Source organism: Providencia sp. 6390, assembly GCF_058148425.1.
In genome coordinates, this window is sequence record NZ_JBYVYL010000003.1 from 1 (window position 1) to 115,343 (window position 115,343).

104 protein-coding genes, 1 other RNA gene and 1 riboswitch (1 of these 106 running past the window's edge) are annotated in these 115,343 nt (G+C 40.5%); of the genes, 31 read left to right on the plus strand and 74 right to left on the minus strand.

What is annotated here, in order from left to right:
• The 7 genes from AC3Z9T_RS07405 to xerD all read right to left on the minus strand — a co-directional run.
• Positions 1-1,803 (minus strand): hypothetical protein (locus AC3Z9T_RS07405; protein ID WP_490125561.1); only part of this gene is annotated, 1,803 nt, incomplete at its 3' end.
• Positions 1,800-2,327 carry a YuaE family lipoprotein gene (locus AC3Z9T_RS07410; RefSeq protein ID WP_490125562.1) on the minus strand — a complete coding sequence of 176 codons (528 nt, stop codon included), beginning with the start codon at positions 2,325-2,327 and terminating at the stop codon, positions 1,800-1,802. The genes AC3Z9T_RS07410 and AC3Z9T_RS07405, both read right to left, overlap by 4 nt.
• A 789-nt stretch (positions 2,328-3,116) precedes the next feature.
• Positions 3,117-4,637: a lysine--tRNA ligase gene (gene lysS / locus AC3Z9T_RS07415; protein WP_490125563.1), complete on the minus strand. Its 1,521-nt coding sequence runs from the start codon at positions 4,635-4,637 to the stop codon at positions 3,117-3,119.
• Between the two features lie 7 nt (positions 4,638-4,644).
• Positions 4,645-5,746 (minus strand): peptide chain release factor 2 gene (prfB, locus tag AC3Z9T_RS07420; protein ID WP_490125564.1). Its coding sequence is split into 2 segments (ribosomal slippage): positions 4,645-5,667 and positions 5,669-5,746, totalling 1,101 coding nucleotides; the frame shifts between segments, so codons are not numbered across the junction.
• Between the two features lie 131 nt (positions 5,747-5,877).
• The gene (recJ, locus tag AC3Z9T_RS07425; RefSeq protein ID WP_490125565.1) at positions 5,878-7,611 is read right to left on the minus strand and encodes a single-stranded-DNA-specific exonuclease RecJ; all 1,734 of its coding nucleotides are present in this window, start codon (positions 7,609-7,611) and stop codon (positions 5,878-5,880) included.
• A gap of 9 nt (positions 7,612-7,620) precedes the next feature.
• Positions 7,621-8,322 carry a bifunctional protein-disulfide isomerase/oxidoreductase DsbC gene (gene dsbC, locus AC3Z9T_RS07430; RefSeq protein ID WP_490125566.1) on the minus strand — a complete coding sequence of 234 codons (702 nt, stop codon included), beginning with the start codon at positions 8,320-8,322 and terminating at the stop codon, positions 7,621-7,623.
• A 20-nt stretch (positions 8,323-8,342) separates the two neighbouring features.
• Positions 8,343-9,254, minus strand: a complete 912-nt coding sequence (gene xerD, locus AC3Z9T_RS07435) for a site-specific tyrosine recombinase XerD (protein ID WP_490125567.1) — start codon at positions 9,252-9,254, stop codon at positions 8,343-8,345.
• A 92-nt stretch (positions 9,255-9,346) separates the two neighbouring features.
• Here xerD and fldB point away from each other — a divergent pair, with 92 nt between their 5' ends.
• Positions 9,347-9,865, plus strand: coding sequence for a flavodoxin FldB (gene fldB / locus AC3Z9T_RS07440; protein ID WP_490125568.1), 519 nt, complete (start codon positions 9,347-9,349; stop codon positions 9,863-9,865).
• A 37-nt stretch (positions 9,866-9,902) separates the two neighbouring features.
• Here the strand turns inward: fldB and AC3Z9T_RS07445 are convergent, their stop codons facing one another.
• Together AC3Z9T_RS07445 and sdhE are read right to left on the minus strand one after the other, a co-directional pair.
• Positions 9,903-10,313, minus strand: a complete 411-nt coding sequence (locus tag AC3Z9T_RS07445) for a protein YgfX (RefSeq protein ID WP_490125569.1) — start codon at positions 10,311-10,313, stop codon at positions 9,903-9,905.
• Entirely contained in the window at positions 10,294-10,560 is a 267-nt protein-coding gene (gene sdhE / locus AC3Z9T_RS07450; RefSeq protein ID WP_490125570.1) for an FAD assembly factor SdhE, read from the minus strand. Before sdhE ends, AC3Z9T_RS07445 begins: the two co-directional genes overlap by 20 nt.
• Before the next feature lie 252 nt (positions 10,561-10,812).
• Here sdhE and ygfZ point away from each other — a divergent pair, with 252 nt between their 5' ends.
• Positions 10,813-11,799: a tRNA-modifying protein YgfZ gene (gene ygfZ, locus AC3Z9T_RS07455; protein WP_490125571.1), complete on the plus strand. Its 987-nt coding sequence runs from the start codon at positions 10,813-10,815 to the stop codon at positions 11,797-11,799.
• A gap of 11 nt (positions 11,800-11,810) precedes the next feature.
• Positions 11,811-12,431 (plus strand): HD domain-containing protein, encoded by a 621-nt coding sequence (locus AC3Z9T_RS07460; RefSeq protein WP_490125572.1) that lies wholly within the window; start codon positions 11,811-11,813, stop codon positions 12,429-12,431.
• Positions 12,432-12,516: 85 nt separating this feature from the next.
• Here the strand turns inward: AC3Z9T_RS07460 and gcvP are convergent, their stop codons facing one another.
• The 7 genes from gcvP to AC3Z9T_RS07495 all read right to left on the minus strand — a co-directional run bounded on the left by gcvP (position 12,517) and on the right by AC3Z9T_RS07495 (position 22,111).
• Positions 12,517-15,393 carry an aminomethyl-transferring glycine dehydrogenase gene (gene gcvP / locus AC3Z9T_RS07465; protein ID WP_490125573.1) on the minus strand — a complete coding sequence of 959 codons (2,877 nt, stop codon included), beginning with the start codon at positions 15,391-15,393 and terminating at the stop codon, positions 12,517-12,519.
• 91 nt (positions 15,394-15,484) lie between these two features.
• Complete coding sequence (gene gcvH, locus AC3Z9T_RS07470; RefSeq protein ID WP_490125903.1) at positions 15,485-15,877, minus strand: glycine cleavage system protein GcvH; 393 nt, start codon at positions 15,875-15,877, stop codon at positions 15,485-15,487.
• Positions 15,878-15,932: 55 nt separating this feature from the next.
• The gene (gene gcvT, locus AC3Z9T_RS07475) at positions 15,933-17,027 is read right to left on the minus strand and encodes a glycine cleavage system aminomethyltransferase GcvT (protein ID WP_490125574.1); all 1,095 of its coding nucleotides are present in this window, start codon (positions 17,025-17,027) and stop codon (positions 15,933-15,935) included.
• 514 nt (positions 17,028-17,541) lie between these two features.
• Positions 17,542-18,771 (minus strand): FAD-dependent 2-octaprenylphenol hydroxylase, encoded by a 1,230-nt coding sequence (gene ubiI, locus AC3Z9T_RS07480; RefSeq protein WP_490125575.1) that lies wholly within the window; start codon positions 18,769-18,771, stop codon positions 17,542-17,544.
• A 23-nt stretch (positions 18,772-18,794) separates the two neighbouring features.
• The gene (gene ubiH / locus AC3Z9T_RS07485; protein WP_490125576.1) at positions 18,795-19,973 is read right to left on the minus strand and encodes a 2-octaprenyl-6-methoxyphenyl hydroxylase; all 1,179 of its coding nucleotides are present in this window, start codon (positions 19,971-19,973) and stop codon (positions 18,795-18,797) included.
• Positions 19,974-20,001: 28 nt separating this feature from the next.
• Complete coding sequence (gene pepP / locus AC3Z9T_RS07490; protein WP_490125577.1) at positions 20,002-21,318, minus strand: Xaa-Pro aminopeptidase; 1,317 nt, start codon at positions 21,316-21,318, stop codon at positions 20,002-20,004.
• Between the two features lie 214 nt (positions 21,319-21,532).
• Positions 21,533-22,111: a YecA/YgfB family protein gene (locus tag AC3Z9T_RS07495; RefSeq protein WP_490125578.1), complete on the minus strand. Its 579-nt coding sequence runs from the start codon at positions 22,109-22,111 to the stop codon at positions 21,533-21,535.
• Between the two features lie 232 nt (positions 22,112-22,343).
• On the opposite strand from AC3Z9T_RS07495, the gene zapA reads away from it, so the two are divergent.
• The 7 genes from zapA (at position 22,344) to AC3Z9T_RS07530 (ending at position 27,040) form a co-directional block, all read left to right on the plus strand.
• Positions 22,344-22,673, plus strand: coding sequence for a cell division protein ZapA (zapA, locus tag AC3Z9T_RS07500; RefSeq protein WP_490125579.1), 330 nt, complete (start codon positions 22,344-22,346; stop codon positions 22,671-22,673).
• Between the two features lie 111 nt (positions 22,674-22,784).
• Positions 22,785-22,967: non-coding RNA, 6S RNA (gene ssrS, locus AC3Z9T_RS07505), on the plus strand.
• A gap of 91 nt (positions 22,968-23,058) precedes the next feature.
• Positions 23,059-23,649: a 5-formyltetrahydrofolate cyclo-ligase gene (locus tag AC3Z9T_RS07510; RefSeq protein ID WP_490125580.1), complete on the plus strand. Its 591-nt coding sequence runs from the start codon at positions 23,059-23,061 to the stop codon at positions 23,647-23,649.
• Between the two features lie 291 nt (positions 23,650-23,940).
• Entirely contained in the window at positions 23,941-24,639 is a 699-nt protein-coding gene (locus AC3Z9T_RS07515) for an RraA family protein (RefSeq protein WP_490125581.1), read from the plus strand.
• Between the two features lie 18 nt (positions 24,640-24,657).
• Positions 24,658-25,188: a prephenate dehydratase domain-containing protein gene (locus tag AC3Z9T_RS07520; protein WP_490125582.1), complete on the plus strand. Its 531-nt coding sequence runs from the start codon at positions 24,658-24,660 to the stop codon at positions 25,186-25,188.
• Between the two features lie 10 nt (positions 25,189-25,198).
• On the plus strand, positions 25,199-25,597 hold the full coding sequence (locus AC3Z9T_RS07525; protein ID WP_490125583.1) for a cupin domain-containing protein: 399 nt from the start codon (positions 25,199-25,201) through the stop codon (positions 25,595-25,597).
• 42 nt (positions 25,598-25,639) lie between these two features.
• Positions 25,640-27,040 (plus strand): 3-deoxy-7-phosphoheptulonate synthase class II, encoded by a 1,401-nt coding sequence (locus AC3Z9T_RS07530; protein WP_490125584.1) that lies wholly within the window; start codon positions 25,640-25,642, stop codon positions 27,038-27,040.
• A 232-nt stretch (positions 27,041-27,272) separates the two neighbouring features.
• Here AC3Z9T_RS07530 and serA read toward each other — a convergent pair whose 3' ends face one another.
• Both serA and rpiA read right to left on the minus strand, forming a co-directional pair.
• Entirely contained in the window at positions 27,273-28,523 is a 1,251-nt protein-coding gene (gene serA, locus AC3Z9T_RS07535) for a phosphoglycerate dehydrogenase (RefSeq protein ID WP_490125585.1), read from the minus strand.
• Positions 28,524-28,845: 322 nt separating this feature from the next.
• The gene (gene rpiA / locus AC3Z9T_RS07540; RefSeq protein WP_490125586.1) at positions 28,846-29,502 is read right to left on the minus strand and encodes a ribose-5-phosphate isomerase RpiA; all 657 of its coding nucleotides are present in this window, start codon (positions 29,500-29,502) and stop codon (positions 28,846-28,848) included.
• A 183-nt stretch (positions 29,503-29,685) separates the two neighbouring features.
• Between rpiA and AC3Z9T_RS07545 the strand changes: the two genes are divergently transcribed.
• Positions 29,686-30,585 carry a LysR family transcriptional regulator ArgP gene (locus tag AC3Z9T_RS07545; RefSeq protein ID WP_490125587.1) on the plus strand — a complete coding sequence of 300 codons (900 nt, stop codon included), beginning with the start codon at positions 29,686-29,688 and terminating at the stop codon, positions 30,583-30,585.
• Here AC3Z9T_RS07545 and AC3Z9T_RS07550 read toward each other — a convergent pair.
• The 4 genes from AC3Z9T_RS07550 to AC3Z9T_RS07565 all read right to left on the minus strand — a co-directional run bounded on the left by AC3Z9T_RS07550 (position 30,582) and on the right by AC3Z9T_RS07565 (position 33,638).
• On the minus strand, positions 30,582-31,316 hold the full coding sequence (locus tag AC3Z9T_RS07550) for an oxidative stress defense protein (protein WP_490125588.1): 735 nt from the start codon (positions 31,314-31,316) through the stop codon (positions 30,582-30,584). The genes AC3Z9T_RS07545 and AC3Z9T_RS07550 overlap by 4 nt on opposite strands.
• Before the next feature lie 115 nt (positions 31,317-31,431).
• Entirely contained in the window at positions 31,432-32,049 is a 618-nt protein-coding gene (gene argO / locus AC3Z9T_RS07555; protein WP_490125589.1) for an arginine exporter ArgO, read from the minus strand.
• Positions 32,050-32,244: 195 nt separating this feature from the next.
• Positions 32,245-33,120: a small-conductance mechanosensitive channel MscS gene (gene mscS, locus AC3Z9T_RS07560; RefSeq protein ID WP_490125590.1), complete on the minus strand. Its 876-nt coding sequence runs from the start codon at positions 33,118-33,120 to the stop codon at positions 32,245-32,247.
• A 146-nt stretch (positions 33,121-33,266) separates the two neighbouring features.
• A complete protein-coding gene (locus tag AC3Z9T_RS07565) occupies positions 33,267-33,638 on the minus strand; it encodes a YacL family protein (RefSeq protein ID WP_490125591.1) in 372 nt (123 codons plus the stop codon).
• A 197-nt stretch (positions 33,639-33,835) separates the two neighbouring features.
• On the opposite strand from AC3Z9T_RS07565, the gene AC3Z9T_RS07570 reads away from it, so the two are divergent.
• Positions 33,836-34,213 carry a VOC family protein gene (locus tag AC3Z9T_RS07570; protein WP_490125592.1) on the plus strand — a complete coding sequence of 126 codons (378 nt, stop codon included), beginning with the start codon at positions 33,836-33,838 and terminating at the stop codon, positions 34,211-34,213.
• Between the two features lie 61 nt (positions 34,214-34,274).
• Here AC3Z9T_RS07570 and AC3Z9T_RS07575 read toward each other — a convergent pair whose 3' ends face one another.
• The 13 genes from AC3Z9T_RS07575 to nadC form a co-directional block, all read right to left on the minus strand.
• A complete protein-coding gene (locus AC3Z9T_RS07575) occupies positions 34,275-35,345 on the minus strand; it encodes an ABC transporter ATP-binding protein (protein WP_490125593.1) in 1,071 nt (356 codons plus the stop codon).
• Positions 35,338-37,107 carry an ABC transporter permease gene (locus AC3Z9T_RS07580; protein WP_490125594.1) on the minus strand — a complete coding sequence of 590 codons (1,770 nt, stop codon included), beginning with the start codon at positions 37,105-37,107 and terminating at the stop codon, positions 35,338-35,340. The genes AC3Z9T_RS07575 and AC3Z9T_RS07580 overlap by 8 nt, the downstream gene beginning before the upstream one ends.
• A 91-nt stretch (positions 37,108-37,198) precedes the next feature.
• Complete coding sequence (locus AC3Z9T_RS07585; protein WP_490125595.1) at positions 37,199-38,287, minus strand: ABC transporter substrate-binding protein; 1,089 nt, start codon at positions 38,285-38,287, stop codon at positions 37,199-37,201.
• A gap of 341 nt (positions 38,288-38,628) precedes the next feature.
• Positions 38,629-41,226 carry a bifunctional aconitate hydratase 2/2-methylisocitrate dehydratase gene (gene acnB, locus AC3Z9T_RS07590; protein ID WP_490125596.1) on the minus strand — a complete coding sequence of 866 codons (2,598 nt, stop codon included), beginning with the start codon at positions 41,224-41,226 and terminating at the stop codon, positions 38,629-38,631.
• A gap of 546 nt (positions 41,227-41,772) precedes the next feature.
• Positions 41,773-42,126 carry a VOC family protein gene (locus AC3Z9T_RS07595; protein ID WP_490125597.1) on the minus strand — a complete coding sequence of 118 codons (354 nt, stop codon included), beginning with the start codon at positions 42,124-42,126 and terminating at the stop codon, positions 41,773-41,775.
• Positions 42,127-42,388: 262 nt separating this feature from the next.
• Complete coding sequence (locus AC3Z9T_RS07600; RefSeq protein WP_490125598.1) at positions 42,389-42,556, minus strand: hypothetical protein; 168 nt, start codon at positions 42,554-42,556, stop codon at positions 42,389-42,391.
• A 148-nt stretch (positions 42,557-42,704) separates the two neighbouring features.
• Positions 42,705-42,941, minus strand: coding sequence for a hypothetical protein (locus tag AC3Z9T_RS07605; RefSeq protein WP_490125599.1), 237 nt, complete (start codon positions 42,939-42,941; stop codon positions 42,705-42,707).
• A gap of 5 nt (positions 42,942-42,946) precedes the next feature.
• Positions 42,947-43,150, minus strand: a complete 204-nt coding sequence (locus AC3Z9T_RS07610) for a hypothetical protein (protein WP_490125600.1) — start codon at positions 43,148-43,150, stop codon at positions 42,947-42,949.
• A gap of 282 nt (positions 43,151-43,432) precedes the next feature.
• Complete coding sequence (lpdA, locus tag AC3Z9T_RS07615) at positions 43,433-44,860, minus strand: dihydrolipoyl dehydrogenase (protein WP_070925286.1); 1,428 nt, start codon at positions 44,858-44,860, stop codon at positions 43,433-43,435.
• A 205-nt stretch (positions 44,861-45,065) separates the two neighbouring features.
• Complete coding sequence (gene aceF / locus AC3Z9T_RS07620; RefSeq protein WP_490125601.1) at positions 45,066-46,928, minus strand: pyruvate dehydrogenase complex dihydrolipoyllysine-residue acetyltransferase; 1,863 nt, start codon at positions 46,926-46,928, stop codon at positions 45,066-45,068.
• Positions 46,929-46,941: 13 nt separating this feature from the next.
• Positions 46,942-49,608 carry a pyruvate dehydrogenase (acetyl-transferring), homodimeric type gene (gene aceE, locus AC3Z9T_RS07625; protein WP_490125602.1) on the minus strand — a complete coding sequence of 889 codons (2,667 nt, stop codon included), beginning with the start codon at positions 49,606-49,608 and terminating at the stop codon, positions 46,942-46,944.
• 305 nt (positions 49,609-49,913) lie between these two features.
• Entirely contained in the window at positions 49,914-50,684 is a 771-nt protein-coding gene (pdhR, locus tag AC3Z9T_RS07630; RefSeq protein ID WP_490125603.1) for a pyruvate dehydrogenase complex transcriptional repressor PdhR, read from the minus strand.
• Positions 50,685-51,273: 589 nt separating this feature from the next.
• The gene (nadC, locus tag AC3Z9T_RS07635) at positions 51,274-52,176 is read right to left on the minus strand and encodes a carboxylating nicotinate-nucleotide diphosphorylase (protein ID WP_490125604.1); all 903 of its coding nucleotides are present in this window, start codon (positions 52,174-52,176) and stop codon (positions 51,274-51,276) included.
• A 394-nt stretch (positions 52,177-52,570) separates the two neighbouring features.
• Between nadC and ampD the strand changes: the two genes are divergently transcribed.
• The 7 genes from ampD to yacG all read left to right on the plus strand — a co-directional run bounded on the left by ampD (position 52,571) and on the right by yacG (position 58,280).
• Positions 52,571-53,122 (plus strand): 1,6-anhydro-N-acetylmuramyl-L-alanine amidase AmpD, encoded by a 552-nt coding sequence (gene ampD, locus AC3Z9T_RS07640; RefSeq protein ID WP_490125904.1) that lies wholly within the window; start codon positions 52,571-52,573, stop codon positions 53,120-53,122.
• A gap of 252 nt (positions 53,123-53,374) precedes the next feature.
• Complete coding sequence (ppdD, locus tag AC3Z9T_RS07645; RefSeq protein WP_490125605.1) at positions 53,375-53,797, plus strand: prepilin peptidase-dependent pilin; 423 nt, start codon at positions 53,375-53,377, stop codon at positions 53,795-53,797.
• A 14-nt stretch (positions 53,798-53,811) separates the two neighbouring features.
• Positions 53,812-55,212: an ATPase, T2SS/T4P/T4SS family gene (locus AC3Z9T_RS07650; protein WP_490125606.1), complete on the plus strand. Its 1,401-nt coding sequence runs from the start codon at positions 53,812-53,814 to the stop codon at positions 55,210-55,212.
• Complete coding sequence (locus AC3Z9T_RS07655; RefSeq protein WP_490125607.1) at positions 55,212-56,399, plus strand: type II secretion system F family protein; 1,188 nt, start codon at positions 55,212-55,214, stop codon at positions 56,397-56,399. The genes AC3Z9T_RS07650 and AC3Z9T_RS07655 overlap by 1 nt, the downstream gene beginning before the upstream one ends.
• Before the next feature lie 295 nt (positions 56,400-56,694).
• Positions 56,695-57,312 carry a dephospho-CoA kinase gene (gene coaE, locus AC3Z9T_RS07660; protein WP_490125608.1) on the plus strand — a complete coding sequence of 206 codons (618 nt, stop codon included), beginning with the start codon at positions 56,695-56,697 and terminating at the stop codon, positions 57,310-57,312.
• A complete protein-coding gene (gene zapD / locus AC3Z9T_RS07665) occupies positions 57,309-58,067 on the plus strand; it encodes a cell division protein ZapD (RefSeq protein ID WP_490125609.1) in 759 nt (252 codons plus the stop codon). Before coaE ends, zapD begins: the two co-directional genes overlap by 4 nt.
• 15 nt (positions 58,068-58,082) lie before the next feature.
• Complete coding sequence (gene yacG / locus AC3Z9T_RS07670; RefSeq protein ID WP_490125610.1) at positions 58,083-58,280, plus strand: DNA gyrase inhibitor YacG; 198 nt, start codon at positions 58,083-58,085, stop codon at positions 58,278-58,280.
• Between the two features lie 179 nt (positions 58,281-58,459).
• On the opposite strand, the gene mutT is transcribed toward yacG, so the two are convergent.
• The 3 genes from mutT to secM all read right to left on the minus strand — a co-directional run bounded on the left by mutT (position 58,460) and on the right by secM (position 62,243).
• A complete protein-coding gene (gene mutT, locus AC3Z9T_RS07675) occupies positions 58,460-58,849 on the minus strand; it encodes an 8-oxo-dGTP diphosphatase MutT (RefSeq protein ID WP_490125611.1) in 390 nt (129 codons plus the stop codon).
• A 59-nt stretch (positions 58,850-58,908) separates the two neighbouring features.
• A complete protein-coding gene (gene secA, locus AC3Z9T_RS07680) occupies positions 58,909-61,620 on the minus strand; it encodes a preprotein translocase subunit SecA (protein ID WP_490125612.1) in 2,712 nt (903 codons plus the stop codon).
• Positions 61,621-61,715: 95 nt separating this feature from the next.
• Positions 61,716-62,243: a secA translation cis-regulator SecM gene (gene secM, locus AC3Z9T_RS07685; RefSeq protein WP_490125613.1), complete on the minus strand. Its 528-nt coding sequence runs from the start codon at positions 62,241-62,243 to the stop codon at positions 61,716-61,718.
• 121 nt (positions 62,244-62,364) lie between these two features.
• Here secM and AC3Z9T_RS07690 point away from each other — a divergent pair, with 121 nt between their 5' ends.
• Positions 62,365-62,886 (plus strand): DUF721 domain-containing protein, encoded by a 522-nt coding sequence (locus tag AC3Z9T_RS07690; protein WP_490125614.1) that lies wholly within the window; start codon positions 62,365-62,367, stop codon positions 62,884-62,886.
• 58 nt (positions 62,887-62,944) lie between these two features.
• Here the strand turns inward: AC3Z9T_RS07690 and lpxC are convergent, their stop codons facing one another.
• From lpxC to leuO, 21 genes are all read right to left on the minus strand, one after another.
• Positions 62,945-63,862 (minus strand): UDP-3-O-acyl-N-acetylglucosamine deacetylase, encoded by a 918-nt coding sequence (gene lpxC / locus AC3Z9T_RS07695; RefSeq protein ID WP_070925272.1) that lies wholly within the window; start codon positions 63,860-63,862, stop codon positions 62,945-62,947.
• Between the two features lie 99 nt (positions 63,863-63,961).
• Positions 63,962-65,140: a cell division protein FtsZ gene (gene ftsZ, locus AC3Z9T_RS07700; RefSeq protein ID WP_070925271.1), complete on the minus strand. Its 1,179-nt coding sequence runs from the start codon at positions 65,138-65,140 to the stop codon at positions 63,962-63,964.
• Between the two features lie 56 nt (positions 65,141-65,196).
• The gene (gene ftsA / locus AC3Z9T_RS07705; protein WP_008910356.1) at positions 65,197-66,453 is read right to left on the minus strand and encodes a cell division protein FtsA; all 1,257 of its coding nucleotides are present in this window, start codon (positions 66,451-66,453) and stop codon (positions 65,197-65,199) included.
• Between the two features lie 36 nt (positions 66,454-66,489).
• Positions 66,490-67,302, minus strand: coding sequence for a cell division protein FtsQ (gene ftsQ / locus AC3Z9T_RS07710; RefSeq protein WP_490125615.1), 813 nt, complete (start codon positions 67,300-67,302; stop codon positions 66,490-66,492).
• A gap of 1 nt (position 67,303) precedes the next feature.
• Entirely contained in the window at positions 67,304-68,224 is a 921-nt protein-coding gene (locus AC3Z9T_RS07715; protein ID WP_490125616.1) for a D-alanine--D-alanine ligase, read from the minus strand.
• A 4-nt stretch (positions 68,225-68,228) separates the two neighbouring features.
• Positions 68,229-69,647, minus strand: coding sequence for a UDP-N-acetylmuramate--L-alanine ligase (gene murC / locus AC3Z9T_RS07720; RefSeq protein ID WP_490125905.1), 1,419 nt, complete (start codon positions 69,645-69,647; stop codon positions 68,229-68,231).
• A 94-nt stretch (positions 69,648-69,741) separates the two neighbouring features.
• Complete coding sequence (gene murG, locus AC3Z9T_RS07725; protein ID WP_490125617.1) at positions 69,742-70,815, minus strand: undecaprenyldiphospho-muramoylpentapeptide beta-N-acetylglucosaminyltransferase; 1,074 nt, start codon at positions 70,813-70,815, stop codon at positions 69,742-69,744.
• The gene (gene ftsW / locus AC3Z9T_RS07730; protein WP_490125618.1) at positions 70,812-72,005 is read right to left on the minus strand and encodes a cell division protein FtsW; all 1,194 of its coding nucleotides are present in this window, start codon (positions 72,003-72,005) and stop codon (positions 70,812-70,814) included. Before ftsW ends, murG begins: the two co-directional genes overlap by 4 nt.
• Positions 72,005-73,330: a UDP-N-acetylmuramoyl-L-alanine--D-glutamate ligase gene (gene murD, locus AC3Z9T_RS07735; RefSeq protein ID WP_490125619.1), complete on the minus strand. Its 1,326-nt coding sequence runs from the start codon at positions 73,328-73,330 to the stop codon at positions 72,005-72,007. Before murD ends, ftsW begins: the two co-directional genes overlap by 1 nt.
• 1 nt (position 73,331) lies before the next feature.
• A complete protein-coding gene (mraY, locus tag AC3Z9T_RS07740) occupies positions 73,332-74,414 on the minus strand; it encodes a phospho-N-acetylmuramoyl-pentapeptide-transferase (RefSeq protein WP_490125620.1) in 1,083 nt (360 codons plus the stop codon).
• Positions 74,408-75,781 (minus strand): UDP-N-acetylmuramoyl-tripeptide--D-alanyl-D-alanine ligase, encoded by a 1,374-nt coding sequence (gene murF, locus AC3Z9T_RS07745; protein ID WP_490125621.1) that lies wholly within the window; start codon positions 75,779-75,781, stop codon positions 74,408-74,410. The genes mraY and murF overlap by 7 nt, the downstream gene beginning before the upstream one ends.
• Positions 75,778-77,265, minus strand: coding sequence for a UDP-N-acetylmuramoyl-L-alanyl-D-glutamate--2,6-diaminopimelate ligase (gene murE, locus AC3Z9T_RS07750; RefSeq protein ID WP_490125622.1), 1,488 nt, complete (start codon positions 77,263-77,265; stop codon positions 75,778-75,780). The genes murF and murE overlap by 4 nt, the downstream gene beginning before the upstream one ends.
• The gene (ftsI, locus tag AC3Z9T_RS07755; protein ID WP_490125623.1) at positions 77,252-79,018 is read right to left on the minus strand and encodes a peptidoglycan glycosyltransferase FtsI; all 1,767 of its coding nucleotides are present in this window, start codon (positions 79,016-79,018) and stop codon (positions 77,252-77,254) included. The genes murE and ftsI overlap by 14 nt, the downstream gene beginning before the upstream one ends.
• A gap of 17 nt (positions 79,019-79,035) precedes the next feature.
• Positions 79,036-79,356 (minus strand): cell division protein FtsL, encoded by a 321-nt coding sequence (ftsL, locus tag AC3Z9T_RS07760; RefSeq protein WP_490125624.1) that lies wholly within the window; start codon positions 79,354-79,356, stop codon positions 79,036-79,038.
• Complete coding sequence (gene rsmH, locus AC3Z9T_RS07765) at positions 79,356-80,306, minus strand: 16S rRNA (cytosine(1402)-N(4))-methyltransferase RsmH (protein WP_490125625.1); 951 nt, start codon at positions 80,304-80,306, stop codon at positions 79,356-79,358. The genes ftsL and rsmH overlap by 1 nt, the downstream gene beginning before the upstream one ends.
• A gap of 2 nt (positions 80,307-80,308) precedes the next feature.
• Positions 80,309-80,767 (minus strand): division/cell wall cluster transcriptional repressor MraZ, encoded by a 459-nt coding sequence (mraZ, locus tag AC3Z9T_RS07770; RefSeq protein ID WP_490125626.1) that lies wholly within the window; start codon positions 80,765-80,767, stop codon positions 80,309-80,311.
• A 679-nt stretch (positions 80,768-81,446) separates the two neighbouring features.
• Positions 81,447-82,457: a catabolite repressor/activator gene (gene cra, locus AC3Z9T_RS07775; protein ID WP_490125627.1), complete on the minus strand. Its 1,011-nt coding sequence runs from the start codon at positions 82,455-82,457 to the stop codon at positions 81,447-81,449.
• A gap of 163 nt (positions 82,458-82,620) precedes the next feature.
• Complete coding sequence (ilvN, locus tag AC3Z9T_RS07780) at positions 82,621-83,112, minus strand: acetolactate synthase small subunit (protein ID WP_068445711.1); 492 nt, start codon at positions 83,110-83,112, stop codon at positions 82,621-82,623.
• Between the two features lie 2 nt (positions 83,113-83,114).
• Positions 83,115-84,842 (minus strand): acetolactate synthase 3 large subunit, encoded by a 1,728-nt coding sequence (gene ilvI, locus AC3Z9T_RS07785; RefSeq protein WP_490125628.1) that lies wholly within the window; start codon positions 84,840-84,842, stop codon positions 83,115-83,117.
• Between the two features lie 306 nt (positions 84,843-85,148).
• Entirely contained in the window at positions 85,149-86,981 is a 1,833-nt protein-coding gene (locus AC3Z9T_RS07790; protein WP_490125629.1) for an AMP-dependent synthetase/ligase, read from the minus strand.
• A 273-nt stretch (positions 86,982-87,254) separates the two neighbouring features.
• Positions 87,255-88,208, minus strand: coding sequence for a transcriptional regulator LeuO (gene leuO, locus AC3Z9T_RS07795; RefSeq protein ID WP_490125630.1), 954 nt, complete (start codon positions 88,206-88,208; stop codon positions 87,255-87,257).
• Between the two features lie 888 nt (positions 88,209-89,096).
• On the opposite strand from leuO, the gene leuA reads away from it, so the two are divergent.
• Genes leuA through leuD form a run of 4 tightly spaced genes read left to right on the plus strand, consistent with a single transcriptional unit; the run spans position 89,097 to position 93,791 of the window.
• Positions 89,097-90,677, plus strand: coding sequence for a 2-isopropylmalate synthase (leuA, locus tag AC3Z9T_RS07800; protein WP_490125631.1), 1,581 nt, complete (start codon positions 89,097-89,099; stop codon positions 90,675-90,677).
• Between the two features lie 2 nt (positions 90,678-90,679).
• Complete coding sequence (gene leuB, locus AC3Z9T_RS07805; protein ID WP_490125632.1) at positions 90,680-91,771, plus strand: 3-isopropylmalate dehydrogenase; 1,092 nt, start codon at positions 90,680-90,682, stop codon at positions 91,769-91,771.
• A gap of 1 nt (position 91,772) precedes the next feature.
• A complete protein-coding gene (leuC, locus tag AC3Z9T_RS07810) occupies positions 91,773-93,176 on the plus strand; it encodes a 3-isopropylmalate dehydratase large subunit (RefSeq protein WP_490125633.1) in 1,404 nt (467 codons plus the stop codon).
• A gap of 12 nt (positions 93,177-93,188) precedes the next feature.
• Positions 93,189-93,791, plus strand: coding sequence for a 3-isopropylmalate dehydratase small subunit (gene leuD / locus AC3Z9T_RS07815; RefSeq protein ID WP_490125634.1), 603 nt, complete (start codon positions 93,189-93,191; stop codon positions 93,789-93,791).
• Here leuD and AC3Z9T_RS07820 read toward each other — a convergent pair.
• Complete coding sequence (locus tag AC3Z9T_RS07820; RefSeq protein WP_490125635.1) at positions 93,781-94,032, minus strand: hypothetical protein; 252 nt, start codon at positions 94,030-94,032, stop codon at positions 93,781-93,783. The genes leuD and AC3Z9T_RS07820 overlap by 11 nt on opposite strands.
• 242 nt (positions 94,033-94,274) lie before the next feature.
• Here AC3Z9T_RS07820 and sgrR point away from each other — a divergent pair, with 242 nt between their 5' ends.
• Together sgrR and mutH are read left to right on the plus strand one after the other, a co-directional pair.
• On the plus strand, positions 94,275-95,963 hold the full coding sequence (gene sgrR / locus AC3Z9T_RS07825) for an HTH-type transcriptional regulator SgrR (protein WP_490125636.1): 1,689 nt from the start codon (positions 94,275-94,277) through the stop codon (positions 95,961-95,963).
• Positions 95,964-96,504: 541 nt separating this feature from the next.
• On the plus strand, positions 96,505-97,188 hold the full coding sequence (mutH, locus tag AC3Z9T_RS07830; RefSeq protein ID WP_490125906.1) for a DNA mismatch repair endonuclease MutH: 684 nt from the start codon (positions 96,505-96,507) through the stop codon (positions 97,186-97,188).
• Here mutH and AC3Z9T_RS07835 read toward each other — a convergent pair.
• Positions 97,175-97,477 carry a hypothetical protein gene (locus AC3Z9T_RS07835; protein ID WP_490125637.1) on the minus strand — a complete coding sequence of 101 codons (303 nt, stop codon included), beginning with the start codon at positions 97,475-97,477 and terminating at the stop codon, positions 97,175-97,177. The genes mutH and AC3Z9T_RS07835 overlap by 14 nt on opposite strands.
• Before the next feature lie 140 nt (positions 97,478-97,617).
• On the minus strand, positions 97,618-97,863 hold the full coding sequence (locus tag AC3Z9T_RS07840) for a helix-hairpin-helix domain-containing protein (protein ID WP_490125638.1): 246 nt from the start codon (positions 97,861-97,863) through the stop codon (positions 97,618-97,620).
• A 405-nt stretch (positions 97,864-98,268) separates the two neighbouring features.
• Between AC3Z9T_RS07840 and AC3Z9T_RS07845 the strand changes: the two genes are divergently transcribed.
• Positions 98,269-99,135, plus strand: a complete 867-nt coding sequence (locus AC3Z9T_RS07845) for an alpha/beta fold hydrolase (protein WP_490125639.1) — start codon at positions 98,269-98,271, stop codon at positions 99,133-99,135.
• Between the two features lie 34 nt (positions 99,136-99,169).
• Here AC3Z9T_RS07845 and AC3Z9T_RS07850 read toward each other — a convergent pair whose 3' ends face one another.
• The 4 genes from AC3Z9T_RS07850 to speA all read right to left on the minus strand — a co-directional run bounded on the left by AC3Z9T_RS07850 (position 99,170) and on the right by speA (position 104,863).
• Positions 99,170-100,078 carry a sphingomyelin phosphodiesterase gene (locus AC3Z9T_RS07850; protein ID WP_490125640.1) on the minus strand — a complete coding sequence of 303 codons (909 nt, stop codon included), beginning with the start codon at positions 100,076-100,078 and terminating at the stop codon, positions 99,170-99,172.
• 750 nt (positions 100,079-100,828) lie between these two features.
• A complete protein-coding gene (locus tag AC3Z9T_RS07855) occupies positions 100,829-101,608 on the minus strand; it encodes an acetoin reductase (RefSeq protein ID WP_490125641.1) in 780 nt (259 codons plus the stop codon).
• Between the two features lie 320 nt (positions 101,609-101,928).
• A complete protein-coding gene (gene speB, locus AC3Z9T_RS07860; protein ID WP_490125642.1) occupies positions 101,929-102,849 on the minus strand; it encodes an agmatinase in 921 nt (306 codons plus the stop codon).
• A gap of 109 nt (positions 102,850-102,958) precedes the next feature.
• Positions 102,959-104,863 carry a biosynthetic arginine decarboxylase gene (gene speA / locus AC3Z9T_RS07865; RefSeq protein ID WP_490125643.1) on the minus strand — a complete coding sequence of 635 codons (1,905 nt, stop codon included), beginning with the start codon at positions 104,861-104,863 and terminating at the stop codon, positions 102,959-102,961.
• A gap of 691 nt (positions 104,864-105,554) precedes the next feature.
• Between speA and metK the strand changes: the two genes are divergently transcribed.
• Entirely contained in the window at positions 105,555-106,709 is a 1,155-nt protein-coding gene (gene metK / locus AC3Z9T_RS07870; protein ID WP_490125644.1) for a methionine adenosyltransferase, read from the plus strand.
• Between the two features lie 129 nt (positions 106,710-106,838).
• Complete coding sequence (locus tag AC3Z9T_RS07875; RefSeq protein ID WP_490125645.1) at positions 106,839-107,594, plus strand: tetratricopeptide repeat protein; 756 nt, start codon at positions 106,839-106,841, stop codon at positions 107,592-107,594.
• 120 nt (positions 107,595-107,714) lie between these two features.
• On the opposite strand, the gene AC3Z9T_RS07880 is transcribed toward AC3Z9T_RS07875, so the two are convergent.
• From AC3Z9T_RS07880 to AC3Z9T_RS07900, 5 genes are all read right to left on the minus strand, one after another.
• Positions 107,715-108,629, minus strand: coding sequence for a LysR family transcriptional regulator (locus AC3Z9T_RS07880; protein WP_490125646.1), 915 nt, complete (start codon positions 108,627-108,629; stop codon positions 107,715-107,717).
• 473 nt (positions 108,630-109,102) lie between these two features.
• Positions 109,103-109,318 carry a hypothetical protein gene (locus tag AC3Z9T_RS07885; protein ID WP_490125647.1) on the minus strand — a complete coding sequence of 72 codons (216 nt, stop codon included), beginning with the start codon at positions 109,316-109,318 and terminating at the stop codon, positions 109,103-109,105.
• Positions 109,319-109,572: 254 nt separating this feature from the next.
• Positions 109,573-109,980, minus strand: a complete 408-nt coding sequence (locus AC3Z9T_RS07890) for a DUF6691 family protein (RefSeq protein ID WP_490125648.1) — start codon at positions 109,978-109,980, stop codon at positions 109,573-109,575.
• Positions 109,981-109,983: 3 nt separating this feature from the next.
• Positions 109,984-110,421, minus strand: a complete 438-nt coding sequence (locus AC3Z9T_RS07895) for a YeeE/YedE family protein (protein ID WP_490125649.1) — start codon at positions 110,419-110,421, stop codon at positions 109,984-109,986.
• Between the two features lie 2 nt (positions 110,422-110,423).
• A complete protein-coding gene (locus AC3Z9T_RS07900; protein WP_490125650.1) occupies positions 110,424-110,750 on the minus strand; it encodes an ArsR/SmtB family transcription factor in 327 nt (108 codons plus the stop codon).
• 103 nt (positions 110,751-110,853) lie between these two features.
• Here AC3Z9T_RS07900 and AC3Z9T_RS07905 point away from each other — a divergent pair, with 103 nt between their 5' ends.
• Complete coding sequence (locus AC3Z9T_RS07905) at positions 110,854-111,387, plus strand: SprT family zinc-dependent metalloprotease (protein WP_490125651.1); 534 nt, start codon at positions 110,854-110,856, stop codon at positions 111,385-111,387.
• 27 nt (positions 111,388-111,414) lie between these two features.
• Here the strand turns inward: AC3Z9T_RS07905 and AC3Z9T_RS07910 are convergent, their stop codons facing one another.
• Positions 111,415-112,485, minus strand: a complete 1,071-nt coding sequence (locus AC3Z9T_RS07910; protein WP_490125652.1) for a magnesium transporter — start codon at positions 112,483-112,485, stop codon at positions 111,415-111,417.
• Between the two features lie 73 nt (positions 112,486-112,558).
• Positions 112,559-112,735: riboswitch (M-box (ykoK) riboswitch) on the minus strand.
• Positions 112,736-113,324: 589 nt separating this feature from the next.
• Between AC3Z9T_RS07910 and AC3Z9T_RS07915 the strand changes: the two genes are divergently transcribed.
• Complete coding sequence (locus AC3Z9T_RS07915) at positions 113,325-113,561, plus strand: HEAT repeat domain-containing protein (protein ID WP_490125653.1); 237 nt, start codon at positions 113,325-113,327, stop codon at positions 113,559-113,561.
• Positions 113,562-113,844: 283 nt separating this feature from the next.
• Here AC3Z9T_RS07915 and hcr read toward each other — a convergent pair whose 3' ends face one another.
• Positions 113,845-114,849 (minus strand): NADH oxidoreductase, encoded by a 1,005-nt coding sequence (hcr, locus tag AC3Z9T_RS07920; RefSeq protein WP_490125654.1) that lies wholly within the window; start codon positions 114,847-114,849, stop codon positions 113,845-113,847.
• Between the two features lie 70 nt (positions 114,850-114,919).
• Positions 114,920-115,343, minus strand: partial view of a hydroxylamine reductase gene (gene hcp / locus AC3Z9T_RS07925; RefSeq protein ID WP_490125655.1) — the 3' portion only. Its footprint extends 1,229 nt past the window's final position; 424 of the gene's 1,653 nt are visible here — the last part of the coding sequence; its start codon lies off the right edge, out of view; its stop codon occupies positions 114,920-114,922.

Sequence of the window (115,343 nt, forward strand, 5' to 3'; positions counted from 1 at the left end):
CTGCTGGCTATCGCCATACTGTTTGGATAATGTATCTTGCGCCACCGTTTGTGCTTGTAATTGCTGTTGGGCGACTTTTAATTTATCTTCTAACTGTTTTGCCGCCTCTTGCTGCTTCATTAGCTCATCGCGAGCAACTTGGCTTTCTGTTGCCATTTTTTGTGCGACATCTTGCTGCTGCTTTAATAAAGCAACTTGTTGATTAAGCTCTACGGTCAATGATTTCACTTGCTCATCACTAGCTTGTGTCATCAGCTGCTTCTGCTTTTCAATTTCACTCTGCAGCTGTACAACATCAGCGGTGGCTTGCTTAAGTTGTGATTGCGCCTCAGTGTAATTCTGCTCGCTTTGCGTTAACTTTTCTTGCAGTTGTTGTTGAGCTTGTTGGCTCCCTGCATACTGTTTAGCTAAAGCTTCTTGATCTGCTTTTTGCGTTTGCAGTTGCTGTTGAGCTGCTTTGAAATCATTTTCGAACGTTTTAGAGGCTTCTTGCTGTTTAATTAATTCAGCTTGAATATCATTTTTCTGTTTCTCAACTAATTGCAGTGCTTCTTCTTTTTGTTTCAATAGTTCTTGCTGCTTGGTCAGCGATGCGGTCACTAATTTAACTTGTTCGTCACTATTTTTATTTAAGCGCTCAGCTTGCTCTTTTGAATCAAGCTCTAACTGAGCAATTTGCGCGGTCAATTGTTCAACTTGTTTCTGCGCATTTTCAAATTCTAATTTTGCTTGTTCGAGTTGTTGATCTTTTTCTGCTAATTGGCTTTCAGCTAAAGCTTGCGCTTTAACACTTTCACCGAGTTTTAACTCAAGCTGTTTAATTGTTTGTTGAGCTTGTTGGTTTTGTGAGGACAAAAGGTCTAGATTATTTTGTTTTTCAACAAGTGTATTTTTAGCTAACGATAATTCATCGGTGAGTAATACGATGGTTTCTCTATCATCCGTCGCTTTTAATTGTTCTTGTAATAAGGCGACTTGATTTTTATTTTCTGCTAGCTCGCGATTAATGCGCTCTATTTCAAATTGCTTTTCAGCAATCGCATGACTTAACTCTGCGACCGTCTTATTATGTGCAATCAATTTTTCAACTAATTGCCTATCCGTTAATAACTGATGATAAGCAATTAACTGACCCGCCCCTTGAGCAGCGCCAAATTTAAATAAATGGGTTGCTTGCTGCTGAGCAAGTAGGTCAGCTAGCTGCTGTAAATAAGCGTCATTGTTGGCTAATGATAATGCCGAGAACCGAGAGGAATATAGGCCTATAGGATCCAATACTATTTGGTATTTAGCAAAATCGCGTGACAAATACTGCGGGTGCCACTGATTAGAATCAAATAAGTACGGATAAGATGACAATAACAAAGACTGGTGTGCTGAACCAGTTTGTTGTACTGCTGTATTTTCTGGCACTGGACATTCAGACAAAGATACCTGAGCTACCTCTTGCTCTGGTTTGGTAGTCTTTATCTGTGTCGTTTTTTGCTGAGCCTGTTGATTAACGACTTTCTGCGTATTTGATGGTGTAGTAAGTGCTGGCGTTTTTGCTTGCCCTGCATTTTTTTTACTTACCGCAGATTTTGATTTTTCTTTTGGCTCAGGTGCAAGCGGTAAAGAAGAAAATGAATCATAACCTTGACCTTGGGTGTTCAATGGCTTTTCAGGGACTCTGCCCTCCTGCTCTAATTGCAGGTATGTATCGAAGTCATCAATGACATTATTAAAGCTATCCGACTTAGCAAAATGGCTAAAAGTAGCCGAAAAAATGGCCAAAGAGACACAAAGTCTTAGGTTAATTCTCATAATCCACTAATTTTTTCCAAAGTTGATTCGGTTGACAAGACTGAGTTATAACGAACTTTGGCGCAAAGCACTTTTGTTTTCGCTTCTATTGCCATTTGTAATAATTCAATCGTATCTGGGCTCGCCGTTGAGGATACTTGTTTATAGAGCTGATTAATCTCACTGACTTCTTTAAATGAGCCTACTAAACGGTTGTAATCTTTAGGTGACAACGTTTTAAGGGCATTAAGCTCTTTAATACAAGTATTCAAATGTTGGAATGACTCTTTCTCATTTCCAGTAGTATTTAAACTTGTTACTGTTGACTCTGTAGGCTTATTGCTGATTGCAGTATTTAAAACAGCTTGAGAATCCGCATAGGAGTAATCCATTTGCTGCTGTTTAGGCGCAGAGACAGGTGTCGTTGGAGTTGTAACTTGAGTTTTTTCTGTATTGTTCGTGTTATAGCCCAAAGAACAGCCAGATAGCATCGCAGTCCCAGCCAAAAGCAAAGACGCAACAAAAAATTTATTGTTTGAGAACATATGGTTACCTTACCAGCACTTTTTCTTCGCTATTATAATGACATCCAAGAAACCTAGTGTAAGCTAAAACCTAGCTATTTTCTATAAGCCCCAATCTAGAAATAGAGACATCTCATAAATTTAGGTTAATTATTTTAATCTTAGCACTAAATTGGAACCCACCACACTGTTTTTTCACGCACAAAAATAACCCAAAACACTTATTTTGAGTTTTATAAATAGCTACAGCAAAAAGCTACCATCTAACAAACTTATTTGAAACCTTTATTTAATAAATAACCTATTAAGGGCGCAAGGTAATGATAACAGTTTGAGTACCCCTACAAATCAAATATTTCAACTTAGAAATAATTTCTAACAAAAAAATAAAATTACATTTTTTATCTATTCATCTCACCTGATTAGAAGCATTAGAAGAATTACACATTATATGTTCAAATGCCGCTATCTACACTGCCTAGCATTTTCACTTATATCAATCGATAGTTAATCATCGTTTACCTATCGTTAACTACGGCTATTTATCTAGTCAGTTTTATTTAAGTAATAATTTAACAATTACTAATTGTATTAACTTATTAATTATACAATTTTGGCAGACATTCAATAGAATAATGCCCAGCATGTTAACTGGGCATTATTAATATACTCGTCATACTTCAAGTTGCAGGGCTTTTCGTTGAAGCATAAGTGACCATGCTACGCTCACCGAGTCACCGTGTTTATCTATGCTCCCCTATCTACCTTCGCTTGTCGCCTACCTGCAACTCGAATTATTTTGAGTATAGACTAAGCTTTAGTTGGGCGTAATGCAGGGAATAGGATAACATCACGGATCGTATGACTGTCAGTAAACAACATCACCATACGGTCAATACCAATACCTAAGCCTGCAGTTGGTGGTAAACCATGCTCTAATGCTGTGACATAATCTTCATCATAGAACATCGCTTCATCATCACCTTCATCTTTATGACGAACTTGCTCAGCAAAACGTTCAGCCTGATCTTCAGCATCATTTAACTCAGAGAAACCATTACCAATTTCACGACCACCAATAAAGAACTCAAAACGGTCAGTGATAAATGGGTTATCGTCATTACGACGAGCTAATGGAGAAACTTCAGCTGGGTATTCAATAATGAAAGTTGGCTGAATTAAGTGGCTTTCAGCAACTTCTTCAAAAATTTCACATTGAATGCGACCTAATCCCCAGCTATTTTCAATTTTAATACCAAGAGATTGGGCAATCGCAACTGCTTTATCCATATCATCCAGATCAGCAACATTGGTTTCTGGGCGATATTTGCAAATGGCTTCTTTCATCGTTAATTTAGTAAATGGCTTACCAAAATCGAACTCTTGCTCGCCATATTTGACCACTGTCGTACCTAAAACTTGTTGCGCTAAAGTACGGAACAGCTCTTCCGTCAAATCAATCAAGTCACGGTAGTCAGCATATGCCATATAGAGTTCCATCATGGTGAACTCAGGGTTATGACGAGGTGATAAACCTTCATTGCGGAAGTTACGGTTGATTTCAAACACACGTTCAAAACCACCCACAACTAAACGTTTCAGATAAAGTTCAGGTGCAATACGTAGGTACATATCAATATCTAACGCATTATGGTGTGTCACAAATGGACGTGCTGAAGCACCACCAGGGATAACCTGCATCATTGGTGTTTCAACTTCCATAAAACCCTTACCTACCATGAAGTTACGCAGTTCAGATAAAATCTTAGAACGCACCATAAAGGTGTGGCGTGATTCGTCGTTAGCGATCAGGTCAAGATAACGTTGGCGGTAACGAGTTTCTTGATCCGCTAAGCCATGGAATTTGTCTGGCAAAGGACGCAGCGCTTTTGTCAACAAACGAACTTCATGGCAATGAACGGTTAGCTCACCTGTTTTGGTTTTAAATAAGCGGCCTTTAGCGCCTAGGATGTCGCCCAAGTCCCACTTTTTAAATTGTTCGTTATAAATGCCTTCCGCTAGATCATCGCGAGAAACATAAATTTGAATACGACCACCCATATCTTGCAATGTCGCAAATGATGCCTTACCCATAATACGGCGAGTCATCATACGGCCTGCAATTGAGACTTCAATATTCAGGTCTTCCAGCTCTTCTGCCGTTTTCTCATCATATTGTGCATGGATCTTTTCGGAAGTGATTTCACGGCGGAAATCACTTGGGAACGCGATCCCTTTTTCACGTAAAGCCGCTAATTTCTCTTTACGGGTTTTTAATTCGTTATTCAAATCGGGAGCTTGTTCTGCACCCTGTTGTTGCTGCTGAGACATTTTTTCCTCACAGGCCAGCTTTTAAACTAGCTTCAATGAATTTATCCAAATCACCATCCAGTACGGCTTGCGTGTTACGCGTTTCCACACCAGTACGTAAATCTTTAATACGCGAATCATCAAGAACATAAGAACGAATTTGGCTTCCCCAGCCAATATCCGACTTGTTCTCTTCCATCGCTTGTTTATCTGCATTCTTTTTCTGCATTTCCAGTTCATAAAGCTTGGCTTTTAACTGGCGCATGGCTTGATCTTTATTTTTATGTTGCGAGCGGTCATTTTGGCACTGAGTCACAATATTCGTTGGTATGTGTGTGATACGTACCGCTGACTCAGTTTTGTTAACGTGCTGACCACCAGCACCCGAGGCGCGGTAAACGTCAATCCGTAAATCTGCTGGGTTGATTTCAATATCAATATCATCATCAACTTCAGGGTAAATAAAAGCAGAACTGAATGATGTATGGCGACGACCACCTGAGTCAAATGGGCTCTTACGCACTAAACGATGGACCCCTGTCTCCGTTCTCAGCCAACCATATGCATAGTCACCAATAATTTTAATTGTCGCAGATTTTAAACCTGCCACATCACCGTCTGACTCTTCAATAATTTCTGTTTTGAAGCCTTTCGATTCTGCCCAACGCAGATACATACGCATTAACATACTTGCCCAGTCTTGGGCCTCAGTACCACCAGAACCAGCTTGCAAATCAATATAACAATCTGCGCTATCATATTCACCCGAGAACATCCGGCGAAATTCTAATTGTTCTAACTTCAGTTGCAGTTGTTCTAACTCTTCGCCGGCTTCATTAAAGGTATCTTCGTCATCCGCTTCAACAGCGAGTTCCAACAAACCTTCTACATCTTCAATGCCTTGAGTTAACTGATCGATTGTATCGACTATCGCCTCAAGTGAGGAACGCTCTTTACCTAAAGCTTGTGCTCTCTCAGGTTCGTTCCAAACATCAGGTTGCTCTAGCTCTGCGTTAACTTCTTCTAAGCGCTCTTTCTTGGCATCATAGTCAAAGATACCCCCTAAGAACCGCCGTCCGGTCAGACAAGTCCTGAATCTTACTTTTTACTGGGTTAATTTCAAACGTCATTTTTCAATGTCTTATGTTGGGTCATTTAATAGAATGAATTCTTCACAAACTGTCAATTATATCGGAATTTCCCTGCAATTTATAGCGCCATAAAAACCGAATAGTTGAATAAAACAGGCTCTCTAGATAAATTACTCAGGCCAAATGTGTTCCACCATCAATTGAACGCTCTTTTGGCCTCTAAATTCATTAACATCTAATTTAAACGCAATCTTAGCACGTTTAATACTGTTATCTGGCCAACGACGAACATCAATATTAAACATAATAGCATCCAGCATTGGCCCACCATTGACAGGTTCTAACATCAGTTTAAGGTGGCGTTCCCCCACTAAACGTTGCTGCAAAAGTTGGAAATGGCCATCAAATACAGGTTCAGGGAATGATTGCCCCCATGGGCCACTTTCACGTAACAGTTCAGCGATTTCTAAGGTAAACTCACTACGAGCTAGTTCACCATCACTCCATACTATGCCTGCTAACTGTTCAGGTTGAATTAATTCTCCCATCAATAGCTCAAAATGGTGTTTAAATAATTCAAACTTCGTTTCTTCTAAACTTAAACCTGCCGCCATAGCATGACCGCCAAACTTTTGCATCAGCCCCGGTTGTAGTGTGTTCAAACGCTCTAATGCATCACGCATGTGCACGCCTTGTACCGAGCGCCCCGAACCTTTTAATGTACCATCGCCCGCAGGTGCAAAAGCAATGACTGGTCGATGATATTGCTCTTTGATCCTTGACGCTAAGATGCCAACAACCCCTTGATGCCATTCAGGATGGTAAATAGCTAACCCGTTAGGCAATTGGCTATCACCATACTCAATTTGATTAAATAAAACAGAAGCTTCTTGCTGCATACCCGCTTCAATTTCACGCCTTGCTTGGTTTAAACCATCGAGTTCATTAGCCAGTTCGCGTGCATAGGCCATATCATCGGTCAGTAATAATTCAATGCTGACTGACATGTCATCCAGACGGCCTGCGGCATTCAAGCGAGGCCCTAAAGCAAAACCAAAGTCATTAGCCACTAAACGTGAACATTCGCGTTTTGACACCTCAATTAACGCCTTGATACCTGCGCAACAGCGCCCAGCTCTTACTCGGTTCAGCCCTTGATGCACTAAAATACGGTTGTTGGTATCAAGGGGCACAACATCAGCAACGGTACCTAGTGCAACAAGATCTAAGTACTCAGCTAGATTCGGCTCATTGAGTCCTTGCTGAGCAAACCAGCCTTCTTGGCGAAGCTTAGCGCGCAATGCCGACATCAAATAAAAGGTGACACCAACACCTGCAAGTGATTTTGAGGCAAATTGGCATCCAACTAAGTTAGGGTTAATAATGGCATCTGCATTCGGTAATATTTCACCCGGCAAATGATGATCAGTCACAATGACCTTAATACCAAGGCGGTGTGCTTCCTCAACCCCTTCATGGGAAGATATACCATTGTCAACCGTGACAATCAGATCAGCTCCTCGTTTATAGGCTTCTTCCACCACCTGTGGCGTTAGCCCATAACCATTTTCAAAGCGGTTTGGAACAATGTAATTTAAGTTTACATAGCCCATTTTCTTAAGTGCACGAATAGCTAATGCCGTACTTGTTGCACCATCAGCATCAAAGTCACCAACAATCGTGATGCGCCCTTGGGTTTCTAATGTGCTATACAGTAATGATAACGCACTCTCTACCCCAGATAATGCACGATAGTCCAATAAATTAGAGGCTTTACGCTCTAATTGTGCAAGATCAGTAATACCTCGATGAGCATACACGCGCTGGAGGATCTCGGGAAATCCAGCCAAGGCTGTTATATCATCAGTTAATGTGCGCTGACGCAAAAAGGTTTCTACATTCACAGTAATTAACTATTTTTGTTCAAGTATCTTTAAAAGATCATCTGGTGCTAAATAACCTGATAGTAATTGCCCATCAGGTAAGACGATCGCCGGAGTTCCAGTCATTTTAAATTGACGGCCTAAATTAATGTGTTTACTCAGATCAATTTTACAATCATCAATCATAGCAACTTCATCACCTTTAAATGCTTTAGTTAGCGCATTTTGTGGTAAGGCATTACACCAAATGGAAGCCATCTGTTTTGCAGACTCGTGATTTAATCCCTGACGTGGGTAGGCGAGATAACGTACTGTGATACCTCTATCATTTAACTCACCCACTGATTCATGCAGTTTTTTGCAGTAGCCACAAGTAATATCAGTAAAGACCGTCACAACATATTTCTCTTTCGGTGCTTTAAAAATAATCATCTGATCTTTTAGCGCTTCCACTTTTTTCATCAGCGATTGATTGGAAATATTCACAGGCACATTACCACTAAGATCATAAATAGGACCTTGCACCAGATACTTACCATCATCAGTCACATAAATAACACCATCAGAGGTATCAACAGTATTAAGACCAACAATAGGTGATGGCTTAATTGACTCAACCGTTAAATTATATTTGGCCAGTTTCTCTTCAATAACTTTATCATCGGTGGCAGCATGGGCTGAAACAGAGAATGCAGCGAAACAAGCTACCCATAATAATAATTTACGTTTCATAGTTATCCTTATCATGCACATCATCCCCTTGGATGATGTTGCTCATGTAACATGCGCAAGCGTTCAGTTGCGACATGTGTATAAATCTGAGTGGTTGAAAGATCACTATGACCTAACAACATTTGTACAACGCGTAAGTCTGCACCATGGTTCAATAAATGTGTGGCAAAAGCGTGCCGCAAAACATGAGGGGAAAGCGCCTCTGAATCAATATTCGCAATAACCGCATAATGTTTAATACGATGCCAAAATGTCTGCCGAGTCATCTTTGTGCCACGTTTACTTGGAAACAGTACATCACTGGTCTTGCCACCTAAGAGAGCAGGACGCCCTTCTTGGATATATTTTTCTATCCAATAAATCGCTTCTTCGCCTAACGGGATCAATCTTTCTTTATCGCCTTTGCCCACAACACGGATCACCCCCTGTCGTAAACTAATATCAGGGAAAGTTAACCCTACTAACTCTGATACACGTAGACCGCAAGCATACAATACTTCGAGCATCGCTTTATCTCGTAATTCGAGTGGATCTTCGGTTGCTGGAGCATTGAGTAAATCGTCAACTTGTTGCTCACTTAAATCTTTTGGCAATCGCTGAGGTATTTTCGGTGCCGCAATCACTGCCGAAGGGTCATCAAGACGGATTTTTTCACGATAAAAATACTGAAATAGACGGCGCATGGCACTCAACAACCGTGCTGAGCTCGCCGCCTTATAACCGCCATCAATACGTTCAGCCAGAAATGATTGTAAATCAATTGATTGAACATTCTCTAAATTTAGTTGATTTGCTTCTAACCATTTATCTAATAATTGTAAATCCAAACGATAAGAAGCCAATGTATTTTCAGCTAGATCTTGCTCTAGCCAAATAGTATCAAGAAATTGTTCAATTAATGGATTAAGCTGTTTTGTTTCCACGTGCCTCATATTCCTCTTCGCGATCACACAATCATTATGCCTGAATCCGCTTCATTCTGTTACAATACCTCTCTACTGCAATGAAAACTAGCTACATTAACATGAAAATAGGTCTCTTTTACGGTTCTAGCACTTGTTATACCGAAATCGTCGCAGAGAAAATACGCGACATTTTAGGTGATAACTTAGTCACATTACATAATGTTAACGATACACCACCTGAAATGATGGAACAGTATGATGCTCTCATTTTGGGTATCCCTACGTGGGATTTCGGTGAAATACAAGAAGACTGGCTAGCAATTTGGGACTCGCTTCCCAATCTTGAGCTTAGCGGCAAAATTGTTGCTATGTACGGAATGGGTGATCAAGTTGACTACAGTGAGTGGTTCCTTGACGCACTGGGTATGCTCTATCATCAGTTGAAACCCACCGGCGTCAAATTTATTGGTTTCTGGCCACTAGAAGGCTACGAGTTTGATAGCCCTAAACCGCTGACAGAAGATGGCAGCCAATTTGTTGGATTAGCGCTGGATGATGTCAACCAATTTGATGAAACGGATGAACGTATCGCCCAATGGTGTATGCAGGTATTAACTGAGCTCGAAGAGCTACTGTGACAATTGTTGGCAACTCATCTCTTTACTGCAATATGCTTTAAATATCTGGATATTGCAGTAATAGTTGGTTTAAATTACGCCAATTCTCTTCCGATAGCGAATCTTTTGCTACCCATAAATGGATCCTTTGTGGCTTCCCTTGTAGCGCACTTAATGTAAGTAGTGTTCCCACTCGGGTACACCATGGCTGCCTGACGATACTCCACTCATTCTTTTTCCATTGTACTTTGTTACCATTAACGAGGACGGCAACCCCTTTAATTTTGCTGATGTTTTTTTGGCTTTTCGCCCAACTTGCTATCACAATCACCAACAATGGTAACCAGACCATCGAATTACCTGGAGCCCATGGTGCAACCAATAAGATGAAACCAACTATCCCATGAACACAGGTTGAAAAAAATTGAGTTTTCCATGAAATGGAGAGATTAGATTTCCACAGGACCACGATTTTTATTTCTTTCCTGGATTAGTTTAACCATACCAAATAGCTCGTCATCGTCTGGGCGACCGTGATTCATTAACCAATTAAATAGGTCTGGGTCAGCACATTCCAGTAAACGAACGAAAGTGTGTTTGTCTTTGTCAGAAAGACTATCAAACTCATATTCAAAGAATGGCATGATGGAGATATCCAACTCACGCATTCCACGACGACAAGCCCAATGAATTCTAGCTTTGTTCTCTATATCCATTCCACTACGACCTTATTTTGTTGCAGTTAACTGATAAGATTGATTATTTTTAATACTTTAACAGATTATCATTCAAGAAAACATGACTTAGAATACAATGTTGTGAATTTCCATTGCCCTATCGCGTTTTTATCCAAGAATACTGATTAAAAATATTAAATAATTGATAGCGCATCATAATAATTACTTGCAATGTTATCCAGCTATTTTACCATTAACCACCTTCTGAAATGAAAGAACACAGGTGAAATCATGACTACTGACGTTACCCACTTACCATCATCCCCCCTCGATTCTCAGTCTTTACCACTTGTATTGATTTCACTGGAAAACTGGGGACTCGTTCATTTACATGGCCTCGATGCGCAAAAATATCTACAAGGTCAAGTTACTGCTGATGTCGATGCACTCGAATCAACACAACATACTTTGACCGCACATTGCGATCCTAAAGGGAAAATGTGGAGTGATTTACGTCTATTCCATCATCTTGATGGTTTCTCTTATATAGAAAGAAGTAGCGTCCTCGAAGCCCAACTGGCAGAACTGAAAAAATATGCCGTCTTCTCAAAAGTAACTTTTGAGCAAAAAAACGAACTGAAATTACTGGCAGTTGCAGGTAAAGGCGCACGTGAAACACTAACAACTCTATTTAGTACGCTTCCAAATAATGAAAGCCAAGTAGTGGTTGATGGTCACTCGACCCTATTACATTTTTCTCAACCGAGTGAACGCTTCCTGATTATTACAGATGAAGCAACTGCACAAAAATTAGCAGATACTATTAAGACCACCACTGATGATCAGCAATGGTTATCACTCGAAATCGAAGCTGGCTACGCAGTTATCGATCAGGAAAACAGTGCTCAACACCTACCTCAAGCGACTAATCTACAAGCACTACCGTATGGGATCAGCTTTAAAAAAGGCTGCTATACAGGACAAGAAATGGTCGCTAGAGCCAAATTCCGTGGAGCGAATAAACGTGCTATGTATTGGCTAAAAGGCACTGCAGAATCGGTTCCCGCTATTGGTGATGGTGTAGAATGGCAGCTTGGCGACAAATGGCGCCGCACAGGTACAGTACTCGCAGCAGTTAAATTAGCTGATGGCCAAATCAATATTCAAATTATTATGAATAATGATATGGAAGCAGACAGCGTATATCGTGTTACGGGTGATGAACAAAGCCACCTAACCATTCAACCACTCCCTTACTCTTTGGAAGAAGAAAAATAATTGAGGTTTTTATGTCATCTGTAAATGGTAATAAGCCAGTTGAAGTTATGAATTTTGGCGGTTTTACCGAAGTTGTTCAATTTTTAATGGAATTAGACAAACTAAAAAGCGTTTATCGCAAAAATAAGTTGTTGAACAACGAAAGACAAGAAAATACAGCTGAACATAGCTGGCAATTTGCAATGGCAGCTATGAGCTTTGCCCCTTATGTTAAAGGTGTGAATGTTGATCACGCGATCAAACTTGCATTAGTACATGATATTGTTGAAATCGACGCTGGTGATGTACTGGTTTATGACATTGCTGCGCGTGATGCTATTCGTGAGCAAGAAATTCAAGCTGCTGTGCGTATTTTTGGATTACTGCCTTTCCCACAAAATGAACAGTTTTTAGCCTTGTGGAACGAGTATGATGCCGCAGAAACATTAGATGCAAAATTTGCTAATGTCATCGATAGAACCATTCCAATGTTGTTGAATTTGCACAACCAAGGCCAAAGTTGGGTAGAAAACAATATCCGTTTAGAGCAAGTTGTTGCTCGAAATGAATTTATTGAAGAGGTTTTCCCTGAGTTTTGGGAACAGTTGTTGCCACAGTTAGAAGCGGCGCAACAAAAAGGCTGGTTGTTGTAATATTTTCTCACCATCTAAAGTTAAGATCCCCGATAACTTGGCTATCGGGGATCTTAATTACTATTTCTATTTAAATCAGTATCGATTAAATATAGTCTTCAATCGGTACACATGAACAATGTAGATGGCGATCACCATACACATCATCCAAGCGTTTTACTGCTGGCCAATATTTATTCGCTTTAGTTGCTGCCGTTGGGAATACTGCTAATTCACGGCTATATGTATGGTCCCATTGCCCTGCAAGCTCTGTTTGAACATGTGGTGAGTTAACCAGAGGGTTATCCTCAAGTGTCCATTCGCCTTTAACCACCCTATCTATCTCACTACGGATAGATAACATGGCATCAACGAAGCGATCAATTTCAACAAGACTTTCAGACTCTGTAGGCTCAATCATCAATGTACCCGCAACAGGGAATGACATCGTTGGTGCGTGAAAACCATAGTCAATTAAGCGTTTAGCAATATCTAATTCACTGATGCCAGTATCTTTCTTGATAGGACGCAGGTCAACAATGCATTCATGTGCAACATAACCATCACGGCCAGTATACAGAATGTCATAGTGGCCTTGCAGGCGCTTAGCAATATAGTTCGCATTTAAAATAGCCACTTGGCTAGCTCTTCTTAAACCATACGAACCCATCATGCGAATATACATCCAGCTGATTGGCAGTATTGATGCACTACCAAATGGTGCAGCAGAAACCGCGCCCTGATCTGTCACCATCTCTTGCTCAACCACTGAGTGACCTGGTACAAATGGTGCTAAATGTTTTTTGACACCAATTGGTCCCATACCTGGTCCGCCACCACCATGTGGAATGCAGAAGGTTTTATGCAAGTTTAAGTGGGAAACGTCGGCGCCAATGTAACCTGGCGTCGTCAATCCAACTTGCGCGTTCATGTTGGCACCATCAAGGTACACTTGGCCACCAAATTGGTGAATGATTTCACAAACCTCTTTGATGCTTTCTTCATAAACACCGTGCGTTGATGGATAAGTCACCATCACACAAGAGAGATCTGCGCTGTGTTTTTCTGCCTGTTGACGTAGGTCAGCTAGATCAATGTTCCCTTCATCATCACAGCGAACTACTACAACTTCCATACCCGCCATATGGGCTGATGCTGGGTTAGTACCGTGCGCCGATGCAGGGATCAAACAGATATTACGATGCCCCTCATTGCGGCTTTCATGATAACGGCGGATCGCTAATAACCCTGCATATTCCCCTTGAGCACCTGAGTTAGGTTGCATACACACTGCATCATAGCCAGTAAGCTGCACTAACCAGTGAGAGAGCTGCTCGATCATTTGGTGATAACCTTGAGCTTGCTCTGTTGGGCAGAATGGGTGCATCTCACCAAACTCAGGCCAAGTAATCGGTAACATTTCTGCCGCAGCATTCAGCTTCATCGTACATGAACCCAGTGGGATCATCGCTTGGTTCAATGCTAAATCTTTGCGCTCTAAGCTATGCATGTAGCGCATCATTTCTGTTTCGCTATGATAACGATTAAAGTTTGGATGAGATAAGATCACATCGTCACGTTTCATCGCAGGTGAAATCGCCTGTTCTTGGGCTGCAACTTGCTTATCCAATTTTTCAAAATCTAATTTGTGCTCACTACCGGTGATCACAACAAATAAATCGTTCAAGTCTTGACGGATGGTTGTTTCATTAAATGTGACACCCACTGCACCATGAACATCCGTTCTAAGATTTACTTTAGCCTTTTCTGCACGAGCCAGTACAGCAGCTTTATCAGCCACTTCAACCGTTAAAGTATCAAACCAACTATGATGACGTAGTGCTACACCCACCTCTTTTAATGCTTGAGCAAAAATAGAGGTGAAACGATGAATACGCTCAGCAATCAGTCTTAAACCTTGTGGGCCATGATAAACCGCATACATGGCTGCGATATTGGCGAGTAACACTTGTGATGTACAAATGTTTGAGTTAGCTTTTTCACGGCGAATATGCTGTTCACGGGTTTGCATCGCCATACGAAACGCGGTGTGGCCTGCGGCATCACGTGATACGCCAATAATACGACCGGGCATTGCACGTTTAAACTCATCTCGGCAAGCAAAGAAGGCAGCATGCGGCCCACCATAACCCATTGGTACACCAAATCGTTGCGCTGAACCGAAGACGATATCAGCCCCTTGTTTGCCCGGAGCCGTTAATAACACTAGTGCCATCATCTCTGCAGCAACACAGCTAACAATTTTGCGCTCTTTTAGCTGAACAAACAGTTCGGTGTAATCGTGTACCTCACCTGTCGTACCCACTTGCTGTAATAACGCACCAAAAATACCTTCATGATCCAGTATTTTTTCTGCTTTATCGACAATCACTTCAAAGCCAAATGTACCAGCACGAGTGCGAACAACATCCAGTGTTTGTGGATGAATATCATCGGCAACAAAGAAGCGCTCCGCATCTTTAAGCTTACTGATCCGTTTTGCCATCGCCATTGCTTCTGCTGCCGCAGTCGCTTCATCTAACAATGAGGCTGAGGCCAACTCTAAACCGGTTAAATCAATCGTGACTTGCTGGAAATTTAACAGCGACTCTAAGCGCCCTTGAGATACTTCAGGCTGATAAGGAGTATAAGCCGTATACCAACCTGGATTTTCAAGTAGATTACGTAAAATCACCGGTGGTAATATTGATGGGGCATAGCCCATACCAATGTAGCTTTTATACCTTTTATTTAAACTGGCAATCGCTTTAAGTTCTGCAAGTGCTTCTTGTTCTGTTGCACCGCTACCGACTCTTGGTGGCTCAGCGAGTAAAATAGCTTTCGGTACAATATTGCCCGTCAGTACATCAAGAGATGCCGAACCCACTGTGTCCAACATGGTTTTTACTTGTTGTTCTGATGAACCAATGTGGCGTTGAATGAATTCTGAACGGTTTTCTAATTGACTCAGAGACATCGTCATATCTGTGTTCCCATTCCTATAACTGCAACAAAAAAAGTAAGCTTGAAAGAAAAACGCCCCATAATGTTTTCATTACGGGGCGTTCAACGGTTTATTCTTCTTCTTCAAGTAATGCTGAGTAGGCATCAGCATCTAACAGATCTGTCAGCTCTGACTCATCAGAGATTTTGATTTTGAAGATCCAGCCTTCTTGGTAAGGCTGTTCATTGACTAATTCAGGAGAATCATTCAACGCTTCGTTCACTTCAACAATTTCACCCGTGAGTGGCACATAAATATCAGAAGCTGCTTTTACTGATTCAACGACTGCACAGTCACTACCAATATCCACTGCACTACCCACTTCTGGTAGGTCAACGAAAACCATATCGCCTAATAGCTCTTGGGCATGTTCAGTAATACCTACGGTATATACCCCACCACCTTCATGACGCACCCACTCATGTTCACGGGTATATTTCAGCTCAGCAGGAACATTACTCATCATTAACCTCACTCTTATTTTCGAATTTTTAAAGTAAAATATTAACTAGCTATGATTAAACGAGGGCCTTGCCTTCTCGCACAAACCCTGGCTTCACGACCTGAACTGGCATCTCTCGATTGCGAATTTCAACGATCGCACTGTCTTGTATTTCTTTTGGTACACGTGCCAAAGCAATACTAAAGCCAAGTGTCGGTGAGAAAGAACCGCTAGTAATCACGCCTTCTTGTAACTTACCTAAATCATCTGTAAAGCGCACTGTTTGACCTGCACGTAAAATGCCTTTTTCATGCATTACGATACCGACTAATTTCTCAGTACCTTGCTCTTTGAGTTTTTCTAATGCTTCACGTCCAATAAATTGGCGATCTTCAGGTTTCCAAGCAATAGTCCAACCCATATTAGCAGCCAATGGCGAAATGGTTTCATCCATATCTTGCCCATAGAGATTCATACCTGCTTCAAGACGTAGTGTATCTCGAGCACCTAAACCCGCAGGATGCACACCCGCCTTAACCAGTTGACGCCAAAAGTCGATAACTTGCTCTTTTGGCAGAGCAATTTCATAACCTTTCTCGCCGGTGTAGCCTGTTGTGGCGATAAATAAGTCACCTGCTTGAACACCATAAAAGGGTTTCATGTCAGCAACGAGTGCACACTGAGATTCGGACAATAAAGAATGGACTTTTTGTTGTGCGGTAGGGCCTTGAACAGCTAATAGAGCGAGGTCATCACGCACTTCAATAGAAACCACGTATGATTTTACATGCTGCTCAATCCATGCAATGTCTTTATCGCGGGTTGCAGAGTTGACCACTAGACGATAAAAATCATCCTCTAGGTAATAAACAATTAAATCATCAATCACGCCGCCAGAGGCATTTAGCATACCCGTATAAAGCGCTTTGCCTTTCTCAGTTAGCTTAGCAATATCATTTGCTAGCAAATAACGAAGAAAATCACGGCAACCTTCGCCATGTAAATCGACTATGGTCATATGGGAGACATCAAACATCCCAGCATCGGTTCTGACTACGTTATGTTCATTAATCTGTGAACCGTAATGCAGTGGCATCATCCAACCATGAAAATCCACCATTTTCGCACCACAAGCTATATGCTCTTCATATAACGGGGTTTGCTTTGCCATGAATACCCTCTTTACATTTTTGAATATGATAGGGTGAGCGCTACCATTCTGTGCAGTAAAGAGGATCATCACTACACAGCCAATAACGCTACGCAAACGATAATATCTTATTAAAAACTACCACTGTTTTTAGCAAGAAACCATTAAAAAAAATAGGGCTACCCGCTATCTGTATTACTGATTACAGAGAATATAATCCAGCGAAATTTGTTAAAAAATTGAGAATGATCACTCAATAACACTATGTTTAATACAAAAGAGTAGAGTAAATCATCATATCCATAGCATTCTTAACTAAAAACCAATGTTAGCACCAAACCATTAAATTAGTAAAACTAATGCGAAATTCGATTGCGATTAGAATTTCTCAATCATTAATAATAAGAATGATAGTGATAAAGTCACTTTTTATGACCCTATATAGTTCATAAAATGAATATGTGAGCACAAAATGAAGGGATATTGGCAGGCTCTTATGTTCATCATATTTCCTGCCAATAATTAATCGGAAAACTTACTTGGAAGGCACTAACTGAACGTTTTGCAACCACTCAGGCATATCAAATAACCCCATTGCATGATTAAGTAATTGAGGTTTTACCCCCGGTAGATTGCCCGCTAGAATTAAGCCTACATCACGCAATAGCTTCTTCGCAGGATTATTACCATCAAATAGCTCACGAAAACCTTGCATACCGGCTAGCATCATGGCTGCACTATGTTTGCGATGACGCTCAAAACTACGTAGATAGAGGTATTGGCCGAAATCCTTGCCTTCACGATGAAGGCGTTTTATTTCACCCAATAACATCGCGACATCCATAAACCCTAAGTTCACGCCCTGCCCTGCAAGTGGGTGAATAGTATGGGCAGCATCCCCTAATAATGCCAATCGCTGTGCTGCGAACTGCCGTGCATAACGTCCTGTCAATGGGATCGTCAACCTATCACTTTCCAGCTGACATAGCCCTAATCGAGTATCAAAGGCAACGGCTAATTCTTTTTCGAAACTTAGCTTATCCATTTGTTGACGTCGAGCAGCATCAATTGCTGGCTGAGACCATACAATTGAACACAGATGAGGGTCACTCAATGGTAAAAATGCCAATATACCTTTACCATCAAAGGATTGTCGCGCAATAAACTCATGAGGTTGTTCTGTACGAATGGTTGCAACCAATGCAGTATGTTCATAATCCCAAAATGTCAGTGGGATATCTGCATGACCACGTAGCCATGAATTAGCACCATCAGCCCCCACAATTAACCTTGCCGTGAGCATAGTGTCATCAGCCAATGTGATAAACACGTCGTTCTCCCCCCAAACTACTTTTTGAATAGTCGCAGGAGTTAATAATGTGACATTACGCATCATAGCCGCTTTTTGCCACAATGCATCACGGATCACATTGTTTTCCACAATATGGCCTAGATGAGATAAATTTTGTTCCTGCGCTGAAAACTGAATACGACCAAAGCTGTCTTTATCCCAAACTTCCATTCCCTTATAAGCGGAAGCTCTCATCGATTTAATTGAAGACCAAACATCTAAATAAGTTAGCAGTTTTTCACTAGCAGCATTAATTGCTGATACCCTCAGTGCATAAGGGTCATTGGCTGAAAATGTTATTTTAGCTGGGTGATTCTCAATCACAGCAACGCGCAAGCCTGTTCCTTCCAAACCACAAGCAAGTGCCAAACCGACCATACCACCACCGGCGATAACCACATCAAATGATTGCATATTTTTTCCTCTTAATTCTGTGGTTATTGTTCCGCTACCCAGCCAAGTGTTTGACGAGCAAGTACATCGCGTACTGACGGTAACATTTCCATTGCCATTAAACCTAAATTACGTCCAACCACTAAAGGCAAACAACGATTTGCGAAAACTCTCACTAAGCCATCAGTCATTGCCACTGTTTTTTCTCTATCAATACTTCTGGCTTGTTGATACGTATTCAACAGAGTATAAGCACCAATATCTTGATCCTGCTGATAAGCTTTAACGACAGACTCAGCTAATTGCATCACATCACGAATACCAAGATTGAAACCTTGACCTGCGATTGGGTGTAATGTTTGTGCCGCATTACCGACCAAAACAGTACGGTGGCTAATTGGATTTAAGGCCTTGCGTAATGATAGAGGATAACAAAAACGAGTTCCCGCCTGAGTAATTTTGCCAAGACGCCAGCCAAATGCTTGTTGAAGCTTCTCAATGAACGTTTCATCATCCCACATTTTGATGATGTCGGCTTGCTCTTGTTGATGACACCAAACCAATGAGCTACGCCCCTGAGACATTGGTAACAAAGCTAATGGGCCAAACTCAGTAAAACGTTCAAAAGCCCTACCTTGAGGGTCAACCGACGTTTTAACATTAGCGATAATTGCTACTTGCTCATAATCATTTTGCTGCCATTGCATATGACAGGCTTGCCCTACTGCAGAATGGCTACCATCAGCCGCTACCAGCAGTGAACCAACCAGTATTTCACCGGTATCTAGCGTAACTTCAACATGATCTTTTTGCCGCTGGATACTTTCAACTTTTGCAGGACAATATAATGTGACGCCCGCTGCTTTACCTAATAACTCGAACAATCGAGTTCCTGCATTATGTAATTCAATCACATTACCCAGTTCAGGAATACGGTAGTCTTGCGCATTAATATTAACAAACCCTGCATGGCCGCGATCAGAAACATGAACATGGGTTATTGGTGTAACGCAATCGGAAAGAGCTTCCCAAATGCCAATTTTAGATAGCCGCTGGCAAGTTCCATGGGCAAGTGCGATCGCTCGGGCATCAAACCCCGGGTGCTCCCCTTCCGGCAAAGAAGCTTCAACCAGCGAAACTGATAGCTTCCCTTGACTTAAAGCAGAAATGGCAAGCGCCAATGTCGCACCCGCCATTCCACCACCAACAATAATCACATTCATGTTGCGTTAATTACCTTTTACTACTTTCTTAAGCTTGATGAACACTTGCCATCAATGCCTCTATTTCATCAGGATCTTTGACAACTAAATCAGTCAAGTTTTCATTACCGTTTTCGGTGATCACAATATCATCTTCAATACGGATACCAATACCGCGATACTCAGGAGGCACATCTGCATCAGGTGCAATATACAACCCCGGTTCAATGGTCAACACCATTCCAGGTTCTAAAATACGGTCACGATCGACGCCATAAAATCCAACATCATGCACATCTAATCCCAACCAATGACTTAAACCATGCATAAAGTATGGAAATAGTGCTTTGTTCTCGATCAATTGATCGACGTCGCCATGTAAAATACCGAGTTCAACTAACCCTTCAACTTTGATACGCACAATCTTTTGTGTTACTTCATGGATGCTGGTACCTGGGCGATATAATTCCAAAGCAGTGTTTAATGCTTTAAGCACAATTTCATACAACTCACGTTGAGGCTTGGTAAACTTGCCATTGACAGGAAATGTGCGTGTAATATCACCTGCATAGCCATCAAATTCTGCACCTGCATCTATCAGAACCATCTCGCCGTCTTTCATTTCACATTCATTCTCTGTGTAATGCAAAATACAGGCATTTTCACCACTGCCAACAATGGTGTTATAAGATGGGAAACGTGCGCCATGGCGAGTAAATTCATACTCCACTTCACCACATAATTGGTATTCAAACATGCTTGGCTTACAAGTTTTCATTGCACGAATATGCGCTAATGCAGAAATTTCGCCTGCTTTACGTAATGTGGCTATCTCAGCTTCAGACTTGAACAAACGCATTTCATGCACTAGTGGACGCCAATCAATCATAGTTCCAGGTGCGCGTAAATTACGGCGGCTTCCTTTACGTAAAGTGTCTAACGCACCAAAAACTAATTTATCTGCGTACTCGAATTCACCTTGAGCATGATAAATAACATCAAGGCCATTCAATAATTGATATAGTTGCTCTTCAATTTCATCAAAAGGTAATGCTTTACTGAGCCCGAGTTTTTCTGGCGCAGCCTCTTGCCCTAAACGACGGCCAAACCATATTTCAGCAGTCAAATCACGTATACGGTTAAAAAGTACGGTATGGCTATGTTTTTCATCGCTTTTGATTAGCAGCAATACGGCTTCTGGCTCACTAAACCCTGTCAAATACAGAAAATCACTGTGCTGACGATATGGGTATTCACTATCCGAATTGCGTTGCGCCGTAGGTGCTGAGAAAATAATAGCGGCGCTTGCTGGCTCCATCTGGGCCAATAGTGCGTTACGACGAGAAATAAATTCCTGCTTATTCATACCGTTTCTGCCTTATTATTTAGATTGTTGAGTGGGTAGCATATCCTTAACACTAAAGCATATAACGGCTATCACTTAATCTGTATTAGTTTTACCTGATTAAACCGCTATTTAGCTCAAATAAGCAAATATACTCACCATCAAACACGTTGTAGCGTAATCAGCCACCCCATGAATTATTTAGAGTATATAATGCATTCAACGTTGACGGATTCTAATGAAGCGTTGGCTTATTATTTTCAACAGCAGTTTGCGCTTTTTTACCTTCAGTAAAGGTGATGTAGCAAAGCTGAACCGCAACTCTGACATACTCAACCACTTCTTCTAACGCCTGCTCTAGCTCTTCCTGATCTTCGTCTTCGTCATAACCTAGCATGCCAATGTTACGTAAATCAGTAATCACTTCACTAACTTCTTTTTTCTCTGCGAGTTTAGGTTGAGCAACCCCAAGACCCAGTAAAAAGTGATTTACCCATCCCGCTAATGCATCTGCGTGATCAAACACTGACGCATTTTCATCAGGAAATAACATAGAAAAGGCAAAATCGCTGTCATCAAGGGTTTCAAATGTAGTGTCATACAGCTCACGTAATGGTTGAGCAATAACTTGAGGAAAAGCCAGCCCATCATTAGCCAGATCATGAACTAATGTCTGCCAACCTTGGTCACGACTTCCGCCACAAATCAAGCCAGTAATCAGCCCGTGAATTTCTGCGGCTGTCAGCGCAATGGAGTTTTGTTGGAGAAGAGTGTCCAACGTTTCATAGTTTGGTAAAGATTTTTGTATAGACATCTGAATTCGTCATGTTAGCTAATCATTCATGATATGCTACCATCAAGGGTAGTCGCTATACCAGTAAGCTTTTGTGATCTGTATTGTTAATCAAGCGCTTTATCTAGCGAAATTTCTAAACTCTGAATAACTTGGGCAGTTGCTATCAGTACTGCAACTTGAAGTATGACGAGTGTATTTTTTTGACGCCGAACACTGAATTGTCGGCTCGTTCTATTCGTATGGAGGTATCATGTCCGCACAGCCGGTTGACATTCAAATATTTGGGCGCTCAATGAGAGTCAACTGCCCTATTGAACAAAAAGAAGCCTTAATTGCATCCGCTAAAGAGCTTGAACAACGCTTACAAGATCTCAAAGATAGAAGCGGCGTAACCAATACAGAGCAGCTCATTTTTATTGTTGCATTGAACGTATGTCACGAATTAACACAAGAAAAGACAAAAACGCGTGATTATGCATATAATATGGAAGAGAAGATAAAAATGCTGCAACAGACGATCGAGCAAGCATTACACGATCAGGTAAAAATTACTGAGAGGCAGGTTTTGCCTATTGGCTAAATCCGCTTAAAAATCATACGTTAGTATGAAAAAATATATGAAAATGGGGTTGCTTTTTCATTCCAGTTTCATACAATGAAGTCCATAGAGTTAACGTAAGTACTCAAAAGAATTTCTCTGAGATGTGCGTCAGTGGGTGAGTCCCCTGAGCCGATATTTCAAAAAAACAGAATGTGGTTATTGCGCTGGTGAGCACGCCTGATTCGCTCAGGAAGCCTAAAGGTTAGCTAAACTGCGTTCACCTTGAACCAAGGGTTCAAGGGTTACAGCCTACAACGGCATCTTGGAGACCTCCCTTTTTTCTATCGCCCGTTCTTCCCCTTATTTTTTGTTATTGCGTTATACTTGCAGTAATTTAATTGAATATTGCTGAGGTATATAAACCGTGGAAGATAAGCTATCAACCGCCCGACAACAAATTCGCCAGTCTACACGTAAAAAACGCCAACAACTTAGTGCCATTGAGCAACAAATCGCTGCACAAAAAATCATGCAACATGTTTTGACACATTCAAAGATCAGTCAAGCCCACAACATTGCACTATTTCTGTCTTTCGATGGTGAAATCAATACACAACCACTGATTAGCGCCTTATGGCAACAAGGCAAAAATGTTTATTTACCGGTTTTACATCCTTTTAATCGCCATAATCTATTATTTCTGCATTATTCCACTGAAACTCAATTAGTCAAAAATCGCTTTAATATTGCTGAACCTCCACTTGACGTCACTCAAGTGCTTCCACCTAATCAGCTAGATGTCATGATGATCCCCCTTGTCGCTTTTGATGAGCAAGGCCAACGTTTAGGCATGGGAGGCGGATTCTATGATCGAACATTGGCAAATTGGCAACAAAAAGGCTTTTACCCTATAGGTCTGGCTCACGACTGCCAGCAGGTGCAATCACTCCCTGTCGCGCACTGGGATATTCCACTTCCTGAAATTATTACCCCTCAAAAAGTATGGCGCTGGTAATGCAGTGCTATATTATCTGTAAGTTATATTTTAAATTAAGACCTTTCTTTCACTTTTAATCACAAACCCACCATATTTTTATTTCACTATTGAACTAACTAGTTAAACATTAACACAACATTAACCATTTATAGCCAATGGGTTAATATTTATTATTATATAAATAAGATAATAATACTAAGCATGCAAACCATTATAGTGCTAATAATTTTTCTGCCTTGATAAGGAACAGCATTTGAATATATTAATTAAGTAACCAACTACTTAATTTAAATTAATGGAAGTCAAGTCATGTTTAAAAAATTAAGTCCAAGAGAAATCAAAGAAATAGAAAGATTTAAAATCAGCACATCAACGATTATTGATATTCTTGATGGTCTAAAAGCAGGTGATGTTTTATCTCATCAATTATTACCTATGAATAGTAATGAACACTATGTTGTTGGCCAGGCCTATACCGTTCAATGGAAACTGGTCAAAAAAGGTAGCAGCATTATTGATAAACAGCCATCAACATGGGATCAGGTTAGGCAATTTTTAGTGCCTGAAATAGAAAATGCTGAAGGTTTAATTTATATAGCAGGCTCAGGGGATTTAATTAAACATGCTGCATTAGCAGGTGGAATGAGTTGTACTTATTTTCAACAGCTTGGGTTTAACGCTGTAATTTTAGGTGGTGCAGTGAGGGATCGGGCTGAATTGAATGAACTAACTATACCAGTAATAGCGAGTAATATCACCCCATCAGATACTCAAGGTGCCTATTATGTAAGTGAAACAGGTACATCATGCCGAATTGAGGATAGCATTATTTGTACTGGAGATTTAGTGATCTGTGATCCAAACGGAACGGTTATTATTCCATTTAAGTTAATTGAAGAGGTATTTGATAAAGCAATAAAAATTAATGATACCGAAAATAGTATGCTAGATAAAATAAAGTCAGGTGTACGCTTGCCGGATTTGATTAGTAAAACAGGCAGAATATAAACTCTATGAGGTAATACCATGTTTACTGTACATACTTTAGGCCCTAGTGGCACCAATTGTGAAAAGGCAGCTCATCATTGGTTAAAACAAAAAAATATCGATGGCAATGTCGTACTTCATGAAAGTCTTGAAGTTGCTGTAGAGGTAATTAAAAAAGATGATAATTGTGTTTTACTTGGGTGCATTGTTTATCCATATTTACATAATATCGTTTTTAAAAATTTAACATTATTAAAGCTAACAGATTGCTTCGTATTAGATACTCACAATATGTTATTTGCTAGCCGTTTCAATGATATTAAAAAAATCCATAAAATCGGCTCACACCCAGCACCGAAAGATCTTATTTCTGACATAAAAGCGCTGAATCCAAATATCGAATCATTTTTATTTAACTCAAATAGCGAATCAGCCGTACAGTGCCGAAAAGGAACCGTTGATGCCTGCATTACTACATTCAAAGCGGCAAAAAGTAATGATTTAACTATCTTACATGATTTCGGTCCTGTTCCAATGGGATTTTCTATTCATTCAAAAATTAATAATTAAGGGGATGTCCATGAGTTTATATCTAGCAAGCGAAATGATTTCTTATGATATGGATTTAGGCCGTCATGAAGGCGAAGAAAGTAAGATACAGGCTAAATTCATTCATGGCACTGGCTTTACAATAGCATTTTGGACCTTTAAACCTAAAGCTATTATTCCTGAACATATTCATGAACATGAAACAGCAACCACTATTTTAAAAGGCTCATTAAGGCTAACTGTTGATGGAAGGACTGTTTTTTTACATGCAGGTGATTCTTTTATTATTCCATCATGGGCCGTTCATGATGCTGAAGCGTTAGAACCCTCAGAAGTGATTGATGTGTATACACCAGTGAGAGAAGACTATTTGGCTAGGCAGAATGGGTTAATGCAAACATATCTACAAACATCACAAGAAAAAAAATAAGTACCTATCGTTGAGCGATATTCTAATAGTTAAGGAAATAACATGCTTCTTTCATACGACTATGACGTTCTAACAGGAAGAAATAGCGACGACAAGGCAGCTCAGTCGTTCTCTCCCGAAAAGAAGGATCAATCAACCTCATGGTCTCCTTCATCGTGGAAACATTTCCCCGCAGAACAGCTACCTGAATACCCTGATAAATATGCACTAAGCTACTTTCAAAATCAGTTAAAAAATTTTCCGCCTTTAGTATTAGCATCAGAAATTAACCACCTCAAAAGTGTGCTAAGTTTAGCGACTGAAGGTAAAGCTTTTATTTTACAAGGTGGTGACTGTGCTGAATCCTTTAGTAGCCAAAACTCTATTGTTACTAGAGACTTTATGTATACCTTCAACCAAATGGCGGGGTTAATACATCAATCGAACCACTTACCGATTATAAAAATTGGTCGTATAGCGGGTCAATATGCCAAACCAAGAAGTTCTTCACATGAAGAACAAAACGGTATTAAGCTCCCCAGCTATAAAGGCGAAATTATTAATGGATTAGATTTTTCAGAGAGAAGCCGAGCCCCTGATCCACAAAGGATGGTCCATGCATATCATCATTCATCTGCAACTCTGAATCTTATTAGAGCGATAAACTCTTCTGTAAACCGCGAGTATGATTACAAACTACATATGAAAGTTTATCCATGGTCAACTGAACGAGATCACTATGTTTCTTTCCTTGAGGAGCTATACAAAACATCTCATTATCTTTTCAAGCTTGAAGGCATTAGTAAACCTTTATATACCAGCCATGAAGCATTACTGCTACCTTATGAAGAAGCCTTAACAAGAAAGAACTCTGCAGATAATAAATGGTATAACTGTTCGGCGCATATGGTATGGGTCGGTGAGCGAACCCGTAATATTAATCAGGCACATATTGAATATCTAAGAGGAATAGAAAACCCTATTGGTATTAAATGTGGGCCAGCAATGAATAGCAGTGATCTTATTCAATTAATAACAAAAATAAATCCAAATAATGAAAACGGTAAAATAATCCTCATCATTAGAATGGGAGCGGATACTATCAAAGAAAAACTACCTGCTCTTTTGAAAGCAGTCAAACAAAAAGGACTGCCTGTTATTTGGATGATAGACCCAATGCATGGCAACACAAAAAGCACTGATAATGGGTATAAAACTCGCCATTTCACAGATATTAGTAATGAAATGACGCAATTTATTGGTTTATTAAACGAAGAAAATTTACAGCCTGGTGGCCTTCATCTTGAAATGACAGGACAAGAAGTGACTGAATGTTCTGGCGGGTTACAAGAGATAAATGTAAATGATCTATCCTATAAATACCGATCGCTCTGTGACCCTCGCTTAAATAGAATGCAATCTCTTGAATTGGCATATTTATTTAGTCGAAGTTGGATAAAATAAGATAACAAGACCACTAAGAGATAGCTAGCGTATTGAATATAATCACAATGGCACTGCATAAACAGTGCCATTACATTCACTTTATACTCGTTATACTTCAAATTGCAGGGCTTTTCATTAAGGTATAAGCGACTATGCTACGCTCGCCGAGTCACATAATTATCTATGCTCCCCAGCTATCTTCACTTGTTTCCTAGCTGCACCTCAAAATATTTAGAGTATAGATCAGTGATTAGAATAACAAACGAGCGCGAATAGTTCCCGGTAATTCCTTCACTTTCAGTAAAATATCATCAGCTTGGTCAGGCTGTTGAGTAATAATATCAATCACCACATAGCCCACATTACCTGTTGTACGCAAGTACTGCCCCACCACGTTAATATTATTCTCTGTAAACACTTGGTTGATGCTATTCATCATACCTGGGCGGTTTTCATGAATATGCAACAAACGGTTAGTATCTTCAGTATGTACTGGTAGAGAAACTTCTGGGAAGTTGACTGCTGATAATGTTGAACCATTATCAGAATATTTCGCTAATTTGCTCGCAACTTCTAAACCAATGTTTTCTTGAGCTTCCTCAGTAGAACCACCGATATGTGGTGTTAATATCACATTATCGAATTTAATCAATTCACTGATAAATGGGTCATTAGGATCATTATTACCAGCAGGCTCGGTTGGGAACACATCTACCGCCGCCCCTGATAAATGTTTACTCTCTAATGCATCTGCTAAAGCAGGAATATCAACAACTGTTCCACGTGAAGCATTGATAAAAATTGCCCCTGGTTTCATCAGTTCAAATTGAGGCTTCGCAAACATGTTTTTAGTACTTGCTGTTTCTGGCACATGTAAGCTCACCACATCGCTCATATTCAATAGCTCGGCCATTGAACGAACTTGTGTTGCGTTACCTAGAGGGAGTTTATTTTCAATGTCATAGAAGTAGACATCCATACCAATCCCTTCAGCTAAAATACCCAGCTGCGTACCAATATGACCATACCCAACAATACCTAAGCGTTTACCGCGTGCTTCAAAACAGCCTTTAGCTTGCTTTTCCCAAATGCCACGGTGTGCTTTCATATTCGCTTCAGGGATACGACGCAGTAATAATAATAATTGGCCAAGTACCATCTCTGCAACGGAACGAGTATTCGAGAAAGGCGCATTGAAGACAGGGATCCCACGTTTAGCCGCGGCATCTAAATCAACTTGGTTAGTTCCAATACAGAAACAACCTACTGCAACCAATTTTTCAGCCGCAGCAAAAACTTCTTCAGTCAAATGAGTACGGGAACGAATACCAACAAAACGTGCGTCTTTAATTGCTTCTTTTAATTCTTCATCCGACAGTGCACTTTTGTGATACTCAATGTTGGTATAACCTGCCGCTTTTAGGTTATCCACAGCGCTATGGTGAACACCTTCCAATAATAAAAACTTAATTTTGTCTTTTTCCAAAGATACCTTGACCATTTACCCTACCCTATCATGCTTAAAATTCGTAACAGATGAATCTCCGCCTACCAACATAGCAAAAAATGGCACAGTATCAATACAATCGTTTGCCTAGCCCTAACTATCTAGCGCGAAGAAAAAGAAGTTATACGGAAGAAAATCAGGGGCGGTAACACAAAATAAGGATTTTGCCTATGTTATAAGCATTAGTGTGAGATATATCACCAAAATAGTGATGAATAAAAAATAGTGAATTTTTTTACTAATAATTGCTACCAGAAAAATCAATATAAAAAATTAAACCAGCAAAATAATCACTGGTTTAATTTCATCTGAAATACTATTTAATGGTTTTAACCCCTTCCGAGGTTCCCATCAATACAACATCTGCACCGCGGTTCGCAAATAAACCAACTGTTACGACACCTGCGATACCGTTAATTTTATTTTCAAGAGCAACGGGATCAACAATACTTAAATTGTGCACATCCAAAATCACATTACCATTATCAGTCACGACATTTTGACGATATTCAGGCGTACCACCCAATTTCACCAGTTCACGAGCCACATAGCTACGCGCCATTGGGATCACTTCAACTGGCAGTGGAAACTTACCCAATACGTCGACTTGCTTTGATTGATCAACAATACAAATGAATGTTTTTGAGATAGCAGCAACGATTTTTTCACGCGTTAACGCCGCACCACCTCCTTTGATCATATTCATGTGATGGTCAATTTCATCTGCGCCATCAACATAAACATCTAATGAATCAACATCATTACAGTCTAAAACAGGAATACCCAACGCCTTAAGTTTTGCTGTAGACGCTTCAGAGCTGGAAACTGCGCCTTCAATCTGACCTTTTATTGTCGCGAGTGCATCAATAAAATGGGCAGCAGTAGAACCTGTACCAACACCAACGATCGTGCCTGGTTTTACATAATCTAATGCCGCCCAACCTACTGCTTTTTTTAATTCATCCTGAGTCATGCCCATACCTTCTGCTATTTAAAAAGTAAATGGAATTTGTGTTAACAGTATATACCGGACACCCGACAAGTTCAGCTTTGTTCGCTGTATTCTGTGATTTACACAATGTCATTAATATTTCAAGTGTTCTGCAACAAACTATGGCATATTAAGACGTAGAATAACGATAAGGAGAATACCCCAATGAAGCGCCCTGATTACCGCGCGTTGCAAGCACTGGATGCTGTCATTCGTGAAAGAGGATTTGAGCGAGCTGCTCAAAAACTGTGTATTACACAGTCTGCTGTTTCACAACGGATCAAGCAATTAGAAAATCTGTTTGGCCAACCACTGCTTGTTCGGACAGTACCACCGCATCCCACAGAGCAAGGGCAGAAATTGCTAGCACTGCTTCACCAAGTAGAATTATTGGAAGAGCAATGGCTTGGCGATGAAAATGGTGGTTCAACACCATTATTACTGTCACTTGCAGTCAACGCCGATAGTTTGGCAACTTGGTTGTTACCTGCGCTCAATCCTGTATTAGGCAACACGCCAATACGCTTGAATATCCAAGTGGAAGATGAGACCCGAACTCAAGAGCGTTTAAGGCGTGGGGAAGTTGTTGGTGCGATCAGTATTCAGCCACAAGCACTACCGGGGTGCCTTGTCGATAAATTGGGGGCTTTGGATTACCTTTTTGTTGCATCACCTGATTTTGCAGCAACCTATTTCCCTGATGGCGTCACACGTTCATCACTGCTAAAAGCACCTGCGGTTGCCTTCGACCACCTTGATGATATGCATCAAGCCTTTGTGCAACAAAACTTTGGTTTATCACCAGGAAGTGTTCCCTGTCATATCGTGAATTCATCAGAAGCTTTCGTGCAATTAGCTAAACAGGGTTCGACCTGTTGTATGATCCCTCATTTGCAGATAGCAAATGAACTAAAAAGTGGTGAATTGGTGGATTTAACACCAGGGCTATGTCAACGTCGTATGCTTTATTGGCATCGTTTTGCACCAGAAAGCCGTACGATGAAAAAAGTAACTGACGCCCTGCTCAAAACAGGACGCCTAATGTTGAAACAAGAAGAAATTTAACGTTTTAACTCAAAAACCACATCAACTTGATCATTAAAATCAATGCTCTGCTGCTCATAAGTTTCGTTAACATCACGTTCAGGGGCAGCAGCAAGCACAGCTTTCGCACGGTAGTTCATCACAGGTGCTGGGTATGGAACCGCATCTGGAGCACGATAGTTGATACTATACACAGGCCCTAATTGAACACTGAAACCTTTTGCTAACGCGCTAGCTTGCTCAATCGCATTGGTAATCGCTTTTTCGCGTGCTTCATCACGATATTTTTGTGGGTTATTGACACCAAACTGAACTGAATTGATTTCATTCAGCCCTGCTTTCAAAGCACCATCCAGCAGTGTATTCAGTTGATCTAACTTAGTCACTTTAACTTCAACAGAACGGACTGCGGTATAGCCAACAATTGATGATTTTTGTGATTCTTTGTCATACTCATATTTAGGCTGAGTACGTACGTTCGCAGCATTAATATCTTTCTTTTCGATGCCATTTTGTTTTAAAAAATCAAAATATTCAGCAACACGTTTATCAACACCCGCTTTCGCGGCTGCGGCATCTTTTTCGGTCACTTCAACATTAATATTTAATGTTGCCATATCCGGTGATGCCTTAATCACTGCATTACCCGATGTAGTAATATGTGGGCCTTCAGGAAGTGGATTGGCTTGTGCAATAGTGGGAACTGCAATACCCGCCATCATGGCGGCAAGAACTAAAGACTTTAACTTCACAGGACCTCCTAAGAAATAATAACAAGAAAGTTGCGGCGATATTATCAATTCATCGCAACCTACATCAACCTTAGCACATTCAATGTAAAGTTCTTTTCAGATTAATAAGAAATTGCTAGTACCCTAATCCTTGCTTTGCTAATTGAAAAGCAATAAACCACATCACTGTACCAACAAACACGTTAATAATACGTTGCGACAAAGGCTTATTCAGTACAGGTGAAAACCATGCTGCTAACATCGCTAACGCAAAGAACCAAACAAAAGAAGCAGTTAATGCACCGGCAGTAAACCAAGGGCGTAATTGGCTCTCTAATTGCCCTCCTACACTGCCTAATACTACAAAAGTATCTAAATAAACATGCGGGTTTAACCATGTAACGGCAAATAACGTCGCGATCACTCGCCAACGGCTAGCAATCTGATTTTCTGCGTCTAATACAACTTCATCACTGCTAAACGCCGTTCGAAAAGCTCCATACCCATACCATGTTAAAAACCCAACCCCAGCCCATGTAATCAATTGCATCAGTATTTCAGATTGGCTGAGTAAAGCACTGCCGCCAAATACCCCTGCAACAATTAACAGAGTGTCACTTAAAGAGCATAAAAATGCACTCATGATATGGTATTGCTTTCGGCTTCCTTGCTGTAACACGAAGGCATTTTGTGGACCTAGGGGAAGGATCATTGCAGCCCCTAATAGCGCACCCTGCAAATAAATAGTAAACATGCATAAATTCCTAATAATTATTCATTCGATAGCCATGATTCTATCGATAAATAATTATTAGTGAAAATTATTAATTCTTATGCAACATTAGTAAAACTACTTTTACTGTAAGGATAAGGAAATGGTAAAAAGCAGAAATGAAAACTGGGTAACGCATTCAACATACGATACCCAGTTTTGTCTCTTAATCCAATATTACTCAGCGGATTGATTTTTGACGACAGTTTGTGATTGCTGGTGTAAATGCACGTCCATTTGAGGGAAAGGAATACCAATTTTGTGCTCATTAAGAGCACGTTTAAAGTTTTCCATCAGATCCCAATAAACAGGCCATGTATCACCATTAGTCGTCCAAAAACGCACCAAATAATTCAATGATGATGGTGCCATCTCATGCAAACGAATAGTCACACCTTTGTCATGTTGTATACGGCTATCAGCAGCAACAATATCACCCAACACTTTTTTCACTACATCAATGTCTGAGTCATAAGCCACGCCAACAGTGATATCAGTACGGCGGTTTGGCTCACGAGTGACGTTAATAATACTATCTGCAATAATTTTACCGTTAGGGATAACGATAATGCGGTCATCCGCTGTTTTTAGCGTAGTAGAAAAAATTTGTACATTTTGTACTGTACCTTCAACAGCACCGATCTTCACATACTCACCAGCGCGTAGTGGCCTAAATACAACCAACAAAACACCAGCCGCAAAGTTACCCAATGAATTCTGTAACGCTAGACCAACCGCTAAACCAGCGGCACCCATTACAGCGATAACAGAGGCTGTTTGAACACCAATTTTTCCTAGTACTGCGATAAATGTGAATGCAACGATAGTGTAACGAGCAATTGCTGATAAAAAATCACTGACTGTCGCATCAATACCCCGCAGAGTCATTACACGGTGTAAACCACGACCGACCCATTTCGCAATCATCATACCGACAATGAGAATGATAATGGCAGAAACAATATTCACCGCATACTGAACTAACAGATCCTGATTTGCCGCAAACCAGCTAGTCGCGTCATTCAACGCTCCTGTAACATCATCAGTATTCATAAAGCCCTCGAATTTTTAAATTGAACAATGATAAGTAAAGTAGCCACACTCTCCCAAAATTAGCCTTTTTAGAGGTTAATCATGTGGCATCACAGTTAAATAATAACTGTAATTATTAAAATCTGACAACATGTCAATACAAAAGTTTATTGTCTTTTGTTTTCTAAGACAAATCGTCTATATTCGTTAAGCATGCTAAGAAAGTCATCAATACCGCAAAAAGCAATGCTTTCATTATCATAATAACTCATTCCTTCTTCTAACCCATCAGTTTCAAAAGCGAGCTGGTTCGCTTTGATCATGACTTCTTCTTCATCCAACAGCAGTGTATATTCATGACCGACAAGCTCCCACTGTTTTTCGCTCCCTTTAACTGATTCGTAACTGTTCTCAATATCTTCAAGTAAACTTAAGTCACCTTTGATCTCTTCATTTAGCCAATAACCGATTGCCTCATGATCCATCGAAAATTTCGCTGATATCTCGCCTGTAATATCTTGAAAAAATTGGTAATCCATAACTCACCTCCACCAGACGTTATTATGCTTAATTATACCCCTAGTTAAGTATTATTGTTCCTATAAAATTAACATTGTTATGCAATAAAGCGCACAGAAATCGCCAACACTTTTCAGCATTGCACTAAAATAAACTAAGTAAAAGTGGGTAGTGATTATGAATCAACAGATAAAACATTTGGAGGGCTTGTTAACTCATGATTAACCATCTCGACCATTTAGTCCTAACGACCACAAATCAAGATTTATGTATTGATTTCTACACTAGAGTCTTAAAAATGAAATTAGTCGCATTTGGTGAACAGCGTTACGCGATACAGTTTGGTCAGCAAAAAATAAATATTCACCAATATGGCAAAGAATTTGAGCCCAAAGCGCATTTACCTGTTCCTGGCTCACTTGATTTATGTTTCATCAGTGATATACCGCTAGAACAGGTTATTGAACATATTCAAAACCAAAAAGTGACTATTATTGATGGACCCGTCAAACGTACTGGCGCAATGGGAACTATTTTATCTATTTATATTAGAGATCCGGATTTAAACCTTATTGAAATATCAAACTATCGATAAAATTAGGTGATTGCTCCTTCAATGATTGAAAACACCCTATCAGGAGCAATTCAATTAGAACTTAATTATTTGGAAAAACCCACACGTCATCTGCCGGTAACAGTAAGCGAACCATAGCTTGGGAACGAGAGTCACTCCCATAAGCTCTTACAACAAAATCCTCAGCGACAGTGCGGAATAGATACTCCCAGCGATCGCCAAGGTACATACTTGTCAGCAATGGTAATTCAAGTACGTTTTCCTGTTGTGACCCAGCAAAGCGTACGCGCTCAACACGTATCACGGCAATCCCTTTTTGCCCAACGGTTAAACCTTCTCCTACTTGGCCTCTTAATACCCAATCTTTACCTTCAATTTGCGCCTGTCCATGAGATATTTCAGTGACCACCCCCGATAAGCGATTATTACTCCCCATAAACTCAGCTGAAAATAAGGATGCTGGGCGGCTATAAATTTGTTGTGGTGTTCCTTGCTGCTCAATCACCCCATTATTAAGTAATAAAATACGATCAGAAATTGCCATGGCTTCATTTTGATCATGAGTCACCATTAACGCAGACAGTCCTAATTTAATAATCAGCTCCCGTAAAAAAACACGGGCCTCCTCACGAAGCTTAGCATCTAGGTTTGACAGAGGTTCATCCAATAAAATAACAGGTGGGCTATAAACTAAAGCTCGGCCTATCGCAACGCGTTGCTGCTGACCACCTGATAATTGATGTGGATGGCGCTTACCCAATTGCCCAAGACCTAATTGTTCTAAAACAGCTTGCACTCTATGAGTTATTTCCTTTGCTGATGTTTTACGTAATTTAAGTGGGTAAGCAACATTCTCAAAAACTGTTTTATGTGGCCACAATGCATATGACTGAAATACCAGCCCAAGGTTACGCTCTTCAGCAGGGATCTCACGATGTGATTGACCATCAAATACAGTATGTTCACCAATCACTATTGTTCCTTTAGTCGGCTTTTCTAATCCTGCAACGGCGCGTAATAGTGTCGTTTTACCGCTACCTGATGGGCCTAATAATGAAACGACCTCTCCACGATGAAGCTGCATTGACACACCTTTTAACACAGGATTGTCGCCATAAGTTAAGTGCAAATTATCTACTGTTAATTCAATCATGTAATTTCACTCCAAAACGCAGTGCAATCCCTAAGCCCAGCACCACAAACAAGATATTAATAAAAGATAATGCAGCGACGATATCAATAGCCCCAGCAGCCCATAAAGAAACCAACATTGAACCAATGGTTTCTGTTCCTGGAGAAAGCAAATAAACCCCCGTTGAGTATTCTCGCTCAAAAATCAAAAACATCAGTAGCCAAGAGCCAATCAATCCATAACGTGATAATGGGATAGTGACATGGCGAGTAATTTGACCTCGACGAGCGCCCGAGCTGCGGGCAGCCTCTTCAAGTTCAGGTGCAACTTGCAGTAAGGTGGAAGAAATCAACCGCAGCCCATAAGCCATCCATACCACGGTATACGCCAACCAAACACTAAACATGGTGCTACGAAGTGAACGCAATCCAGTTACCACATGCTCACGTAACCATTGCGCATTAGATAGCTCAGATAACCAGCCTGTTTTCAAGGAATTATCTAGCCACATAGGAAGAAATAGAAAAACCCATAGAAATGCCAATCCGGCTAGTAACCCTGGAACGGCGCGAGGAACTAATACACTATAGTCGAGGAATCGAGTTGCATTATCAGGTTTACGATGCATTGCAATACCGATAAACAAATAACAAATCACTGCCAGTGCCCCACCGATCACCCCGATCGCCATTGAATTGATAATTGCGCGTATTAAATTTGGCTGCTGCCAAATTGTGACAAAAGTATTTAATGAAAACTGTTCTATAATAGGTACGCCGATACCCCAGTTTGCCACAAAGGTACGCAGTACGACGCCCATCAAAGGCACACCAATAGTGATAACAAGCCACAATATAACGACACTACCTGCTAACCAGCGCCATTTACCTAATGGAAGCGCTCGCGCTTGTGACGCCTTACCTTTCATGGTGACAAAACGATTAGCTGTTCGCATCAACACCCGTTGTAGCAGCACTAACGGAATAGTGATACAAATGAGTACTACAGCAACCGCTGCCATCAGATGATATGAGGGAGTTCCTAACTTATTTGTTAATTGGTACAAATAAGTTGAAAGCACTAAATGACCTTCAGGATCACCTAGCACTAACATCAAGCCAAATACCTCTAATCCAAGAAAAAACAGTAATACTGTAGCGTATAAAATTGAAGGCCGAACCATTGGTAAACTCACCGCGGTCATCACCTGTAATGGTGTTGCCCCTGCGGTACGAGCTGCTTCTTCCACATCAGAACCGACACTACGTAGCGCCGAAGAGATATAGAGATATGCATGAGGAACATGGGTTAGCCCTGCAATAATGACAATACTGGTCAGTGAATAAATATTCCAAGGTACAAAACCAAGTAGTTCCTCAACCCATAATGAAAAGAATCCTACAGGTCCTGCTGCAACAACATAGCCAAACCCTAAAACCATCGGTGAAACAAATATTGGTACAAGAATTAAAGGTTCAATAAAACGCCTACCGGGCAAATCTGTTCTTATCATCAAAAATGCGAGAATACACCCAAGAGGTATGGCAATAACAACTAAGCCAAATGCTAATAGGAAGCCTGTTTTTAAGGCTTTATAGAAATCGGGATCAGTAAAAATAAATTCGAATGCTTCGAAACTAAACACTTTCGAAGGAGAAAAGAAAGGAGCCGAAAGAAAGCTTTGAATAATAATAAATGACAGAGGAACATAAATAACCAATGCCGTTATCATAACTACAAAGCCACGTGGCAAACTTTGCATTTTTCTACGCCATAATTGCATAAATTACCTCACAGATTATGCCAATAGATACTCTATAGATATGCGCCTCCCGTATAGTCAGGGAGGCATAAAACTGAATAAAATGACTCGATTATTTATTTGTCGCAGTACGCCACTGTTTAATAAACTCTAAACGTTGGCTAGGTTGTAGATATTCGAGAAGGCTTTCATCTACGGGGATAGGTTTTAAAGCATTACCTAATGATTTGGTGAGCCCATTAATATCATTATTACCTTCAATATCATTACGGATTGAAGGAATATCAGCTTTATTTGCTAATATATTTTGCCCTTTTTCTGAAAGGACATAATCCAACCACAGTTTAGCTGCATTTTCATTGCTGGCAGTATCACTAATAAAGCTCACTCGTGATAACACTAAAGTGTAGTCTTTCGGATATATAATCCCCATTGAGCTATCATTTTTTGCTCGGCTTTCTGCATAAGAGCCTAAAATATTAAATCCAATTAAATTTTCCCCTGAAGAAACACGCTCCATCATAGTGCCTGTTGAGGATTGAACAGTTAATCCGCCTTTGCCTATGTCTGCTAAATGGGAAAAATAATTTGCGTCCTGTTTTGCGTCTTGCGCCGCTAACATAAACCCTACTGCCGATTTTTGGATATCGTAAGTGGTGACTTTACTTTTAAATTTTTCAGGTTGACTAGCGATCAATTTGGCTAAAGCGGCGTGTGAATCAGGAACATCAGCTTGAGGAATGAGCCGTTTATTATAAATAAATACAACCGGCTCATAAGTCGTACCATACGCTTTTTCTTTCCAAACCGACCATTTTGGTAGCTGAGCCAATTCAGGTGAGGAATATTGTTTAGCATAGTCTGATGCAAGTTTCAGTGCAGTGTCCATTGATGAGCTCCATATTACATCACCGCTCGCCGCACCTGCTGCCTGCTCGCTAATATAACGATTATATAACTCGGTACTGTTCATATCGTTATATTCAACTTTAATACCTGGGTACTGTTCCTCAAAACCTTTAATTAATGGCTCAGCCGCTTTAATATCAGTCGTCGAATAAATTACGACTTTTCCTTCTTTTACAGCACCATCAACCAATTTCTGATAATCAGCAGGATACCCTTCCGGTTGAGCTGCATAAGCAGAAATAGAGAATACTAGCGCCGTAACTGATATTGAAATCATATTTTTACTTAACATAAGGCACCTATAGTTATATTCACTTAGACAAAATAAATATACACAGGCCGCTCATTGCTAAACAATGCTAATATTTTCTTTCTTTTCATTTTGTGAGATTGTTAAATATTTGTGAAATAAAACACAAGTGAGTTACATTCAACAGTGAATAGTCAAAAAACCTTATTTAACATGATGTTATTATGAGGAACTGCGATTTTTAGATAAAAACCTATGTAAACTGACAAACATACCTCATCGGGAAAATAGCTTGTTAATTATTTTTTTGCCATAATGAGTATTCCACCAGAAATAAAAAAGGCTCTGAAACCAGAGCCTTTTAATCAATACTAAATCAGTGATTAAACAGCAGTTTGGAAAATAACGCCATCTGCTTTTTCAGTGTATTGCTCTAATTGATCAAAGTTCAGATAGCGATAAGTATCCGCTGCCGTTTCATCAACCTTATCCATAAACTGTAGGTACTCAGCAGGCGTCGGCAAACGACCTAGCAGAGAAGCAACTGCAGCAAGCTCAGCTGATGCGAGGAACACATTTGCACCTGTACCTAAACGGTTAGGGAAGTTACGCGTTGAGGTTGAAACAACCGTTGCACCATCTGCAACACGTGCTTGGTTACCCATACATAACGAGCAACCTGGGACTTCAATACGTGCCCCACTCTTACCAAATACGCTGTAGTAGCCTTCTTCAGTAAGCTGTGCCGCATCCATCTTAGTTGGTGGTGCAACCCATAAACGTGTTGGCAATTGACCTTTGTGTTGATCAAGCAGTTTACCCGCCGCACGGAAGTGGCCAATGTTTGTCATACAAGAACCGATAAATACTTCATCGATCTTCTCGTTTTGTACTGCTGATAATAAACGTGCATCATCAGGGTCATTCGGTGCACACAGAATTGGCTCTTTGATTTCATTCAAATCGATTTCAATTACTGCGGCATATTCTGCATCAGCATCGCCTTCAAGCAATTGAGGATCTGCTAACCAGCTTTCCATCCCTTTGATACGACGCTCAATCGTACGACGATCACCATACCCTTCAGCAATCATCCACTTCAGCAGTGTAATATTGGACTGTAAGTATTCAATGATTGGCGCTTTATCCAGTTTAATGGTACAGCCTGCCGCAGAACGTTCAGCTGAAGCATCAGCAAGTTCGAACGCTTGCTCAACTTTTAGCTCAGGTAAACCTTCAATCTCTAAAATACGGCCTGAGAAAATGTTTTTCTTACCTTTTTTCTCGACTGTCAGTAAACCGTCTTTAATCGCATATAATGGGATCGCATGCACCAGATCACGTAATGTGATACCCGGTTGCATTTCACCTTTAAAGCGAACCAGTACGGATTCAGGCATATCCAGAGGCATAACCCCTGTTGCGGCTGCAAACGCAACCAAACCGGAACCCGCAGGGAAAGAGATACCAATTGGGAAACGAGTATGTGAATCACCGCCTGTACCAACAGTATCAGGCAATAGCATACGGTTTAGCCATGAGTGAATAATACCGTCGCCCGGACGTAAAGAAACCCCACCACGGTTCATAATGAAATCAGGTAGTGTATGGTGAGTAGTCACGTCGACAGGTTTTGGATAAGCAGCAGTGTGGCAGAATGACTGCATCACCAAATCTGCAGAAAAACCTAAACACGCCAAATCTTTCAATTCGTCACGTGTCATTGGCCCTGTGGTATCTTGAGAACCAACAGAGGTCATTTTAGGTTCGCAGTATTCGCCTGGGCGAATACCAGTACGGCCACAAGCTCGACCCACCATTTTCTGAGCTAAAGAGAAACCACGGTTGCTTTGTGCTACAGATTTTGCATGACGGAAAACGTTTGTTGGCTCTAAAGCAAGTGCTTCACGTGCTTTTGTGGTTAAACCACGGCCAATGATCAGTGGAATACGACCGCCAGCACGAACTTCGTCAATCAATACATCTGTTTTGAGTTCAAATGTTTCTAGCAGCTCGCCCGTCTCATGGTTACGAACTTCACCTTTATACGGATAAATATCAATGACATCACCCATATTGAGTTTAGAAACATCAACCTCAATAGGTAGTGCTCCTGCATCTTCCATTGTGTTAAAGAAGATTGGGGCAATTTTACCACCAAGCACAACACCGCCACCACGTTTGTTAGGAACGAATGGAATGTCATCCCCCATAAACCACAGTACAGAGTTAGTTGCTGATTTACGAGAAGAACCCGTACCTACAACATCACCAACGTAAGCTAATGGGAAACCTTTCTTATTTAACTCATCAATTTGCTTGATGGGGCCGACGTTACCGGCATCATCAGGTACGATACCATCGCGAGCGTTTTTCAGCATCGCCAATGCGTGTAACGGAATATCAGGACGTGACCATGCATCAGGCGCTGGTGACAAATCATCAGTGTTAGTTTCACCAGTCACTTTGAACACAGTTACAGTTAATTTTTCAGCTAATTCAGGACGTTCTAAGAACCATTTTGCATCGGCCCATGACTCGATGACTTGCTTAGCATATTCATTACCTGCTTTGGCTTTCTCTTCCACATCATAGAAGTTATCAAACATCAATAAAGTGTGTGAAAGCGCTTTGGCAGCGATTGGCGCAAGCTTAGCATCATCTAAAGCTTCGATCAGCGCATGAATATTGTATCCACCCTGCATAGTACCGAGTAGTTCGACTGCTTTTTCAGGGGAGATAAGAGGAGAGGCGGCTTCGCCTTTCGCGATAGCGGCTAAAAAGCCAGCTTTTACATAGGCTGCTTCGTCAACACCAGGGGGTACGCGGTTGGTTAGCAGGTCTAACAGGAAATCTTCTTCACCTTTAGGTGGGTTTTTTAGTAGTTCTACCAGTGCAGCTACTTGTGCAGCATCTAACGGCTTAGGGACAATCCCTTGAGCGGCACGCTCGGCTACGTGCTTACGGTAATCTTCTAGCACGACGTTCTCCTCGCTTCATTGTAATTTATATACCCGGCTGTCTGCACCATCCTGACAAAAATTATCATCCGGTGCCAGGTCAGAGGAATTTGCTCACATAATCTCAATGGCAGTAAAATTATGTCCAGCTTCGGGCGTTCAGCATAGCAGAGTTTAAATAGAATGTTAATTCATTCACAAGAAAGCAACATATATCTACTTACTTTAGGCCCTAATAATCAATTACAGGTTGTTTTTAGTTTAAGATACTATCATCAGTCACAAAAAGCAGATATATACTCTAGATAATTCAAAGTGTCGCTAAGTGGTAAGTGAATAAAGCGCTGTAACCAATGCGATGCCTTAACAAAAAGCGTTACAACTTGAAGTATCACGAGTATAGCCACACTTTTTATAATGCATTTATGTCGTTAACGCACTCTCTTTTGTGCCCTTTTTCATCAGCTATCACAAATTATATTTTTTATCGTAATTTTATTTATATATCTAATTGATAAGGAAAATCATTGCGATTGGCCTTAACTTTTTTAACGGTTTTAATTGATTTTATTGTCCTTTTAAACCAATTAAATTACCAAACGGATCTTCAAACTGACACATTCGGTTGTTACCATCGATTAACATCGGCCCTCGATACAGTTTTGCACCTAAAGCGAGCAAATGTTTCATTACAGCATTCAAAGATTCAGTTTGCCAATAAAGCACTGTTCCTCGCTTCCCTTCCCTGACTTTTTCATCCGCTTGGACAATTTCAATAGTGAAATCTCCTACATGTAATAGCGTGAAATCAAATTCGGGGAGGTATTCAGCAACTGCTTGTGGAAAGGCCTGTTGATACCAAGCCAAGCCAGCAGAGACATCAGGTACATGAATTAAAATTGCGGTCGGTATTAGCTTCATCAGATTTGCTTATTGATATGAATTATGAGCGTTAGTTTATACTGATAATACGTTAGGTTAACTATGAATTGAAGATCCGCCAATAAGTGTGCAAGCAATAATCAAGATGACCACTACCTACACACTTCCTGTTATCAGATCAGATTTAAACCGAATGCTTCTCTGCTAAATAACGTAAAATGGCAGATATATTCTTTAAGTTATGCCTTAGTAAAAGCTCCTTTTCTGTAGCCTCATATAGAATTTTATAGTCATCCTCTAACTACCCAATATCTAATTGAGTCGGTTCATTATAAATATCATAAATAGATTCATAAGGTACATTCCAATAAAAGTCTGAATCTAGGTCAATATTATCTATACCCTGTTCTTTCATTTCATTGAAGATTGTTATTACAGCCTCTCCCAGTAGATTAAGCTTTATTTTCATACTTTAACCTTTACCATTTATAATTTCATTTACTCAGTGAAATTACTAATAGTGAGTAAGGTTATTCAATAAATGATCTAGTATTTATACAATAAAACCTCAATAATTTATCATTTAACTATTGAGGTTTTAGTAATTCAGAATTTTATTAAGATAGTAGTTCTAGTTTAGTTTCATTTAAAATAGAGATGAATGCATCTAAAGGAAATTTCATTTCCACCTCTTCAGCCAATAGCCTACTATCATTGAAAAACTCAATTTCGACTTCATTTGGTCCTTTATCTTTATTAATTTGGCAAAGTATCTGCCCTTTATAAGATATCTCCGCAGTTAATTCTTCATATCGAGAATCACTAAAAAAATCCACACTAAAATCATTTTTCATACATACTACCTTTTTGGGTCTAATAAGCCCGAGAATGAGCTATCTGAGTTATAACGAATACCTTTACCGTTAGGCAAGCGATATTCAACACCACCGCGATAAATCATTAGTTCTAAACCCATCCGTGATACTATCACACTCACCGTAACAGCCATCTCCAAAATACGAATTTGGACTTTCAATATCCGGCAACGCATCTGAAAATACATAAATTGTACCTATATGTTCCCCCATAGACTAACTTCCTTATTAGCGTAAATGAAAAGAATAAAGAAGTTAAAATGTAATACTTTACTAGTCAACTAAACGTTATTATTTATATTTATTAAACTTGAATTATTAAATAAATTTTTAATTTAATAATTCAAGCTACAGCTAGATAATAAGTCTATATACAAAAGCAAAAAGCCAATATGTTTCCATATTGGCTTTTATATATTTTATTGATAAACAGCTAACTAAAAAGCTGTTTATCAAAAAGACCTAAGAAATTATTTTTTCTTTTTCGCTTTAGCGTTTGGTAAGTCAGTAATGCTACCTTCGTAGATTTCTGCCGCCATACCAATTGATTCATACAGTGTCGGGTGAGCATGAATAGTTAATGCGATATCTTCTGCATCACAACCCATTTCGATTGCTAAGCCGATTTCACCTAACAGCTCGCCACCATTAACACCAACAACCGCACCACCGATAACACGGTTAGATTGCTTGTCGAAAATCAGCTTAGTCATACCTTCAGAGCAGTCAGATGCAATTGCACGACCAGATGCTGCCCATGGGAAAGTTGCCACTTCATAGCTGATGTTTTTCTCTTTCGCTTCTTTCTCTGTTAAACCAACCCAAGCAACTTCTGGTTCAGTATAAGCGATTGAAGGAATGACTTTAGGATCGAAGTAATGCTTCAGACCAGAGATAACTTCAGCGGCAACGTGGCCTTCGTGAACACCTTTGTGTGCCAACATTGGTTGACCCACGATATCACCGATAGCGAAGATATGAGGTACGTTAGTACGCATTTGCTTATCAACATGGATGAAGCCACGATCGTCAACTTCAACACCTGCTTTACCTGCATCTAGGTTTTTACCGTTTGGTACACGACCAATCGCAACCAGAACTGCATCATAACGTTGAGGCTCAGCAGACGCTTTTTTACCTTCCATAGAAACATAGATGCCGTCTTCTTTCGCTTCAACAGCAGTCACTTTTGTTTCTAACAGTAAGTTGAATTTTTTGCTGATTTGTTTGGTGAATACTTTAACCACGTCTTTATCCGCAGCAGGGATAACTTGGTCAAACATTTCAACTACATCAATCTGAGAACCCAGAGCATGATAAACAGTACCCATTTCTAGACCGATGATACCACCACCCATAACTAGCAGACGCTCTGGAACTTCTTTCAGCTCAAGCGCATCTGTAGAGTCCCAAATACGTGGGTCTTCATGAGGAATGAATGGCAGCTGAATAGGACGTGAACCCGCAGCGATAATTGCATTATCAAAGTTGATAGTGGTGCTGCCATTTTCGCCTTCAACAACCAGTGTGTTAGCACCAGTAAATTTACCTAGGCCGTTAACAACGTTAACTTTACGGCCTTTTGCCATACCAGCCAGACCACCAGTCAGCTGATTGATGACTTTTTCTTTCCACAGGCGTACTTTAGAGATATCTGTTTTTGGCTCACCAAAAACAATACCGTGCTCAGCCAGTGCCTTCGCTTCTTCAATCACTTTTGCGACATGCAACAGTGCTTTAGAAGGGATACAACCAACGTTCAAACAAACGCCACCCAGAGTTGAGTAACGTTCTACTAATACAGTTTCTAAACCTAAGTCAGCGCAACGGAAAGCCGCAGAATACCCTGCAGGGCCTGCACCAAGTACCACTACTTGGGCTTTAATTTCAGTACTCATCATGACCTCTTTTTGTTTTGTCCAGCGGGGGCAGCCAAAAAACGAATAATTCCACCGGAAAATACACACCGCGAGCAGTTTACAGAATTGTTAACATCCTGAAAAGGCTGAATGCGTGACGTAACTCCCAACCTTTCGCTGCAACAGCGAAAAACTCTGCCCCAGCCCAAATAAAACAGACCGGTCAATTGACCGGTCTTATTCGTTACATTACCAGACGGCGAATATCGCTCATCAATTGTCCAACTAGAGTGATGAAACGCGCACCATCAGCGCCGTCAATCACACGGTGGTCAAATGACAGAGACATTGGCAGAATGAGACGAGGAACAAACTCACTACCATTCCAAACTGGTTTGATAGCAGAGCGTGACAGACCCATAATTGCCACTTCTGGTGCATTCACGATTGGTGCAAAACCGGTAGTACCGATACCACCTAGGCTAGAAATCGTGAAGCAACCGCCTTGCATGTCAGCTGCGGTCAGTTTACCTGCACGCGCTTTCTTAGAAACTTCACCCAGCTCGCGAGACAGTTCCATAATGCCTTTTTTGTTCACATCTTTGAAAACAGGAACAACTAAGCCATTTGGTGTATCAACCGCGATACCGATGTTGATGTATTTTTTCAGGAACAGACGCTGTGCATCTTCTGAAATAGAGCTGTTGAAACGTGGCATTTCTTCCAGAGCACGTGCAACGGCTTTCATAACAAAGACCAGTGGAGTGATTTTCACACCCAGCTGTTTCTTCTCAGCTTCTTTGTTTTGTTGCTTACGGAACTCTTCAACTTCAGTGGTATCAACCTCTTCCATCAGAGTTACGTGAGGGATCATCACCCAGTTACGGCTCAGGTTAGCACCAGAGATTTTTTGGATACGGCCAAGTTCAACTTCTTCAACTTCACCAAACTTGCTGTAATCCACTTTTGGCCATGGCAACATACCCGGTAAACCGCCACCAGCTGCTGCTGGTGCTTCTGCACGCTTCACTGCATCTTTAACGTAAGCCTGAACGTCTTCACGCAGGATACGACCTTTACGACCTGTACCCTTAACTTTCGCTAAGTTAACACCAAATTCACGCGCTAAGCGACGAATAACAGGTGTTGCATGGATATAAGCGTCATTTTCAACAAATTCATTTTTGTTGTCAGCTGCTTTTGCTGCCGCTGCTACTGGAGCCGGAGCAGATGCCGCAGGAGCTGGAGCCGCCGCAACAGGTGCGGCTACTGGTGCTGCACCTGCCACTTCAAAGGTCATGATCAGCGAGCCAGTTTTCACTTTATCGCCAGTCGCAATCTTGATTTCTTTAACGGTACCTGCGAATGGTGCAGGAACTTCCATTGAAGCCTTATCACCTTCAACAGTAATGATAGATTGCTCTGCAGAAACGCTATCACCGACTTTAACCATCACTTCAGTGACTTCAACTTCATCACCACCGATATCTGGTACGTTAACATCTTTGATTGCTGCGGCTGCTGGAGCGGCTGGTGCCGCCGGAGCTGCTGCTGGAGCAGAAGCGGCTACAGGTGCTGCACCTGCAACTTCAAAGACCATGATCAGTGAACCTGTTTTCACTTTATCGCCAGCAGCGATTTTGATCTCTTTAACAGTACCCGCAAATGGTGCTGGAACCTCCATTGAAGCCTTATCGCCTTCAACGGTGATCAGTGATTGCTCTTCTGCAACAGTATCGCCAACTTTTACCATAATTTCAGTAACTTCGACTTCATCGCCACCGATATCAGGCACTGCAACTTCTTTCAGAGCTGCTGCTGGTGCCGCTGCCGGAGCCGCTGGAGCTTCAGCTGGTGCAGCTGTTGCTGCACCTTCTGCGGATTCAAACACCATAATTAGTTTGCCAGTGGTCACTTTATCACCAACGGCAATTTTAATTTCTTTCACCACACCTGCTTGAGGAGAGGGAACTTCCATAGAAGCTTTGTCACCTTCAACAGTGATCAAAGATTGTTCCGCTTCTACTTTATCACCAACTTTAACCATAACTTCGGTGACTTCAACTTCATCAGCACCGATATCAGGCACTTGGATTTCAATAGACATTGATTATTACCTCTTATGCCAGACGTGGGTTAACTTTTTCTGGGTTGATGTTGTATTTTTTAATCGCTTCTTCAACGACTTTAACATCAATCTCACCACGTTTAGCCAACTCACCTAACGCCGCAACAATCACATATGAAGTATCAACTTCGAAGTGGTGACGTAGGTTTTCACGACTGTCAGAACGGCCGAAACCATCAGTACCCAATACGCGATAGTCGCTTGCTGGTACGTAAGTACGAATTTGTTCTGCAAACAGTTTCATGTAGTCAGTTGATGCAACTGCTGGCGCACCATTCATCACTTGAGCAACATATGGCACACGTGGTTCTTGGGATGGGTGCAGCATGTTCCAACGCTCACAGTCTTGGCCATCACGAGCCAATTCAGTGAATGATGTTACGCTGTATACATCAGAACCAATACCGTATTCGGTAGACAGCACATTTGCTGCTTCACGAACATGGCGCATCATTGAACCAGAACCTAACAGCTGAACTTTACCTTTACTACCTTCAATTGAAGCCAGTTTATAGATACCTTTACGGATACCTTCTTCAGCGCCTTCTGGCATTGCTGGCATATGATAGTTTTCATTTAGAGTCGTGATGTAGTAGTACACGTTCTCTTGTTTCTCACCATACATACGCTCCAAACCGTCTTGCATGATCACAGCAACTTCATAAGCAAATGCTGGGTCATAAGAGATACAGTTAGGAATAGTCAGTGATTGAATATGGCTATGACCATCTTCGTGCTGCAAGCCTTCACCATTTAAGGTTGTACGGCCAGAAGTACCACCAATTAAGAAACCACGAGCCTGTTGGTCACCTGCTGCCCACATCAAGTCGCCAATACGTTGGAAACCAAACATTGAGTAGTAGATATAGAATGGGATCATCGGCAGGTTATTGGTGCTGTATGATGTAGCAGCCGCTAACCATGATGAGCCTGCGCCCAATTCATTGATGCCTTCTTGCAGGATTTGGCCTTTAGAATCTTCTTTATAGTAAGCAACTTGCTCACGATCTTGTGGCGTATACTGCTGGCCTTTAGGGCTGTAAATACCGATTTGACGGAACAGACCTTCCATACCAAAGGTACGTGCTTCATCAGCGATGATTGGCACTAAACGCTCTTTGATAGAGTTGTTTTTCAACATCACGTTTAACGCGCGAACAAAGGCGATAGTGGTTGAAATTTCTTTTGATTGCTCTTCAAGTAATTGATTGAAATCTGACAATGCAGGGATTTCTAATTTTTCTTCGAAGTGAGTACGGCGAGCTGGAAGGTAACCACCCAGAGCTTGACGACGCTCATGCAGATACTTGTATTCTTCTGAATCTTTTTCAAAAGTAATGTATGGCAGTTTTTCAATTTGCTCATCAGCAACAGGCACATTGAACTGATCACGGAAGTGGCGAACGCCGTCCATGTTCATTTTTTTCACTTGGTGAGCAATGTTTTTACCTTCTGCAGTTTCACCCATACCATAGCCTTTGATGGTTTGAGCTAAAATAACAGTTGGTTTGCCTTTGGTTTCTTTTGCTTTTTGGAATGCAGCATAAACTTTCTTCGGATCGTGGCCACCACGGTTCAGTGCCCAAATCTCATCATCAGTCATATCTTTAACTAATGCGGCTGTTTCTGGGTAACGATTGAAGAAGTGCTCACGAACGTACGCACCGTCACGTGATTTAAATGTTTGATAGTCACCATCAAGAGTTTCGTTCATTAATTGAACGAGTTTACCGCTGGTATCTTTACGCAGCAGCTCGTCCCAACGGTCGCCCCACATAACTTTAATAACTTGCCAACCAGCACCACTAAAGATGCCTTCAAGTTCATTAACGATTTTACCGTTACCTGTTACTGGGCCATCTAAACGTTGCAAGTTACAGTTGATAACAAATACAAGGTTATCTAACTTATCACGCGTTGCGATAGTAATCGCACCTTTAGATTCTGGCTCATCCATCTCACCATCACCTAAGAATGCGTAAACACGCTGAGCTGAAGTATCTTTCAGGCCACGGTTATCTAAATATTTAAGGAATTTAGCTTGATAGATCGCATTGATTGGACCCAGACCCATTGATACTGTTGGGAATTGCCAGAAGTCAGGCATCAATTTAGGGTGCGGGTAAGAAGACAGACCTTTACCACCAATTTCTTGACGGAAGTTGTTCATCTGCTCTTCAGTTAAACGACCTTCTAAGAATGCACGAGCGTAGATCCCTGGAGAGATATGCCCTTGGAAGAAGACCAGATCGCCACCGTCATTGTTGTTATGAGCGCGGAAGAAATGGTTGAAACATACTTCATATAAAGTCGCAGAAGACTGGAATGATGCCATGTGGCCACCCAGTTCCAGATCTTTCTTAGAAGCACGCAGAACAGTCATTACTGCGTTCCAACGAATCGCGGAGCGAATACGGCGCTCCAAATCCATGTTACCAGGGTATGCAGGCTCGTCTTCAACAGCGATAGTGTTGATATAGTCAGAACGACTAGATGCGCCAGCAGCAATATTTACGCCGCCTTTACGTGCTTCACTCAATACCTGTTCGATAATGAACTGAGCACGATCAACACCTTCTTCACGGATGACCGATTCAATCGCCTGTAGCCAGTCGCGAGTTTCAATCGGATCCACGTCATTTTTCAACATATCTGACATGGTGTATTCCTTATCTGTTATCTATTTTTTAATGTTTTTACTCGTCATACTTCAAGTTGCAGCGTTTTCCGTTAAGAGATGGAGACTCCACCCACTCGCTACTCATCGCATACTTGTATATGCTTCAGTAGCTTATGTGCTTGCCACCTAACTGCGCCTCAAATTATTTAGAGAATATATGGAGCCTATCTTCCTGCTACTTTTCCACAAAATAGCGGAAAGATAGGCCCTGCTGTTGTTGCCGCTAGAACTCCCAAAGAGAGTAGTTACAATAATACAGACGCAGCAGTCAGTAATCTGTATTACTAATTTAATTCAGGATGTTGCTGTAACCTGCGTAAAGAACGTTCACGTCTTGTTTGTTCACGGCTAATATCCAAAAGTAACTCTTCAATAAATGCTAAGTGACGATGGGAAGCCTCTTGTGCTTTTTCAGGTTCTCTTGCCATTATAGCGGAGAATATTTGAGCACGATGTTCACTAACTGCTTTGTACATTTCTTTACGGGTATACAAAAACTCAAAGTTTTGACGAATGTTTTGCTCAAGCATTGGCACCATACAACGCAATAAATGCAGTATTACGACATTATGCGCAGCCTCTGTGACAATCAGTTGATATTGCAAAACAGCATCAGACTCAGCATCGATATCACCACTTTGCTGAGCTTTAATAATTAACTCGTAACTTTGACGAATGCGTTCCAAATCTTCATCTGTGCCGCGTAGCGCCGCATAATAGGCAGCAATACCTTCAAGGGCATGACGAGTTTCAAGAAGATCAAATTGAGATTCAGGGTTACCAGCGAGTAGCTCGGTTAGCGGATCACTAAAACTTTGCCACATTTGTTTTTGCACAAATGTTCCCCCACCTTGACGGCGAGACAGTAGCCCTTTCGCTTCGAGAGTTTGGATTGCTTCACGCACTGATGGCCTAGACACGTCGAACTGTTTTGCCAGTTCACGCTCAGGAGGTAGCTTTTCGCCGGGGCGCAATGTCCCTTCGAAAATAAGATGCTCGAGGCGCTGCTCAATGACATCGGATAATTTTGGTTGGCGAATTTTACCGTAAGCCATAACCTGCCATGATCATAGTGAGTAATTAATGATTAGGTATCGCACAGTGTTAATTGGTATTACCAATTTCTGTGTGGATTAATAAAGTAACAAAGTATTCACTAACTGTCCATAAAGACCTTGAGCTAAATCATAAAATCCTGCAAATTTTAACAGATTTTTTTAAACTCTAGCATATTTTGATAACTAATTTGCCCGAAACTGGCACGCTGTTTTAACAATTTTAGCGAATCAATATGTCATTAACACACATACTGAAACGATATAGCAAAAAAATCATGCATATTAATTCATAAAAACAGACTAAAAACTCAGAGTATCCTTACCAAAAAGCGAACAACTAAAATTATTCAGCGTAAACATTAACAATATAGTTAAATATTCATCTCATTTGTTGTTTTACTCAATCTAAGAGTCCAATACTTCCACTAAATAGATGGCATTACGCAGTCGAAAAAACCAAAATCATCTGTTTTAATTTCACTACGAAATGATTGATGGCTCCGTTTATCTATATTCGAGCACTTATTCAGACAACAAAGAGTCAAGAGATATCAGTGGTCAACCAATATCTCTTTTCATTAGCGCACTATTGTGATTGTTCAACAAAGCGCATGGAGAGATCCATCGCCCTAATATGTTTAGTCAAAGCACCAACAGAAATGAAGTCCACCCCTGTTTCAGCAAACTCCTTAATTGTTTCTAGAGTCACATCCCCTGAAACTTCAAGTGCGGCTTTGCCTCCAGTCAGTACAACAGCTTCTTTCATCATAGTGACGGTAAAATTATCAAGCATAATAATATCTGCATCAGCCTTTATTGCCTGTAATAATTCATCCAAGCTTTCCACTTCGACTTCAATAGGTACTTCAGAATGGGCTTGGCGAGCTAATTTGACGGCTTCGGTCACAGAACCCGCTGAAATAATATGATTTTCTTTAATAAGATAGGCATCAGACAAACCAAGACGGTGGTTAAAACCCCCACCCATTAAGACGGCGTATTTCAACGCGGTTCTTAACCCAGGGATCGTTTTACGCGTATCTAAAAGCTTAGTTCGAGTGCCAACAAGTTGAGCAACATACTTTGAAGTCACCGTGGATACTGAAGATAATGTTTGAATAAAATTCAGTGCTGTTCTTTCACCTGTGAGTAATACCTGAGATGGCCCTGACATTTCACAAAGTAGTTGGTTCGCTGTGACCTTATCGCCATCGCTAACATGCCATATCACACTCACCTGCCCACCTAACTGCTTGAAAACCTCGTCTAACCACTGTTGCCCACAAAAAATGCCATCTTCTCTTGTAATAATACGTGCATTGGCTTGTGAGTTTGGAGATAAAAGCTGCCCAGTAATATCTTGTTTATAATCGACTATTTGACCAAGATCTTCTTTTAATGCATTACTTACCATAAATGGGATATCAATACTTAGCCTATTGAGTAAAACTTCACGTCTTTGATTTTCGTCATAGCGCCTTGTAGCCATCAATCAACTCCAATAAAATTATTATCCACCCACCATAAGCGGCGTTATCATGGGGCATTTAGCCGTGTAGGTACTTCACTGCTTGGTCTGTTCTGGTCATCATCATACTTCAAGTTAAAATATCAATTAAGGGATACCGGCGACACTATCAGCAACAATGATTTCCTCACTTAAGTCAATCGTTGATAGTTCTTTCTTCATATCCAGCCTGTTTACAAGCTGCTAATTAGCTGAATTTAATAGAATTTACACTATGTAATTCATTAGGCTAACTTGTAAAATCTCCTTAGAGGCATACATATACAACTCGAATTATTTTACGTATATGTTAATCTCTCACGTAACAATTTTTGAATGTAAACAATGCAGAAAAGAGAATCCAATGGCACAGAATATGGAAATACATAATGGCTGGTTAAAAAATGTAGCCCATATTCCATCTCCACATCATGATGAACGCCCTACAAACGCTCCGCCTTCCCTGTTAGTGATCCACAATATTAGCTTACCGCCAGGGCAGTTTGGTGGACCTTATATCAACCAACTGTTCACAGGAACACTGGATCCAAACGAGCACCCATTCTTTGATGAAATCAAGCATCTCCGCGTTTCAGCGCATTGCCTAATCCGCCGAGATGGCACCGTTATTCAGTATGTTCCTTTTAACCTTCGCGCATGGCATGCAGGGCAATCTATCTACCAAGGAAAAGAAAAATGTAATGACTTTTCAATTGGCATTGAGCTAGAAGGCACAGACTTCGAGCCCTTTACTGCTGAACAGTACGATTCATTGACTTCTCTTACAAGAGCATTGATAAATCAATACCCAGAAATAAAAGACCACATTACTGGCCACAGTGATATTGCCCCAGCACGTAAAACCGACCCAGGTCCCTACTTTGATTGGCAAAAATTTAAAAGCCAACTCAGCGCAAAAAAGAAGTAACAACAATATTTATACTCGTCATATTTCAAGTTGCCACACCTTCAATTTATAGACTCTATTTATCACATATAGCTCACTAGTTTGAGCTATTTTTTTAATATAAATAAGCTTTGCGAACCCGCTCCCAAGAAAATGTAATAGTCAATCATTTCTATTTTAAATTTTCGAGCGCATTCGAAATACAGTATTTTATAAAATTAAACATTACAATTTTTTGCTTAAGATAAAACCTCACTTAAATCGGAGGATTTTATGAATCAAAAAGGATTTTCTTTAATTGAAATAATGGTTGTAATTGCAATTATATCTATATTAAGTGCCATAGCCATACCGGGCTATCAAGGTTATATGCAAAAAGCAGCAATAACAGATGTATTACAAACAATTTTACCGTATAAAAATAATATTGAAATCTGCTCATTCAATAAAGGGGCCTTAGCTAGCTGTAGCTCAGGAAATGAAAATATACCTAATAATATAAAAGGAAAATATATAAAAAACATAGAGGCTAAAGCAGGTATTATCACCTTCTCTGCGGATAAAAACCTTTCTGGTTTATCTGCAACGCTAACACCTATTGTATCAACAGATGGTTCACCATTCCGATGGCAAGTTGCCTGTGAAAGTGATGATAATAAATTAAAAGCATTATGTGAAAACACATTTATTTTTTAATAATAGGATAACTTATGGCTTCTACCAGGGAAAAAGACTTTATATTTAAAGAACTGAAGATTTTTTGTGATAAACATTATATTATAATAGTTGATTACACAAATAAACGATTATCTATTGCAACGGCTAATAAACCTGATGACAATGTATTAGCAACACTTAGATTTATATCTAGCGTTCCTGTTTGCTATGATATTTGGCCTAAAGAAAAAATAGATCATTACTTCAATAAAAAGTATTCAGAGATACAAGAACCAGAGCCTGAATATCAGCCTAATGAAAATGAACAGTTAAATACGACATCGCCAGCTGTAGAGTTCGTTGAAGATATGCTAAAAATGGCAGTCAGAAAACGAGCTTCTGATATTCATATTGAACCCACAAAACAAGGTTTAAAAATTCGTTTACGCGTTGATGGTAAGCTGTATTTTATCGCATCACCACCACTTGAGATTAATAATGAAATTATTGCTCGTATAAAAATTCTAACTAAGCTAAATATTGCCGAAAAACGCTTACCACAAGATGGACAAATGACTTGGCATTTTGATGGTCATAACTACAGTATTAGGCTATCAACCATTCCAACACTGCATGGTGAAAAGCTTGTTCTCAGGATACTCAGCACTCAGTTAAGATACTCTATCGATCAAATAGGTTTACATAGCAACTTACTAATAAAACTTAAGAAAAAGCTTTCTCAACCACAAGGCTTGATATTGGTGACGGGGCCTACAGGAAGTGGTAAAACCGTCACCTTATACAGTATGCTTGAATATCTAAATCAAACATCACGTAATATTTCAACCATAGAAGATCCTATCGAAATTCCTCTTTCAGGGATCAATCAAGTACAGGTCAACGATAAGTACGGATTGAATTTTGCTTATGTTTTAAGAGCATTACTGCGCCAAGATCCTGACATTATTATGGTTGGTGAAATTAGAGATGAAGAAACCGCACAAATTGCGGCAAGGGCGGCTCAAACAGGGCATTTAGTTTTATCAACTTTACATACTAATTGTACATTTAGCGCCATTGAACGTATGGAACAACTCGGCATTGATAGAACTCAATTAGGTTCTTGCTTAAAAATGGTGATTGCGCAAAGACTAGTCCGTAAGCTTTGTTCTCACTGCAAAGTAAAGGGCTCGGAAAATATTCAAATTAGTAGCGAACGCTCAATTCAAGAGTGGTCTGCAAATGGCTGTGACCTTTGCTTTGCTGGTTTTATCGGCAGAACTGCTATTTATGAATATTTAGAACAAGACTCACTAGTCGACGTTTTTCAGCATGGAAAAACCAGCATAGCTAACTTTGAGGATCTTTTTGAAAATGGGCTACAACTTGTTGAATCAGGTGAAACAACATTACAAGAATTGTATTCAGTTGTTGGTCACATGGAGCCCATTTAATGTTTATTTATTCATATACTGCATTATCAAAAGATAACACTATCATCAAAGATACTATTATATCTAAAAGCAAAAACACTGCCTTTATTGAATTATTAGAATCAGAACAAATACCAATAAAAATAAATTTCAAGTCAATATTCTATTTAGACAAAAAAAACATTGATTATAGGATCCACTTTTTTTATCAACTAAGTACTTTATCATCATCAGGAATTAATATACTTCAAAGCTTGTATATACTTCAGGATAATAATCATCCACCACTCTGGAAAATGATTATCAAACTCGCTATTAATGATTTAAAAAAAGGAGACTCGCTAGCTAGTAGCTTGAAAAAAACACCCTCTATTTTTAGTCCTACTATAGTGAGTTTAGTCGAGGTAGCAGAAAAAATGGGGCAATATGAAAACAACTTTAAAATTATCGCTAATATGCTTAAATACCATGAACAAACTAAGAAAAAAATTCGGCAATCATTGAGATATCCTACCGTACTAGCCTTATTATCAGTAAGCCTTATATTTATTATGCTAGTTTATGTCTTACCTCAATTTGAAACCATATATCAAAGCTTTGGCCATAATTTACCCTTTATGACCAACTTGATCATTCATCTATCAAAATTACTATCTGAATATTCAATATATCCATTATTAGTGATAATCACTCTATCAATTTCGGCATTTAAATATAAAAAACACTTTATTACTTGTTCTATAAAAATCATAAATTTCATACCAATGTTTAGAAGGCTTTCAAGAGAACATAACCTCAACCTTTACTTTTCAATGCTATCTTCTACATTACAAGCCGGTTTACCATTAATTGAAAGTTTAAAGTGTGCAGCTAATACAGTTCATCACCCATATTACAAACGAGCCTGTTTAGTTGTACACCAATCCGTCGTAAAAGGGCAATCCCTTTCCGCTGCAATGAAAAATCAGCCTTTCTTCCCTAAAATGGCATGTCAAATTATCTCAGTCGCTGAAGAATCTGGGCAGTTAATTCATTTTGCACAATATTTATTTACTCATTTTTCAGAAAGTTTTATTACTCAAACCGAGACACTACTCAAAAGGATAGAACCCATATTACTTATTGCAATGGCACTGCTTGTAGGCGGAATTATGATAGCTATGTACTTACCTATATTCAATTTAGGAAACGTTATAACAGGGATTTGATAGCTTAATTATAGGATAACCTTCTATCTATTTATGATATAAAAAACCAATGAGGGATTATACCTATGCTCTAAATAATTTATGAAGCCACTAAGTGGCAAGTGAATAACCCGTTAGGAACATAGAAAGCACTGTGATCCGTAGCGAGTGAACGTCGTTCTCCATACCTTAACGAAAGTACTACCATTTGAAGTATGACAAGTAGATAAGCCAAAATTGCGTATTACCTCATCCGTGAAGACAAACAGATAAAATCCGTGTAACCTAATATTTTTCAATATATATGAACATAATTATGACTTATATTGTCGCACTAACAGGCGGTATCGGTAGCGGTAAAACAACAGTTGCCAACGAATTTGCCAAACTAGGAGTACCACTGGTTGATGCTGATATCATAGCAAGAACAGTGGTTGAACCTAATACCCCTGCTCTTACTGCGATAAAAACACGCTATGGTGCAAGCATAATTAAATCTGATGGCTCTCTTAACCGCCAGCATTTGCGGGAGATTATTTTTTCGGATCTTGCTGAAAAACAGTGGTTAAATGACTTACTTCACCCGCTGATCCAGCAAGAGACCCAAAAGCAATTACAGCAAGTTAATTCACCTTATGTTTTGTGGGTTGTTCCTTTATTATTTGAAAATAAGCTCACTCATTTGGTAGATCGAATACTTGTCATTGACGTCACGCCCGAAGAACAGATTGAACGCACAATGCAAAGAGACAATGTAAGCCAAGAGCATGTCACTAGCATCCTAAAGTCTCAGATTAGTAGAGACAACCGTTTATTACACGCTGACGATATCATTACCAATCATAATGGTGAATCAAACCTAGCAGATAAAGTAGCAGCACTGCATCAACGATATATGACGCTAGCGCAACAGAAAAACAGGAAATCTATATGAGTGAACTCAACACGGCCAATTTCGTCACTTATGAGTATCCATTAAATGAAAAAATTCGCTCATGGCTTCGCCTTGAGACTTTGCTGCAACAAGTTTATGAACTTAGTCATATCACATCCTATACATCTGGTGTTGCATTTTTCCGTTCTGTTTCAGAGTTGATTGAAATTCTTGATAGGGGCGAAGTTCGTACAGATTTAATCAAAGAATTAGAAAAACATCGTAAGCGTCTAGCTGCATGGGCTGATTCACCGAATGCAGATAATCAATTAATTTCATCTCTACTTAATGATTTATCAACTAAAACTACAAATATCACCTCTGCATCAAGATTTGGCCAGCAATTAAGAAATGACAAAATAATCAGTATGGTTCGCCAGCGCTTAAGCATTCCTGGTGGATGTTGTAGTTTCGATCTCCCTACATTACAACTTTGGCTGAATATGCCTCAAGAGCCGCGAGATCATTCAATCGGTGAGTGGCTAAAAAGTTTAGCTCCGCTTAAAGATACCTTAGATACTATCCTACATTTACTTCGCCAAGCTGCTGCCTTTGAAACTAAAGAATGCCATAACGGTTTTTACCAAGATAGTGTTGAAGATAAAGAGTTATTAAGAGTTCGATTATCAACCGATAAACTGATTTATCCACAAATCTCAGGCCATAAAACACGATTTGCCATTCGTTTTCTTCACATCGACAGTGAAAATGGTATTGTACCCGCAATGATGAATTTTGAATTATCATGCTGTTGATAAAGGAAGTGATATATGAATGAAAAAATTGAAGTTAATTGCCCTACATGCCAAAAAATTGTGATTTGGGGTGATGAAAGCCCATTTAGACCATTTTGTAGTAAACGATGTCAGCTAATTGATCTGGGAGAGTGGGCATCTGAAGAAAAAAAAATCGCCAGCCAAGGAGATATTTCCGATAGCGATAGTTGGAGCGAGCAGCCTGATAACTAATTAACCATGCACTTTATTCAGGATATTTTAAGTTGCTAAACACCTAATTTTCTATAAGGATTAGGGAATTAGAATATGTGCTGAATGGTTTTAAAACTGTGACCTGTCTTGTACATTTAGCCCTTACAGATTTTTAGGATAGGCCACAGATTTACCATAAAATATTTGAAAACGTGGTACTACTTCAGCATATCTACAATGATTCGGTTTGCAGGAGGGAATTCATCAGCGACTAAATCTTTTTGGTCAATCCAACGCCCCTTTTGCCCTTCCTTCCCATATGGCTCGTTTTCCCAACATGAAACCATATAGAAATAAAGTGTCACGCAGCGCTCATCAAATTCGTGTTCAACACAATGAAATAATTCACACTCAGTGACAATAATGCCAACCTCTTCCTCTAATTCACGGATTAGTGCATCTTCAGGTTGTTCACCATTTTCTAGCTTTCCACCAGGAAACTCCCAATATCCAGCCATATGCGTACCATTTGGACGCTCAGTAATAAATATCTTTTGATCATCATTACGAATGATCCCAGCAGCGATGTATAAATGTTTTTTTTCCATAATTTTTTCGTTAAAAAGGCGGGTTTCCCCGCCTTTAATTGATTTAGTGAATTAATAAATTAATTTAAGCGACCATGGCATTGCTTGTATTTTTTGCCTGAACCACAAGGACATGGGTCATTACGACCGATTTTATGGCCTTGTGTTGCAATTTGCGCTTCAGCTTCAGACATTAATGATTCAGCGCTTGACTCATGACTGAGATGCTGTTTTTTCGCTAAACGTTCTGCTTCTTCTTTACGCTGCTGCTCTAATGCTTCAACTTCTTCAGGTAAACGAACTTGAACCTTAGATAGCGTGCTAATCACTTCATATTTCAGCGATTCCAGCATATTTGCAAACATATTGAACGATTCGCGCTTATACTCTTGTTTTGGATCTTTCTGAGCGTAACCACGCAAGTGAATACCTTGACGTAAATAATCCATAGAAGCCAAATGTTCTTTCCACAGAGTATCTAACGTTTGTAGCATGACACCTTTTTCAAAATTGCGCATCATTTCAACGCCAACAATTTCTTCTTTACGTTGATAAACTTCAATCGCTTTTGCCATAATACGCTCACGTAATGTTTCTTCGTGCAGCTCAGGCTCTTTATCTAACCACTCTTTGATTGGTAAATCTAAATCAAAGTCGTTAACTAAACGTTTTTGTAAACCTTCAATATCCCACATCTCTTCTAAAGATTGTGGTGGAATATATGCATCAATTGTTGTGGTGAACACATCATCACGAATGCTATCGACAGTTTCTTGAATATCACCGCCATCCAGTAACTCATTACGCTGCGTATAAATTGCACGGCGTTGGTCACTAGCAACATCATCGTATTCAAGTAATTGTTTACGAATATCAAAGTTACGGTTTTCAACTTTACGTTGTGCATTAGCAATCGCTTTAGTCACCCATGGATGTTCAATAGCTTCGCCTGGTTTCATACCCAGTTTACGCATCATACCGGTTACACGATCTGATGCAAAAATACGCATCAATGCATCTTCCATTGATAGGTAGAAGCGTGAAGACCCCGCATCCCCTTGACGACCCGCACGGCCACGTAGCTGGTTATCAATACGACGTGATTCATGACGCTCTGTACCAATAATATGTAAGCCACCCGAAGCGAGAACTGCATCATGGCGTACTTTCCATTGCGCCTTGATTTCATCAATTTGTTCTTGAGTTGGCTCTTCCAATGCAGCAACTTCAGTTTGCCAGCTACCACCTAGCATGATATCGGTACCACGACCTGCCATGTTAGTTGCGATAGTGACAGCACTCGCTTGACCTGCGTTGGCGATAATATCAGCTTCCATAGCATGGAATTTCGCGTTCAAGACATTGTGTGCAATTTTTGCTTTCTTCAGTGCATTCGAAATCAATTCAGATTTTTCAATCGAGATGGTACCAACCAGAACCGGTTGCCCATTTGCCGTTCTTTCACGAATATCTTCAATAATTGCATCAAACTTATCTGCTTCAGTCATATAAACTAAGTCAGGTAAATCTTTACGTACCATTGGACGGTTAGTTGGGATAACAATCGTGTCAAGCTTATAGATAGAGCTAAACTCAAACGCTTCAGTATCCGCAGTCCCTGTCATACCTGCCAATTTTTCATATAGGCGGAAATAGTTTTGGAAAGTGATCGAAGCCAAGGTTTGGTTTTCGTTTTGGATTTCAACGCCTTCTTTAGCCTCAACTGCCTGATGCAGACCATCAGACCAACGACGGCCTTCCATTGTACGCCCTGTGTGTTCGTCAACAATGATAACTTGACCATCTTTAACGATATAGTCCACATCCAAAGTAAACAGCGCATGAGCACGAAGACCCGCCATCACATGGTGCATCAGCATGATATTAGAAGGTGAATACAATGACTCGCCTTCTTCCATTAGGCCTTCTTCAGACAGCAGCTTTTCAATCAACACCAATCCGCGTTCAGTCAATGTGACTTGGCGTGATTTTTCATCAACAGAAAAGTGGCCTTCACCTTGGAAAGTATCCGAATCTTCTTTCTCTTGACGCTCTAATTTAGGAATGATTTTATCAACTTTCTTATACAGTTCTGAACTATCTTCAGCTGGACCTGAAATGATCAGCGGGGTACGTGCTTCATCGATAAGGATTGAGTCGACCTCATCCACCAATGCATAATGAAGTTTACGCTGTACACGCTCTTCTGGGCTAAATGCCATGTTGTCACGTAAATAGTCAAAACCAAATTCGTTGTTGGTACCATAAGTGATATCAGCAGCGTAGGCTTCACGCTTCAGGCCGGCAGGCATACCCGGAAGGTTAATACCAACTGTTAAGCCTAAGAATTCGAATAATGGACGGTTGTTTTCGGCGTCACGTTTAGCTAAGTAATCGTTGACGGTAACAACGTGAACGCCTTTACCTGTTAAACCGTTTAAGTAAGCAGGCAATGTTGCGGTTAATGTTTTACCTTCACCTGTACGCATTTCAGCAATACAACGTTCATTCAGAACCATACCACCGATTAGCTGAACATCGAAATGACGCATACCGAAAACACGTTTACTCGCTTCACGCACTGTCGCAAAGGCTTCAGGAATGATGCTTTCAAGACTTTCATTTTTACTTAAACGCTCACGAAACTCTTGCGTTTTTGCTTTCAGCTCATCATCAGTCAGTTTTTCAAACTCAGGCTCAAGACGGTTGATATTTTCAACCTCTTTACGTAGACGACGCAAAGTACGGTCGTTGCGGCTACCAAAAACTTTGGTTAATAATTTTGTTAACATAATTCTTTATTCTCAGTCAGTTATTAAATGATCACATCATTTATTTTGCACGAAAAATCGCGCACCTAATAAAGGCGTACTAATAAAAATGGTAATTAACTGAGAATGGGCCCAGCACGGATCCCATGAACCTGAGCAACCCATATAGCAGGTTGATATGAAATAAATAGAGGGTAGACATAATAATTTGATTGGGCAGCAATTTCACCCCATTCCAATGACCGTTGTGCCAACATGGCATACAACGTATCAAGCATAATTTGCGGAGCTAACTGTAAGTTTTTTTGCTCATCTTGCTGGCTAGCATCATCATCTTCAGTTGCCGAAAATGCAAAGGTCAATTGCCTAATGACATTTCGAACAGCGTGTTGCTGCCAATAATTCACTGAATAAGAGGAAGAGGATGACGAACGCTGAGGATTTTGCTGAGCAAATAAATTATCAAAAGCATTAACCGCTTGGTTTTGGCGATTAACAGAAGATGAATTAAATTGTGTTTGTTGCCCATCAGATAACGCATTCAAAATCGCAGGCATGCCAATACCCGTAGCCACAACCCCTAATAAGAGGTGAGACCAAAAGTATCGTCTACCAAATTGTCGCCAAAGATTTAGAATACCCATCAAAGTCTTAGATTATTTGTTACACTATGTTTATAGTTTATATATTATCGTTTTATAGTACACATATCATATCACACTTGTCATACTAGAGCACTGAACTACCCATTAGGTGGAGCTGGAAATGAGAGATAGTCACCCACAAGAGCTATTTGATGTACTTGAAGAGTCACTCGCTAAAACGAGCAGCCCTTTAAAAACCATTCAACGTACTGCAAAAGCCATCAATAAGCTAAATCAAGCTGTAACAGGGTTGCTACCCAGCGAACTCAAGCCTATGTGCCGCGTTGCAAACTATCGTAATTGCATATTGGTTATCGAAGTTGCTAACGCAAGTTGGATGACTCGTTTAAATTATGAAAAAATTCATCTAATTTCTGCATTACGAGCCTCTATTCTACCATCTTTATCTTCCATAGACATCAGGATCAACCCTGTTCTAATGCGAAAAAAGGGTGAAAATAGCTCGCCGAATAACCAAACAGTTAAAACTCATCAAGTTCCGAATAACCGAAAGATAAGCACAGAGACGGCTAAACATCTATTACGTTTGGCTGAAAATAGTTCGAAGGGATTAAAAGAGAGATTAGAGCGGCTGGCTGCACTGGCCGGAGAGAGTACCAGTGCAACCAACAGAAAAGGCTAACACACACTTTGGTGGTAGCTACACAACTATTCACTAACTTAATTAATATCTAATTTAATTAGGCGTAAACGGTTGAAGGTGCTTTGAACGCCACTGGCAGTTCAGCTTCATCTTCAAATGTGACCAGATCCCAAGCAGATTCTTTCGCGAGTACCGCTTGGAGAAGCTTGTTGTTCAATGCATGGCCAGACTTGTAAGCCGTAAACGCACCAATAATATTGTGCCCACACATGAACAGGTCACCGATAGCATCAAGCGTTTTGTGACGAACAAATTCATCTTCAAAACGTAAGCCATCTTCGTTGAGAACACGATAGTCATCAACAACGATAGCACAATCGAAACTACCGCCTAAGCATAAGCCTTTAGATTGCAGATATTCAATATCACGCATAAAGCCAAATGTACGTGCACGGCTAATTTGACTCACAAACGCTTCAGCAGAGAAATCAATTTTATAACGCTGAGTGCTGCTATCAATAGCTGGGTGATTAAAATCGATAGTAAAATCAAGGCTAAAACCATTATATGGAGTAAATTCAGCCCACTTGTCACCATCTTCTACGCGTACTTTTTCTTTAATACGTAAGAATTTCTTCGCACAGTTGATTTCTTCGATACCGGCATCCAGTAATAAGAAAACAAACGGTGCTGCACTGCCATCCATAATCGGGATTTCAGGCGCATTGACTTCAATAACAATGTTATCGATACCTAACCCTGCCAAAGCAGCATTCAGATGCTCGACGGTCGAAATACGCACGTTATCTTCATTGACTAAACAAGTACATAACATGGTATCACGGACAGACTTAGCATCAGCCGGGAAATCAACCGGAGGATTTAGGTCAGTACGACGGTAGATGACCCCGGTGTTGGCCGCCGCTGGACGCAGAGTAAGCGTGACTTTTTTGCCGGTATGTAAACCAACACCAGTCGCTTCAACTATACGTTTAAGTGTCCTTTGTTTGATCATCGTTTTTTTCTCGCAATGTTATCCGTCCTGCTGATCATCATACTTGATAATCAGCAGGAAAGTTTAGCACAAAAAGCGGAGAAACCAATATAATTAAAATTAATCGGCCTGTTTACGCAAAAACGCAGGAATATCCAGATAATCAGGTTCCTTATTCGTTTGCGTATTTTGGTCATTCACCGCTTTTGCAGCAGCAGGCTTCTCTTCGGTCAATGAAGACATTGATGGCATAGAAGACATGCTATTTTGCATTTGCTGGTAACGCTGTTCCATAGATGCTTGCTGAGACATCTTGTTGTTAACTAGAGTAATTTCAGGACGTTTGTCCATACCAATACCTGTTGCAACCACCGTCACACGCAGCTCTTCATTCATTTCTGGGTCAAGCGATGTACCAATCACGACGGTTGCATTATCAGATGCGAATGCACGAATAGTGTTACCCACCGTTTCAAACTCATCCAAACGCAGGTCGAAACCAGCTGTAATGTTGACCAGCACGCCGCGAGCACCAGACAGATCGATATCTTCCAGAAGTGGACTTGAAATAGCCATTTCAGCCGCTTCTTCAGCACGATCTTCACCACGTGCAACGCCAGAGCCCATCATTGCATAGCCCATTTCTGACATCACTGTGCGTACGTCTGCAAAGTCGACGTTCATCAGACCTGGACGAGTGATCAGCTCTGCGATACCTTGGACTGCGCCTTTTAGTACATCATTTGCTGCACCAAAAGCATCCAGTAATGAGATACCGCGACCCAAAACTTTTAGCAATTTGTCATTTGGAATAGTAATTAATGAGTCAACATGCTTCGATAGCTCAGTAATACCCGATTCCGCGAATGCCATACGCTTTTTGCCTTCAAAATTGAATGGCTTAGTCACGACAGCAACAGTTAGAATACCCAGTTCTTTGGCAACTTCAGCAACCACTGGAGCCGCACCTGTACCAGTACCACCGCCCATACCTGCTGCGATAAAGACCATGTCTGCACCATCAAGTGCATTACGTAACGCTTCACGATCTTCTTCCGCGGCATTGCGGCCAACTTCAGGGTTGGCGCCTGCGCCAAGACCTTTAGTAATACCAGTACCGATCTGGATGGTTTGTCCGACTGCGGTTTTACGCAGTGCTTGTGCATCTGTATTGACTGCGAAGAATTCAACGCCTTCAATACGCTCACGCACCATGTGTTCAACGGCATTTCCGCCGCCGCCACCAACGCCGATGACTTTAATCACCGCATCGTTAGTTAGCTCCATTGGTTCAAACATAATGTCTCTCCGTTTTGTGCTTACTTCGAAGCTAATAATATGCTTCTGAATAAAAATTAAAATTCTTTTCTCAGCCAACCGGTGATTTTACTAAACCACCCTTTAACTGAAGCACGTTTTTCCGTTTCGGTATCATCGCCAAGATGGCTTTCTTTACCGTAATGCAGAAGCCCAACCGCAGTTGAATAGTATGGCTCCTGAGCATAATCCGTTAAGCCTGTAATATTGAGTGGAGTCCCGATCCTAACCTGAGTGTGGAACACTTTTTGTGCACATTCGACGAGCCCGTCGATTTGCGCAGCGCCCCCAGTAAGAACGATCCCCGCGGCCAAATGGTGTTTGACACCTTGTTGGCGTAACTGTTCCTGTAAATTTAAAATTTCTTCATTTACTAGGTTTAACAGCTCTGTATAGCGCGGTTCGATAACCTCCGCTAAAGTTTGACGCTGCAAACTTCTTGGTGGTCGTCCACCCACGCTAGGTACTTCAACTGTTTCATCTTTACTCACTATCGAGCCGACAGCACAGCCATGACGAACTTTGATTGCTTCAGCATCACTTGGTGGTGTGCCGAAAGCGTAGGCAATATCGCTTGTCACAACATTACCTGCATAAGGAATAACTTTGGTATGACGTAATGCACCGCCTGTGTACACCGCCATATCCATGGTCCCGCCACCGATATCAACCACACAAACACCGAGCTCACGCTCATCTTCGGTCAGTACAGAATAACTCGCAGCAAGGCCTGCAAAAATCAGTTGGTCAACTTTCAACCCACAACGTTCTACAGCCTTCACAATGTTTTTTGCCATATCGTTATGGCAAGTAATCAAGTGAACTTTCGCTTGCATACGCACACCTGACAGACCAACAGGGTTCTTAATACCTTCTTGATAATCAATCGCAAATTCTTGTGGAATGACATGAAGAATTCTATGCTCATCACGAACTCTGACTGATTTAGCAGTATGAACAACACTGTCTACGTCTTCCTGTGTCACTTCTTCTTCCGAAACTGGCACCATACCGATTTCGTTTTGGCAGCTAACATGCTTACCTGACAAGGCAAGATAAACTGAAGATATTTGGCAATCTGCCATTAACTCAGCTTGATCAATCGCCCTTTGCACGCATTTAACCACTGACTCTAGGTCGTTAACGCCGCCTTTGTCCATGCCACGAGATGGACAGCTTCCCACCCCGATAATATTCACCATACCATCGGGCAGAATTTCGCCTACAAGGGCCGACACCTTAGAAGTCCCAATTTCAAGGCCTACCACTAATTTTCTGTCCGTCGTTTTGATCATTTGCTTCTGCCTAGTCTGAGTTATTAGCAATATTAATTATTGTAACTCCAGTGGAGCATCCACTAGCAGTGGTGCCCACCCCACCGCAGCACCACTGGTATAACGTAAATCAACAGAGTCAACACGTTTATCTGTGGTTTGCTGCAACAGCGGATAAAGTTCAAGGAAACGATTTAACCGCTCAATTACATCTTTTTTACCGAGTTCAATACGAACATCGTTATCTAAAATAAGCTGCCAAGCATGGCGTGCTGTCATCGAGACTGATTTTAATTTTAAATTTTGCTCTGCAAGTATTCTTTTAAATTCGACATACTCTTTTAGCACTTCTTTTTGGCTACCTTGCGGGCCATATAACAAGGCATAATCGCCTTTATTATTTTCACTAGCAGGAAGACTAAATACTCGGCCTTCCCCATCAACCATGGTTTGATCATTCCAACGTGCATAAGGCACATATTCGACCAGATGGATCTTTAATTCATCAGGCCACTGTTTACGTACCGTGACTTGGCGTATCCATGGCATCGCACTAATTTGATTTTGAATCGCATTCACATCAACCGTCATAAAGGTTCCTGGTTGCCCCAATGATAATATTGCCTTTCTGACATCATCATTGGTCGTATAGTGACGCTCTCCTGTTAACACCAGTTTTGACATCGGCAGCCTGTCAGCATCTTTCATCCAATTCATAACTGTCCAGCCACTCCAAATGATTGTTCCAACAACCATTAAGAAGAAAATCAACCCGCCGAGAAAAGCCCCATTACTTGGGCCTGAATTTGGGTCATTGCTGTCATCATTATTATGTTTATGATGCCTAACATTTAACGCTGCCTGTGACATATCAGTTAGCCAATTCCAAAATACGTACTACCAACTGCGAAAAATTCATACCTGCTTGACGCGCTGCCATTGGCACTAAGCTATGGCTGGTCATGCCTGGAGAGGTATTTACCTCTAGTAAATAAAACTGACCGTCGCTATCTTGCATCACATCTACTCGCCCCCAGCCATTGCAACCAACCGCTTGATAAGCGCGCATCGCCAACTGTAACAAGTCTGCTTCTAATTCATTACTCAAACCACTTGGACAAAAGTATTGTGTTTCATCAGACAAATATTTTGCTTCGTAATCGTAAAAGATACCCGGTGGTTGGATACGAATTGATGGTAAAGCCTGTTCGCCCAATATTGCGACGGTGTATTCAGGACCACTTAACCATTTTTCAATCAACACCGTTTCATCGAAACGAAATGCCAATTCCAACGCAGCTGATATATCATCTAAACTATCCACTTTACTCATACCTACACTTGACCCTTCCAAGCTCGGTTTGACAATAAGGGGAAGTCCGAGATGTCCCACAAATTCTTCAATTTGTAACTTTGTTAGTGAATTAAACTCAGTTTTGTTTAAAGAAACGTAAGGAGATACAGATAAACCTGCACCTTCCCATAATTGCTTGGTTCTTAATTTATCCATACTCAATGCAGACGCCATAACACCGCTGCCTGTGTATGGAAGCTCTAAAAACTCGAGCAACCCTTGGATAGTTCCATCTTCACCACCTCGCCCATGCAATGCTATAAAGACTTTATCAAATCCAGCTTCTTTTAAGGTTACTGCTGGAAAATCTTTAGGATCAACCGCATGTGCATCAATCCCCGCTTCACGTAACCCTTTAAGTACCGCATTTCCTGATTGCAGAGAGACTTCACGTTCAGCAGAGGTGCCACCAAATAAAACTGCAACTTTCTCAGTCATGAAATTACTCCTCTACCATTGGTGGCTGTAATTTAGTTTCTGCAAGGTTACGCGCTATTTTACCAATATTTCCAGCACCTTGTACTAAAATTAAATCGTTTGGCTCAAGTGCTTGAGATAGAATTTGTGCGACTTGCTCAGGCTCTGCTACATAAATTGGGTCAAGCTGCCCACGACCACGAATAGTACGGCATAATGAGCGGCTATCAGCGCCTGGCACAGGTTTTTCCCCTGCTGGGTAAACTTCTAACATCAGCAACACATCGACCTGATTGAGCACATGGGCAAAATCATCATACAAGTCACGAGTACGTGAATAGCGATGTGGCTGAAATACCATCACAATGCGCTTATCAGGCCAACCCGCTCTTGCTGCTTTAATCGTGGCATCCACTTCTGTTGGATGGTGACCATAATCATCCACCAACATCACTTCACCCTCTTTGCCGTTTACATGGCGAAGTGAATAGTTACCCAGAAAATCAAAACGACGCCCTGTACCTTGGAACTCAACTAACGCCGATAAAATATGTTGGTCATCAATGCCTTCTTCAGTTGCTACCGCAACTGCCGCTGTCGCATTTAATGCGTTATGGCGACCCGGTGCATTCAGTACCACCGTTAGCTCAGGCATATTCTCACGTGCGATAGTAAAGAAACCTTGATTCCCTTTTTGTTCATACTTCACAATACGTACATCAGCATCTTCGCTAAAACCATACGTCGTTACATAGCGGCTAACGCGTGGTAGCAATGAACGGATCACAGGATCATCGATACACATCACTGCACGGCCATAGAATGGCAAGTTATGCAGAAAGTTAATAAAAGTATCTTTCAAGGTCTCAAAGTTACCTTGATATGTATCCATATGGTCCGCTTCAATATTCGTCACTACCGCAACCAATGGCTGCAAATGTAAAAATGAAGCATCGCTTTCATCAGCCTCTGCGATTAAATAGCGGCTACTACCTAAACGTGCGTGTGTACCCGCTGATTTGACTAAGCCACCATTAACAAATGTAGGATCTAAGCCTGCTTGAGCATAAATTCCTGAAATCATTGCAGTAGTCGTAGTCTTACCGTGGGTGCCTGCAACAGCAATTCCATGGCGGTAGCGCATCAATTCAGCCAACATTTCAGCGCGGCGAATAACCGGAATACGCAGTTCATGTGCCGCTTGGATTTCAGGGTTCTCTGCTGAAATCGCAGTTGAAACCACAACCACGCTGGCATCTTCAACATTCTCAGGGCGATGATTAAAATAGATTGTTGCCCCTAAAGACGTCAGTTGCTGAGTGACCGCGTTTGGCGCTAAATCAGAACCACTAATTTGATACCCTTCATTTGCCAACACTTCGGCGATACCACCCATGCCAGCACCACCAATACCGACAAAATGGATGTGCCTGACTCTTCTCATTTCTGGCACGGACGTTCTTAATTTCGCCAACTGTTGTGTATTCACTATATGTCTTCGCTTCTGTTAATTCTGAACCAATACCACTTACCGATGATTACTTCGCCACTTCGCAGATCACGGCAGCCACACGTTCGGTCGCATCAGTGATTGCACATGCTCGAGCTTTTTTGGCCATCGACAACAATTCTTCTCTGTCCCATTGTTCTAGCAAAACAGCAACGTTATCCGCTGTAAACTGGGGTTGTTCAAGTATTTTGGCTGCACCCGCTTTTTCGAGTGGTAGTGCGTTCCAATACTGCTGACGGTCTTTGTGCTGAAAAGGCACAAAAATTGCGGGTAAACCCGCCGCTGCAATTTCACTGACCGTCAAGGCGCCTGAACGACATATAACAATATCAGCCCATGCGTAAGCTTGAGCCATATCATCGATAAACTCAGTAACTTTAAACTCGGAATTAACTGAATTTTTTAGGCTTTCATTATACAACGCTTCTGTAGATTCCTTACTTCCTTTTCCTGCTTGATGCCATATATTTAACTGTTTGCTTACTTTTTCAGCAATTTTTGGCATAACTTGATTCAAAATACGAGCACCTTGGCTGCCTCCCACTACCAATATGCGTATTTTATCATCGCGATCTGATAATCTTTCTTCTGGAAGAGGAAGAGCTAGCACATCTTTTCGAACTGGATTTCCAACAACAGGAGCATGAGGAAATGCACCGGGAAATGCTTGCAATACACGCTTAGCGATCTTGGATAACCATTTATTGGTTAAACCTGCAATACCATTTTGCTCATGCAAAACAACAGGTACACCTGATAACCATGCAGCGATACCGCCCGGCCCAGAAACATATCCCCCCATACCTAACACAGCATCAGGTTGATATTGTTTAATAATTGCTTTTGCTTGACCTACCGCCTTACAGATCCGCCAAGGTGCTGCAGCCAATGCCATCACACCTTTGCCTCTCAGACCTGAAATACGGATAAACTCTATTTCAATGCCATGTTGAGGAACTAATGTGGCTTCCATACGATCGGCGGTTCCTAACCAGCGGATTTCCCAGCCTTGAGCCTGCAAATAATGCGCCACGGCCAACCCCGGGAAAACATGTCCCCCAGTACCACCCGCCATGACTAATAATCTTTTTGCTCGACTCATTTAACACTCCTCACAAACGCCTGTGCTTTTTCCAGACGCGTTTCAAAATCGACACGTAATAAAACAGCAATCGCGGCGGACATCACTAATAAACTGGAGCCACCATAACTAATTAATGGCAATGTTAACCCTTTCGTTGGTAGCATACCGGCGGCAGCGCCCACATTGACGAGTGCCTGAAAGGTAAACCAAATACCGATAGAGCAAGCGAGATAGCCCGCAAATAATTGTTTTGCTAATAAAGCACGGCGACCAATCATCATCGCTCTAAATGCCAACATAAATACCATCAACAAAACGAGCACGACCCCCACATAGCCAAGCTCTTCAGCGAGTACAGAAAAAATAAAGTCAGTATGTGCTTCTGGTAGATACTCTAGTTTTTGCACTGAGTTACCTAAACCTTGGCCTAATACTTCACCACGACCAAATGCCATCAAAGACTGTGTTAACTGATAACCACTCCCAAAAGGATCTTCCCATGGGTTCAAAAATGAGGTCACTCGACGTAAGCGGTATGGCTCAAACCAAATCAATGCCAAAACACCAACGACACAGGTCGCAATCCCGATAATAAAAGGTGCCAATCTGGCACCTGCAAGGAATAACAAACCAAGCGTGGTGACGACCAGCACGATCACCGTACCTAAATCAGGCTGTAGCAGTAATAATGATGCCATCATGATCAGGATACACATTGGTTTAACAAAACCAAGGAAGCGAGTTCTGACTTCTTCTGACTTTCTCACTAAGTAACTAGATACATAGCAAAACAGCGCAAATTTCGAGATTTCCGCTGGCTGAATTTTAACAATTCCAACATCAATCCACCTCGATGCGCCGTTGACAGAACTACCAGCAACCAGCACAACAGCTAGCATTGCTAAAGCACCCATCAACAAAACAAAGCTGTATTTTTCCCATGTCGCCATCGACACTCGCATAACACCTAGTGCTAAAATGAAGGCAACCACAAGATAAACGACATCACGCTTTGCAAAATAAAACGGATCATCAGTGAGTCGCTGACCAACAGGCATTGAAGCAGATGTCACCATCACAAAACCAATAGCAGCAAGACCAAATGCTAGCCATACTAATGTGCGATCGTAAAGTGTAGAGCCTGAAATAACCCCGCTCTTTTCACCTATAATCCAATTTTTTAAGCGCATCGCACCCGGTATGGTCATCAGCCTAGCTCCTTCGCTAACTGAGCAAAAATCACACCACGCTGCTCAAAGTTTTTAAACTGATCGATGCTAGCGCAAGCTGGCGACAGTAATACCATATCGCCTGCTTTAAGGTGTGGTGCCAAGTAACGCATACTTTGTTCCATGGTTTCAGTAAGAACGGATTTATTCGGTTCTAACTGTGCAAGTTGTTTACCATCACGACCGAAACAATACAAACGCACATTATTTTGCGCTAAATAGGGCTTTAATGGCGAAAAATCAGCTGATTTTCCATCTCCCCCCAATAATAAATGCAATGTGCCGTCAACCTTTAAGCCATTAAGAGCAGCTTCAGTGCTTCCCACATTAGTGGCTTTGGAGTCATTTATCCAACGAACACCATTATTCAATAACACCAGTTGGAAACGGTGCACTAAGCCTGCATAATTTTTCAATACACGTAAGCTTGCATCGCGATCAATGCCAGCAATATCCGCTAATGCAAGAGCTGCCAACGCATTGGTATAATTGTGTTGCCCTGTTAAATGCAATTCATCAACATTCAGCAGTGTTTTACCTTTGACGAGCAAAGTACGATCTTGTGAATCGAAATCATAATCACCGCTGTCCACACCAAAGCTAATGCAAGCACCGCTGTCACCCTCAGCAGGAAACGTCAATGGATCTTGTGCGTTCACAACACAATGTTGTGCGTTGTGATAAATTCGCAACTTAGCTTCCCGATATTGCTCTAACCCCAGTGGATAGCGATCCATATGGTCTTCAGTCACATTCAACACAGTTGCAGCAAGTGCTTGCAAACTGGATGTAGTTTCCAATTGGAAGCTAGAGAGCTCTAACACATACAGTTGGTGGCCTTGATTAAGCAATGACAACGCAGGGATACCAATATTGCCGCCGACACCAACAGAGACCCCAGCTGCTTTAGCCATTTCACCCACTAAAGAAGTCACTGTACTTTTGCCATTAGAACCTGTGATAGCAATAATAGGTGCGTCTGCTTCACGGCAAAACAGTTCTATATCACCAACAATCTCTATTCCGTTATTAGCCGCTTGTTGTAATTCAGGCGTTGCCAATGCAACGCCCGGGCTCGCAACAATTAAGTCAGACTCTTGCAACCACTGATTATTCAAGCCACCGCGATGACACTCAACATGTTCAGGTAGTTGTTCAACACCTGGAGGGGTAACACGGGTATCCATCACACGCGGAATAACACCTTGTGCGAGGAAAAAGTCCACACAGGACAGACCGGTTAGGCCTAACCCGATAATGGTCACTTTCTTACCCTGATACTGTTTACCCTGTGAATGCCCCATCTTAACGCACCTTTAATGTTGCCAGACCAATAAGGACTAGCATCAAAGAAATAATCCAAAAACGCACAATAACGCGTGGTTCAGGCCAGCCTTTCAACTCATAGTGATGATGAATTGGCGCCATACGAAATATACGCTGTCCACGTAATTTGAAAGACCCGACTTGCAAGATCACTGATAATGTTTCAACGACGAATACGCCGCCCATAATCACTAATAAGAATTCTTGACGCAGCAAAACGGCGATCGTACCTAAAGCGCCACCCAATGCCAATGAGCCAACATCACCCATAAACACTTGCGCAGGATAAGTGTTAAACCAGAGAAAACCGAGTCCAGCACCCACAATGGCAGTACACACAATAACTAGCTCACCTGCATGAGGTAAAAATGGAATATGTAAGTAACTCGCAAAATTAACGTTACCGGTTGCCCATGCCACTAATGCAAAACCGGCAGCAACAAATACTGTTGGCATGATAGCTAACCCATCGAGGCCATCGGTTAGGTTCACAGCATTACTGGTGCCAACAATCACAAAGTAAGCCAACAAGATATAGAGCATACCAAGCTGTGGCATGACATCTTTAAAGAATGGCACCACCAACTGTGTTGCTGGCGTATCATTGCCTACCGCATACATTGAAAATGCAACTACTAATGCGATGACGGATTGCCAAAAGTATTTCCAGCGAGCAATCAAACCCCGGCTATTTTTACGCACCACTTTCAAGTAGTCGTCAGCAAAGCCAACCAGACCGTAACCTACGAGTACCAATAACACGCACCAAACGTAAGGGTTATCTAAACGCGCCCACAGTAATACGGAAATGCTGATTGAAAATAGGATCAGGATCCCGCCCATCGTTGGCGTACCGCGCTTACTAAAGTGAGATTCAGGGCCAACTTCACGTACAACTTGGCCAATCTGCATTTTTTGTAAATAGGCGATTAAACGAGGCCCCATCCACAACGCAATGGCGAGTGCTGTCAGCAAACCGACAATGGCTCTAAACGTCAAATAGGAGAAGACGTTAAAGACAGAAAAATGATGCACCAATATTTCGGCAAGCCAAACTAACATGCAAAGCACTCCTTCAATGCATTCACAACATCTTCCATCGCGGAGCTGCGTGAACCTTTAACTAAAATAGAAACAACCTCATTCTGCTGAACTAGCGGAATTAGTCGGGTTAATAAATCTTTTTTGAATGCAAAGTGCTCACCACATTCGCTGGACTGACTGATCAACTCACTCAACGTACCGACTGTCAGTACTTTATCCAGACCTGCATTTTTTGCTGCTATGCCAACACGTTGATGACAATCTTGTGCATAATCGCCGAGTTCGCCCATATCCCCTGCTACAAAGATGCGATAGCCGGGCATTTTAGCCAAAACGTTGATTGCTGCAATCATTGAGCCATCATTTGCGTTATATGTGTCATCTAAAACAACTTTCATATCGCTCAGCTGTACCGGATACAAACGCCCCGGTACCGCTTTTGTCGTCGCTAAACCACGACGAATATCTTCTAACGTAGCACCGACTGAAATAGCTAATGCACTCGCGGCCAGAACGTTAGCAATATTATGCATCCCCGGCAAAGGTAAAGTGATCGCTACCTGCCCAACTGGCGTATGTAGTGTAAAATTCGTGGTTAACTGTTTGATTTCAATATCTGTTGGATAAAAATCAGCGTTATCTTGTGCTGTTAGTGAGTAATACCAAACAGTCTGGCGCGGTTGAAAATGCCATTGTTCAGAGCAGCTATCAAGGTTAACAATTGCCGTGCCTTCTTCAGGAATACCTTGATAAATTTCACCTTTCGCACGAGCTACCCCTTCAGGAGAACCAAAACCAGCTAAATGCGCAGCAAATAAGTTATTCACCAGCGCCGTCTGAGGCTTAACAATATTAGTGGTATACGCGATTTCGTTTGGATGATTAGCACCCATTTCAATAACAGCGTAATCATACTCATTAGTGAGTCTAAATAGTGTTAATGGCACACCAACATCATTATTCAAGTTACCAGCGGTATACAGTGTTTTGCCACGCTCAGATAAAATCGATGCAGTCATTTCTTTAACTGATGTTTTGCCCGAAGATCCCGTTAAACCAACAACTTTAGCTTGGCTTTGTTGACGGACCCATGCGGCAAGTTGCCCCATAGCAAGGCGAGTGTCACTCACAATCACTTGTGGGCATTGCACATCAAGCTCACGATCCACTAACAGTGCCGTTGCGCCACTTTCAACAACTGATTCAACAAAATCATGAGCGTCGAAACGATCACCTTTTAAAGCGATAAACAGGCAATTTTTACTGATTTTACGACTGTCAGTACTCACTTCATTTAACGACAATGTCGAGGCATCAAGCCCTTCAGTACGATATAAGCGCCCAGAAGTCACATCAGCGAGCTGAGTTAGCGTTAAAGGGATCATGCTACCACCCCCAATAACCGAGCAACGGTAAGACGGTCTGAATAATCTAAACGACGGTGACCAATGATTTGGTAATCTTCATGGCCTTTACCTGCGATGACGATGACGTCGTCAGCGTTGGCTTGCATAATGCTACTAGTGACAGCTTCAGCACGACCAGGGATCGCCAATACACGACTAGAATCTAAAATGCCTGCCATGATGTCGTTAATAATATCCATTGGCTCTTCACTGCGTGGGTTGTCATCAGTGATCACCACTTTATCTGCCCACTCTTCTGCTGCCGCACCCATCAACGGACGTTTGCCTTTATCACGATCACCACCACAGCCAAACACACACCATAGCTGTCCTTTACAGTGTAAACGCGCTGCCGCTAATGCTTTTTCCAACGCATCTGGTGTGTGTGCATAATCGACAACTACCGTTGGTTTGTGCGGTGCGCTAAACACTTCCATCCGACCACAAACGGGAGATAATGAAGAAGAGGCACCTAATAATTGCGCTAATGGGTAATCCATCATTAACAATGTTGCCATGGCTAATAACAGGTTACTGACATTAAATGCTCCCATTAACGGGCTTTCTAGCACCCCGTCACCCCATGATGATGTGAAGTGAATGGTTGCACCGCGATCATGATACTCAACTGCTGTTGTTTGTAGCCAAGGCCCTTGCCATTGTGCTGGAATGCGTTGTTCCATCGAAACTGCACAAGCTTGCGGTAGACGTTGGAGCCATTTCAGACCAACAACATCATCGGCATTAATAATTTGAGCTTTGGTTTGATGAGTGGAAAATAGCAACCATTTAGCCGCCTCATAGTTTTCCATATCACCATGGTAATCTAAATGGTCACGGCTAAGGTTAGTAAATACCGCTGCATCGAAAGGTAGTGCAGCCACTCGACCTTGGATCAAACCATGTGAAGAGACTTCCATTGCGGTCAACGTCGCTTGATGTTTTAACAGCTGAGTTAACTCAACTTGAATATCAACAGCTGAACCTGTGGTATTTTCACTTGGAGCAACTTGCCCTAACAAACCATTACCGACTGTTCCCATGACAGCACTCGTTTCACCTAACCCTTGCGCCCACTGAGCAATCAATTGGGTGGTTGTGGTTTTACCATTTGTTCCTGTCACACCAACCAATTTCATTTTTGCGGCTGGGTGCTGGTAAAACTCTCCCGCTAACGCAGAGAGGCGATTATTCAAATCATTTAGGTAAACAACGGGAACACCATGTACATAACGAATTTCACCTTCAGCAGCTTCTCCCGCCGCCTCAGCAACTACCGCAGCGACCCCTTGTGCGATCGCTTGAGAAATATAATGTCGACCATCTGATTGATGACCTTTAATGGCAATAAACAGATCACCAGCCGCTGCTTTGCGGCTGTCTAACGTCATCTCACGTAATGAGATATTTGTTGTGCTCACGCCAAATGGCGAAAGAAGATCACAAAGATTACGATCTGCCACTTTTAACCTCTTTTTTGTTGATCACTATGTCGTTTTTGTCGTCCGGCTGTAATGCATCGGGCTCTATGTTCATCATGCGTAATACACCGCCCATGATTGAACCGAATACAGGTGCGGATACCGCACCACCATAATATTTACCCGCTTTAGGTTCATTAATAAGAACGACAAGTGCATAGCGTGGGTTACTTGCAGGCGCAACACCTGCTGTATAGGCAATATATTGGTTAATGTAACGCCCTTCCGGTCCGACTTTTTTCGCGGTCCCTGTTTTAATAGCGATACGGTAACCTTTAATAGCAGCACGCGTTCCCCCGCCTCCTGGCAGAGCAACACTTTCCATCATATGCACCACTGTACGCATTGTTTGTTCAGGGAATACTCGCGCTCCCGGTACAGGTGGATCCACTTTCGTGATGGAAAGTGGACGATAGATCCCAAAACTGCCGATTGTTGCATAGGCACGGGCTAACTGTAGTGGTGTCACCATTTGCCCATACCCAAAAGAAAAGGTGGCCCTATCTAAATCAGACCACCGTGTTTTTTTACTTGGAAAGATACCACTACTTTCCCCGACTAACCCCAGATTAGTCGGCTTGCCAAACCCAAAGCGGCTATACACATCCACCAACTCTGTGGCAGGCATCGCTAACGCCAGTTTTGAAACACCAACGTTACTCGACTTCTGTAAAATACCTGTAATTGATAACTCTGCATAACGGGCAACATCCTTAATTTCATGACCGCTGATCCGATATGGGTAGGTATTTAATACGGTATTTTCTTTGATAATGTGATTATTGAGCGCACTCATTACCACTAACGGTTTTACCGTTGAACCCGGTTCAAAAATATCGGTGATAGCTCGGTTACGCATAGCATCCATTGGAGTACCAGCCAAATTATTAGGGTTATAAGATGGGCTATTCGCCATCGCTAAAATTTCCCCCGTATGCACATCAACTAAGATAGCAACCCCTGATTCAGCGTTATTTTCTTGCACACCTTTGGTCAATTCACGGTAAACGATAGATTGAATACGTTCATCAATACTCAATACTAAGTTATGAGCTGCTTGACTATCTACAGATGAAACGGTTTCGATAACACGGCCATTACGATCTTTACGAACAGTGCGTTCACCCGGAGAGCCTTTTAACCAACGCTCAAAGCTCTTTTCAACACCTTCAATTCCTTCACCATCAATATTCGTTACGCCAATTAGATGCGCAGTGACAGGGCCTGAAGGATAATAGCGGCGCGATTCTTTGCGTAAATAAATACCAGGAACTTTCAATTTAGAAATATATTCACCAATTGATGGATTCACTTGGCGAGCAAGATACACAAAACGACCTTTTGGATTGGCCGATATTTTTGCAGTAATTTGTTCTAATGGGATTTCAAGTGCATCAGCAAGTGCTTTCCAGTGCTCATCATTGTTAATGCCACCTTTTTCAAACACCACTTTAGGATCCGCCCAGATAGCGTTCACAGGAACGCTGACAGCTAATTGGCGCCCTTCTCTATCGCTGATCATACCACGAGCTGTCGACACTTCCTGAACCCGTAGGGAGCGCATATCGCCCTCTTTCACTAATTTTTCTGGCGCGATAATTTGTAAATAGGCAACACGTACAAGCAGCCCAGCTAAAGCTAATAAAATACAGCCACACAGCAAAGCAAAACGCCAGCTGACAAAGCTGGTATTTTCTTCCTGTTTCTTATTTTTAGCTGACTTCGGTGCTTTCATTCGTCACGTAACCTTATCTACTGCTTAGAAACAATGATATTTTCTTGAGAAGGCTCAACATGAACCATCTGTAATTTATCCACAGACAATCGCTCTACTCGGCTGTGGCTAGCTAACGCATTTTCTTCTAGGATCAAATTGCGCCATTCAATGTCTAACGCATCCTTTTCTTCATATAACTTATCTTTTGCCGCTGTAAGCAAACGTGTTTCATGGGCAGTGGTCACCACAAACACAGCGCTGATAATAATCGCAGCCAGTAAAATTAAAGGAATAATTCCATAACGGAAAAGATCGCGCCCAATCACTTTTCCTAGGCTATGCCTTTCTGGAACCATTACGCCATCCTCTGTGCGAAACGCAGTACAGAACTGCGTGCTCTTGGGTTCTCATCAACCTCAGCACCAGAAGGTTTCATTTTGCCTACTTCACGCAGCTTCGCAGCACCTAGCTCTTTGATTTGCGCTTCAGTTAGCGGTATTCCTGCTGGCACACTTGGGCCTTTACTGTTTTGGCGAATAAAACGTTTTACTAACCTATCTTCCAGTGAGTGGAAACTGATTACAGATAAACGCCCTTCAGGAGCTAGCACAGTCACAGCGCCTTCTAATGCTTGTTCTATCTCTTCTAACTCACTGTTGATATAGATACGTATTGCTTGAAAGCTTCTCGTCGCTGGATGCTTATGGCGATCTTTTATTGGACTCACTTTTGCGACCAGCTCAGCCAGTTGACGAGTACGTGTTAGCGGCTCTTCTTCTGGGTTATGATTACGTTCTACAATGGCTCTGGCTATACGTTTTGCAAAACGTTCTTCACCAAACGTTTTCAACACCCACGCAATATCATCCGCTTCGGCATTCATCAACCATTGTTGTGCTGATTGCCCCCTCGTTGGATCCATTCGCATATCTAGAGGCCCATCACGCATAAACGAAAAACCACGCTCTGGATCATCCAACTGTGGTGATGACACGCCAAGATCCAATAAGACGCCATCGATTTTTCCAATTAACCCTTCTTCTTCGACATAATCCGCAATCGCAGAAAATGGGCCATGTTTAATCATAAAGCGTGGATCATCAATTAATTGAGCAGCTTTAATTGCTTCGGGGTCACGGTCAATGGCAATCAAACGCCCTTGTTCATTTAACTGACTTAATATCAGCCTTGAGTGACCACCACGACCAAAAGTACCATCGATATAGATACCATTTGGCTTAATATTTAGGCCGTTGACTGCTTCATCAAGCAATACTGTTACATGTTTAAATTGCTGCTGTGTCATGTTTATAGTGACAAATCCTGTAAGCGGGCAGACAGAGGTTCTTGGGTTTGTTTTTCAGCAGTAATATCTTCTTCAACTTGCTGATACCAAGTCTGTTCATCCCAAAGTTCAAATTTATTTATTTGGCCGACTAACATGACCTCTTTTGTTAACCCTGCATGTTGACGCAGCGTACTAGCTAGCAAAAGACGCCCTGCATTATCCATTTGGCATTCACTGGCATGTCCTAGCAACAGACGTTGTACACGCCGTTCTGCCGGGTTCATGGTTGATAAGCGAGAAAGTTTTTCTTCAATAATTTCCCACTCAGGTAAAGTGTAAAGCAATAGGCATGGCTGGTGGAGGTCGATGGTACATACCATCTGCCCCTGTGATTCCTCGCTCAGCATTCCCCGATATCGGGTAGGCACGGTAAGACGCCCTTTGCTGTCGAGATTTACCAGTGTTGCCCCACGAAACATACTTAGTGAAACCCCTTTATTTCCTGTCTACCCACTTTACCCCACAATTCTCCACTTATAAAGTTTACGAATGGTAGGAAAACCTTGTCAAGCCAGATGCACCTAGCTTTTGCTTTATTTACAGAACAATTCAGAAAAGATAAGAGAGGGTAAAATCTAATTCGGAGATAAAATTATGAATAACGGGTTGATATAACTCATTTATTTTCAACAAGGCAGTAAATGTTTATTTAATTCTATTTTACTGACGAAAAAACAGGCAAATGATGATATATCCTACATACGTCTCATTTTTAATCAGCTTACCGATAACCGATTCTTTACTTTCAAATTAACCATGAACATCTAATCACTATAAATATTCTCGATAACTGCCTCACAGAAAAATAAAAGTCATAAATTTCAACAAATTAAAATACTGTTTTAATAAACAGTATTTTAATCCAAATATGAATTCAGGATAAATGTTATATTTAAGTCTGAATTCTTAAATTAAATTTTTTATTTAATTTTATTCCGCATCGATAAATTAGATTTATCCGATTAAGAATATTCCTAAAGTTAAATATTTACTTATTTTTAGCATGAAATAAAAAGCCCCTTTTGAATAGGGGCTAATATGATACTCATAAATGTGATCGATATCACTCAGTATTCAACCAGAATAATTAAAAAATAATTATTCCTTGCGACCTAAGCTACCTCGTCGACATAAATCGCGACGAATACGTGTAATACCTGTATCAGGTTTTTGCTTTTCATCTAAGCTTGCAAGAACTAGCTCCAAAATACGCTCAGCAATGTCCCGATGGCGCTGTGCAAGAGATAGCACTGGGCAACCAAGGAAATCAAGCAACTCACTATCACCGAATGTCGCAATCACCATATGTTCAGGTAAACGCCCATTACGCTTCAATGCGACATCGAGCACACCTTGCAACAGTGAAAATGAAGTGGTAAATAAAGCATCAGGCATCGAATTGCCTTTATCTAACCACTCTGCAAACACATCTGCCGCAGATGCTCTTTCATAACTGTTAGCATACAGATAATTGACTTTCCTAGCATCGCTTTCCCAACCTTTACGAAAACCCTGTTCACGTAAATAGCTGACCGATAACTCAGGTAAAGCACCAAGGTATAATACTGATTGCGCAGGAAATTTTCTCAGCTCAGCAGAAATCATCAGCGCATCTTCTTGATCATCACCTACCACGCTAATGAAGTGTTCTTTTTCAAGCGCTCTATCAAGTGCAATAATGGGTAGCGAACGATTCGCCCAACGTTGATAGAAAGGGTGCTCAGGAGGTAATGCTGTTGAAACAATAATCGCATCGACTTGACGCTGCAAAAGGTGTTCAACGCAACGAATTTCGTTATCAGGCTGATCTTCAGAACAGGCTATTAATAGCTGATAGCCCCGTTGGCGCGCCTGACGCTCAAGATAATTAGCAATGCGAGTATAACTCGTATTTTCGAGATCAGGGATAACTAACCCTATCGAACGTGTTCTCCCTGCGCGTAGCCCAGCAGCTACGGCATTTGGATGGTAATTGTGCTCTCTGACAACAGCCATCACTTTTTCTACAGTTTTATCGCTGACTCGATACTGCTTGGCCTTGCCGTTGATCACATAACTAGCCGTTGTGCGGGAAACCCCTGCTAAACGGGCTATTTCATCCAGTTTCACGTTAACCTCTTTGTGTGTTTCAGCCAAAATCAATACATTGATTATGCTGCTAATATTACAGACCCTGATAACCACAGCATATATAAAATAGCAACTGACGGGTAAAGCCCCGATTAATTCGGGGCTTTACATTACTGCATTCTACCTTCAGCTGACAAATTTTTCATCGCATAATTTTATCACCGCGTGATACACCGACGATGCCAGAGCGTACAACTTCAACAATTTCAGCAACACCGCGCACTGCTTCGATAAAAGCATCCAGTTTATCGCTTGTACCTGCGAGCTGAACGGTGTACAGCGTTGGCGTCACATCAACGATTTGTCCACGGAAAATATCTGAACAACGTTTAATTTCATCACGACCGTAACCTGACGCTTGCAGTTTCACTAACATAATTTCACGTTCGATGTGCGCTGAAGCAGTCAATTCACTAACACGTAGCACATCAACTAGTTTGTGTAATTGCTTTTCAATTTGCTCAAGAACCTTGGCATCCCCTTTTGTCTGAATGGTCATTCGAGACAGCGTTGGATCGTCTGTCGGCGCCACCGTCAAGCTTTCAATATTATAACCACGTTGAGAAAATAGCCCGATAACTCGAGATAATGCACCCGATTCGTTTTCTAATAAAACTGATAAAATACGACGCATGATCAGGTCCTCTCCGTTTTGCTCAGCCACATTTCATCCATTGCACCGCCACGGATCTGCATTGGGTAAACATGCTCAGTTTCATCAACATTAATATCAACAAACACTAAGCGTTGGTTTTCGTTAACTTCAACCAAGGCTTGTTTTAGCTTTTCATCCAACTCAGCTGGAGAGCTAATAGAAATTCCGACATGCCCGTAAGCTTCAGCGAGCTTCACAAAATCAGGCAATGACTCCATATAAGATTGTGAGTGCCGCCCTTGATAAATCATGTCTTGCCACTGCTTAACCATTCCTAAAAAGCCATTATTTAAGTTCAATACAATGACGGGTAGGCCATATTGCAATGCCGTTGACAGCTCTTGAATATTCATTTGAATACTACCATCACCTGTAACACAAATAACGGTAGATTGTGGGTGTGCTAGTTTAACCCCAAGAGCAGCAGGTAAACCAAAACCCATTGTCCCTAAACCACCTGAGTTGATCCAACGACGTGGCTTATCAAATGGGTAATATAATGCAGCAAACATCTGATGTTGGCCGACATCTGATGTCACATAGGCATCTCCCTGCGTTAAACGGTAGATAGCTTCAATCGCTTGCTGTGGTTTTACTTTCTGGCTGTTAGTTTCATAACTCAAGCATTTTTTCTCACGCCATGTCTCGATATCTTTCCACCACGCTTGTATTGCTTGCGTGTTTTGTTTTGCAGAAGCTTGATCTAATTGGCTGAGTATTTGCTGAAGCGCTAATTTAGCATCACCCACAATCGGAATATCTGTGTTGACTGTTTTCGAAATGGAAGTTGGGTCAACATCGATTTGAATTACAGTGGCATTAGGGCAATATTTTTCAAGGTTATTGGTGGTTCTATCATCAAAACGCACCCCAACCGCAAAAATCACATCTGAGTTATGCATGACTTTATTCGCTTCATAAGTCCCATGCATCCCTAACATCCCAACCGATAAATGGTGCGTTTCAGGGAAAGCTCCGAGTCCCATTAATGTAGAGACCACTGGAAGCTGCAACTTTTCAGCTAACGCTAAAATTTCAGGTGAACAACTTGAATTAATCGCACCACCACCAATATAGAAAACCGGTTTTTGTGCAGCAATCAGCTTAGATAATGCTTTTTTGATTTGCCCTTTATGACCTTGCAATGTCGGGTTGTAAGAGCGTAAAGAAACCGTTTCAGGATAGCGATAAGGATACTTGTGCGCAGGGCTGACAGTATCTTTCGGTAAGTCAATGACCACAGGGCCAGGACGACCACTAGCAGCAATATAAAATGCTTTTTTGATGATTTCAGGAATATCTTCTGCTTTTTTAACTAAAAAACTATGTTTTACAATTGGACGTGATATCCCCACCATGTCACATTCTTGGAATGCATCGTTACCAATAAGGGAGCTTGCAACTTGCCCTGATAGTATCACCAAGGGAATAGAATCCATGTATGCCGTTGCAATACCTGTTATCGCATTTGTCGCTCCAGGGCCAGATGTGACGAGTACAACACCCACATCTCCTGTTGAACGAGCATATCCGTCTGCCATATGCACAGCGGCTTGTTCGTGACGAACCAATATATGATCTACACCACCAACGGTATGAAGTGCATCATAGATATCTAAAACAGCACCACCTGGATAACCAAATACATGCTTTACACCCTGGTCTATCAATGACTTGACGACCATTTCTGCTCCCGACAACATCTCCATGAGTTTGCCCCCAGACTATTTTTGCAAGTTAACAGAGGTATGACAGTCCTTTTAATTATTGTCATTTCTTCTGTTGTAAATATGACTGCTATTAACATATCGTTGAGATTAATACGACGCAAACATCATTTCTTAAGCAAAGATGACAACTTAGCGCATTCACTCCATCTTTCTCAATTAATGGTTTGATTGACTAAAATAGCAATGAAAACTAGCAAGTATCACTATAATGAGGTGAAAAAGAGTGCGAAGTGTAGCCGGATATGATGTAACATATCCGGCCGAATGAAGGGCATTACGGCTTAATTACTCGCGATACATTGATTCAATTTCAGTTTGGTAACGTTCTGAAATGATCTTGCGGCGTAATTTTAGTGTTGGGGTGAGCTCCCCTTTTTCCATGGAAAAATTGACTGGAAGCAACGTAAAACGTTTAACTTGATGGAAGTGTTCAAGGTTTTTTTGTAAATCCTTTAAACGGCTTTCAAATAGTGCCACAATATTTGAATCTTTTAACAACTCAAGTCGGTCACGATATTTTAAATTAATCGACCTTGCATATTCCTCGAGCGAATCGTAGCAAGGGACAATTAAAGCAGACACAAATTTACGCGCATCCGCAATCACAGCAATGTGCTCAATAAATTGATCCTGCCCTAATACCCCTTCAATCATTTGTGGAGCGATATATTTACCATTTGATGTTTTCATCAAATCTTTCAAACGGTCGGTAATATATAAATTTCCTTGCGCATCGACCTCACCGGCATCGCCGGTTTTTAACCAGCCATCAGCGGTGAAAGTATCATCAGTTTCTTGGGGGCGATTATAGTAACCTTTCATCACAACAGGCCCTTTAACCTGAATTTCATTATTATCGCCAATGCGCACTTCAACAGATGATAATGGTGTACCAATTGAGCCTAGTGGATAGCGCCCTTCTTCCCAACATGAAACGGTAGCGCAAGTTTCTGTCATCCCATAGCCGTACTTGATATTGATACCTGCTGCTAAAAAGAAGGCAATCACATCATCGTCTAAACGAGCCCCAGCTGCAGGCATAAAACGGATACGTCCACCAAGTAGCTGACGCAATTTCGTTAGAACAAGTTTATCGGCCACATTGTAAAACGCATTATTAATGAAAGAGAGTGATGACCCTTTCGCGAGTGCTTTGGTTTTTTTCTTACCTTGTGCGAGCGCCCATTTAAACAATAAACGGCGCGGTAATGGTGCTTTAACAACTTTACCCTGCACAGCACTATAAACTTTCTCATAAAAGCGAGGTACAGCACACATTACCGTTGGTTTAACATCTGCTAATGCTTCTCTCACTGCATTGGTATCAGTTAGATACACATTGCGCGCGCCCGTATGCATCACATAAAAACTCCAAGCACGTTCAAAAACATGGGATAGCGGTAGAAAACTTAACGACACATCATCCGAAGTGAGTTTCAAACGTTGATCATGCAGATAGAGCTGGGCTGCCATGTTGTAATAATCCAACATGACACCTTTGGGTTCACCCGTTGTACCGGATGTATAGATAATAGTAAAAAGATCGCTGAGGTTATGCGCGGCAACCCGACGATTTAACTCATCTTGATATTCCTCAGTATCTTTCTCAATAAAATGAGATAAGTAGTATGACGGAACGTCATTTTCTAATAATTCGACATCACTGTTGAGCACCACAACCGCAATAAGTTGTGGGCAACGTGATTTTAATTGGCAAGCGATTTGGTATTGCTCTTGTTCACCGACAAATAGAATACGAATATTTGCATCGTTAATAATATAAGCAGCTTGCTCTAAGCTGCTTGTCGCATATAACGGCACAGTCACTGCTTTCAGTTGTAAGACAGCAAGGTCAACGAGAGACCAATTCATACTATTATGTGCAAATAACCCAATGTTTTCTTGTATGGCAACATTAAGAGACAGGAGGCGACGAGCAATCGCTGAAGAGTGTTGTTCCACTTCCTGCCATGTCAATTCACTCTGTTGGCCATTATGCCATTGACTGAAAGCTATCCGGCTTGCCGATTCAGCAGCACTAAACCTGTTGTGCAAGCGATTAACCAGATGGTATGGATAAAGATTTTCAGTAATCAAGGTGTATTTCCTATAGTACATTTGTTAACTGAAGTGATTCGGCAAAGTCACAAAACGCTTCATAAGTTAATTATTTCAGCTTACATGTGTTAGCTGAACACTTGGAGTGTATAGACTAAAAAGAAACGAGGAAAGGGATATTATGTAAATATTCTGCAAATGTTGCTGACTTAGCAAAACTCATCATAGCGTTTCACTATGATGAGTTATACTCGTCGTACTTCAAGTTGTAGCATTTGACATTGAGCTGTGGTGACTACTCACCTCTCGCCAATCACATCGCTTTATGAAAACCTAGACCGATGATTCCATAATTAGCTGGCAAATTCGTGATTTCATCCATTGATGCCCTTTATCTCGAGACGTTGACTCGTGCCAAGTTAAATAACATGGGCGCGAATTATCAGCCCAAGGTAATGAAACCATACGAACTTGGAATTTATTTGCTGACTGCTCAACCAACCACTTAGGAACTATAGCCACTAGGTCAGTTTGTGAAACAATGTTAAGTACACTATCTAAATTGATACCTTGATAACTAATCGTTTGTGATAAATCTGTATTAGAATAATAGGAATGACTAAATGAACCTATATTATCCATAGACATAACGGCATGTTTTTCATTTACTAACGCTTCAGTTGTGATGTGATTATCAATACGTGGATGATTGTTTGAAACCACTAAAACCGCTTCATCATTAAAGATAATTTGATGTTGATACTCGTTCTTCCCGAGCTTATTGTAACTTATCGAAAAATCTGTTTCTTGATATTTTAGTTTATGCTCAATGTTATTTTCTAAGAAACCATGAATAACCAAATTAATATTTGGTGATACTTGTTTGAATTCATCAACAACAATTGCGGCTAAACGAGTATCTAAGGGGGAACAAATCGCTAAATTGAACACCCTTTCACTCAATTGAGGCTCAAAAGATGCGCCAGGTAATTCATTATGAATTAATTGTAATGCCTGCCTAATAGAGCCAAACAGTTGTTTAGCACGCGATGTTGGTTGGATACCTCGTCCGCAGCGAACAAAAAGCTCATCACAATACATTGATTTTAAACGAGAGATAGCATTACTCACGGCTGGCTGAGACATCCCTAGTATCTGAGCAGCTTTAGTCACATTTTGCATTTGCATCACAACATCAAAAACAGTCAGTAAGTTCAAATCTACGTTTCTTAAATGAATATCGCTATTCTCTTTTTTTGCTGGCGAAACTGTATCAAAGTCAATCATTCTTTACTCCAATAAAGATATTTATCATTTTTAGTTAATGAGGTTTTATATATCCAAAATTAATTTAATAGACCTATAAATTCATTAAATATTATTTTTCAAATAACTTATGCATAATAAGTCATTTCGCGTTCCCTGCATTTATAAAACGACGCTACAATTATAAAGCCTATATATTTAGCCATACAATATAAGCATTAATAAGCAGCGAAGGTATTCATATGTTAAATGAGAGTTGGCCGCTCATTTAACACCAATATTGTTAACCTCAAAATAATAAAACAATTTTAAAAATAAATCATAATAAATATGATCAGTTTTACCGAAACATTCTCATTATCAGATTAATTTTAAATTATTCATTTGCTGAATAATTTATTTATTGAAAACTATAATTCACGCTTATTTCTATTTCGAACAGTATAGTTTTCTTTAACCAGCAAAGCTGTTCACAAAACGCTCAAAACCATCAGTTTATGCTATGTTTTTGCCCCGTCATTTCATGAAAAGAATTTTACCCCTGCTTTATGAACAAAATATAGGGAAAAACATCACTAAAAATTTAGAAATTAGTCACAATCACTAAGTATTGATGATGATTCATAATTCGCAAAATTTGCGGCTAAAATCTAAAGTTGACAGCAAAGAGAAGATCACGTATCAATAAATATATATCGATTAAATACAAATTAGAGACTGCGTAAATGACAACTTCTATCCGCCTACTAAGCCTACTACTACTCGCATCTAATGTGCGCGGTATGCTTATGGACGGAAGGTAACACGCAGTCCAGAAACATAAGAAACCCGCGCCAGCCGCGGGTTTTTTTATGCCTGCCGGCACCGCAAAAATATAACGATAAAATTCAGTATAAAGAGGAACACAATATGAGCGACCAAGTCATTATATTCGATACAACCTTACGTGACGGCGAACAGGCATTGCAGGCGAGTTTATCCGTTAAAGAAAAATTGCAAATTGCATTTGCGTTAGAACGCTTGGGAGTTGATATCATTGAGGCTGGTTTCCCCGTTTCCTCCCCTGGTGATTTTGAATCTGTACAAACGATCGCTCGTGAAATTAAAAATAGCCGGATCTGCGCATTAGCACGCTGTGTGCAAAATGATATCGATGTGGCTGCTGAATCATTAAAAGTTGCAGAAGCATTTCGTATCCATATCTTTTTAGCCACCTCTAATTTGCATGTCCAAAAGAAATTAAATAAAACGTTTGATGGCGTCATGGATATGGCGATCGACTCAATCAAACGCGCAAGACGGTATACCGATGATGTTGAATTCTCGTGTGAAGATGCAGGTCGCACCGATATTGATAACTTGTGTCGTATTGTTGAATCGGCAATCCGTGCTGGTGCAACTACCATCAATATTCCAGATACTGTTGGATATACCACACCATACCAATTTGGCGGTATTATCACTTCTTTATATGAGCGTGTTCCTAATATCGATAAAGCGGTCATCTCTGTGCACTGTCATGATGACTTAGGTATGTCTGTTGCTAACTCAATTACCGCGGTTCAAGCAGGCGCTCGCCAAGTTGAAGGAACCATTAATGGATTAGGCGAACGAGCCGGTAATACCGCATTAGAAGAAGTGATCATGGCCATCAAATTGCGCGAGCAAATGATGAATGTTCATACCAATATCAATCATAAAGAAATCTACCGTACCAGCCAATTAGTTAGCCAGTTATGCAACACACCAATTCCAGCCAATAAAGCGGTTGTTGGTAGCAATGCATTTGCTCACTCATCAGGTATCCACCAAGACGGCGTGCTGAAAAATCGTGAAACCTATGAAATCATGACACCAGAATCGATCGGCTTGAAAGCGATTCAATTGAATTTAACCTCTCGTTCAGGCCGCGCGGCGGTTAAACATCGTATGGAAGAGATGGGATACCAAGAAGAGAAAGATTTCAATTTAGATGAATTGTATACCGCTTTCTTGAGTTTAGCCGATAAGAAAGGCCAAGTGTTCGATTATGACTTAGAAGCGTTAGCTTTCTTTGCTAACCAACAAGATGAAACTGACCATTTTGCAATGGACTATTTCAGCACCCAGTCAGGATCAAGTGTGGTCGCTACCGCAACCGTGAAAATGCGCTGTGGAGAAGAAGAAAAATCAGAAGCGGCAACTGGCAACGGCCCTGTTGATGCCATTTACCAAGCCATTAGTAAGATCACCAATTACCCTATCCAATTGGTATCTTATAAATTGTCGGCCAAAGGCCAAGGCGAAAATGCATTGGGTCAAGTCGATATTGTTGTTGAATGTTTCAATCGCCGTTTCCACGGAATGGGCTTAGCCACTGATATCGTCGAGTCTTCAGCAAAAGCAATGGTGCATGTATTAAATAGCATCTGGCGCTCTGAGCAAGTCGAAAAAGAAAAACAAAAAATAAATCAAAAAGAATCACAATCAAATACAAAGGAAGCTGTATAACAATGTCTAAGAGCTATCATATTGCCGTATTGCCTGGAGATGGTATTGGTCCAGAAGTTATGGCTCAAGCGAATAAAGTATTAGATGCAATCCGCCAGCGTTTTGCATTCTCAATAACGACAAAAGAATATGATGTTGGCGGTATTGCCATTGATCGTCATGGTAAACCATTGCCTGAAGAGACCGTAATAGGCTGTGAAAATGCAGATGCTGTGCTGTTCGGTTCTGTCGGTGGCCCTAAATGGGAAAATTTGCCACCGGATAGCCAACCTGAACGCGGTGCATTGTTGCCATTGCGCAAGCATTTTAAACTGTTCAGTAATTTGCGCCCTGCCCGCTTATATCAAGCGTTAGAAGCATTTTGCCCTTTAAGAGCCGATATTGCTGCTCAAGGTTTCGATATTCTATGCGTACGTGAATTAACAGGCGGCATCTATTTCGGCCAACCAAAAGGGCGCAAAGGTGAAGGTAAAGAAGAGTACGCATTTGATACCGAAGTTTACTACCGCTATGAAATCGAACGCATCGCACGTATTGCCTTTGAATCAGCACGCAAACGTAGCCATAAAGTGACTTCAATCGATAAAGCCAACGTATTGCAAAGCTCTGTTTTATGGCGTGAAGTGGTTAATCAAGTCGCCCAAGAATATCCGGATGTCGCTGTTAGCCATATGTATATTGATAACGCAACAATGCAGATGATCAAAGCGCCTGCTCAATTTGATGTTGTTCTGTGCTCCAATTTATTTGGAGACATTATTTCTGATGAGTGTGCCATGATCACAGGTTCAATGGGGATGCTACCATCAGCAAGTTTGAACGAAGAAGGCTTTGGGTTATATGAACCAGCAGGTGGCTCAGCACCTGATATCGCGGGCAAAAATATCGCTAACCCTATCGCACAAATACTATCGGCAGCCATGCTGTTAAGATTTAGCCTAAATGAAAATGATGCGGCAGATACGATTGAAAGAGCCGTCAATAAGGCGTTAGAAGATGGGCATCGTACCGCTGATTTAGCAGGTGGCGGTGAATCAGTCAGTACCAGTGAAATGGGTGATATTATCGCCCGTTATATCAGTGAAGGGGTGTAACATGGCTAAAACTTTATATCAAAAATTATATGATGCCCACGTTGTACGTGAAGTCGACAACGAGACACCGCTCATTTATATCGACCGTCACTTGGTTCATGAAGTGACCTCACCACAAGCCTTTGATGGTTTGAGAACCAAAAAACGCCCGTTGCATCAACCAAGTAAAACCTTTGCAACAATGGATCATAACGTTTCTACACAGACAAAAGACATCAATGCCTGTGGTGATATGGCTCGTATTCAGATGCAAGAGCTGATGAAAAACTGTGAAGAGTTTGGCGTGACGTTATACGATCTCAATCACCCTTATCAAGGAATTGTCCATGTCATGGGGCCTGAGCAAGGTATCACTTTGCCAGGTATGACCATTGTTTGTGGTGATTCACACACAGCAACACACGGTGCATTCGGTGCTTTAGCTTTCGGTATTGGCACATCCGAAGTTGAACATGTTATGGCAACGCAAACCCTGAAACAGGCGCGCGCCAAAACAATGAAAATTGAAGTAATCGGTAAAGCCCCAGCAGGTATCACGGCAAAAGATATTGTATTAGCTATCATCGGTAAAACAGGCAGTGCGGGCGGCACTGGCTATATTGTTGAGTTTTGTGGTGAAGCGATTGAAAACCTCAGTATGGAAGGCCGTATGACAGTTTGTAATATGGCTATCGAATTAGGTGCAAAGGCGGGGATCATTGCGCCTGATGAAACCACCTTTACTTACATGAAAGGCCGTCAATTCGCTCCTAAAGGTAAAGAATGGGATGAAGCCGTTGCCTATTGGAAAACATTAAAAACAGATGATGATGCCCAGTTTGATAAAATCGTCACGTTACAAGCCAGCGATATTGCTCCTCAGGTCACTTGGGGTACTAATCCAGGTCAAGTCATCGCAATCAACCAACCAATCCCAGCACCTGAATCATTCAGTGATCCAGTAGAACGTGCATCGGCTGAAAAGGCATTAGCTTATATGGGGTTAGAATCAGGTATTAAATTATCTGATGTGAAAATTGATAAAGTCTTTATCGGTTCATGCACTAACTCACGTATTGAAGATTTACGTGCAGCAGCTGCAATAGCAAAAGGCAAGAAAGTCGCTTCTGGCGTGCAAGCAATTGTCGTTCCAGGCTCGGGCCCTGTAAAAGCACAAGCAGAACAAGAAGGTTTAGATAAAATCTTTATCGAAGCCGGTTTCGAATGGCGCTTGCCAGGTTGCTCAATGTGCCTTGCAATGAATAACGACCGCTTAAATCCAGGTGAGCGTTGTGCCTCAACCAGTAACCGTAACTTTGAAGGCCGCCAAGGCCGAGCGGGTCGTACTCACTTGGTCAGCCCTGCCATGGCAGCCGCAGCAGCGATCAATGGTCACTTTGCCGATGTACGTGATATTCAAGCCTAAAGGAGACATAAAATGGAAAAATTGATAACTCATACAGGTATTGTCGCACCTTTAGATGCTGCAAATGTCGATACTGATGCAATTATCCCGAAACAATTTTTGCAGAAAGTTACCCGTACAGGTTTTGGTCAACATTTGTTTAATGACTGGCGCTTTCTAGATGATGCAGGTCAGCAACCTAACCCAGATTTTGTGTTAAACAAGCCTGTATTTAAAGGTGCGAGCATCCTACTGGCACGTGAGAACTTTGGCTGTGGCTCATCAAGAGAACATGCGCCTTGGGCATTAACAGACTTTGGTATTCAAGTCGTAATCGCACCAAGCTTCGCTGACATCTTTTACGGTAACTCATTTAATAACCAGTTACTGCCAATTAAGTTGAGCGAGCAAGAAGTCGATGAGATGTTTAACTATGTGAAGCACCACGAAGGCTGCCAATTTACTGTTGACTTAGAAAATCAAACTGTAAAAGCAGGCGACAAAACTTATCATTTTGAAATTGATAGCTTTCGTCGCCATTGCATGATGAATGGCCTTGATAGTATTGGTTTAACATTGCAGCACGCAGAGCAAATTAGCCAATATGAGCAGAAACTCCCTTCTTTTATGCGTTAATCATTAAATTCGCAATCACCAGACGCCTGCAATAATCGCAGGCGTGAGGTTGTTGACGAAGCGGGATAAAAGCGTGGTTTTTCCCGCTCCGTGTTATCAGCCGAAAATCAATAAATTGATTTTCCTCGTTGATTTCAAAAACCTTAACGACCGCCGACAAACAAAATACGTTTGTCAGCAGTCTGACGCCTGCAATAATCGCAGGCGTTTTTATTGCAAAAATAGTGAACAAACCCGCCATGCCATGCTAATCTAACGCAAAATAAGCCCTATTATTTTTAGTACTATGGGGAAGAAAGCATCATAATAAAAACAATAAAAAAGCCGATAACCTAAGCTATCGGCTGGTAAATTACCATTACTCAATAATTCGGGGAGTCAGTCTGCCAACTGACAGACCTAATGAGCTACTTACTGATACCTATTATCAATGGGATATTAGGAAATAAAAATTGATGTAATCATTTCCGGAGTTCCCCTTTTATGTCTAGTTCTCGTCTGCAAACACAATTTGTTCGCCTCTGGCAACACTTTCAGGGACAAGACAGTGAAACCACATTGCAACATATTGCAAATACACTGTTTTGCTCTCGTCGACACGTTCGTACATTACTCAATAATATGCAATCTCATGGATGGCTAAGCTGGCAGGCAGAAGCAGGTCGAGGAAAACGATCTACTCTACTTTTCCATGTTAATGGCTTAGAACTGCAACAAGCTCAAGCAGAACGTTTATTAAAAGAGGAAAGTATTGAAAAACTGGTCGCATTAGTCGGTGATAAAGAAACTATTCGCCAGATGGTGCTTTCCGAACTTGAGCGCAGCTATCGCCAAGGTAAAAATCTATTACGTATTATCTACTACCGTGATTTCCCTAATTTGCTGCCGGGCACACCGATACGACGCTCTGAAATTCATTTAATGAGCCAAATATTTAATGGGTTAACGCATATAAATGAGGAAAAAGGGGAAGTCGAAAATGGGATTGCTCATCACTGGCAAGCAATCAGTGATACCGAATGGCGTTTCTATTTAAGACCTGCCATCTATTTTCATCATGGGCGAGAAATGTTAGTCGATGATATTATTAGCTCACTAATGCGGTTAAGTCGTTGTTGGCCACTGTTCTCTCACATCAAATCAGTGACATCCCCAATGCCTTACGTGATTGACATTCAATTAAGCTCAGTAGACAAGCAATTACCATTACTATTAGGTAGCCCTCATGCGGCAATCCTTCCTAAAGAGTGGGAAAGCCTTGAAAATTTTGACAAACTCCCTATTGGTACCGGCCCCTATTTAGTCGAAAAAAACCTACCTCAAAAACTCACCATTACTGCATTTGATCGCTATTTTGGTTATCGAGCGCTCCTGGACGAAGTCACCATTTGGGTAGTCCCTGAGCTTTCTGAGCAAATGGTGTGTACCACATTAAAAATGGACAGTGATAGTAAGCCAAATGATTCACTAGAAAGCCGTATGGAAGAAGGTTGTTACTTTTTATTGATGGATCAGCGTTCTCAGCTATCTCAACGCAGTGATGTCCGTAAATGGCTGTGTAGCTTTTTGACTCCAATAAATTTATTAGCCCACTGTGAGTCCTTTTATCAACGACACTGGGCACCTGCTTATGGTTTATTGCTTCATTGGCACCATAGCAGAATGCTAACACAACTACCAAAGCCAGATGATCTTACTCAGTTGACCGTCACCTTCTATCAGCACCACCATGAATTCTATGCAATCAGTCAGATCATGAAGCGTGTCTTAAAATCACAAGGTATTGAGTTAAAAATACAAATTGTCGATTATCAACAATGGTTTAATGGCGATGCAAAAAGTGATATTTGGTTAGCAACTGCCAACTTTTTTAAACCTCTCGATTTTTCTATTTTTGCCACTTTGTATGAAATTCCGCTATTACGTCAATGCTTAAGCAGTTCTCTCAACGAAGAGTTAATCAAGTGGCGAAATCAACAACTAAATGTTGAAGCTTGGTGTGAAAGTCTTGTGGATTCACAGATTTTTCACCCTATTTTCCATCACTGGCTAGAACTACAAGGCCAAAAAACCATGCGTGGAGCTCGAATGAATACCTTTGGTTGGTTCGATTTTAAATCTGCATGGTTTAAGCCTACTGAAGATAATACACAGAAACCTGAGAAGTTATGAACATGACGGGTGAATAATAAGGATGTTATTCACTTTTTCTGTGGATATCTATGTTAACAACCCGATAGTAATCAGGGTATATCCCTGAAGAGCATTTGATACACAAAATAACATATTTTATTAAACCCTAATAAATCATATAGATAAGACAATTTTTAGTAAGTTATGCACTGTTTATCTTTTCGTCTTTATTACTTAGGAGTTCAAGTGAGTAAAGATCAAACAATGTATGATTTATCCACAAGGAATGTACTTAACTTATTCATTTTATGTGATGAAGCTCAACAAAATGACTAAGTCAAGCCTGTAAATACACACAGTGATTAAAGTTTTTCACAGTTATCCAATAAAGCTGTGGATAACTCAGTGTATGACCCTGTGATTATCATGGGATGAACGTGAATAACCTATTTCTTGCCATTTATGTATTTTTATTAAAGCCTATTATTATCTTATATATCAATAAATTAAAAATATCTTATAAAAAGTGATATACTCAGAAAACCTTGTGGATTTTTTTTGGCTATTTTTTCATCTCATCATGCAATTTACACCACCTTTACCACCTGAAAATGAATCTGTACTGATGGCTAGAGCACAAGCTCTCGCAGGTTATACACTTGGCGAGCTAGCAAGCTATGCAGGCTTACCTATTCCTCCTGATCTAAAACGTGATAAGGGCTGGGTTGGTATGCTGCTCGAGTATTTTTTAGGTGCAACAGCAGGTAGCAAACCTGAACAAGACTTTGCAAATATCGGTGTCGAATTAAAAACCATCCCAATTGATCGCAATGGTAAGCCACTTGAAACAACTTTTGTTTCTGTTGCCCCTTTGACAGGCAATAGTGGATTAACATGGGTAAATAGCCATGTCTACCGCAAACTTTCACGCGTACTTTGGTTCCCTATCGAAGGTGAACGACAAATACCGCTTGCCGAGCGACGCATCGCTAGCCCATTATTGTGGAGTCCATCCCCTTTGGAAGAAAAATTATTACGTCAAGATTGGGAAGAGTTGATGGATTTAATCGTATTAGGGAAAGTCGAGACAATTACTGCTCGGCATGGACAAGTTTTGCAAATACGCCCAAAAGCAGCAAATAGCAAAGCACTAACAGAAGCGATTGGTGAGTCAGGACAAATAATTATGACGCTTCCTAGAGGTTTTTACCTCAAAAAAGATTTTACGGCCCCTCTTCTCGCAAGGCATTTTAATATTGATTAATTGAACTTATCATTAAGCTTGTAACATTTCCTTGCTCACAATGCTGGATAATCACAGGAATACCGGCTGAAAATGCTACGTCAATAATATTAAACAATTTTTTATTATAGTCGCCTTCGACTAAGCCCAAAACAGAAATTTTCTTGCTTACTGTAGGCCCATCAAATAATGTAATAGCAGCAATTTTTCTTGGTACTCCTTTATAACTTTCACATAAATCAGAGAAGTGACTGAGCCTCTCGGTTCCTGCTACCGTTACTATTATCATAAATAAAATAAACTTTGCCATTCTATTAAGCATAGTTATAAAAACTTCAGTGAGTTGATTTAACTCAGCCTAAATCAAATAAATTAGTATTTCAGCTAAAAATAATAAGTAAGCATTAATTAAAAATAACAGTGATAATCTTTTAATTATGTTTCCTCACTTTATTTTTCTTGAAGTGAGCTCTGAGCTGCCGCTATCGCGCCTTCTATCGCTTTTTTTGCTTGGGGACTATTTTTCCAACAACTTGAACCCGTTAACGCAGCACCTGCAACTAAAATTTCTTCATAAGATGCTTGGCTCAACTGTAATAACGACGAAAACCCCATTTGTTCAAGACGGCTAATAACGGTTGGTCCAACACCTTTAACTGCTAGCAAACATTGTTTTTCTTCATCAGAGAATCTCATCGCCACTCCTATTTAAAATAATATACTCTTTATACTTCAAGCTTCTGGGGTATTGTTTGCGCTCAGCCAGCCGAGTCTATGTTCCTCACCTATCTTAACTTTTTGACTACCTGTAACTCGGATTATTTAAAATATAATGATATTTTTAATAATTAGCTTTGCATTTAACAGGGTTATTCTTTTACTATACTCAAAATAATTCAAGATGTAGGTAGGCGACAGCGTTACAGCTTGAAGTATGACGAGTCTATAAACTCAGCGTGTTTCAATAATACTTGGTATTCGAAATCTTATATTGTGACCAATGTTCATATTTATATATCCTATATACCAATACAATACCACAACATAAAACATATTAAATTTGCATAATTCAAATTTTTGAGCCAAAGCTAGGACCCAGCAATGCAGACTAATCAGTTCGTTAATTCTCGACAATATTCAATTAAATTATCTGACAACCGTCATTTAAGTTGGTATGAATCTGGTCCTGTAACAGGTTATCCTGTGATTTTTTGTACGGGGGCTGGTATGAGTGGAAGATTAGGTTTTGGCCTCGAATTGCTGAGTAAAATGAATATTCGATTGATTGTTCCTGAACGTGCGGGACTCGGTGATTCTTCTATCGATCCACAAAAATCGTTGGCGAGATTTGCCACTGATATTGATGTTTTGCTCCGCTCACAACATATTGAACAGTATTCTGTCGTTGGTTTTTCCCAAGGCGCTGTATTTGCTATGGCTCTAGCATTCTATGGGCAACCAAACACACTATCTATTGTTGCTGGACAAGATCAATTTGACTACCCTGCGACAAGAGCCATATTACGTTCTGATATCATCAATATGCAAGAGCAGGCCAGAAATACCCCTGAAGCACTCTCCGATTGGTTACAAAAAAATGTAAGTGCGCCATGGCTACTGGCATTCATACTCCATTACAGCGCAGAGATAGATCAAGTGTTCTATAATGAACCTTCGTTTTTGCAAGCCTATACCGATTGTATGGAGCATGCTTTTCATCAAGGTAACTTAGGGTATGTACAAGACTTATTGATTTCACTTCAAGAATGGCTATTTCAGCCTGAAGATATCAACTGCCCAGTCTTATTATGGTATGGAAAAAAAGATGAAAGTACTGTCCATTCACCTGACTTCGGTAAAATACTTTCAACACGTTTTCCTCATTGCCAACATTTCATTTTAGAAAATGAAGGAGGCTCATTGTTATGGACACAGGCAGAACGCATTTTAACGCATTTAAACGTCTGATCGTATAGCTGCTACATCTCAGCCATGGCTGAAATTAATATAATTCAATTTCAGCCACAACAGGATAATGATCGGAATAGTCAAAAAATAGTTTATTATTATAATCATAACCATTTGGGGTTTTTATAACGCGTGTTTGTTCATTAATTGAAACCACATTTTTTGCAAAAATATAATCTAAATGCCAACGATGTCGCTCATCTGGCGAAGCTTCTCTAATAATATTATTGGTTGCAAAGTCCCATGATGGCTGTGGGTTAAAATTTTCAGGCTCTCGCCAACCAATGATTTTTAATGCCTGCTCATACTCATCAGAATCATAATCTATATTTAAATCACCACCTAAAATGATAGCTTGGTGGTCACTACTAGTTGATTTTTCTGCCCAATCAACCAATTGAGTTAGTTGTAACTTGCGATGTGAAGATGGGTGACTCATAATACAAAAATTATCATCGGATTGCATGTGTGTACCAATCACATTCACCACCTTGCCATCAATATCAATAACTGCCCTAACTCCCCCTCTAGCACTAAAACGATCTGCACCACACCCTGCGTCTTCAAATAGCTGATATTCACGATAAATAATAGGATGCCGAGACACGATAGTTATACCTGAGCTGACTTGCTGAATAATATCCCATCCCCCCTTTTTAGCATTCCAACAATTATTTGAATCACAATAAGATAATATCGATTCATTATATTGCGCTGCAACTGGCGTATGGTAGAAGAAGCCCAATTCACGCATACCAGATAGTAATTTTTTTTCGGAATGATAGTTAAAAACCTCTTGAAAAATAACAATATCAATATCCTCAAAGATATTGTCTTTTATCATTGCATTAATGCGATTATCTTGTGTCGATGCGCCAATGCTAAAGAAAGGAATGTGAAGCAAATAGACATTTAATGTCATCACCTTAATTGTATTTGACATATTTCATCCTTATTAAATAATTTATTAAAAACATCAATTCATTTATTGCATAAATAAAAACACCAATAAGTTAAAACTATTATTTATGTAATCTATACTCTAACCAATTCAAGTTACAGGGATTTTCGTTGAGATATAAGTGACTACGCTCAGCTAGCCGAGCCACCATAGACCTTCAACTTGAAGCATGAGGAATATCAGCCTTAATTATTCTAAACCATATATACATAACTGAATATATTATTTATTAATGTATTACTAGAAGAATTTTAACAGAGTTAAATTTAGTTTTTATTATTCAAAATAAATATTTACTTAAAATAGTTTATAATATGGTTAAGCAGTTAATTAATCACTAGAAGAAAAATAATTATGCAAAAAATCTATATTAGATGTTTTAATACGATTAATAGGGAAATGAAATTAAACTTTATTTAGTCATTTTTATTTTCTTATATAAAAATCACCAGTCACTGCATAAACAATTGACTAGTGTGAAAAATGTGGTGCTATACCTAAACAATGCTCTAACTAATTCGAGCTGTAACGAGGCAGTAAATGGACAAGCCACTAGTCACTGCATAAACAGATGACTAGTGTGAAAAACGCGGTGCTATACCTAAACAATGCTCTAAATAATTCGAGCTGTAACGAGGCGGCAAGTAAGCGAGTCGCTAGGAGCATACATAAGTATGTGACTAGTGCGAGTGAACGTAGCCAACAAAGTTACAGTTCGAAGTATGACGAGCATTAGCGATAGACAATACCGCCATCCGTTAATATCGACTGACCGGTGATGTAATCAGAATCATCACTCGCTAAAAAGGCTACTAAACCTGCCACATCTTCTGGTGTTTGTGCTCTGCCTAATGCAATACCTTCAACATACTTTTTATAGGTTTCACCTTTTGGTGCGCCAGTAATCTCAGCGAAGCGCTCATCAATTTCCACCCACATATCAGTTCCTACAATACCTGGGCAATATGAGTTCACGGTGATACCTGAACTTGCATATTCTTTTGCTGCAGCTTGAGTCAATGCACGTACAGCGAATTTAGTCGCTGAATAGACACCGAGCATAGCGAAACCATCATGGCCTGCAATAGACGATGCGTTAATAATTTTACCTTTATGTTTACGTTGCTGGAATTTTTCACTGGCAGCTTGGATCCCCCACATCACACCATCAACGTTAATTTTAAAGATAAGATCCATATCGGCTTGACGAACATCGGCAATCGGTTTGACTTGTGCGATCCCCGCATTATTAATCATCACATCGAAACCACCTAACTCAGCCTCTGCATGTGCAACGGCCGCAAAAACCTCTTCTCGTTTGCTAACATCCGCTGCAAATGTGGTGGCTTTACGGCCTAACGCTTCAATCTCTTTCGCGACATCTGCTAGCTTGTCTTTTTTCAAATCAACCAGTGCAATATCAGCACCTTCTTTAGCTAGGCGTAATGCAATACCACGTCCAATTCCTTGTGCTGCGCCAGTAACTAAAATGACTTTGTTGTTCAGTGCCATAAATATTCTCCCATTGAAAGCCGTTAAAATGGATGACTCTAACTGCTTATTACGTTAGCAAGATTAATAATAAGTTACAAAGTAATGATAATAGGCTGTAATTAGAGGATATCAGAACAGATCTCACTGCACTTGAGTGAGAATCACTCGCATTTGTGACATGAATAACTTTAAAAAGTAAAATACTAGTTAATTAGAGGTAGAATTACCCAATAAGAAGTATAGCAAAAAGTGCTATTCGTAGAAATTTGTGCAAAAAACCTTCTATTTTATAAGTAAAAATTTAGGCCGCCTAGGTGGCAGCCTAAAATTAAGACAACTTATTTTTTAGAGGCTTGCAGATAAAGCATCTCTAAAGCAATTGATGCTGCGGCTAAAGCTGTAATTTCTGACTGGTCATAGGCAGGCGCAACTTCAACAACATCCATACCGACGATATTTAATGGCTGTAAACCACGCAATAATTTTAATGCGCGATCAGAAGTCAACCCACCAACAACAGGTGTACCGGTTCCCGGAGCAAAAGCAGGATCTAAACAATCAATATCAAATGTTAAGTACGCTGGCATATCACCCACAATGGATTTGATTTGTTCAATCATTTCATCAACACCGCGATCGTTCACTTGTGCAGCATCCAACACCGTGAAACCATTATCGCTATCATGCTCAGTACGAATACCAATTTGTACCGAATGATTCGGATCAATTAAACCTTCTTTTGGCGCATGATAAAACATAGTGCCATGATCATATTGGCTACCATTACCATAGGTATCGGTATGCGCATCAAAATGGATAAGCGCCATTTTGCCAAAATGTTTTGCGTGAGCACGTAATAAAGGCAATGTGACAAAATGATCACCACCAAAAGACAAACAACGTTTACCTGACGCTAACAATTTCTCAGTGTGAGCCTGTAATTTGTCACACATGTCCTGAGCATCGCCGAATGCAAATACCACATCACCGCAGTCCACCACATTTAAACGTTCTGTCAGTTTAAAATTCCACGGCCAACGATGACTTTCCCACGCTAAGTTAGTTGATACTTGACGAATAGCTGCAGGCCCATGACGACTACCAGCTCGCCCTGAAGTCGCCATATCAAATGGAACACCTGTGATCACCCATTCTGCATCTGAGCTGTAAGGCTGAAAGTTTAATGGAAAACGTAAAAAACCAAACGCGTTAGAAACCAGTGAATTGTCAGTCTGATTCCCTAATGTGCTATTAATCATCACTTTACCTCTAACTGCATTTGCAATCGCAAATACCTTAATTTATTAGGTTCTAGCCACAGATTAACTTGTGGTTAGATACAAAAATCCAATAGCAGTTTATAACCGACTATTCATCTTCTAAATAAGTATAGCCATAAAGGCCTGCTTCAAATTCTTCAACAAAATCTTTTTGCAACTGTTCGCTCAGACCCGTACCTTTCACTTGCTCAGTAAAACTTTCCAGTAACACCTCAGGCACTAATTTCACATATTGCAGCATATCGGCTACAGAGTCGCCCTCTTCACTTTGTAAGTAGCGAAGGTTACCTTGACTATCGACCCATACATCTATTGCTGCAGTGTCACCAAATAAATTATGCATGTTGCCTAAGATTTCCTGATAAGCACCAATCATAAAGAAGCCAATCATTGGTGGGTTTTCAGGATCATAAGCAGGCATTGGCATGGTAGTTTCAACGCCATCGCCGTCTACATAATGGTCAATAATACCATCTGAATCGCATGTGATATCCAACAGTACTGCACGACGGTCAAGCGGTTTATCTAACCCTTCAATAGGTAATACAGGGAAGACTTGGTCAATGCCCCACGCATCTGGTAACGATTGGAACAGCGAAAAGTTTACATAAAACTTATCAGCCATGCGCTCTTGTAGCTCATCAATTATTGGGCGGTGAGCTCGGTTGCTTGGATCTAAATCTTGCTGAATACGGCGGCAAATATTTAAATACAGCTCTTCTGCCCACGCACGCTGGGTCAAATCCAATACACCATGAGCATACTGCGTATGCGCCTCTTGTAAGTCAAACTGGCTATCGTGAAGCCATTCACGTAATGAACGACTATTACCTTGATGTTGCATTGACTCCCATGTTTCCCATAAGGAAATCAATGAACGTGGTGCATCCTCATCAGGAGGCGATGTTTTCGTAAATTCATTACGCTCTACCCCAATCACATTGGATACCAACACAGTATGATGAGCAGTTAATGCACGGCCAGACTCAGTGATCACCGTTGGATGTGGTAAATCAAACTCCTCGCAAGCGTCACCAATCGCCCAAATAACGTTGTTCGCATATTCATTTAACCCATAATTGACTGAGCAATCAGACTGGGAACGTGTACCTTCGTAGTCAACACCTAAACCACCACCTACGTCAAAACACTGAATTTGCACACCAAGACGATGTAATTCAACATAGAAACGCGCCGACTCACGAACACCCGTTGCGATATCACGAATGTTTGCCATTTGTGAACCTAAGTGGAAATGCAACAATTGCAAACTTTCTAAACGGCCTGCATCACGCAATATTTCAACCAATTGCAGCACTTGAGTTGCCGCTAGGCCAAACTTAGATTTCTCTCCACCACTGGCTTGCCACTTACCTGAGCCTTGCGACGCCAAACGTGCTCGAACACCTAAACGAGGTGTAACATTCAAGCTTTCAGCTTCTTTCAGCACCATTTCAATTTCAGACATTTTCTCGATAACAAGATAAACCTTATGACCGAGTTTTTCACCAATCAGTGCTAAACGAATATATTCACGATCTTTGTAACCATTACAAACAATCACTGTACGAGTACGACCCGCGTTAGCGAGTACAGCCATCAATTCAGCTTTTGAACCTGCTTCTAGCCCTAGAGGTTCACCTGAATTAACGAGTGATTCAATGACACGTCGTTGCTGATTGACCTTAATGGGATACACCAGAAAATAGTCACCCTTATAACCGTACGATTCGCGAGCACGCCTAAAAGCCGCATTAATTGAACGCAAACGGTGTTGTAAAATTTGCGGGAAACAAAACAGGGCCGGCAAACGCAAATGTTCTTGTTCCTCTTTGACTTGATAAACAAGTTCAGCAAGATCGATGGATGTTTCTGGGTTGTCAGGATTAGGGCAAACACAGACATTTCCGCGTTCATTCACCTGATAGTAACCACCGCCCCAATACGCGATGTTGTACGTCTGGCGCATTTTGCGAGCGATATTATCATTCATAACAAACTCCTAATATGGAGGGGTGAGTGACGCTTTCTCCGGCCAGATGGAAACCCGTCATGTGACGTGGTAGTGCTGGGCAGTTATGTCGGGGAAACAGCTATTACTCGGATTAATTAAGGTGCTTAGAACATCTAAACAGTGACAAATACGACCGTTAGGCTGACAGTTTACCTACTGATAGCCAAGGGCGTACTGGGAAAGTGACGGTAACTTCGAGAAGAAGTAAAGAGAGACAGGAAAGTACAAGCCAAAAACACGCGGCGATCCGCATGCAGCTGTTGGTTACTGTTATTCAGTAGATTATGGATCATCACCCATTAACCCCCAATATAACTGTTTAATCTTTATCAATAGTGAGAAAGATAAACACTCCTGATAGATAGTAGACAAATTGTATGCCTACTCGTATATAACGGAAAATATTTAACTGACCGTTACGGTCGCTGTTTATACATTGATTGAGCAGAAATTGCAAAAAGTTATTGCTTAGATAGAAATAAAATTCATCAGGAGACATTTTTTTAGTTTTTATCTTCTATTAGCCATGCCCTTTCTCATCGAGCTAATGATGGAAAGCTACCATGTTTTGGTAAAAACAGGTGGCACTTTTCATGTTAAACTATTAAAATAGACGTCTAGATGTTAAAACATCCAATTACAATCTGCGAATTCTTAAGGTATTAATCTCATGGCTACACATCTCTTTACTTCTGAGTCTGTATCAGAGGGGCATCCAGATAAAATTGCCGATCAAATCTCTGATGCGGTTCTTGATGCAATTCTTGAACAAGATCCAAAAGCTCGCGTTGCTTGCGAGACCTATGTCAAAACAGGTATGGTGATGGTAGGGGGAGAAATCACCACCAGTGCTTGGGTTGATATAGAAGAAATTACACGTAAAACCGTTCGTGAAATTGGCTACACCAGCTCAGATATGGGCTTCGATGCAAACTCGTGTGCAGTTTTAAGTGCGATTGGTAAGCAATCACCTGATATTAACCAAGGTGTTGATCGTGCAGACCCATTAGAACAAGGTGCAGGAGACCAAGGTATCATGTTTGGTTATGCAACTAATGAAACAGATGTTCTAATGCCTGCACCGATTACCTTTGCACACCGTTTAGTTCAGCGCCAAGCTGAAGTGCGTAAAAATGGCACCCTTCCATGGCTACGCCCAGATGCTAAAAGCCAAGTCACTTTCCAATATAATGACAACAAAATTGTCGGTATTGACGCTGTAGTTTTATCAACCCAACATTCTGAAGATATTAAACAACAAGATCTGCATGAAGCCGTTATGGAAGAAATTATCAAACCCGTTCTTCCGGCAGAATGGTTAGTTCCGACAACAAAATATTTTATTAACCCAACAGGTCGTTTTGTTATTGGTGGTCCTATGGGCGACTGTGGGTTAACTGGTCGAAAAATCATTGTTGATACCTATGGCGGCATGGCTCGTCATGGTGGCGGTGCGTTCTCAGGTAAAGATCCTTCTAAAGTTGACCGTTCAGCGGCTTACGCGGCACGCTATGTTGCTAAAAATATTGTTGCTGCTGGATTAGCTGATCGTTGTGAGATCCAAGTTTCTTACGCTATTGGTGTGGCCGAACCAACCTCAATTATGGTGGAAACTTTTGGCACAGGTAAAATTCCTGAAGCACAATTAGTATTGCTAGTACGTGAGTTCTTTGATTTACGCCCATATGGCTTAATTCAAATGTTAGATTTACTACATCCAATTTATCAGCAAACTGCATCGTATGGCCACTTTGGCCGCTCCCAATTCCCATGGGAAAAAACTGATAAAGCAGAAATCTTACGTGATGCCGCTGGTTTAAAATAAGCTTTAATAAAACTATTAATAGGTCCTATATGATTATAGGGCCTATTTTTTCAGGAAATTCTTGTTGTTAGTAAACCCTCTTGTGCCATGATAGCAAAATAACCGTTAACCCTATTGATAGAGGCCACTATGCCAATTATTGGTGCCTTACTCTATTTTATCCCTGCTATTTATTTCGCCATACATGCCATCAAAACACACCAAAACTCATACTGGCTATTTATTTTATTTGCATTCCCTATTTTAGGTTCTATTGTCTATGCTTTAGTTATTTGGCTACCTTCTGTTCGCTACTCTCGCCATGGTTATAAGTTAGAAAACACCATCAGAAAACAATTGTTTTCAAGCAAAGATCTGAATGAAGCGAATCGCCAATATCAACTAAGTCCAACGACAGAGAACTGTGTCGCGCTGGCTGAAATCCTAGCAGATCAAGGTAAGTACCAAGACGCGGCCAATTATTATGTCGAGTCTTTACAAGGAGTAAATCAATACTCTCCAGATATTATGCAAAAATATGCGCAAGTGCTGTTTGATTTAGGTAACTATCAACATTGCCGTGACACACTTGATTTACTTTGTGAAAAAAACCCTGATTTCACCTCTACAGCAGGACATTTTTTATATGCGAAAACACTGGCTAAGCTAGGCTTGATCGAAGAAGCAAATCAAGAATTTCAAGCATTACTGCAATATAGAGAGCGCATTGAATACAAAGTTATTTATGCTGAAGTTTTACTAGAAAATCAACGCAGAACTGAGGCAATGTCACTGATTGATGACGTGATTAAAGAATATAATCTTTTACCAAAGCCAGCCAAAAGCTATAATAAACAATGGTATCAATTGGCATTAAAGATTAAAAATAATAAAGAGATTGAATAAGATCGGTGGTGGCTTATTTGACGTCCATGATGACTCAGCGTGTAAACAACTCTAGTGGCATTAGCCCTCTGCCACTAGAGTGCCTGAACAATAACCCAACCTGATAACATGAAATTACTGTTATGCTATCGATAAACTCTCAGTGAAGCTGGATGCATCAATTTTTCTTATTAACCTTTCCTTCCACCAAGAAAAATGTCCTCCTTTACTTGAAGGATGCCAAGCAAGCCAAACAAACTGATCATCTTTTGGTATTTCTACTGGAACAATCACTAATTCTTGGTTTTTTAATTCATTTTTTATATGAGATGGGCAGATAAAGCTATAACCAATTCCTCGTTTAATCAAGATTAATTTACTTTCTAAATCACAGACTAGTATTTGTTTTTGTAATATTAATTCCTTTTCTCTATTAAACGATAATTCATGGCTGCTATCTGCTATTTCCACATGAATATCATTTAATAGTTGCTCTCGTGTTATAACTTTATTTTTAGAGGCAAAAGGATGTGAGGGAGAAACACAAAGAGAAAAACTGAGTTTACCAAGCAATTGCATTTTTGCTTTTACATTTTCAGGTACACAACCAAGTGCTATAATAAAATCAGCTCTATTTTCTTTTAAAGCATCCCATGCCCCTGTCATTGCCTCTCGTTGTATTGATATATGAATATTACCACTAGTATTAATATAATCACGAATATCTTGTACAAAAATATCTAGCGGTAAAAACTTTTCAACTACAATGCGAATTTGACTGTCAAGTGTTGGAATGTTTCTAACTCTATTTTCGAGATCTTGAACTGCATTCAATATCCACGCACCTTCTTGCAATAAAAACTCCCCCTCTTTTGTTAAACGAATTATTGGGCCATTGCGATGAAACAACTTAACTCTCAGTCGGCTTTCTATATTTAACACTTGATAGGAAATTGCCGATGGAGTTTTATGTAACACATCCGCCGCTGTTGAAAAAGAACCTGTTTTTTTGATAGTGTTTATTATATTAATTGCATCCACGGATAATCTAGTCATATAAGCTCCGATTAATTTAAAATAGCCAATACAATGATTTCAGCGCATGAATATTAGATAACTACATATATAGAACTATCATAATATTAATAACAAAAAACCTAGAAACATCCTAATCTAATCACTTAATAAACATAATAAATTTAAATTGATTTGTAATTAATAAATATAATCAAATAAAAATTTGATAATAATAGAAAATATATATTTAAATGTTTTGGTTAAATATAGGAGAAAAAACACAAAATATAGATTATAATTCCATTTAATTATTTAAGTGCATTACCTAGGTTAGAGTTCATATTATTAAGGATATACTCGTCATACTTCAAGTTTCAGAGCTTTTCATTAAGGTATTGTGACTACACTCAGCTAACCAAGTCTCTGTGTTTATCTATACTCTCCGTCGATCTTCATTTTTGCCTACCTACAACTCAAATTATTTAGAATATATCACCATTATCGACATATATTTACCATGCAAATAATCTACCTAATTTTCTATCCAAAACATATTTACCTTTTTCATTATCAAAACATACATCATCAAATGTCGATACACTAATTTGATAAGTATCAAAAAAACCTAATCCCTCAGCAATAACAGCGTGAGAGAAATCAAATAGAGCAATGGCAAGCATAGGAAAGTTAATAGAGCATAGTTTTGAAATCGATTTCTCATCATTCACCTCTGTTATCTATTAAGATAATAATATTTGTATCAACTCTGTTGATGTCGTGCTCTGCTGAGTATTAGTATTATTGTCTACTTTAAAAGCGCTCTTTATGAATAAATCGATGCAATAAATAAAATATTTATCATAATAAATATTTTTATTTGTAAGGATAAGGATATTTCCATATAGATGACGATGAGCGAAATACAGATTCGCTTAATTATTTATATCTTAAATAAAATGCCCTAATACAAAAGGGCTAGTTTTTATTTTTTGAACATTTGAAAAATAGACATACCTGCAATCATGGCTAACGTAAAAATAATGCCTTCCGTTACCCCCATACCAGTTAATAATAATGCAGGCCCAGGGCAGATACCAGCAATTCCCCAGCCTAGCCCGAACAGTACGCTCCCGATTATCAAAGGATTATCTATTTTTGTATTTTGAGGGATCTGTATAGGGCAATTTAGCACACTTGTTTTACGTTTTTTAGCTATCGCAAAAGCAATGGCACTTACCGCCATTGCGACTGCCATTGTCACAAGTAAAGAAGGATCCCAATTACCTGTGATATCTAAGAAACCAAGAATTTTAGCTGGATCCCCCATACCTGCTAAAAGTAACCCAAGACCAAATAATAAACCTGATATTAATGCAACGATAATAGGCATTATTTATCCTCTCAACTCAAATGCATTAATGATCGCAACCGTCGCGAATGCAACAATCATAAAAGTAATCACGGCAACTATTGAACGACGGGAAAGCCTTGCCATCCCACAGATACCGTGCCCACTCGTACAACCACTACCGAGCCGAGTACCAAAGCCAACCAATAGACCTGCAATAATAATAAAAGGAGTGCTAGTAGAAATAGTCACTTCCGGCGCATAAAAAAAGAAAGTAAAAATAGCTGGTGTGATCATAATGCCTAAAACAAATGCCACTTTCCACGCCGTGTCACCAATAATTGGTTTTAATACACCACTTAAGATACCACTAATACCAGCAATTCGACCATTTAAAAGCAGTAGGATAGAAACAGCTAATCCAATTAATAAACCACCAATCGCTGCTGACCATGGAGTAAAGTGAGTCCAATCTATAGACATTATTAATTCCCCTCTTTTGGGCAATAAAGTGTGTAGAGCGTATTGAGTAAAATAAGTAATTTTTCATCTGCAATTGTGTAGTAAATACGTTTACCATCACGGCGTGTTGCCACTAGCCCTTCATTTCGCAACACCGTCAATTGTTGAGATAATGTAGGTTGTTGTATTCCTAGCGACGTCTCAAGATCACTAACACATGCCTCTCCTTGAGTCAGTTGGCATAGCAAAAGCAACCGATCCGAGTTACCTAAGGTTTTTAAAAGCGTTGAAGTTTGTGTTGCTGCCAGTTTCATTGCATCTAACAATTCACTTGAAGGTTGCTTTATCATTATTCATATTCACCATTAATATCATAAATTATAATATATGTTTTGATATAATGAATGTCAATAATACTTGTTTGCACACCATCGCTTGTATTAAGCTTAGCTAATGAAAACACTCCGCGTTCCCATCAATCTACAGCAAAAAGTCATGAGCACCTTGCGAGCAAAACTTATGTTAGCTCAGCAAAAACTTGGACAAACTTTCCCTGAGCCTACAATAAACTACAAACAACGCGGAACAACCGCTGGCAGTGCTTATTTAAAAGAATGGGAGATCCGTTTAAATGCCGTACTTCTGTTAGAAAATGGTGATAATTTTATCAATGAAGTGATCCCTCATGAGCTAGCACATTTATTAGTCTATCAAGTATATGGACGACGAGGTGTTGCACCTCATGGTACTGAATGGAAATGGATGATGGAGCATATACTAGAGTCTTCTGCCAGTCGCACTCACTGTTTTGAGGTCACGTCAGTAAAGAGCCGCACTTTTCGCTATCATTGCGCCTGTAGTACAACACATGAGTTGACCATAAGAAGACACAACAAAATAGTTCGAGGGGAAAGTCAGTATCTTTGCCGAAAATGTGGCGAGATATTAAAACAAGGATCAATTATAGCTGCGACAGAAGTCGAATAATTCCATCGCAGCCAGTCGGAAGTGGGATTAAGCGAACTCTGTCATCACCAATTTAGCAATTTCAAAGTAAATAATTAAACCTGTTCCATCGATGAAAGTAGCAATAAAAGGCGCAGATACTACTGCTGGATCGACTTTTAGCTTCTTCAATACCATTGGAATGATCGAAGAAACTATTGCGCTCCACATAGTAATAGCAACAATGGTCAAACTCACCACAACCGTGACTTCAGCACCAACACCAAGTATCCAGGCTCTTATTAAAGCAGCAGCACCAATCGTGATAGCGACTAAAAAGGATGTCGAAACCTCTTTTTTCAGAACCGCACCAACATTACGCAAACTAACTTCACCTAATGCCATGGCTCTAACAAGCGTTGATGTAATTTGTGTTCCACTGTTGCCCCCCGTTCCAATCAATAATGGAATAAAGAAAGCCAATGAAATGGCGGCTTCTAATTGCTCTTCAAAAGCCTTTAGCACCGTTCCTGTATAAGCCTCAGCAACAAATAACATCAACAACCAAACTACACGTTTACGCCACAATGTGACTGGACTTGTTGATAAATAAGGTTCTTCAAGTGGTGTTGTCGCACCTTGAAGCTGTGCATCCAACGTATTCTCGTCTTCAATTAACTCGGCAATATCTTGAGGGCGCAATACCCCCATCAGTTTACCGAACTGTACAACAGGTATCATATCAAGGCCACTGTGATTAATCAGATCATAAACATCATGACGTGATTGTTCAGGGCCGACAGAGAAGTAATTATGTCTCATAATATCAGACACATGTAAACCTTCATCAGCGGCTAACAGCGATTTAACTGAAAGAATACCATTTAAATAATTGTCCTGATCAACAACAAATAAGTAAGTTGGAATTTGTTCACCATCAAGATGTTCAATCAAATTCTTTTTTACACAATCGACTGAATCTGCAATAGAAACAGGTAAATATGACTGACTCATATACGCACTTACGGTTGAGTCATCAATTTTCGGTTGCTGTGAATTATTGTTTTTCAGGCGCGCGCCTTTCATTGCGGACTGAGCAATTGCTACAGCTCCCGCTTTGTTCTGGGAAGTGAATGTCATTTTTTAGTCCCTAGTTACTGTTGGTTACTCAAACAGTACTCACATAGGGGCGAAACCAGATGAGAGAATGCGATGGCTATCTCCACGTCTCGGTTTTAGCACTATACAACGTATCCCATTATAAAATAATGAGAAGTTACATGGGGATATACCTTCGTTCGATATATCCTGTCCTGATCTTGGGCGTCTCTCGACGTCGTCAGATCAGCAACCTGTGTTTGTATAGGAGCCTCGCCTAACGAGATACTGCACTTTTAATGCGTCGCGAATTATAACCATTGGGTTGTTAATTACCACCCCCAAAAAAGGGTTAATAATCAGTAGCCATTATTCTGTTTAGGATTTGTTTAAGTTCATGTATAACAACAATTCTTACTGAAACAAAATGTAACTAAGAATGAATTTATATTTATACTTTAGTCAGTGAAGACTATAATTAACTCAAATCAAACGAGTTTTAGTACATACAATACAGTACTAGTTTTATAAAAGGTATAAGATATAGATGAATTTAACCATTACTATGATTAATTGAAGAGTAATATTGAACATATTAATTTGTATTATTAGATATTTTTGAATAATCTTAATTTATAGAATAAAAACATCTAATACGAGTTAATTAAAGTAACAATAATATATTTACTTTAATTATAACCCCATTACCTTAGAATAATTTAAGTAAGAGAATTCACTTAAAACTTTATTAAGTTCGAAAAACAGACAATTGCCGTTAAGTTTCAAAATAAAACCATAAAATAATATATTAATTTGGTATTTAATATATTTTATTTTACATTAGAATAGTGTTAAGTTAATTAAAGAGTGAAGATTTAATTATGGACAAAACCATTGTTGGCATGCTGACAAACCTAACATTTAGGGTTAATGATGAGATAAAAATTGCTGCAATAGCAGCGCTAGGTGATTATAAGGCGACAATTGAGCATCAAGAAGCCATTGTGCGTATTATTAACCTCTGTCAGGATCCAAATAAAGAGATTGCAGTCTCAGCTATCAATACATTAAGTAAATTATCCATTTACTTTATGATAGATGGTAGTTATATCAAGTAAAGCCTTTTAATATTTAATAGGTTAATCCTTTTATCGAATTCTAATTCAATATTTTAAATACGTATATACTCTAAATAATTCGAGTTGCAGCTAGGTGACAAGTGAACGAGTCGCCAGGAGCATAGATAACTATGTAACTGGCACGAGTGAACGCAGTTCAACAACGCTGCAACTTGAAGTATAACGAGTGTATTTAATTAAGTATTAATACATAGTCCACTATCTCATTAATATTATAAAACAATGAGACAGTTCATATATTTTTAACAACGCTAAAAATAATCTACTCTATTTCGGTGTCACCCTGTAATTGGCAACTACATGCTAATACATAACCATTTTCAATTTCTTCAGTCGTTAATGTCATAGTACTGCTTGTTGTATAATTACCAGATAAAACTTTCGTTTTACAACTACCACAAACACCCGCACGGCAAGCAGCAATGACAGGTTGCTTATTTTGTTCTAAAGCAGATAATAACGATGTACCAACCGGCACCTTAAAATCCACCAAACGATGGCGTATTTTTAAACTTAAAATATCTTCACTTTCTGTCTGTTCTGGCTCTAATGAAAAGCGCTCCATGAAGAAATGTTCCATCGGAACACCAAGATTTTTTGCAAATTGCTGGGCATTCTTCATATAAGGCGTAGGCCCACACGTCATCACGACTCTAGAGCTAATATCAGGAACTAGCGCAAACAATTTTTCTTGCGTCAAACGCCCTTCAGCAACACCACCCTGATCTGGATTTTCAGCCATAATACATAGCTGTAATCTTGAAGAATACAATTTAATTAGCTGCTGCCATTCTGCAGCAAAAATAATTTGCTGATGATCACGGACGTTAAATAGAACTTTCACATCAGCTTGAGGACGATACCCCATTAACCAACGTACCATTGACATAATCGGTGTTACACCACATCCCGCCGCTAACATCAAATATTGGTTAGTATTGAGTTCAGAGCAAGTAAATTCCCCTTGCGCATCGGAAAGCCATAAATAATCGCCCGGTTTAACGGAATTAGTTAACCAACATGAGCCTATTCCCTGATCCAACCGCCTCACCGTAATAGTAATAAAACGGCTTTGACCCGGAGTGGAAGAAATTGTATAGGCACGCATTATTTCATCGCTATTTTTAATACTCACTAATGCATACTGACCAGGTGAATAGGTGTAAAAGTCGTGATTAATTAAATTAATCGTCCACACATCAGAGGTTTCTTGATAGATAGAATGGATCTGCATTCTATTAGGACATAAGCTGCTTGGCATTGTCATCTTAACGCTCCAATTGGTAGGGGGAATTACATTATCTCCCCCCTTTCCCTTCATGATTACTTTTTAAATATTACGCAGGCAAGATCTCAGCCAAATCTTGTTCAACAGTCGTAATACTGCGCATCCCAAATTTTTCATTTAGTACATTCAAGAGATTTTCAGTTAAAAAGCCAGGTGCAGTTGGGCCGGTGTAAATGTTTTTAACACCTAATGCTAATAGCGTTAGTAAAATAACAATCGCTTTCTGTTCAAACCAAGACAAGATCAGGCTGAGCGGCAAGTCATTTACACCACACCCCAATTTTTCTGCAAGATTAACTGCAAGCATAATGGCAGAATATGCATCATTGCATTGGCCAACATCTAATAAACGCGGTAAGCCTTCTAACGTACCGAAATCTAATTTATTGAATCGATATTTACCGCAAGCCAACGTCATAATTAAGCAGTCACTTGGTACACTGCGAGCAAAATCAGTGTAATAACTGCGTTCA

What these genes read in the sequence shown, in the direction of transcription:
- mraY (WP_490125620.1), bottom strand. Translation starts at nt 74,414, where the DNA reads ATGTTAGTTTGGCTTGCCGAAATATTGGTGCATCATTTTTCTGTCTTT.
- rpiA (WP_490125586.1), bottom strand. Translation starts at nt 29,502, where the DNA reads ATGACTCAGGATGAATTAAAAAAAGCAGTAGGTTGGGCGGCATTAGAT.
- AC3Z9T_RS07915 (WP_490125653.1), top strand. Translation starts at nt 113,325, where the DNA reads ATGGACAAAACCATTGTTGGCATGCTGACAAACCTAACATTTAGGGTT.
- ampD (WP_490125904.1), top strand. Translation starts at nt 52,571, where the DNA reads ATGGAAATACATAATGGCTGGTTAAAAAATGTAGCCCATATTCCATCT.
- AC3Z9T_RS07570 (WP_490125592.1), top strand. Translation starts at nt 33,836, where the DNA reads ATGATTAACCATCTCGACCATTTAGTCCTAACGACCACAAATCAAGAT.
- AC3Z9T_RS07585 (WP_490125595.1), bottom strand. Translation starts at nt 38,287, where the DNA reads ATGTTAAGTAAAAATATGATTTCAATATCAGTTACGGCGCTAGTATTC.
- coaE (WP_490125608.1), top strand. Translation starts at nt 56,695, where the DNA reads ATGACTTATATTGTCGCACTAACAGGCGGTATCGGTAGCGGTAAAACA.
- AC3Z9T_RS07460 (WP_490125572.1), top strand. Translation starts at nt 11,811, where the DNA reads ATGTCATCTGTAAATGGTAATAAGCCAGTTGAAGTTATGAATTTTGGC.
- AC3Z9T_RS07790 (WP_490125629.1), bottom strand. Translation starts at nt 86,981, where the DNA reads ATGTACTATAGGAAATACACCTTGATTACTGAAAATCTTTATCCATAC.
- zapD (WP_490125609.1), top strand. Translation starts at nt 57,309, where the DNA reads ATGAGTGAACTCAACACGGCCAATTTCGTCACTTATGAGTATCCATTA.
- AC3Z9T_RS07855 (WP_490125641.1), bottom strand. Translation starts at nt 101,608, where the DNA reads ATGGCACTGAACAACAAAGTCATTTTAGTTACTGGCGCAGCACAAGGA.
- ubiH (WP_490125576.1), bottom strand. Translation starts at nt 19,973, where the DNA reads ATGAATGTGATTATTGTTGGTGGTGGAATGGCGGGTGCGACATTGGCG.
- leuO (WP_490125630.1), bottom strand. Translation starts at nt 88,208, where the DNA reads ATGATTGACTTTGATACAGTTTCGCCAGCAAAAAAAGAGAATAGCGAT.
- serA (WP_490125585.1), bottom strand. Translation starts at nt 28,523, where the DNA reads ATGGTCAAGGTATCTTTGGAAAAAGACAAAATTAAGTTTTTATTATTG.
- ftsZ (WP_070925271.1), bottom strand. Translation starts at nt 65,140, where the DNA reads ATGTTTGAACCAATGGAGCTAACTAACGATGCGGTGATTAAAGTCATC.
- mutH (WP_490125906.1), top strand. Translation starts at nt 96,505, where the DNA reads ATGCAATTTACACCACCTTTACCACCTGAAAATGAATCTGTACTGATG.
- murF (WP_490125621.1), bottom strand. Translation starts at nt 75,781, where the DNA reads ATGATCCCTTTAACGCTAACTCAGCTCGCTGATGTGACTTCTGGGCGC.
- pdhR (WP_490125603.1), bottom strand. Translation starts at nt 50,684, where the DNA reads ATGGCTTACGGTAAAATTCGCCAACCAAAATTATCCGATGTCATTGAG.
- gcvH (WP_490125903.1), bottom strand. Translation starts at nt 15,877, where the DNA reads ATGAGTAATGTTCCTGCTGAGCTGAAATATACCCGTGAACATGAGTGG.
- ftsI (WP_490125623.1), bottom strand. Translation starts at nt 79,018, where the DNA reads ATGAAAGCACCGAAGTCAGCTAAAAATAAGAAACAGGAAGAAAATACC.
- AC3Z9T_RS07610 (WP_490125600.1), bottom strand. Translation starts at nt 43,150, where the DNA reads ATGTATTTTCAGATGCGTTGCCGGATATTGAAAGTCCAAATTCGTATT.
- lysS (WP_490125563.1), bottom strand. Translation starts at nt 4,637, where the DNA reads ATGTCTCAGCAGCAACAACAGGGTGCAGAACAAGCTCCCGATTTGAAT.
- AC3Z9T_RS07580 (WP_490125594.1), bottom strand. Translation starts at nt 37,107, where the DNA reads ATGCAATTATGGCGTAGAAAAATGCAAAGTTTGCCACGTGGCTTTGTA.
- AC3Z9T_RS07900 (WP_490125650.1), bottom strand. Translation starts at nt 110,750, where the DNA reads ATGATAAAGCAACCTTCAAGTGAATTGTTAGATGCAATGAAACTGGCA.
- AC3Z9T_RS07655 (WP_490125607.1), top strand. Translation starts at nt 55,212, where the DNA reads ATGTTTATTTATTCATATACTGCATTATCAAAAGATAACACTATCATC.
- pepP (WP_490125577.1), bottom strand. Translation starts at nt 21,318, where the DNA reads ATGAATAAGCAGGAATTTATTTCTCGTCGTAACGCACTATTGGCCCAG.
- secA (WP_490125612.1), bottom strand. Translation starts at nt 61,620, where the DNA reads ATGTTAACAAAATTATTAACCAAAGTTTTTGGTAGCCGCAACGACCGT.
- AC3Z9T_RS07515 (WP_490125581.1), top strand. Translation starts at nt 23,941, where the DNA reads ATGTTTAAAAAATTAAGTCCAAGAGAAATCAAAGAAATAGAAAGATTT.
- sgrR (WP_490125636.1), top strand. Translation starts at nt 94,275, where the DNA reads ATGTCTAGTTCTCGTCTGCAAACACAATTTGTTCGCCTCTGGCAACAC.
- ubiI (WP_490125575.1), bottom strand. Translation starts at nt 18,771, where the DNA reads ATGCAATCATTTGATGTGGTTATCGCCGGTGGTGGTATGGTCGGTTTG.
- AC3Z9T_RS07895 (WP_490125649.1), bottom strand. Translation starts at nt 110,421, where the DNA reads ATGTCTATAGATTGGACTCACTTTACTCCATGGTCAGCAGCGATTGGT.
- AC3Z9T_RS07600 (WP_490125598.1), bottom strand. Translation starts at nt 42,556, where the DNA reads ATGAAAATAAAGCTTAATCTACTGGGAGAGGCTGTAATAACAATCTTC.
- AC3Z9T_RS07690 (WP_490125614.1), top strand. Translation starts at nt 62,365, where the DNA reads ATGAGAGATAGTCACCCACAAGAGCTATTTGATGTACTTGAAGAGTCA.
- aceE (WP_490125602.1), bottom strand. Translation starts at nt 49,608, where the DNA reads ATGTCAGATATGTTGAAAAATGACGTGGATCCGATTGAAACTCGCGAC.
- yacG (WP_490125610.1), top strand. Translation starts at nt 58,083, where the DNA reads ATGAATGAAAAAATTGAAGTTAATTGCCCTACATGCCAAAAAATTGTG.
- secM (WP_490125613.1), bottom strand. Translation starts at nt 62,243, where the DNA reads ATGGGTATTCTAAATCTTTGGCGACAATTTGGTAGACGATACTTTTGG.
- AC3Z9T_RS07845 (WP_490125639.1), top strand. Translation starts at nt 98,269, where the DNA reads ATGCAGACTAATCAGTTCGTTAATTCTCGACAATATTCAATTAAATTA.
- lpdA (WP_070925286.1), bottom strand. Translation starts at nt 44,860, where the DNA reads ATGAGTACTGAAATTAAAGCCCAAGTAGTGGTACTTGGTGCAGGCCCT.
- lpxC (WP_070925272.1), bottom strand. Translation starts at nt 63,862, where the DNA reads ATGATCAAACAAAGGACACTTAAACGTATAGTTGAAGCGACTGGTGTT.
- ftsL (WP_490125624.1), bottom strand. Translation starts at nt 79,356, where the DNA reads ATGGTTCCAGAAAGGCATAGCCTAGGAAAAGTGATTGGGCGCGATCTT.
- ilvN (WP_068445711.1), bottom strand. Translation starts at nt 83,112, where the DNA reads ATGCGTCGTATTTTATCAGTTTTATTAGAAAACGAATCGGGTGCATTA.
- leuC (WP_490125633.1), top strand. Translation starts at nt 91,773, where the DNA reads ATGGCTAAAACTTTATATCAAAAATTATATGATGCCCACGTTGTACGT.
- speA (WP_490125643.1), bottom strand. Translation starts at nt 104,863, where the DNA reads ATGAATGATAATATCGCTCGCAAAATGCGCCAGACGTACAACATCGCG.
- murG (WP_490125617.1), bottom strand. Translation starts at nt 70,815, where the DNA reads ATGAGTCGAGCAAAAAGATTATTAGTCATGGCGGGTGGTACTGGGGGA.
- AC3Z9T_RS07650 (WP_490125606.1), top strand. Translation starts at nt 53,812, where the DNA reads ATGGCTTCTACCAGGGAAAAAGACTTTATATTTAAAGAACTGAAGATT.
- speB (WP_490125642.1), bottom strand. Translation starts at nt 102,849, where the DNA reads ATGATTAATAGCACATTAGGGAATCAGACTGACAATTCACTGGTTTCT.
- mscS (WP_490125590.1), bottom strand. Translation starts at nt 33,120, where the DNA reads ATGAATACTGATGATGTTACAGGAGCGTTGAATGACGCGACTAGCTGG.
- AC3Z9T_RS07410 (WP_490125562.1), bottom strand. Translation starts at nt 2,327, where the DNA reads ATGTTCTCAAACAATAAATTTTTTGTTGCGTCTTTGCTTTTGGCTGGG.
- ftsA (WP_008910356.1), bottom strand. Translation starts at nt 66,453, where the DNA reads ATGATCAAAACGACGGACAGAAAATTAGTGGTAGGCCTTGAAATTGGG.
- xerD (WP_490125567.1), bottom strand. Translation starts at nt 9,254, where the DNA reads ATGAGGCACGTGGAAACAAAACAGCTTAATCCATTAATTGAACAATTT.
- AC3Z9T_RS07715 (WP_490125616.1), bottom strand. Translation starts at nt 68,224, where the DNA reads ATGACTGAGAAAGTTGCAGTTTTATTTGGTGGCACCTCTGCTGAACGT.
- murC (WP_490125905.1), bottom strand. Translation starts at nt 69,647, where the DNA reads ATGAGAAGAGTCAGGCACATCCATTTTGTCGGTATTGGTGGTGCTGGC.
- fldB (WP_490125568.1), top strand. Translation starts at nt 9,347, where the DNA reads ATGAAAATAGGTCTCTTTTACGGTTCTAGCACTTGTTATACCGAAATC.
- nadC (WP_490125604.1), bottom strand. Translation starts at nt 52,176, where the DNA reads ATGGCTACAAGGCGCTATGACGAAAATCAAAGACGTGAAGTTTTACTC.
- AC3Z9T_RS07835 (WP_490125637.1), bottom strand. Translation starts at nt 97,477, where the DNA reads ATGGCAAAGTTTATTTTATTTATGATAATAGTAACGGTAGCAGGAACC.
- AC3Z9T_RS07910 (WP_490125652.1), bottom strand. Translation starts at nt 112,485, where the DNA reads ATGACATTCACTTCCCAGAACAAAGCGGGAGCTGTAGCAATTGCTCAG.
- gcvT (WP_490125574.1), bottom strand. Translation starts at nt 17,027, where the DNA reads ATGGCAAAGCAAACCCCGTTATATGAAGAGCATATAGCTTGTGGTGCG.
- AC3Z9T_RS07880 (WP_490125646.1), bottom strand. Translation starts at nt 108,629, where the DNA reads ATGACTAGATTATCCGTGGATGCAATTAATATAATAAACACTATCAAA.
- AC3Z9T_RS07525 (WP_490125583.1), top strand. Translation starts at nt 25,199, where the DNA reads ATGAGTTTATATCTAGCAAGCGAAATGATTTCTTATGATATGGATTTA.
- dsbC (WP_490125566.1), bottom strand. Translation starts at nt 8,322, where the DNA reads ATGAAACGTAAATTATTATTATGGGTAGCTTGTTTCGCTGCATTCTCT.
- ppdD (WP_490125605.1), top strand. Translation starts at nt 53,375, where the DNA reads ATGAATCAAAAAGGATTTTCTTTAATTGAAATAATGGTTGTAATTGCA.
- AC3Z9T_RS07605 (WP_490125599.1), bottom strand. Translation starts at nt 42,941, where the DNA reads ATGAAAAATGATTTTAGTGTGGATTTTTTTAGTGATTCTCGATATGAA.
- AC3Z9T_RS07530 (WP_490125584.1), top strand. Translation starts at nt 25,640, where the DNA reads ATGCTTCTTTCATACGACTATGACGTTCTAACAGGAAGAAATAGCGAC.
- AC3Z9T_RS07840 (WP_490125638.1), bottom strand. Translation starts at nt 97,863, where the DNA reads ATGAGATTCTCTGATGAAGAAAAACAATGTTTGCTAGCAGTTAAAGGT.
- gcvP (WP_490125573.1), bottom strand. Translation starts at nt 15,393, where the DNA reads ATGACGATGTCTCTGAGTCAATTAGAAAACCGTTCAGAATTCATTCAA.
- hcr (WP_490125654.1), bottom strand. Translation starts at nt 114,849, where the DNA reads ATGACAATGCCAAGCAGCTTATGTCCTAATAGAATGCAGATCCATTCT.
- AC3Z9T_RS07575 (WP_490125593.1), bottom strand. Translation starts at nt 35,345, where the DNA reads ATGATTGAATTAACAGTAGATAATTTGCACTTAACTTATGGCGACAAT.
- zapA (WP_490125579.1), top strand. Translation starts at nt 22,344, where the DNA reads ATGTCCGCACAGCCGGTTGACATTCAAATATTTGGGCGCTCAATGAGA.
- AC3Z9T_RS07890 (WP_490125648.1), bottom strand. Translation starts at nt 109,980, where the DNA reads ATGCCTATTATCGTTGCATTAATATCAGGTTTATTATTTGGTCTTGGG.
- AC3Z9T_RS07875 (WP_490125645.1), top strand. Translation starts at nt 106,839, where the DNA reads ATGCCAATTATTGGTGCCTTACTCTATTTTATCCCTGCTATTTATTTC.
- AC3Z9T_RS07820 (WP_490125635.1), bottom strand. Translation starts at nt 94,032, where the DNA reads ATGGCGGGTTTGTTCACTATTTTTGCAATAAAAACGCCTGCGATTATT.
- ygfZ (WP_490125571.1), top strand. Translation starts at nt 10,813, where the DNA reads ATGACTACTGACGTTACCCACTTACCATCATCCCCCCTCGATTCTCAG.
- leuA (WP_490125631.1), top strand. Translation starts at nt 89,097, where the DNA reads ATGAGCGACCAAGTCATTATATTCGATACAACCTTACGTGACGGCGAA.
- murD (WP_490125619.1), bottom strand. Translation starts at nt 73,330, where the DNA reads ATGGGGCATTCACAGGGTAAACAGTATCAGGGTAAGAAAGTGACCATT.
- AC3Z9T_RS07905 (WP_490125651.1), top strand. Translation starts at nt 110,854, where the DNA reads ATGAAAACACTCCGCGTTCCCATCAATCTACAGCAAAAAGTCATGAGC.
- leuB (WP_490125632.1), top strand. Translation starts at nt 90,680, where the DNA reads ATGTCTAAGAGCTATCATATTGCCGTATTGCCTGGAGATGGTATTGGT.
- ftsQ (WP_490125615.1), bottom strand. Translation starts at nt 67,302, where the DNA reads ATGTCACAGGCAGCGTTAAATGTTAGGCATCATAAACATAATAATGAT.
- argO (WP_490125589.1), bottom strand. Translation starts at nt 32,049, where the DNA reads ATGTTTACTATTTATTTGCAGGGTGCGCTATTAGGGGCTGCAATGATC.
- rsmH (WP_490125625.1), bottom strand. Translation starts at nt 80,306, where the DNA reads ATGACACAGCAGCAATTTAAACATGTAACAGTATTGCTTGATGAAGCA.
- AC3Z9T_RS07545 (WP_490125587.1), top strand. Translation starts at nt 29,686, where the DNA reads ATGAAGCGCCCTGATTACCGCGCGTTGCAAGCACTGGATGCTGTCATT.
- ftsW (WP_490125618.1), bottom strand. Translation starts at nt 72,005, where the DNA reads ATGACCATACCGGGTGCGATGCGCTTAAAAAATTGGATTATAGGTGAA.
- mraZ (WP_490125626.1), bottom strand. Translation starts at nt 80,767, where the DNA reads ATGTTTCGTGGGGCAACACTGGTAAATCTCGACAGCAAAGGGCGTCTT.
- aceF (WP_490125601.1), bottom strand. Translation starts at nt 46,928, where the DNA reads ATGTCTATTGAAATCCAAGTGCCTGATATCGGTGCTGATGAAGTTGAA.
- AC3Z9T_RS07520 (WP_490125582.1), top strand. Translation starts at nt 24,658, where the DNA reads ATGTTTACTGTACATACTTTAGGCCCTAGTGGCACCAATTGTGAAAAG.
- AC3Z9T_RS07565 (WP_490125591.1), bottom strand. Translation starts at nt 33,638, where the DNA reads ATGGATTACCAATTTTTTCAAGATATTACAGGCGAGATATCAGCGAAA.
- mutT (WP_490125611.1), bottom strand. Translation starts at nt 58,849, where the DNA reads ATGGAAAAAAAACATTTATACATCGCTGCTGGGATCATTCGTAATGAT.
- AC3Z9T_RS07595 (WP_490125597.1), bottom strand. Translation starts at nt 42,126, where the DNA reads ATGAAGCTAATACCGACCGCAATTTTAATTCATGTACCTGATGTCTCT.
- leuD (WP_490125634.1), top strand. Translation starts at nt 93,189, where the DNA reads ATGGAAAAATTGATAACTCATACAGGTATTGTCGCACCTTTAGATGCT.
- sdhE (WP_490125570.1), bottom strand. Translation starts at nt 10,560, where the DNA reads ATGGATATAGAGAACAAAGCTAGAATTCATTGGGCTTGTCGTCGTGGA.
- AC3Z9T_RS07850 (WP_490125640.1), bottom strand. Translation starts at nt 100,078, where the DNA reads ATGTCAAATACAATTAAGGTGATGACATTAAATGTCTATTTGCTTCAC.
- AC3Z9T_RS07495 (WP_490125578.1), bottom strand. Translation starts at nt 22,111, where the DNA reads ATGTCTATACAAAAATCTTTACCAAACTATGAAACGTTGGACACTCTT.
- metK (WP_490125644.1), top strand. Translation starts at nt 105,555, where the DNA reads ATGGCTACACATCTCTTTACTTCTGAGTCTGTATCAGAGGGGCATCCA.
- ilvI (WP_490125628.1), bottom strand. Translation starts at nt 84,842, where the DNA reads ATGGAGATGTTGTCGGGAGCAGAAATGGTCGTCAAGTCATTGATAGAC.